Annotated in this window: 113 protein-coding genes and 1 pseudogene (2 of these 114 cut by a window edge); 48 read left to right on the top strand and 66 right to left on the bottom strand. The window is 44.3% G+C overall.

Translation table 11 applies throughout. From position 1 onward, the window contains the following. From OCU46_RS03830 to asnB, 3 genes are all read left to right on the top strand, one after another. Positions 1–1,065, top strand: the 3' portion of a protein-coding gene (locus tag OCU46_RS03830; protein WP_167495356.1) for a cation:proton antiporter family protein. The gene continues 525 nt to the left of window position 1, outside the view; the window shows 1,065 of its 1,590 coding nt (coding positions 526–1,590); its start codon lies off the left edge, out of view; its stop codon occupies positions 1,063–1,065. 121 nt (positions 1,066–1,186) lie between these two features. Beyond that, positions 1,187–2,344, top strand: a complete 1,158-nt coding sequence (locus tag OCU46_RS03825; RefSeq protein WP_141270937.1) for a GGDEF domain-containing protein — start codon at positions 1,187–1,189, stop codon at positions 2,342–2,344. A 188-nt stretch (positions 2,345–2,532) separates the two neighbouring features. Then, positions 2,533–4,197: an asparagine synthase B gene (asnB, locus tag OCU46_RS03820; RefSeq protein WP_141270936.1), complete on the top strand. Its 1,665-nt coding sequence runs from the start codon at positions 2,533–2,535 to the stop codon at positions 4,195–4,197. Positions 4,198–4,262: 65 nt separating this feature from the next. On the opposite strand, the gene rfaH is transcribed toward asnB, so the two are convergent. The 4 genes from rfaH to htpG form a co-directional block, all read right to left on the bottom strand. After that, positions 4,263–4,760, bottom strand: a complete 498-nt coding sequence (gene rfaH, locus OCU46_RS03815; RefSeq protein ID WP_141270935.1) for a transcription/translation regulatory transformer protein RfaH — start codon at positions 4,758–4,760, stop codon at positions 4,263–4,265. 102 nt (positions 4,761–4,862) lie between these two features. Next, on the bottom strand, positions 4,863–5,837 hold the full coding sequence (hemH, locus tag OCU46_RS03810) for a ferrochelatase (protein ID WP_141270934.1): 975 nt from the start codon (positions 5,835–5,837) through the stop codon (positions 4,863–4,865). Between the two features lie 84 nt (positions 5,838–5,921). After that, positions 5,922–6,566 (bottom strand): adenylate kinase, encoded by a 645-nt coding sequence (gene adk, locus OCU46_RS03805; RefSeq protein WP_141270933.1) that lies wholly within the window; start codon positions 6,564–6,566, stop codon positions 5,922–5,924. Positions 6,567–6,744: 178 nt separating this feature from the next. Continuing rightward, positions 6,745–8,646, bottom strand: coding sequence for a molecular chaperone HtpG (gene htpG, locus OCU46_RS03800; RefSeq protein WP_141270932.1), 1,902 nt, complete (start codon positions 8,644–8,646; stop codon positions 6,745–6,747). A 256-nt stretch (positions 8,647–8,902) separates the two neighbouring features. Between htpG and OCU46_RS03795 the strand changes: the two genes are divergently transcribed. Together OCU46_RS03795 and OCU46_RS03790 are read left to right on the top strand one after the other, a co-directional pair. After that, positions 8,903–9,748: a winged helix-turn-helix domain-containing protein gene (locus tag OCU46_RS03795; protein ID WP_141270931.1), complete on the top strand. Its 846-nt coding sequence runs from the start codon at positions 8,903–8,905 to the stop codon at positions 9,746–9,748. Beyond that, complete coding sequence (locus tag OCU46_RS03790) at positions 9,748–10,272, top strand: regulatory protein ToxS (RefSeq protein ID WP_141270930.1); 525 nt, start codon at positions 9,748–9,750, stop codon at positions 10,270–10,272. The genes OCU46_RS03795 and OCU46_RS03790 overlap by 1 nt, the downstream gene beginning before the upstream one ends. A gap of 54 nt (positions 10,273–10,326) precedes the next feature. Here OCU46_RS03790 and yfcE read toward each other — a convergent pair whose 3' ends face one another. From yfcE to OCU46_RS03765, 5 genes are all read right to left on the bottom strand, one after another. Continuing rightward, complete coding sequence (gene yfcE / locus OCU46_RS03785; RefSeq protein ID WP_141270929.1) at positions 10,327–10,872, bottom strand: phosphodiesterase; 546 nt, start codon at positions 10,870–10,872, stop codon at positions 10,327–10,329. 118 nt (positions 10,873–10,990) lie between these two features. Beyond that, positions 10,991–11,401: a CBS domain-containing protein gene (locus OCU46_RS03780; protein WP_141270928.1), complete on the bottom strand. Its 411-nt coding sequence runs from the start codon at positions 11,399–11,401 to the stop codon at positions 10,991–10,993. 1 nt (position 11,402) lies between these two features. Beyond that, positions 11,403–11,753: a P-II family nitrogen regulator gene (locus OCU46_RS03775; protein ID WP_141270927.1), complete on the bottom strand. Its 351-nt coding sequence runs from the start codon at positions 11,751–11,753 to the stop codon at positions 11,403–11,405. Beyond that, entirely contained in the window at positions 11,743–12,537 is a 795-nt protein-coding gene (locus OCU46_RS03770; protein ID WP_141270926.1) for a DUF1538 domain-containing protein, read from the bottom strand. The genes OCU46_RS03775 and OCU46_RS03770 overlap by 11 nt, the downstream gene beginning before the upstream one ends. Then, positions 12,534–13,259: a DUF1538 domain-containing protein gene (locus OCU46_RS03765; protein WP_141270925.1), complete on the bottom strand. Its 726-nt coding sequence runs from the start codon at positions 13,257–13,259 to the stop codon at positions 12,534–12,536. Before OCU46_RS03765 ends, OCU46_RS03770 begins: the two co-directional genes overlap by 4 nt. Before the next feature lie 201 nt (positions 13,260–13,460). Between OCU46_RS03765 and OCU46_RS03760 the strand changes: the two genes are divergently transcribed. The 4 genes from OCU46_RS03760 (at position 13,461) to OCU46_RS03745 (ending at position 18,037) form a co-directional block, all read left to right on the top strand. Then, positions 13,461–14,369: a TIGR01777 family oxidoreductase gene (locus tag OCU46_RS03760; RefSeq protein ID WP_141270924.1), complete on the top strand. Its 909-nt coding sequence runs from the start codon at positions 13,461–13,463 to the stop codon at positions 14,367–14,369. A 348-nt stretch (positions 14,370–14,717) separates the two neighbouring features. After that, complete coding sequence (locus OCU46_RS03755; RefSeq protein WP_141270923.1) at positions 14,718–15,572, top strand: co-chaperone YbbN; 855 nt, start codon at positions 14,718–14,720, stop codon at positions 15,570–15,572. 175 nt (positions 15,573–15,747) lie between these two features. Then, complete coding sequence (locus OCU46_RS03750) at positions 15,748–16,767, top strand: linear amide C-N hydrolase (RefSeq protein WP_141270922.1); 1,020 nt, start codon at positions 15,748–15,750, stop codon at positions 16,765–16,767. Positions 16,768–17,155: 388 nt separating this feature from the next. Beyond that, complete coding sequence (locus OCU46_RS03745; protein WP_141270921.1) at positions 17,156–18,037, top strand: LysR family transcriptional regulator; 882 nt, start codon at positions 17,156–17,158, stop codon at positions 18,035–18,037. Positions 18,038–18,079: 42 nt separating this feature from the next. On the opposite strand, the gene OCU46_RS03740 is transcribed toward OCU46_RS03745, so the two are convergent. The 3 genes from OCU46_RS03740 to OCU46_RS03730 all read right to left on the bottom strand — a co-directional run bounded on the left by OCU46_RS03740 (position 18,080) and on the right by OCU46_RS03730 (position 20,387). Continuing rightward, positions 18,080–18,643, bottom strand: coding sequence for an outer membrane beta-barrel protein (locus OCU46_RS03740; RefSeq protein WP_141270920.1), 564 nt, complete (start codon positions 18,641–18,643; stop codon positions 18,080–18,082). Between the two features lie 260 nt (positions 18,644–18,903). Then, complete coding sequence (locus OCU46_RS03735) at positions 18,904–19,473, bottom strand: porin family protein (protein WP_141270919.1); 570 nt, start codon at positions 19,471–19,473, stop codon at positions 18,904–18,906. A gap of 308 nt (positions 19,474–19,781) precedes the next feature. Beyond that, the gene (locus tag OCU46_RS03730) at positions 19,782–20,387 is read right to left on the bottom strand and encodes a porin family protein (protein ID WP_141270918.1); all 606 of its coding nucleotides are present in this window, start codon (positions 20,385–20,387) and stop codon (positions 19,782–19,784) included. A 268-nt stretch (positions 20,388–20,655) separates the two neighbouring features. On the opposite strand from OCU46_RS03730, the gene OCU46_RS03725 reads away from it, so the two are divergent. The 3 genes from OCU46_RS03725 (at position 20,656) to OCU46_RS03715 (ending at position 22,716) form a co-directional block, all read left to right on the top strand. Further along, entirely contained in the window at positions 20,656–21,081 is a 426-nt protein-coding gene (locus tag OCU46_RS03725; protein WP_141270917.1) for a chlorhexidine efflux transporter, read from the top strand. Between the two features lie 40 nt (positions 21,082–21,121). Further along, the gene (locus tag OCU46_RS03720; protein WP_141270916.1) at positions 21,122–21,589 is read left to right on the top strand and encodes a PACE efflux transporter; all 468 of its coding nucleotides are present in this window, start codon (positions 21,122–21,124) and stop codon (positions 21,587–21,589) included. A gap of 314 nt (positions 21,590–21,903) precedes the next feature. Next, the gene (locus OCU46_RS03715; protein WP_141270915.1) at positions 21,904–22,716 is read left to right on the top strand and encodes a hypothetical protein; all 813 of its coding nucleotides are present in this window, start codon (positions 21,904–21,906) and stop codon (positions 22,714–22,716) included. A gap of 1,358 nt (positions 22,717–24,074) precedes the next feature. Here OCU46_RS03715 and OCU46_RS03710 read toward each other — a convergent pair. The 5 genes from OCU46_RS03710 to OCU46_RS03690 all read right to left on the bottom strand — a co-directional run bounded on the left by OCU46_RS03710 (position 24,075) and on the right by OCU46_RS03690 (position 28,600). Further along, positions 24,075–24,662, bottom strand: coding sequence for a porin family protein (locus OCU46_RS03710; protein ID WP_141270914.1), 588 nt, complete (start codon positions 24,660–24,662; stop codon positions 24,075–24,077). 282 nt (positions 24,663–24,944) lie between these two features. After that, positions 24,945–25,523: an outer membrane beta-barrel protein gene (locus tag OCU46_RS03705; RefSeq protein WP_141270913.1), complete on the bottom strand. Its 579-nt coding sequence runs from the start codon at positions 25,521–25,523 to the stop codon at positions 24,945–24,947. 97 nt (positions 25,524–25,620) lie between these two features. After that, positions 25,621–26,208: a porin family protein gene (locus OCU46_RS03700; protein ID WP_141270912.1), complete on the bottom strand. Its 588-nt coding sequence runs from the start codon at positions 26,206–26,208 to the stop codon at positions 25,621–25,623. 475 nt (positions 26,209–26,683) lie between these two features. Continuing rightward, positions 26,684–27,271 carry a porin family protein gene (locus tag OCU46_RS03695; RefSeq protein ID WP_337972452.1) on the bottom strand — a complete coding sequence of 196 codons (588 nt, stop codon included), beginning with the start codon at positions 27,269–27,271 and terminating at the stop codon, positions 26,684–26,686. Between the two features lie 453 nt (positions 27,272–27,724). Next, positions 27,725–28,600, bottom strand: a complete 876-nt coding sequence (locus OCU46_RS03690; RefSeq protein WP_141269344.1) for a LysR family transcriptional regulator — start codon at positions 28,598–28,600, stop codon at positions 27,725–27,727. Between the two features lie 100 nt (positions 28,601–28,700). Here OCU46_RS03690 and OCU46_RS03685 point away from each other — a divergent pair, with 100 nt between their 5' ends. Both OCU46_RS03685 and OCU46_RS03680 read left to right on the top strand, forming a co-directional pair. Beyond that, positions 28,701–29,372, top strand: coding sequence for a hypothetical protein (locus OCU46_RS03685; protein WP_141269346.1), 672 nt, complete (start codon positions 28,701–28,703; stop codon positions 29,370–29,372). Between the two features lie 149 nt (positions 29,373–29,521). Next, positions 29,522–29,878, top strand: a complete 357-nt coding sequence (locus OCU46_RS03680) for a hypothetical protein (RefSeq protein WP_141269348.1) — start codon at positions 29,522–29,524, stop codon at positions 29,876–29,878. Positions 29,879–30,041: 163 nt separating this feature from the next. On the opposite strand, the pseudogene OCU46_RS03675 reads toward OCU46_RS03680, so the two are convergent. From OCU46_RS03675 to OCU46_RS03660, 4 genes and pseudogenes are all read right to left on the bottom strand, one after another. Next, a pseudogene (locus tag OCU46_RS03675) lies at positions 30,042–30,422 on the bottom strand (transposase); the annotation flags it as partial. Positions 30,423–30,641: 219 nt separating this feature from the next. Beyond that, positions 30,642–33,713, bottom strand: a complete 3,072-nt coding sequence (locus tag OCU46_RS03670; protein ID WP_141269350.1) for an efflux RND transporter permease subunit — start codon at positions 33,711–33,713, stop codon at positions 30,642–30,644. 169 nt (positions 33,714–33,882) lie between these two features. Continuing rightward, on the bottom strand, positions 33,883–35,148 hold the full coding sequence (locus OCU46_RS03665) for a phosphatase PAP2 family protein (RefSeq protein ID WP_141269352.1): 1,266 nt from the start codon (positions 35,146–35,148) through the stop codon (positions 33,883–33,885). Between the two features lie 139 nt (positions 35,149–35,287). After that, positions 35,288–36,376 carry an MFS transporter gene (locus tag OCU46_RS03660; protein ID WP_244311342.1) on the bottom strand — a complete coding sequence of 363 codons (1,089 nt, stop codon included), beginning with the start codon at positions 36,374–36,376 and terminating at the stop codon, positions 35,288–35,290. Between the two features lie 183 nt (positions 36,377–36,559). Between OCU46_RS03660 and OCU46_RS03655 the strand changes: the two genes are divergently transcribed. Then, positions 36,560–37,318, top strand: a complete 759-nt coding sequence (locus OCU46_RS03655) for a hypothetical protein (protein ID WP_141269354.1) — start codon at positions 36,560–36,562, stop codon at positions 37,316–37,318. A gap of 44 nt (positions 37,319–37,362) precedes the next feature. Here the strand turns inward: OCU46_RS03655 and OCU46_RS03650 are convergent, their stop codons facing one another. Then, positions 37,363–37,800 (bottom strand): hypothetical protein, encoded by a 438-nt coding sequence (locus OCU46_RS03650; protein WP_141269356.1) that lies wholly within the window; start codon positions 37,798–37,800, stop codon positions 37,363–37,365. A gap of 234 nt (positions 37,801–38,034) precedes the next feature. Here OCU46_RS03650 and OCU46_RS03645 point away from each other — a divergent pair, with 234 nt between their 5' ends. Together OCU46_RS03645 and OCU46_RS03640 are read left to right on the top strand one after the other, a co-directional pair. After that, positions 38,035–38,958 (top strand): SPFH domain-containing protein, encoded by a 924-nt coding sequence (locus tag OCU46_RS03645; RefSeq protein WP_141269358.1) that lies wholly within the window; start codon positions 38,035–38,037, stop codon positions 38,956–38,958. Then, positions 38,955–39,407 (top strand): NfeD family protein, encoded by a 453-nt coding sequence (locus tag OCU46_RS03640; protein WP_141269360.1) that lies wholly within the window; start codon positions 38,955–38,957, stop codon positions 39,405–39,407. The genes OCU46_RS03645 and OCU46_RS03640 overlap by 4 nt, the downstream gene beginning before the upstream one ends. 108 nt (positions 39,408–39,515) lie before the next feature. Here OCU46_RS03640 and ligA read toward each other — a convergent pair whose 3' ends face one another. Together ligA and zipA are read right to left on the bottom strand one after the other, a co-directional pair. After that, positions 39,516–41,543: an NAD-dependent DNA ligase LigA gene (ligA, locus tag OCU46_RS03635; RefSeq protein ID WP_141269362.1), complete on the bottom strand. Its 2,028-nt coding sequence runs from the start codon at positions 41,541–41,543 to the stop codon at positions 39,516–39,518. A gap of 84 nt (positions 41,544–41,627) precedes the next feature. Then, complete coding sequence (gene zipA, locus OCU46_RS03630) at positions 41,628–42,617, bottom strand: cell division protein ZipA (protein ID WP_141269364.1); 990 nt, start codon at positions 42,615–42,617, stop codon at positions 41,628–41,630. A gap of 180 nt (positions 42,618–42,797) precedes the next feature. Here zipA and cysZ point away from each other — a divergent pair, with 180 nt between their 5' ends. From cysZ to crr, 5 genes are all read left to right on the top strand, one after another. After that, a complete protein-coding gene (gene cysZ / locus OCU46_RS03625) occupies positions 42,798–43,553 on the top strand; it encodes a sulfate transporter CysZ (RefSeq protein WP_141269366.1) in 756 nt (251 codons plus the stop codon). 133 nt (positions 43,554–43,686) lie between these two features. Continuing rightward, positions 43,687–44,655, top strand: coding sequence for a cysteine synthase A (gene cysK, locus OCU46_RS03620; RefSeq protein ID WP_141269368.1), 969 nt, complete (start codon positions 43,687–43,689; stop codon positions 44,653–44,655). Between the two features lie 251 nt (positions 44,656–44,906). After that, complete coding sequence (locus OCU46_RS03615) at positions 44,907–45,164, top strand: HPr family phosphocarrier protein (protein ID WP_017029255.1); 258 nt, start codon at positions 44,907–44,909, stop codon at positions 45,162–45,164. A gap of 125 nt (positions 45,165–45,289) precedes the next feature. Next, positions 45,290–47,014, top strand: a complete 1,725-nt coding sequence (gene ptsI / locus OCU46_RS03610; protein WP_141269370.1) for a phosphoenolpyruvate-protein phosphotransferase PtsI — start codon at positions 45,290–45,292, stop codon at positions 47,012–47,014. A 40-nt stretch (positions 47,015–47,054) separates the two neighbouring features. Beyond that, positions 47,055–47,564, top strand: coding sequence for a PTS glucose transporter subunit IIA (gene crr / locus OCU46_RS03605; protein WP_017029253.1), 510 nt, complete (start codon positions 47,055–47,057; stop codon positions 47,562–47,564). Between the two features lie 96 nt (positions 47,565–47,660). Here the strand turns inward: crr and OCU46_RS03600 are convergent, their stop codons facing one another. Both OCU46_RS03600 and OCU46_RS03595 read right to left on the bottom strand, forming a co-directional pair. Next, entirely contained in the window at positions 47,661–48,566 is a 906-nt protein-coding gene (locus tag OCU46_RS03600; RefSeq protein ID WP_141269372.1) for a Dyp-type peroxidase, read from the bottom strand. A 15-nt stretch (positions 48,567–48,581) separates the two neighbouring features. Next, positions 48,582–49,040: a DUF2919 domain-containing protein gene (locus OCU46_RS03595; protein WP_141269374.1), complete on the bottom strand. Its 459-nt coding sequence runs from the start codon at positions 49,038–49,040 to the stop codon at positions 48,582–48,584. Positions 49,041–49,117: 77 nt separating this feature from the next. On the opposite strand from OCU46_RS03595, the gene OCU46_RS03590 reads away from it, so the two are divergent. Further along, positions 49,118–49,459, top strand: a complete 342-nt coding sequence (locus OCU46_RS03590) for a DUF2956 domain-containing protein (RefSeq protein ID WP_141269376.1) — start codon at positions 49,118–49,120, stop codon at positions 49,457–49,459. 4 nt (positions 49,460–49,463) lie between these two features. On the opposite strand, the gene OCU46_RS03585 is transcribed toward OCU46_RS03590, so the two are convergent. Then, entirely contained in the window at positions 49,464–49,742 is a 279-nt protein-coding gene (locus tag OCU46_RS03585) for a winged helix-turn-helix domain-containing protein (RefSeq protein ID WP_141269378.1), read from the bottom strand. A 212-nt stretch (positions 49,743–49,954) separates the two neighbouring features. On the opposite strand from OCU46_RS03585, the gene OCU46_RS03580 reads away from it, so the two are divergent. From OCU46_RS03580 to OCU46_RS03565, 4 genes are read left to right on the top strand one after another with little or no spacing between them, the layout of a single operon-like run. Then, positions 49,955–50,305 carry an ArsC family reductase gene (locus OCU46_RS03580; protein ID WP_141269380.1) on the top strand — a complete coding sequence of 117 codons (351 nt, stop codon included), beginning with the start codon at positions 49,955–49,957 and terminating at the stop codon, positions 50,303–50,305. A gap of 9 nt (positions 50,306–50,314) precedes the next feature. Further along, on the top strand, positions 50,315–51,451 hold the full coding sequence (gene dapE / locus OCU46_RS03575) for a succinyl-diaminopimelate desuccinylase (RefSeq protein WP_141269382.1): 1,137 nt from the start codon (positions 50,315–50,317) through the stop codon (positions 51,449–51,451). Between the two features lies 1 nt (position 51,452). Then, a complete protein-coding gene (locus tag OCU46_RS03570) occupies positions 51,453–52,148 on the top strand; it encodes a M15 family metallopeptidase (protein ID WP_141269383.1) in 696 nt (231 codons plus the stop codon). A gap of 12 nt (positions 52,149–52,160) precedes the next feature. Next, positions 52,161–52,406 (top strand): DUF2897 family protein, encoded by a 246-nt coding sequence (locus tag OCU46_RS03565; protein ID WP_141269385.1) that lies wholly within the window; start codon positions 52,161–52,163, stop codon positions 52,404–52,406. 70 nt (positions 52,407–52,476) lie between these two features. Here OCU46_RS03565 and bamC read toward each other — a convergent pair whose 3' ends face one another. After that, entirely contained in the window at positions 52,477–53,523 is a 1,047-nt protein-coding gene (bamC, locus tag OCU46_RS03560; RefSeq protein ID WP_141269387.1) for an outer membrane protein assembly factor BamC, read from the bottom strand. A gap of 54 nt (positions 53,524–53,577) precedes the next feature. After that, the gene (gene dapA / locus OCU46_RS03555) at positions 53,578–54,456 is read right to left on the bottom strand and encodes a 4-hydroxy-tetrahydrodipicolinate synthase (protein WP_141269389.1); all 879 of its coding nucleotides are present in this window, start codon (positions 54,454–54,456) and stop codon (positions 53,578–53,580) included. Positions 54,457–54,690: 234 nt separating this feature from the next. On the opposite strand from dapA, the gene OCU46_RS03550 reads away from it, so the two are divergent. Beyond that, positions 54,691–55,230 carry a glycine cleavage system transcriptional repressor gene (locus OCU46_RS03550; RefSeq protein ID WP_141269391.1) on the top strand — a complete coding sequence of 180 codons (540 nt, stop codon included), beginning with the start codon at positions 54,691–54,693 and terminating at the stop codon, positions 55,228–55,230. A gap of 16 nt (positions 55,231–55,246) precedes the next feature. Further along, on the top strand, positions 55,247–55,714 hold the full coding sequence (gene bcp, locus OCU46_RS03545; protein ID WP_141269393.1) for a thioredoxin-dependent thiol peroxidase: 468 nt from the start codon (positions 55,247–55,249) through the stop codon (positions 55,712–55,714). Between the two features lie 62 nt (positions 55,715–55,776). On the opposite strand, the gene OCU46_RS03540 is transcribed toward bcp, so the two are convergent. Continuing rightward, a complete protein-coding gene (locus OCU46_RS03540; RefSeq protein WP_141269395.1) occupies positions 55,777–56,841 on the bottom strand; it encodes an AI-2E family transporter in 1,065 nt (354 codons plus the stop codon). Positions 56,842–56,846: 5 nt separating this feature from the next. Continuing rightward, a complete protein-coding gene (locus OCU46_RS03535) occupies positions 56,847–57,062 on the bottom strand; it encodes a sulfurtransferase TusA family protein (RefSeq protein ID WP_280176833.1) in 216 nt (71 codons plus the stop codon). Between the two features lie 219 nt (positions 57,063–57,281). On the opposite strand from OCU46_RS03535, the gene bepA reads away from it, so the two are divergent. Genes bepA through OCU46_RS03520 form a run of 3 tightly spaced genes read left to right on the top strand, consistent with a single transcriptional unit; the run spans position 57,282 to position 59,540 of the window. Beyond that, positions 57,282–58,739 carry a beta-barrel assembly-enhancing protease gene (gene bepA, locus OCU46_RS03530; RefSeq protein ID WP_167495340.1) on the top strand — a complete coding sequence of 486 codons (1,458 nt, stop codon included), beginning with the start codon at positions 57,282–57,284 and terminating at the stop codon, positions 58,737–58,739. Between the two features lie 13 nt (positions 58,740–58,752). Beyond that, positions 58,753–59,103, top strand: a complete 351-nt coding sequence (gene arsC / locus OCU46_RS03525; RefSeq protein WP_141269401.1) for an arsenate reductase (glutaredoxin) — start codon at positions 58,753–58,755, stop codon at positions 59,101–59,103. After that, positions 59,103–59,540: a DUF2069 domain-containing protein gene (locus OCU46_RS03520; RefSeq protein WP_141269403.1), complete on the top strand. Its 438-nt coding sequence runs from the start codon at positions 59,103–59,105 to the stop codon at positions 59,538–59,540. Before arsC ends, OCU46_RS03520 begins: the two co-directional genes overlap by 1 nt. Positions 59,541–59,620: 80 nt before the next feature. On the opposite strand, the gene OCU46_RS03515 is transcribed toward OCU46_RS03520, so the two are convergent. From OCU46_RS03515 to upp, 3 genes are all read right to left on the bottom strand, one after another. Next, positions 59,621–61,240 carry a glycoside hydrolase family 43 protein gene (locus OCU46_RS03515; RefSeq protein WP_141269405.1) on the bottom strand — a complete coding sequence of 540 codons (1,620 nt, stop codon included), beginning with the start codon at positions 61,238–61,240 and terminating at the stop codon, positions 59,621–59,623. Between the two features lie 255 nt (positions 61,241–61,495). Next, on the bottom strand, positions 61,496–62,689 hold the full coding sequence (locus OCU46_RS03510; protein WP_141269406.1) for a DUF2066 domain-containing protein: 1,194 nt from the start codon (positions 62,687–62,689) through the stop codon (positions 61,496–61,498). A gap of 105 nt (positions 62,690–62,794) precedes the next feature. Continuing rightward, a complete protein-coding gene (gene upp / locus OCU46_RS03505) occupies positions 62,795–63,421 on the bottom strand; it encodes a uracil phosphoribosyltransferase (protein ID WP_141269408.1) in 627 nt (208 codons plus the stop codon). 292 nt (positions 63,422–63,713) lie between these two features. Here upp and purM point away from each other — a divergent pair, with 292 nt between their 5' ends. Together purM and purN are read left to right on the top strand one after the other, a co-directional pair. Beyond that, positions 63,714–64,754: a phosphoribosylformylglycinamidine cyclo-ligase gene (gene purM, locus OCU46_RS03500; protein WP_141269410.1), complete on the top strand. Its 1,041-nt coding sequence runs from the start codon at positions 63,714–63,716 to the stop codon at positions 64,752–64,754. A gap of 2 nt (positions 64,755–64,756) precedes the next feature. Then, positions 64,757–65,341 (top strand): phosphoribosylglycinamide formyltransferase, encoded by a 585-nt coding sequence (gene purN / locus OCU46_RS03495; protein ID WP_141269412.1) that lies wholly within the window; start codon positions 64,757–64,759, stop codon positions 65,339–65,341. Positions 65,342–65,425: 84 nt separating this feature from the next. On the opposite strand, the gene OCU46_RS03490 is transcribed toward purN, so the two are convergent. Both OCU46_RS03490 and lpcA read right to left on the bottom strand, forming a co-directional pair. Next, positions 65,426–66,274 (bottom strand): class II glutamine amidotransferase, encoded by an 849-nt coding sequence (locus OCU46_RS03490; RefSeq protein ID WP_141269414.1) that lies wholly within the window; start codon positions 66,272–66,274, stop codon positions 65,426–65,428. 31 nt (positions 66,275–66,305) lie between these two features. Continuing rightward, positions 66,306–66,887 carry a D-sedoheptulose 7-phosphate isomerase gene (gene lpcA, locus OCU46_RS03485; protein ID WP_141269416.1) on the bottom strand — a complete coding sequence of 194 codons (582 nt, stop codon included), beginning with the start codon at positions 66,885–66,887 and terminating at the stop codon, positions 66,306–66,308. A gap of 278 nt (positions 66,888–67,165) precedes the next feature. Here lpcA and fadE point away from each other — a divergent pair, with 278 nt between their 5' ends. After that, the gene (fadE, locus tag OCU46_RS03480) at positions 67,166–69,619 is read left to right on the top strand and encodes an acyl-CoA dehydrogenase FadE (RefSeq protein WP_141269418.1); all 2,454 of its coding nucleotides are present in this window, start codon (positions 67,166–67,168) and stop codon (positions 69,617–69,619) included. A gap of 63 nt (positions 69,620–69,682) precedes the next feature. On the opposite strand, the gene dnaQ is transcribed toward fadE, so the two are convergent. Then, positions 69,683–70,405 (bottom strand): DNA polymerase III subunit epsilon, encoded by a 723-nt coding sequence (gene dnaQ / locus OCU46_RS03475; protein ID WP_141269420.1) that lies wholly within the window; start codon positions 70,403–70,405, stop codon positions 69,683–69,685. A 57-nt stretch (positions 70,406–70,462) separates the two neighbouring features. On the opposite strand from dnaQ, the gene rnhA reads away from it, so the two are divergent. Next, positions 70,463–70,927 (top strand): ribonuclease HI, encoded by a 465-nt coding sequence (gene rnhA, locus OCU46_RS03470; protein WP_141269422.1) that lies wholly within the window; start codon positions 70,463–70,465, stop codon positions 70,925–70,927. A gap of 4 nt (positions 70,928–70,931) precedes the next feature. Here rnhA and OCU46_RS03465 read toward each other — a convergent pair whose 3' ends face one another. Continuing rightward, complete coding sequence (locus OCU46_RS03465) at positions 70,932–71,663, bottom strand: class I SAM-dependent methyltransferase (protein WP_141269424.1); 732 nt, start codon at positions 71,661–71,663, stop codon at positions 70,932–70,934. Positions 71,664–71,701: 38 nt separating this feature from the next. On the opposite strand from OCU46_RS03465, the gene gloB reads away from it, so the two are divergent. After that, a complete protein-coding gene (gene gloB / locus OCU46_RS03460; protein ID WP_141269426.1) occupies positions 71,702–72,460 on the top strand; it encodes a hydroxyacylglutathione hydrolase in 759 nt (252 codons plus the stop codon). Positions 72,461–72,576: 116 nt separating this feature from the next. Continuing rightward, entirely contained in the window at positions 72,577–74,151 is a 1,575-nt protein-coding gene (locus OCU46_RS03455) for a LysM peptidoglycan-binding domain-containing protein (RefSeq protein WP_141269428.1), read from the top strand. On the opposite strand, the gene OCU46_RS03450 is transcribed toward OCU46_RS03455, so the two are convergent. The 21 genes from OCU46_RS03450 to rpsB form a co-directional block, all read right to left on the bottom strand. Further along, positions 74,141–75,022, bottom strand: a complete 882-nt coding sequence (locus OCU46_RS03450; RefSeq protein WP_141269430.1) for an endonuclease/exonuclease/phosphatase family protein — start codon at positions 75,020–75,022, stop codon at positions 74,141–74,143. The genes OCU46_RS03455 and OCU46_RS03450 overlap by 11 nt on opposite strands. Positions 75,023–75,147: 125 nt before the next feature. Then, on the bottom strand, positions 75,148–75,486 hold the full coding sequence (glnB, locus tag OCU46_RS03445; RefSeq protein ID WP_119011091.1) for a nitrogen regulatory protein P-II: 339 nt from the start codon (positions 75,484–75,486) through the stop codon (positions 75,148–75,150). A 117-nt stretch (positions 75,487–75,603) separates the two neighbouring features. Next, positions 75,604–75,915, bottom strand: a complete 312-nt coding sequence (locus tag OCU46_RS03440; RefSeq protein WP_141269432.1) for a c-type cytochrome — start codon at positions 75,913–75,915, stop codon at positions 75,604–75,606. Positions 75,916–75,927: 12 nt separating this feature from the next. Beyond that, complete coding sequence (tilS, locus tag OCU46_RS03435) at positions 75,928–77,253, bottom strand: tRNA lysidine(34) synthetase TilS (RefSeq protein ID WP_141269434.1); 1,326 nt, start codon at positions 77,251–77,253, stop codon at positions 75,928–75,930. A 162-nt stretch (positions 77,254–77,415) separates the two neighbouring features. Continuing rightward, on the bottom strand, positions 77,416–78,375 hold the full coding sequence (gene accA / locus OCU46_RS03430) for an acetyl-CoA carboxylase carboxyl transferase subunit alpha (protein WP_141269436.1): 960 nt from the start codon (positions 78,373–78,375) through the stop codon (positions 77,416–77,418). 46 nt (positions 78,376–78,421) lie between these two features. Next, the gene (gene dnaE / locus OCU46_RS03425) at positions 78,422–81,901 is read right to left on the bottom strand and encodes a DNA polymerase III subunit alpha (protein ID WP_141269438.1); all 3,480 of its coding nucleotides are present in this window, start codon (positions 81,899–81,901) and stop codon (positions 78,422–78,424) included. Positions 81,902–81,986: 85 nt separating this feature from the next. Next, positions 81,987–82,604: a ribonuclease HII gene (gene rnhB, locus OCU46_RS03420; RefSeq protein ID WP_141269440.1), complete on the bottom strand. Its 618-nt coding sequence runs from the start codon at positions 82,602–82,604 to the stop codon at positions 81,987–81,989. A 1-nt stretch (position 82,605) separates the two neighbouring features. Continuing rightward, positions 82,606–83,748, bottom strand: a complete 1,143-nt coding sequence (gene lpxB, locus OCU46_RS03415; RefSeq protein ID WP_141269442.1) for a lipid-A-disaccharide synthase — start codon at positions 83,746–83,748, stop codon at positions 82,606–82,608. 90 nt (positions 83,749–83,838) lie between these two features. After that, positions 83,839–84,630: an acyl-ACP--UDP-N-acetylglucosamine O-acyltransferase gene (gene lpxA, locus OCU46_RS03410; protein WP_141269444.1), complete on the bottom strand. Its 792-nt coding sequence runs from the start codon at positions 84,628–84,630 to the stop codon at positions 83,839–83,841. A gap of 1 nt (position 84,631) precedes the next feature. Continuing rightward, on the bottom strand, positions 84,632–85,063 hold the full coding sequence (fabZ, locus tag OCU46_RS03405) for a 3-hydroxyacyl-ACP dehydratase FabZ (protein ID WP_186811078.1): 432 nt from the start codon (positions 85,061–85,063) through the stop codon (positions 84,632–84,634). 107 nt (positions 85,064–85,170) lie between these two features. Then, a complete protein-coding gene (gene lpxD, locus OCU46_RS03400; RefSeq protein WP_141269446.1) occupies positions 85,171–86,190 on the bottom strand; it encodes a UDP-3-O-(3-hydroxymyristoyl)glucosamine N-acyltransferase in 1,020 nt (339 codons plus the stop codon). Positions 86,191–86,196: 6 nt separating this feature from the next. Further along, positions 86,197–86,706, bottom strand: a complete 510-nt coding sequence (locus tag OCU46_RS03395; RefSeq protein ID WP_141269447.1) for an OmpH family outer membrane protein — start codon at positions 86,704–86,706, stop codon at positions 86,197–86,199. Positions 86,707–86,723: 17 nt separating this feature from the next. Beyond that, a complete protein-coding gene (gene bamA / locus OCU46_RS03390) occupies positions 86,724–89,162 on the bottom strand; it encodes an outer membrane protein assembly factor BamA (protein WP_141269449.1) in 2,439 nt (812 codons plus the stop codon). Between the two features lie 46 nt (positions 89,163–89,208). Beyond that, positions 89,209–90,564 carry a sigma E protease regulator RseP gene (gene rseP / locus OCU46_RS03385; protein WP_141269451.1) on the bottom strand — a complete coding sequence of 452 codons (1,356 nt, stop codon included), beginning with the start codon at positions 90,562–90,564 and terminating at the stop codon, positions 89,209–89,211. An 11-nt stretch (positions 90,565–90,575) separates the two neighbouring features. Next, positions 90,576–91,772, bottom strand: coding sequence for a 1-deoxy-D-xylulose-5-phosphate reductoisomerase (gene ispC / locus OCU46_RS03380; RefSeq protein WP_141269453.1), 1,197 nt, complete (start codon positions 91,770–91,772; stop codon positions 90,576–90,578). A gap of 24 nt (positions 91,773–91,796) precedes the next feature. Then, the gene (locus OCU46_RS03375; protein WP_141269455.1) at positions 91,797–92,642 is read right to left on the bottom strand and encodes a phosphatidate cytidylyltransferase; all 846 of its coding nucleotides are present in this window, start codon (positions 92,640–92,642) and stop codon (positions 91,797–91,799) included. Positions 92,643–92,652: 10 nt separating this feature from the next. Then, entirely contained in the window at positions 92,653–93,408 is a 756-nt protein-coding gene (locus OCU46_RS03370) for an isoprenyl transferase (protein WP_141269457.1), read from the bottom strand. A gap of 99 nt (positions 93,409–93,507) precedes the next feature. Continuing rightward, complete coding sequence (gene frr, locus OCU46_RS03365) at positions 93,508–94,065, bottom strand: ribosome recycling factor (RefSeq protein WP_017032657.1); 558 nt, start codon at positions 94,063–94,065, stop codon at positions 93,508–93,510. 57 nt (positions 94,066–94,122) lie between these two features. Then, positions 94,123–94,854, bottom strand: coding sequence for a UMP kinase (gene pyrH / locus OCU46_RS03360; protein WP_141269459.1), 732 nt, complete (start codon positions 94,852–94,854; stop codon positions 94,123–94,125). Between the two features lie 149 nt (positions 94,855–95,003). Beyond that, positions 95,004–95,846: a translation elongation factor Ts gene (tsf, locus tag OCU46_RS03355; RefSeq protein ID WP_141269461.1), complete on the bottom strand. Its 843-nt coding sequence runs from the start codon at positions 95,844–95,846 to the stop codon at positions 95,004–95,006. Positions 95,847–95,977: 131 nt separating this feature from the next. After that, positions 95,978–96,709, bottom strand: a complete 732-nt coding sequence (gene rpsB, locus OCU46_RS03350; RefSeq protein WP_141269463.1) for a 30S ribosomal protein S2 — start codon at positions 96,707–96,709, stop codon at positions 95,978–95,980. A 347-nt stretch (positions 96,710–97,056) separates the two neighbouring features. Between rpsB and map the strand changes: the two genes are divergently transcribed. Further along, on the top strand, positions 97,057–97,935 hold the full coding sequence (map, locus tag OCU46_RS03345) for a type I methionyl aminopeptidase (protein WP_141269465.1): 879 nt from the start codon (positions 97,057–97,059) through the stop codon (positions 97,933–97,935). A gap of 88 nt (positions 97,936–98,023) precedes the next feature. Here map and OCU46_RS03340 read toward each other — a convergent pair whose 3' ends face one another. Next, on the bottom strand, positions 98,024–101,155 hold the full coding sequence (locus OCU46_RS03340; RefSeq protein WP_141269467.1) for an HD domain-containing phosphohydrolase: 3,132 nt from the start codon (positions 101,153–101,155) through the stop codon (positions 98,024–98,026). A gap of 216 nt (positions 101,156–101,371) precedes the next feature. Between OCU46_RS03340 and glnD the strand changes: the two genes are divergently transcribed. Both glnD and OCU46_RS03330 read left to right on the top strand, forming a co-directional pair. Beyond that, positions 101,372–103,978 carry a bifunctional uridylyltransferase/uridylyl-removing protein GlnD gene (gene glnD / locus OCU46_RS03335; protein ID WP_371858831.1) on the top strand — a complete coding sequence of 869 codons (2,607 nt, stop codon included), beginning with the start codon at positions 101,372–101,374 and terminating at the stop codon, positions 103,976–103,978. Positions 103,979–104,108: 130 nt separating this feature from the next. Then, entirely contained in the window at positions 104,109–104,492 is a 384-nt protein-coding gene (locus OCU46_RS03330; RefSeq protein ID WP_026012768.1) for a DUF3461 family protein, read from the top strand. A gap of 54 nt (positions 104,493–104,546) precedes the next feature. On the opposite strand, the gene truC is transcribed toward OCU46_RS03330, so the two are convergent. Together truC and OCU46_RS03320 are read right to left on the bottom strand one after the other, a co-directional pair. After that, a complete protein-coding gene (truC, locus tag OCU46_RS03325; RefSeq protein WP_208733518.1) occupies positions 104,547–105,287 on the bottom strand; it encodes a tRNA pseudouridine(65) synthase TruC in 741 nt (246 codons plus the stop codon). Then, positions 105,278–105,595 carry a YqcC family protein gene (locus tag OCU46_RS03320; RefSeq protein ID WP_141269473.1) on the bottom strand — a complete coding sequence of 106 codons (318 nt, stop codon included), beginning with the start codon at positions 105,593–105,595 and terminating at the stop codon, positions 105,278–105,280. Before OCU46_RS03320 ends, truC begins: the two co-directional genes overlap by 10 nt. Before the next feature lie 81 nt (positions 105,596–105,676). On the opposite strand from OCU46_RS03320, the gene OCU46_RS03315 reads away from it, so the two are divergent. The 4 genes from OCU46_RS03315 to OCU46_RS03300 all read left to right on the top strand — a co-directional run bounded on the left by OCU46_RS03315 (position 105,677) and on the right by OCU46_RS03300 (position 107,945). After that, a complete protein-coding gene (locus tag OCU46_RS03315; protein WP_141269475.1) occupies positions 105,677–106,720 on the top strand; it encodes a DUF3549 family protein in 1,044 nt (347 codons plus the stop codon). Further along, the gene (locus OCU46_RS03310) at positions 106,721–107,017 is read left to right on the top strand and encodes a DUF3301 domain-containing protein (protein WP_141269477.1); all 297 of its coding nucleotides are present in this window, start codon (positions 106,721–106,723) and stop codon (positions 107,015–107,017) included. Positions 107,018–107,217: 200 nt separating this feature from the next. Beyond that, entirely contained in the window at positions 107,218–107,496 is a 279-nt protein-coding gene (locus OCU46_RS03305) for a hypothetical protein (RefSeq protein WP_141269826.1), read from the top strand. Beyond that, positions 107,496–107,945, top strand: a complete 450-nt coding sequence (locus tag OCU46_RS03300) for a YaiI/YqxD family protein (protein WP_141269479.1) — start codon at positions 107,496–107,498, stop codon at positions 107,943–107,945. Before OCU46_RS03305 ends, OCU46_RS03300 begins: the two co-directional genes overlap by 1 nt. 58 nt (positions 107,946–108,003) lie before the next feature. Here OCU46_RS03300 and OCU46_RS03295 read toward each other — a convergent pair whose 3' ends face one another. Next, positions 108,004–109,620 (bottom strand): NAD(P)/FAD-dependent oxidoreductase, encoded by a 1,617-nt coding sequence (locus OCU46_RS03295; RefSeq protein ID WP_141269828.1) that lies wholly within the window; start codon positions 109,618–109,620, stop codon positions 108,004–108,006. A gap of 298 nt (positions 109,621–109,918) precedes the next feature. Here OCU46_RS03295 and fdxA point away from each other — a divergent pair, with 298 nt between their 5' ends. Next, positions 109,919–110,242, top strand: coding sequence for a ferredoxin FdxA (gene fdxA / locus OCU46_RS03290; protein ID WP_141269481.1), 324 nt, complete (start codon positions 109,919–109,921; stop codon positions 110,240–110,242). A 27-nt stretch (positions 110,243–110,269) separates the two neighbouring features. Here the strand turns inward: fdxA and OCU46_RS03285 are convergent, their stop codons facing one another. The 3 genes from OCU46_RS03285 to syd are packed head-to-tail and all read right to left on the bottom strand — an operon-like array spanning position 110,270 to position 112,373. Then, a complete protein-coding gene (locus tag OCU46_RS03285) occupies positions 110,270–111,004 on the bottom strand; it encodes an RNA methyltransferase (protein ID WP_141269483.1) in 735 nt (244 codons plus the stop codon). Positions 111,005–111,049: 45 nt separating this feature from the next. Then, entirely contained in the window at positions 111,050–111,826 is a 777-nt protein-coding gene (locus tag OCU46_RS03280; protein ID WP_141269484.1) for a Zn-ribbon-containing protein, read from the bottom strand. Between the two features lies 1 nt (position 111,827). Then, positions 111,828–112,373 carry a SecY-interacting protein gene (gene syd, locus OCU46_RS03275; protein ID WP_141269829.1) on the bottom strand — a complete coding sequence of 182 codons (546 nt, stop codon included), beginning with the start codon at positions 112,371–112,373 and terminating at the stop codon, positions 111,828–111,830. An 86-nt stretch (positions 112,374–112,459) separates the two neighbouring features. On the opposite strand from syd, the gene queF reads away from it, so the two are divergent. Both queF and OCU46_RS03265 read left to right on the top strand, forming a co-directional pair. Beyond that, the gene (gene queF / locus OCU46_RS03270) at positions 112,460–113,314 is read left to right on the top strand and encodes an NADPH-dependent 7-cyano-7-deazaguanine reductase QueF (RefSeq protein ID WP_141269486.1); all 855 of its coding nucleotides are present in this window, start codon (positions 112,460–112,462) and stop codon (positions 113,312–113,314) included. Beyond that, positions 113,315–115,343, top strand: partial view of a tetratricopeptide repeat protein gene (locus tag OCU46_RS03265; protein WP_141269488.1) — the 5' portion only. It continues 284 nt past the right edge of the window; 2,029 of the gene's 2,313 nt are visible here — the first part of the coding sequence; its start codon is at positions 113,315–113,317; its stop codon lies beyond the right edge, outside the window. It abuts the gene before it with no gap.

Here is a 115,343-nt window from a genome sequence, read left to right as displayed (position 1 = left end):
TTTGCTCTGCCACTAGTTCGCCCACTCTTTTACAAGGTATTGGATAAGGTCGGCCACGGAGAGCTACTGGTACTTTGTGGAATCTTCTTCGCCTTAGTCGTCGGCGCCGGGTTGTTTGAATTGGTGGGTGTGAAAGGCGACCTTGGGGCACTGATTCTTGGAATGCTCCTTGCTGGGCACAAGAAGGCTTCTGAGCTTTCTAAGTCTTTATTTAACTTGAAAGAGATGTTCTTGGTTTGTTTCTTTCTCAACATTGGCTTGTCTGAACAGCCCACCGTTGCAGGATTGATTTTGGCTCTGGTATTCATGTTACTGCTGCCAGTGAAAGGAATACTGTACTACCTCATACTAGACCGATTTAAGTTTCGCGTCCGAACGTCGCTACTAGCCTCTCTAACACTTTTCAATTTCAGCGAGTTTGGATTGATCGTCGGCGGCTTAGCCTACAAACAAGGTTGGATATCCGGTGACATTATGGTCTCTATTGCCCTTGCCGTATCTATTTCCTTTATTATTGCTGCACCTCTTAATCGCTTTAGCAACAGCATATACCGCCGCAGCGCTAGTTGGCTCAAAGAACACAGCGATGCCAAGATCAATATTCGAGATCAGTTTATTAGTGTCGGACAAGCACAGGTAATGGTATTAGGTATGGGCCGAATTGGTACAGGGGCTTACGATGAACTGACTGAGCGCCATGGTGATATCTGTTTAGGTGTAGAGATTCGTAACGATACCGCCGATCATCATCAGCGCCACGCTAGAAACACTATCTGTGGCGATGTTACCGACTCTGACTTTTGGGAACGTATTCAAAAACTGGATCAAATCGAACTAGTCTTGCTCGCGATTCCTAATAACCAAGGTAACCGCTACGCCTTAGAGCAATTACGACTTCGAGGCTATCAAGGCAAAATAGCTGCAATTGCCGAATATCAAGATCAGGTGGAACAGTTTATCGAGCTCGGCGCTGATGCCGCGTTCAATATCTATCGAGAAGCGGGTAGCGGCTTTGCAAGGCATGTTTGCGATACCTTAACCCCGAGTTTTACCCCCAACAAATAGCTAGAAATCGAGCCCTATCATAGGGCTCGATTTACATTACTTCATTGATAATAGTGAATATTCCCGACAAGCCTCAGACTTGTTCTATTATTGATACAAAGCCTTTAATCCGCGAGTATGTGTGACCTCAACGTTCAATACCGAAGTGCCTAGCGATTTTAATACCTATGTCGCAGAGCAAAACAAAAAGCAGCTGATGTTTTGGTTGCCTTTACTTGCATTGTTCTTACTATCACTCGGTGTTTTAATGCCACTTTGGCAGGAAAGAAGCTTTTTATTGACCAATGATGATGCGCGCTCTTTTTTCCATTTTTATATGGTGTATGTACTTCCCATCGTCTTCCTGTTAGCTAGATTTATCATCACCAAACTTCCAGCCAACAACACCAACAATCTGTTTTGCTTGTTTATGGTTTCAAACCTGCTCGTCCTACTACACGCAGGTATGATTACCTTATCCATCACCCTATCTCCCCTTTCGGTCATCTTAGTCACCGCTATGGCTAAAATGATGATCCTGCGCGTTCGAGAAATCATTTATATCTGGGGATCAGGCTTGGTAATAGGCTTTATCATGGTGGATTATTTGCAAGATGCGTCGATTATCTCTCTTCATCTGTACGTTTCAGTTTCAATCATGCTGATGTGGGTGCTTTATCTGGGGAACGATCACTACACAGCCAAGCTGCAAACTTTCATTTATGACAAAGAACAGTGGAAAGCAAAAAAACAGATCACCTTGCAAGTCATGGAGCTAGAGGCGCAAAAGAAGCAACTTCAGCAATTGATTGGCAAAGACTCACTTACTGGGATTTTCAATCGAGGTTACTTCGATCAGCACTTAAGAACTGAGATAAAAAGAACCACTCGCTCTTCAGCCCCTCTGGGGCTATTGGTTGTTGATATCGACTATTTCAAAATGGTCAACGACCAACTAGGCCATCATACTGGTGACCTATATTTGACCAAAGTGGCTAAAGCTTTGGAAAAAGTGGCTAAACGACCAACCGATATCGTCGCCCGCTATGGCGGTGAAGAGTTTGTGCTTTTACTTCCGGACACTGACAGAAAGGGACTTGAGGTTGTATCTAAACAGATTCTGGATATGGTCCATGAACTCGATATACCTCACCCTATTCAATCTCGTCTAACCGTGAGTATCGGTGGGTGCGAGTTTGATTCTCACACCATGGACCGAGTTTCCTTTTTTGAGCGAGCAGACCAAGCCCTTTATCGTGTCAAATCGGGTGGACGCAATGATGTGTTCATTGCGAGTTGATTCGTTACCCTACTCAATAGTGACCAATTTCTGACTCACGCTAGATAACATTCACTTAAATGAGCATTTCTTTAGATAAAATCAACATTAGTCACTCTTTGATTATCTAAATGTTGATTAGTGGGTTGCTTTTTTTAGCAACAGTGGCAAATTGAACACATACGGAAATGAATTTGTAAGGAAGAGATATGTGTTCGGTATTTGGTATCCTCGACATAAAAAGTGATGCAGAGAAACTTCGCCCAGTGGCGTTAGAGATGTCGAAGAAACTTCGTCACCGTGGACCTGATTGGTCTGGTATTTACTCATCAGAAAAAGCAATTTTAGCGCACGAGCGTTTAGCTATTGTTGGTCTAAATAGTGGTGCTCAGCCTCTATATAGCCCTGACAAAAAGTTGGTACTGGCGGTAAATGGTGAAATCTACAACCATAAAGAAATCCGAGCGCGTTACGAAGGAAAGTACGAATTTCAAACAGATTCAGACTGTGAAGTAATTTTAGCTCTTTACCAAGACATGGGTGCCGATCTCCTTGAAGAACTCAACGGTATCTTTGCTTTTGTTCTTTATGATGAAGAAAAAGAAACCTATCTCATTGGTCGTGACCATATTGGTATCATTCCACTGTACCAAGGCCATGATGAGCACGGTAACTTCTACGTTGCTTCAGAAATGAAGGCGCTAGTGCCAGTGTGCAAAACGGTCAGCGAATTCCCTCCGGGTTGCTACCTAGAATCAGGCGCGCTTGCTCCAACACGCTACTATATCCGTGACTGGAACGAGTATGCTGCAGTACAAGGTAACTCCACCAGCAAAGAAGACCTAACTGAAGCTCTAGAAGCTGCAGTTAAACGTCAGTTGATGACAGACGTGCCATACGGCGTGCTGCTTTCTGGCGGTTTAGATTCATCGATTACTTCAGCTGTTGCTAAACGCTTTGCCGCAATGCGTGTTGAAGACGACGGCCAGTCAGAAGCATGGTGGCCACAGCTACACTCATTTGCTGTAGGCCTTGAGGGTGCACCGGATCTAAAAGCGGCTCGTGAAGTAGCCGATCAAATCGGTACCGTTCACCATGAGATGACTTACACCATCCAAGAAGGCTTAGATGCGATTCGTGATGTTATCTACCACATCGAAACTTACGATGTAACCACTATCCGTGCATCAACTCCGATGTTCTTAATGGGTCGTAAAATCAAAGCGATGGGCATTAAGATGGTGCTTTCTGGTGAAGGCGCTGATGAAATCTTTGGTGGTTACCTGTACTTCCACAAAGCGCCAAACGCACAAGAGTTCCACGAAGAAACGGTACGTAAGCTACTGGCTCTTAACATGTTTGACTGTGCACGTGCTAACAAATCATTAGCCGCTTGGGGCGTAGAAGGTCGCGTACCTTTCCTAGACAAAGAGTTTATTGATGTGGCAATGCGTCTAAACCCAGCAGACAAAATGTGTGGCAACGGTAAGATGGAAAAACACATCCTGCGTGAGTGTTTTGAACACTACCTTCCTGAAGCTATTGCTTGGCGCCAGAAAGAGCAGTTCTCTGATGGTGTTGGCTACAGCTGGATTGATACCTTACGTGAAGTTGCAGAAGCTAAGATCACAGACCAACAAATGGAAACCGCTAAGTTCCGCTTCCCATACAATACGCCTACAACTAAAGAAGGTTATGTATATCGCGAGATCTTTGAAGAACTATTCCCACTGCCTTCCGCAGCAGAATGTGTTCCAGGTGGCCCTTCTGTAGCCTGTTCTTCAGCAAAAGCGATTGAGTGGGATGAGTCGTTTAAAAACAACGCTGATCCTTCAGGCCGAGCAGTTAAAGCCGTTCACAACGAGGCGTACTAACCTCTCTGCAAGCTATAAAAAAGGGCGCTATTTAGCGCCCTTTTCCTATTTAAACCTAATGCTAACTAGCTTTTAGCTTCAATATGCTGATTATCGATTTGAACCTCTACTTTTTTATTGATCATTGTAATCAACAAAATAGAGCGTTTATCGCCATCCGCCTCATGATAAATCGCATCAACACCAGCAAACTGTCCTGACTTAATAACAACCTGATCGCCCTTTTGATGAGAATCAGACTGAACCACTTCTTGGATTCCTTCAAGCTGCTTGAGCGAATAAACTAAATCACCCTGCACTTCTGTAGGATAAGCTCCGTTACGGATAAAGTCAGACACACCGCGCGTCGAGCGTACCGTGGTAAACGAAGGCCCAACCTCGAAATCAAATCGCACAAACATATAGCTTGGAAACAGGGGCTCAGACTTCTTCTGACGCTTACCTCGTACCAATTTCTCAACCGTGAGCTTTGGGTAATAAACCTCAACACCTTGATTTTCAAGGTGCATTTGTGCCCGCTCTTGATCACCACGCTTACAATACAATAAATACCAACGTTTCATGGCTAATACCTTTTTATTCTTTTATTAGGCTCTGCGCCAATTCTTAACGCTGGTATTCTAGCAGTTCACTTTCTAACATGAAATCCGACCGAGCGTGAGTGCTCACTCACCATTCAATAAACGGGCATTAACTAGACTCGCCATTAACTCTATATGCTTGTCGCTATCATTGAGACAAGGTATGTAATTAAAGCTTTCACCACCGGCTTCTTTATAAATATCACAGCACTCTTCCGAGAGTTCTTCCAGTGTTTCAAGGCAATCAACAGAAAAAGCAGGCGCCATAATATCTAGTTTCTTAATTCCTTGATTAGGCAACTTCTCTAGAGTTTTATCGGTGTACGGCTGTAGCCATTCTTCGCGACCAAAGCGCGACTGGTAAGTCATGCCTATTCGATCTGAGCCTAGCCCGAGTTCTTTCGCTAATAACTCAGTGGTCTTCTCGCAATGTTGCGGGTAGACATCACCATTATCAGCGTAACGTTTTGGAATGCCGTGATAAGAGCAAAGCAGATACTCACTCTCTCCACGATCACGCCAAGTGTCTCTAACCGAATCAGCCAAAGCCTGAATATAGAGTGGATGATCGTGATAGTCACCGATCACCTCAAAGGAAGGCACTACCGTCATTTGTTTGAAGGCTTTACCCAGACCATCAACAACAGCTGCTGTTGTGGTTGCAGAGTATTGTGGATAAAGCGGCAGCACTATGACTTTTTCAACACCTTGCTCCAGTAACGACTGCACGCCAGATAATAAGCTTGGATTACCATAGGTCATCCCTAGCTCAACAGGAACATTGAGGCTTTGTTTTAGTTTACTTGCTTGCCTGCGCGAGAATACCATCAGGGGAGAGCCTTCACTCATCCATACGCCTTGATAGAGTTTTGCTACCTTAGGAGCGCGAATAGGCAGTATTGCGCCGTGTAGCAACGGGCACCACAACCAGCGCGTCATATCCACTACACGCTTATCGTGCAAAAACTGACTTAAGAATCGTTTAACGGCTTTAGGGGTTGCTTCATCCGGGGTTCCTAGATTAACTAATAACACCCCTGTTTTAGATTGGTTTTCCATAACGTCCTGACATATAAGCAATAAAAAAGGACGACCAATAGGTCGTCCTTCTAGTATCTAAATTCGCTTAGCAATAAGCAATGATTAAGATAACGCTTTTTCGATGTCAGAGCTTACTTCTGCAACTTGCTTAGTACCATCAAACTTAAGGTACTTAGTGTTACCAGCTTCTGCTTCTTTGCCGTAGTACTGAACTAGCGGAGCAGTCTGAGTGTGGTATACACCTAGGCGAGCACGTACAGTCTCTTCTTTGTCGTCATCACGAACAACAAGCGCTTCACCTGTTACGTCGTCTTTACCTTCCTCTTTAGGCGGGTTAAATACAACGTGGTATGTACGACCTGATGGAAGGTGAGCACGACGACCAGCCATACGCTCAACAATCACGTCGTCAGCTACGTCAAATTCGATAACGTAATCAACATCGATACCCATTTCTTTAAGGCCATCAGCCTGAGGAATAGTGCGTGGGAAACCGTCTAGTAGGAAACCTTTTTCACAATCGTCTTGTGCAATACGCTCTTTGATAAGACCTAGAATGATATCATCAGAAACCAATTGGCCTGCATCAATTACATCTTTAGCTTTTTTGCCTAACTCAGTGCCCGCCTTGATAGCAGCACGTAGCATGTCACCAGTAGAAATTTGTGGGATACCGTATTTTTCCATGATGAACTGAGCCTGAGTGCCTTTACCTGCACCAGGAGCACCTAAAAGAATGATGCGCATTGTTTTTCCTCTTTAATGTTCTTCTTTTATACCGAAGCTCACAAACTAACAACAAACAGTAAGCCACTGATTTTGTTGTAAGTTTCGGTATAACTATACTTTTAGTAATGATTAAGCCCAGAATACTATCATAATTCTGGGCTCAATGTTCAGCTTTGCGACTAATCCGTGAGATTGACTATTTAATCAACAATTGGTTTACCGCGCTTAGGAACTGACTTGGATCTTCTAGAGAACCACGCTCTGCAAGCATCGCTTGGCCAAGCAGAAGTTCAACATAACGACCAAAAGCAATCTCATCAGCGGTATCAGCCATCTGTTTAACCAAGTCGTGTTCTGGGTTTAGCTCTAAGATGTACTTCACCTCAGGAGCAGCCTGACCTGCAGCTTCAAGAAGCTTCGCCATTTGCGTACCCATTTCCATATCATCGGTAACGACTACCGCTGGGGTGCTCGCTAGCTTGAAGGTAGTTCGAACCTCTTTCACGCGATCACCAAGATACTCGGTCGTGCGCTCAACCACAGACTTGAACTCTTCTTCCGTCTCTTTCTGCTTCTCTTTCTCTTGCTCGTCCTCAAACTTGCTAAGATCTAGGCCAGCTTTAGTGATTGATTGGAATTGTTTGCCATCGAACTCTGTTAGGTAGTTCATTAGCCACTCATCAATGCGATCAAACATTAATACAACCTCAATGCCTTTCGCTTTAAATTGCTCAAGGTGTGGGCTGTTTTTAGCTGCGGCATAGCTATCAGCGGTAAGGAAGTAGATCTTGTCTTGACCTTCTTTCATACGCTCAACATAGCTTGCTAAGCTAACCGACTGCTCGTTGCTGTCCACTTCTGTAGAAGCAAAACGCAATAGACCTGCGATCTTCTCTTTGTTAGACATATCTTCTGCAGGGCCTTCTTTTAGCACTAGGCCAAATTCCTTCCAGAAAGATAGGTACTTCTCGTCGTCTTTTTTCGCCAATTTCTCTAGCATAGTAAGCACGCGCTTAGTACAAGCATTACGCAGTGACTGAGTCACTTTGTTGTCTTGTAGGATTTCACGTGACACGTTAAGTGGTAGATCGTTTGAGTCAATCAAGCCTTTAACAAAGCGCAGGTACGAAGGCATGAACTGCTCTGCGTCATCCATGATGAATACACGCTGAACATACAGCTTAAGGCCGCTCTTATGGTCACGGTTCATCATGTCCCAAGGTGCTTTTGAAGGAACGTATAACAGGCTAGTGTAATCGTTCTTACCTTCTACCTTGTTATGACTCCAAAGCAATGGATCCGCAAAGTCGTGAGAAACGTGCTTGTAGAACTCTTGGTATTCTTCATCATTGATGTCAGATTTTGCACGAGTCCACAGGGCTTGAGCCTTGTTGATTTGCTCCCACTTGGTTTCGTCTGTTTCTTTGCCTTCTTCATCCGTTACCTTGGTAAGAATAGAAACAGGAATGCCAATATGGTCAGAGTACTTGCTGATCACATCACGCAGACGCCATTCAGATAAGAACTCTTTACCTTCGTCACGCATGTGAAGAATGATGTCAGTACCGCGGCTTTCTTTGGTAATGTCTTCAATGGTGTAGTCGCCTTCACCCGCTGAGTGCCACTGTACGCCGTGGTCAGCCGATAGGCCTGCAGCACGTGTGCGCACAGTCACTGCGTCTGCAACGATAAAGGCAGAATAAAAACCTACACCAAATTGACCAATAAGCTGTGAGTCTTTTGATTGGTCTTCAGAAAGCTTAGAGAAGAACTCAGCTGTGCCTGACTTAGCGATTGTGCCTAGGTGCTCAATCACATCATCACGGCTCATACCGATACCGTTGTCCGATACGGTAAGAGTGTTGCTCTTCTCGTCGAAAGAAAGCTTCACACCTAGCTCAGCATCGCCTTGGTATAGATCAGGCTGAGAGAGTGCTTGGAAGCGCAGCTTATCTGACGCATCTGACGCGTTAGAAATAAGCTCACGTAAGAAAATTTCTTTGTTTGAATACAGTGAGTGAATCATAAGGTGCAGCAGTTGCTTTACCTCTGATTGAAAACCTCGAGTTTCTTTGTTAGCTGACACAGTCTCGCTCATTTTGACTCCATACTTTTATGTTTACTCATAACTGCACCAAGGCTCATATTTGTTGGTGCTTGTACTCATGAAGCATGAAATAAGGGTGAGAAGTGCAAATTCAAGGTCAATTACTATAAAAAAACTGTTTTTTAGATAAAATTTTATTATGCTATGGCGGTTATTCGCTCTAAAAGGCGATATATCTCACACTGCATATGGAATGAGTGTGATGGGTTATGGAAGCGTGTGTCAGCGGAAATCAAAGAAGATCTAAATGAGTAAAATCGGTATTAAATACGTACTAGCCCAAAAGTATATTTTTGATCCAAATAGCAACTCACTTGTCGATCAATCAGATGACGATAGTTTAGTGCGACTTGGTAGTAATGAAAGTCGAATCCTCACCCTACTTTGCGAACATCCAAATGAAGTGGTTACTCGTGACCAACTGCATGAATTTGTTTGGAGAGATCAAGGTTTTCAAGTTGATGATTCTAGTCTAACTCAGGCAATTTCTACTCTTAGAAAAATGCTAAAAGACTCCACCAAATCCCCACAGTTTGTAAAGACTGTGCCGAAGCGTGGCTATCAATTGATCTCGTCTGTTGAGCGCGAAACCCCTACTCCTCAAACAGAGGAAAAAGTTGCAACTCCAGCAGCAGAGCCCGCTCTTGCTTCGATCACAACGTCGCAGCTAAAAGAATCTAAATTGGAGCAAAACGCTAAGAAACAAGCGTTCTGGACAAATTGGGACACAAACACCCGAATTCTACTGCTAGTAGCGATTTTATTGCCTATTATTGCGCTGATGATACCTAATTCTTCACCATCTACCTTCCGTGCTGTCACGGTAGTCAACGATGTACCGGTTAAAACAACCGAGGGACATCCTGACTTGACTAACTGGATGGAGAGCATCGAAAGCTGTGTAGACCATTACATGACAGCTTACACAGATGAGTCTGACCCTGTTGAAGTCATTGCAACGGCAAGCCAATCTGAACAACTGTATTTAAGCTACATTCATGGTCCACAGTTTACCTCTGAAAATAGCACTGTCCGCCTTGTTGGCAAACAACAAGATCTTGCCAAGATCTGCGCAACCGGAGGCCGTAAGTAATGAACCAACGTGTAGCATCAATTCTATTAGTGATCTCTGTCGTATTCAGTGGTTGGTTGTACTGGGGTAGTGATGTCAAGATCGAACAAGTGTTGACCTCTCGTGAGTGGCAAACAAACCTTGATACGTTTGTTTATTCTGATCTAGCTGACGATAGCATTGGTCCTCTTAATAAGGTTCACATTATGTCTAATGTGAAATACCTACCTAATGGTGACTATATCCGCGCATCACGTATTCAGTTGTTCAACGACGTCGATGTGGTGTCATTCACCATGAACATTACGGAATCCGGCGTATGGCAATTGAGTGACAACTATCTGCTTATCGATCCAAAAGAGTTTAAAGATTCTTCTGCTATCGATAGCAAGGACTTCACTGAATCTCAGCTTAGAGTGATCAAGCAACTGTTCATCACCGATGCTCAGCAAAGCCGACGTGTGGATATCATCGATGACAATTCAATCTTGTTGACCAGCCTAGGGCACGGCTCTCGAGTATTGGTATCGACTCCATCACTGTAAGTTAAAATAGAAAAAGGAGGCTAAGCCTCCTTTTTTATTTCTATTCGCTATCGTTTAAATCTGCGTTTCTGCCAACACATTTCCATCAAAACTGACAACACTCAGTTTATTATCTTCAAGTAGCCCGTAGCTTGCTACATTACCGCCTTTAGGCAGGGTTACAGAGCCTGGGTTAAACAAGACGTAGTCTCCCATCGATGCAGCGACAGGTAGATGCGTATGCCCATGGGCTAATACATCACCCGCTTTAAGTGGTGGCAATCTATCTTGATTGTACAAGTGACCATGAGTTAAGAATAATCGCTTGCCGCTTTCTAGTAACACAATGGCAAAATCACTCAGTACAGGGAAATCCAGTAGCATCTGGTCCACTTCACTATCGCAGTTACCTCTTACCGAAATAATGTCGTCTTTGTATTCATTTAGAAGTTCCGCTACCTGCGCTGGAGCATAGGCTTCTGGCACTGGATTTCTTGGCCCATGGTTTAGGATATCGCCAAGCAAGATAAAGTGCTTCGCACCAGAGGCTTGATAAGCTTCGACAGCTTTTTTAGTTGAGGCTAGGCAGCCATGCAAATCAGAAGCAAAAAACAGTTTCATATTGAATTACTCTATCGTCTTACGTTTGCCGAGAGTGTAACAATGCCCTCTGTTTTTCTCCAGAGGGTAGCGTCTGAAGTTGGTAAACAGCTGTTACTCCACTCTTATTGCCGACTGGTTATAATTCAGAATCTAACACCATCCCTTTCACAACAATATTGTTATAGCTCACCATACCAAGCACATTACCATCTAAAACAACCGGGGCCCGACTAATACCAAATCGTTCAAACAATCGTGCGCAGTATTTCACGTTCATATCTGGCGATACGCACAACGCAGGTTTACTCATTATCTCATACACATTGGTTCGAGCGGGTGAACGGTTCTGAGCCAACACTTTCTTGGCAATGTCATTCATCAACACCAAACCATATTCATCATCGTCATGGCGTTTATTCACGATCAGTGCTTTAACCTCGTTTTCACGAGCGATACCGATTGCCTCCTGAACCGTCATTAAGCCATCAACAATGGCATAAGTTGCTGACATGACATCTTTTACTCTGCGACTGGTATGACTCTTCATATCATAGTTCCCTCTCTACTATCTTGGTTAGAGTCTCAACCTGATGGGCGACTCCAACGGCATCCTCTACATCAATCTGTACTGCGATACCCTGTCCTGATTCTTGGTCGAATTCGCCAATATCGCTGATTTTCTCTAAGATACGGCGCGACAAGTGCTCTTCGACCACAAATAACAATACATCCTTTTGAACCTCTAGCGTCAGACCTAAAAAGGTACGCTTTTGATTCAATCCTTCACCTCGAGCGTTACTGATCACGGTTGCACCGGTTGCGCCAGCAGACCTTGCGGCATCAAGCACAGCATCCGTTCGAACATCCTCTACAAAAGCTAGTATCAATTTAAATCGCATTGGAATCCTCCTTAATAGGATGGCGCTGGTTCAACCAGCGTGTAATCTGCGCATAACCCATTACGGTAATAATTGGGAATAGACTGGCAAAGGCGATGAGACCAAAACCATCAATTAGTGGACTTCGGCCTGGCACGGTCGAGGCAAGCCCTAAACCTAGCGCCGTTACTATGGGCACTGTAACGGTGGATGTCGTCACTCCTCCACTGTCATAGGCAAGGGGAATGATCATTGCTGGAGAGAAGTAGGTTTGCACGATAACAATCAGATAACCCACTATGATGTAATAGTGAATAGGATCGCCAGCAACGATGCGATAACACCCTAATGTAATGCCAATCGCGACACCTAACGCTACCGCCAAGCGCAGTCCATTCACCTTAATACTACCGCCTGATACCTGATTTGCTTTAATGGCCACCGCTATCAACGATGGCTCGGCTATGGTGGTACTAAAACCGATACAAAAAGCAAACAGATACACCCAGTAATAATCAAACCAATGCAGTAACCCAGACTCAGACAAGCGCATCTCTTTTAGGAACTCTGGCATGGTCAACTGCATGGCCATGGTTTCCCCTAATGGAAATAGCGCAGCTTCTAATCCAATCAAAAACAGCGCCAATCCAACAATCACTAATACGAAGCCAAGCAATACTGAAGGTAAATTTCGAATGGGTCTGCGCAGAACCGCCACCTGAAAGCCAAACAAGATCACGCCAATAGGAAAGACATCCATGACCGTGGAGGCAAACACTTCAACGGTATGAGATAGAGTAATCATGACAGCCACATTCCATACAAGAGTACGAAGATCATCGGCATCAACGAAGCAAATGCAATCAGCCCAAAGCCATCAACCATTGGATTTCGGCCCTTAATAGAAGAAGCCAATCCAACGCCTAATGCGGTAACTAATGGAACTGTTATTGTCGAGGTAGTCACACCACCAGAATCATAAGCAATTCCAATGATGCTTTGCGGGGCAAAAAAGGTCAGGGAAACCACTACCAAGTAACCACTAATGATTAAGATATGGATTGGCCAGCCCTTGAGAATTCGATACACCCCTAACACCAAGGCACAACCAACCGACAGCGCAACGGTCAACCTAAGATGAAAGGTGTAATCTTCCATACTTTCATGGTCAAGCGCGATCACCCCCTCTTTCGCTGCGACCTCTGCGGCCTCCATTGCCACAGCAGTGAGCGCAGGTTCAGCGATGGTTGTGCCAAAACCAAGACAAAAAGAAAAGAATATCAGCCACGCCACACTACCCTTGCGTGCAAACGCCTGAGCCATCGACTCCCCGATGGGAAACAGCCCCATATTGAGCCCTAGTACAAATAAAGTGAGCCCGAGTACCACCAGCAACATACCAAATAAAATAGTGAAGAAATGCGGGAGGGGTTGCTGCAGAATAATTAGCTGAAAAAATGCCACCACCAAAACGATGGGCGTCAGATCTTTTGCACTGTCGATGAAAGATCGTAGGAAGGCATTCATCTGCTTCTGTTATTCCTTACGTATTAAAGAAGTTAAACCGTGTGTTAGTCTTATAGATTAACTATGGTCAATTATCCGTGGCCTAGGTGTGACGTGAGGCTCGAAATGTAACGTCTATAATTATAGGCTCTTTCAGCTTTACGCTGGATAGGCACATAAAGTTGATAATATTGTCTCGCAATGACTCTACTTGGAGCAGGTATGCACATATTGATTACTGGTGGTACGGGGTTTATTGGTCGCGCATTGGTCAAGCAACTCATCCCTCATCAAATGACTATCTTGACTCGTGACAGTGGCAACGCTGCAGAGCAATTGAAGCATGTAAACCCCAATTGCTTACACTTTGTGCAGTCTCTTGAGCACCTGCAAGACCTTTCTGACTTCGATGCTGTGATAAATCTGGCTGGAGAGCCCATTGTAAATAAGCGTTGGTCTGACGCACAAAAGAAGCGCATCTGTGACAGTCGTTGGAATATCACCCGACAAATCGTCGAACTCATCAAAAAGTCATCAAATCCGCCTAAGGTGTTTATCAGTGGCTCTGCTGTCGGTATTTACGGGGATCAAAATCAAATTCGCGTTGACGAAGAAACGCCTTACAAGCCCAATGGTTTTCCACACTACGTATGTCAGGAGTGGGAAGATATTGCCAATCAAGCCCACAGTGAGCAGACCAGGGTCGTGCTACTTCGAACAGGAATCGTTTTGGGTAAAAACGGGGGCGCACTAGAAAAGATGCTGCTGCCTTATAAGCTTGGATTAGGTGGCCCATTGGGCGCAGGTCAGCAATATATGCCGTGGATTCATATTCAAGATATGGTGAGAGCAATTCAGTTTCTACTCGACACTCACATCTGCTCTGGTGTTTTCAATATGGTGGCACCACACCCTGTCACCAACAAAGAATTTAGTCAAACGTTAGCCAAGACGCTTTCAAGACCCCACTTCTTATTTACACCTAAATTTGCCATGCAATTGGCGTTAGGTGAATCCAGTTGTTTATTGTTTGACAGTGTCAAAGCCAAGCCAAAGCGACTTACTGAAATGGGCTTCACTTTCAATTACTCAAGGGTTCAACCGGCCCTGTCGCAAATTCTGTCACACTAACTTTTTACAAATATTTTTACGAAATCGCCATTTCGCCATAAATTTGTAATATAAGGTGTGCAAAATACAACCTGTTACGATTAATCGTGTTTACGTTTCAGAGGACAGCATGTCTTTAAACAAACTCAACTGGTTAAGCGTAGGGGTTGTGGTTCTTGTTTTAGTGCTATTTTAACCCTTACACTAACCAAGCCTACAGAAACTCAGGTTCACTCCGTTAATGAATGAGATTAGCGAGAATGGCCTGAGTTTTTTGGTTTTCATAAACGAACACCTTGAGATTGCCTAAAGTAACCCAATCTATAAGATATTGTTATGCATACTCATCATTAGTCTAGGGACACATACATGCAATCAGAATTCATCGTCGAAATGAACCAACAAAACTTCCAACAAATCTTGGAAGGCTCAATGAACACACCCGTTGTGGTTTACTTTTGGGCACCGATGAGTCAGGAAAGCGCTGATCTTGTTCCTCAAATCCAGCAACTCGCTCAACAATACGCAGGGGCATTCACCCTAGCTTTGCTCAATTGCGAGCAAGAGCAACAAATTGCTGGGCAATTTGGCATTCAGGCACTACCGACTATTGCTCTGTTTAGTCAGGGCCAAGCCATTGATGGGTTAGGTGGGCCGCAGCCAATTCAAGCCATTGAGGCTATGCTACAAAAGCACCTTCCAAGCCAAGATGAACTCAACCTACAAAAAGCTTTGAGCTTGATGTCAGAGCAGAAATACTCTGAAGCATTAGTGTTGTTCACCTCTTTGCCAGAAGAGTTGCAAAACAAAGGCGAAGTAAAGTTAGCCAAAGCCGATTGCCTGCTTGCTACTGGACAATTTAGTGAAGCTGAAGCCGTGCTAGCCCACATTCCTTTGGAATATCAAGATAACTATTACAAGGGACTAATGGCGAAATTAGAACTGCATGCACAAGCAGCCAATAGCCCAGAAATCCAAGCGCTAGAAGCGCAATTAGCAAGTGATGCGCAAAATGCAAAAATCGCCAATGAATTAGCGCTGCAATACCATGAAGTAAACCGTAGCGATGAAGCCCTTGAACTGCTTTGGTCCTTTATCTCCAAAGACCTCGGCGCACTAGACGGTGAAATGCGTAAGACCTTTATGGATGTACTATCTGCACTAGGTCAAGAGAATACGACCGCCAAACAATACCGACGTCAGCTTTATTCAATTCTTTACTAGACTAGAAATGCCTTAAGGTATTTCTACTTAACTACATAAAGACCACCATATAACCCGGTGGTCTTTATGTTTAACACTCCCAACCTGTAAGTTAAACTTACAGCTGTTAATTACTCTCATTCCCTGTGTCAGCGTAATATTCACTCACTTTCTGACGCAACAAAGAGTAATTAAAATGAAAAAATCTATCCTAGCACTACTATTAGCGACTACCGCAACCACTGCAATTGTTGGTACAGCTGCAGCTTGCACAACCGCAGTCTACAACAATGGCAATGCTTCCCTCACTTCTCGATCTATGGATTGGTTTGGTCATGACGAGGCCGCTGTTATCGGTACAGGTAAAGGCGCTAAAGTGGTATACGCTGCAACGCAAAACCCTGAAGCGGGTACTTCAAAATACGCAACATTGAAAATAGACTCATTTCTTGAATCAACAACAGCACTGGGTAATGGAGTGGTCGCAGAAGCGATGAACGAAGCAGGTTTAGAAGCTCGCATTCTATATTTAGGTCGTGATTACACTGCATTTCCTGAGGGGACCGCAGACACCCCCGATGTCTCAGCTCTTGAGGTTCCTAACTGGGCTTCGGACAACTTTGCTACTGTGGCTGAAGTATTAGATGCCATTGAAGGTTCAAAGGTAGATATCGTTGATGCTGAAATTTGTAACCTTCCAAACAGCAATGGGCACTGTTCTCAAGCACCAGTACACTACCAATTTGCAGACAAAACCGGTGATGTTGCTATCGTCGAATTCGTCAAAGGTGAATTGAAGGTATACCGTGGCAACGAAGCGAATGCGCTGACTAATAACCCTGAATTTTCGGTGCACCTAGAATTTACGGCAAATGGCAAAAAATCAGACGGTTCTATCCACCCGATTGATCGTCGCCTACGTGCAAAAGAGATTCTATCTGATATGTACGCTCGCAACGTAACTGACAACACAGCGGCAAAAAATGCGATGAAAGCTGTAGCACACAGCACATTCGCGGGATATGAACAGCTAGATCATTCTCTAGAAAACCCGAACGTATTTCCTACTTTGTGGACAGTACATACGGATCGAAATGCTGGTGAGTGGACGTTAGACCGCTACGACACTTGGGAAGCTGAAACCTATGACTTCTCTATGTTCGATTTGAACAAGCCCGAAACTACGATGTTAGGTATTCATCCAAAGAATAAATAATGAAACATTGCCTACTCACGAAATGCTTATCGTGAAATCAGTAACAAACAAATCCTAAAGGTGGCCTTATTGCCACCTTTTTTCTTGTTCTATCGCCCGTCATTAGACAAATAGAAATGATCTTCTCAACAAAGAGCAGGCACTCTCCCCTTTTGTCGAATCTATATAGTTAATCTAACCACCCACTTTGTCAAAAATAGCATTACGCCCTCCCTCTAGATTCAACTTCAACTTTGAATTATTTATAGAACCGAAGGTTGCTATCAATCTAGTTGAGCTTAAATAAACATGTAAGCAAGAGACCTGCCGCAGCAAGTTGCGATTGTATTCATATGGCTGCGAACTAAAATAACCTTATACACAAAGGATTGGTTAAATAAGGGATTCAATGCTGATTACACCTGAACGGCTGACATATCTAGTCGCGATAGTAGAACATGGCTCTTTTTCTGCCGCAGCTCGCAGCTTAAATGTCACAGCCTCAGCCGTAACGCAAGTAATACAAAACATGGAGATTGACTTAGGTATCTCTGTGTTTCAACGTACCGCAGGGAAAGCACCCAAGTTAACCGATGTTGGAAAAGCGCTTTATATACAAGCCCTAGAAGTGGCTCCACGACTTCAAGCAATGGAAAAACGAGCGAAAGCATATCAAGCTGGCATAGAAGAAAAGTTAAATATTGCCACCTATGGCTTTACCTTATCCCCCACTCACGCAAAAGCTATCGGAGAATTATCAACACAATACCCCGAGCTAAAAATTAATATGATGGATGTGGAAGATATACATGGCTTGGCGCCTAATGATCCTAATGGTGCAGACATCATCATCGCACCAGCAAAACTTCACCATCGTGTTGGTTACGAATCACAATTTATCGAGCAAATTAATTGGCGATTCGTTGTTATTCCATCACATCCTCTGGCACAAAAACGAGCTGAGCTTTCAAGACATGATCTTCTTACACACGTGCAACTCATCCCTCAGGTTGGAGGGTTTGCTGATGCTGATCTCGTGGAATCATTACGCTTTAGCACCAATCTGATTCACTGTTCACGATTCTATCAGTTACGATCGTTGCTGCTGCAAGGGGCTGGATTTTGTCTTTTACCAGAGCAGCTCTCTAAACCACTTTTAGAGAGCAATGCTATAGTTGAACTAAGAATGGATTTTGATGACAACCAAACAAGATGGCCAATAGAAATAGCCTGGTCTCCATCACTGGGGCCTGCTGGGAGTTGGTTTGTAGAACAGTTTATTGAGTTATAGATTTTATACTCAACCTTCACTTTTTAATAAGATAAAGTCTCCTTAGAAGCGATACCCAACCGTAATACGGCCTTCAGTCAACAGGTCTAGTTTGCTAGATAAACTTTTCCCTTTTTCGGTAAAGTCTGTAGATTGAATACGCCCATCGAAATAGATACCGCTATCCAATATCGTTCTAACCCCTATCGCACCGCGAGCAGTTTCGGCGTAGCTGTTCTCGCCTAGCATCTTACTTGTCTCTTTATCAAATGTGACAACACCTGCGGCAACGTAGGGCTTAATTAAGGTATCGTCGTCAAACAAAAAGGTGTAGCCAACCTCAGCTTCAAGAGCTAACTCATAGATAGTACCCTTATCCTGAGTTGGATTAGATTTTAAATTGGCACCTGCTCCTTTAACATTGAAGGCAAATATATCATTGAAATCGTACCCAACTTCTAGAACAACGGAGGGATCTGTACTGATACTGGTTTCCGGAGTTCCCGTATCCTGTAGCAAATAGTTTCCCGTACCCAAACCACCACCAACACGCAAACCAAGATAATCAGCGGAAACCACAGTAGAAGATGCAAGGATTAAAGCTGAAGCTAGAATACATTTTTTCATGATACATACCTCGTGAATCTATATGAACTCCGTTTTCTCACGAACAATCCTGTTTGATTTAGGTCGGTAATTTACCCTTGTACTCACAATCCTTTAAATTAACATCTATCCTCCACACCGATAGGTCACTATGTCGAGTGCACTCCCACCACTAAGCAATTCATAGCTTGTTAGGCATACTGATTCCCAGACATAAAAAAAGCCTCCACAAAGGAGGCCTGTCTCATGAGCGCTCAGTTTTACCGATTAGCCCACTATTTTTAAAATTTATAACCTACTGTAAGCATAGCTTGTGTAAGAAGATCATCTTTACCTTCAAATTTAGCGCCCTTGACCGATATGTCTGTTGCTTGAATGCGCCCGTCAAAGTACAAACCACTATCCAGCGTCATGCGTGCACCTAGCGCTCCGCGTGTTCGCACTGCATTCCTGCCACTCTCAAGCAAATCCGAGCTTGTTGTAGAATCAAAAGCCACTGCACCTAAAGCCGCATAAGGCTTAATTGATACACCGTTATCCATGGTAAAAGTATAGCCAGCCTCACCTTCGACGGTAAGATCCCAGGTTGGACGGTAATTTTTGGGGTTATCACCATAATCTGTATAGCTAGTCATATTGCCCTTCACATTTAAGGCAAAGATTTCATTGAAATCATAACCGGCTTCTAAAATGAATACTGGATCAGAAGACACGTTGCCTTCGCTCAGTTGGTATTTACCCACATCGGTACCAAAACCACCACCGATACGAAAACCAGATTGGTCATCGGCCGAAGCAAAAGAGGATGCGGACACAATTGCTAGAGTGGACGCTAAGAATAATTTTTTCATTGAATTGCCTAGTAAATAGTTTAAAAGCCTCCATCTGAATAAGCGCCAGTCCCGTTGGCTAGCGCTGTAATTTACGTAAGCAATGCAAAAAAATGAAAATAGATCCCATGCAAAATCTAGATAGGTGGGTATATAAGGAGTGCCTTACTCATAATTATTTAGCTCTTAACGGATTTGTCCGCACTAGTACTTCTTCGTCGAGTCGAACATATATATTTACTGCAAAAACAAGAAAGCCCCCTTTCGGGGCACTGATTAATCAAGAGAATCGCCTAACAATGAATGTTTGTAACGGCTCAATGATTGAGTTAAAACTTGTAGCCCACAGTTAAAAGACCTTGAGTTAACAGGTCATCTTTTGCGTTAAAATCACCGCTTTTCGGTGAAAAGTCCGTTGCTTGAACTCGACCATCAACATAAACACCATTGCCTAACGTCATACGAACACCCAGTGCACCGCGCGCCTTAATTGCGTTCTTGTCTTTACCATCTTCAAATTGAAAAAATTCGGTCGTATCTTTATCGTAACCCACCGCACCTACTGCTAGGTATGGCTTGATTGAAGTAGAACGATCAAGCTTAAATGTGTAACCCGCTTCAGCCTCTACAGCTAGGTCATAAGTAGTGCCTAGATTGTATGATTTACCTCTGTCTCTTCTCGAGTTCCCATAAATTTTATTGCCAGTAGCAGACCCTTTAACATTGATAGCAAAGATATCGTTAAAGTCATAACCAGCCTCAAGGACGACGGTTGGATCGGCTTCAACAGAAGGACCGCGTCTAGATTCTCTAAGCTGATGATTGCCAAAGTCCATACCAAAACCACCACCAACACGGAAGCCTGAACTGTCGCTGCCAGCGAAAGAAGGTGCAGATAGTAGAACAAGCGTTGACGCTAAAAGTATTTTTTTCATGTTTGATTGCCTCATAAAACTACAAATACCTCCATGTAGTTCCCCGCCAATCCGTTTGGCTTGAGGCGAAATTTACGCAAACACGTCAAATAGATGAAAATAAATACCATCGATAATTTCGATATATAAGATTTTCAAGACAACTCTGAATAGTAGGAAACCGTACTTCCTTTATAAGAGCGCCCGACCTATCCGAAAAATCGATACTTAATCATTGTACCTATTTCATCTAGCACTAGATAATAACGCCATCAATGAGGAGAAAGTCATGAACCAACAAACCTACACTCAACCAATACGTCCACTAAAAAGCAGACTGCTGCGAGCTCTTACTTTAGAAGGTGGGATCTTGCTATTAGTGGCACCAGTGTTCATTGACGATTTCGCAGACATCAACCTAGTCAGTGGCAAAATACTGCTACTCATAACAGCCGCCATCGTTTGGAATGCAGCCTACAGCTTTGGTTTCGATACCTATCTATGGAAATGGCGACGTAGTTTAGAAAAAACAGTTAAGTGTCGTTTTGTATATGCACTATTGTTCCAAGTAGGACTACTTGTTATTTCAGCGCCTATATTCTTTTCTATGCTCGACTCTTCATTCTGGCAGGTCATGTCCGCTGACTTATGGTTTAGCGCTCTTGTATTTTCTTACACCTATTTTACTAATGCTCTTTACGATAAATTTTGCTAGGTCAATTTAAAATTATTAACGATTAGATGAGAGATATATTATGAGTACTAACAATATTAAAACCAATCGCTCTTTCTTGGACAGAATTCGTCACACTATCTTTTTTGAAGTTGGGTTAATTGCTACTTTAATACCAATTGGCATGATATTTATCCAAGGTGCCAGCCATCATGTAGGTATTCTTGCTATGGCGATGTCATTACTTGCAATGGCATGGAACATGTTATTTAACTTCTTATTTGATCGACACCTTAATAATAAACAAGGACACTGTAAAAAAACTTCAAAGCAAAGGATTATGCATGCAATTTTATTTGAACTTGGATTAATTTCGGTCACAGTTCCAGTACTTGCGTTGAGCTTAAATTTGACCTTCATTGAAGCTTTTATCGCTGATATCGGCTTCGTCATTTATGCTTTGTTTTACTCGGCTGTATTTAACCTTGTTTATGACCGCCTATTTCCAATCAACACCACTCCATTTCAACCGATATGTACCGTAAATTAACTCTCACCTAGAACGAGGCGCTTAACTTAGCGCTTCGTTTCACCCTTCAACAACCCTCTATAATTCGGCCCTCTAACCAGTCTAAACGAGTTAGACTAAACAAAATGTCAACTAACTGTACTAGAACTGAATACTCTCTACTGATACTAAAGCCACTCGATCTTCTCTTCTTTTTCTCTCCTTTTTATTTATCGACATTATCGATACTTACTAATTTCAACTATCGGCATCCTCGCTGTAATATTTACTTACAAACTCGCATATAGCCAAAGGCTAAAGCGCACACTCAGTAAATTGAACGGTAGTAAGCAAAGATGAAAAAGCTCCAACTATGGTTAATCACAGCAAGTATACTCACAAGCAGCGTCCATGCTGGCGACCTTTCAGTTACCCTCGGTGGCGTGTACAACTCTGCTAACAGTACTGCATCGCTCGGTGTTCCAATCCTTGGTGCCAAAATGAAACTCGATGCCGAAAGTCACCTAGATTTAGCGGAAAAAAACCTCTCGCCTTATGTGAAGATTGAATATAACTTTGATAGTGGTAATAGTGTCTATGCAGACTGGCGCTCATTACATCGTCACGCCCGCTCCACCATATCCAGTGATCCAATTAACATTCTCGGTAGTGAGTTTAAGGCGAACGCTACGTTAGACATAAATCTAGATATAGATATCGCTCGTATTGGTTATGCTCATCGCATCATATCTACAGATAACTTTAATCTAGACGCAATGTTGGGCCTACACCTAATGCAAATATCGGGGCAAGGTGGCATCAGCGCCAATATTAATGAAGGTGGCCAAGATTGGCTGAGTTTTAACACTAAAGGGAAGAAAAACACCCTTGCTCCAATGCCAAATGTGGGTATACGGGGAAGCTATCAACTTACTCAAAATCTAGGACTTACATCTCACCTGGAAGCATTTATGCTATCAACTCGATTATTTGATGGCCACTTAATGGACTTTAATTTTGGTGCGTATTACCAAATAACAGATTCATTGATTTTTAATGCCTCATATAATCATTATGAGATAGGTGCAGAATATGGTGATTCACTGCTAAATGCTAATGTAGGTGTAGACTTTAGTGGCCCAATGCTATCACTGCAATATACTTTCTAACATTATAATTAACAGTTTAATAGATTACATTTACTACTCTTTTATATAGCACTTCTGGTTGTTAATATTTATATCAACCGGTTATTTATTGCCATGATCATCTGATAAGATCGTGAGAGAAAACTACTGGAACGATTATTATATATAATCTATCGATCTGGCAGTTTAGCCAACTCATCAATAATAAAGTCCATCGCAGCATTAGTTGGTTTACAGAGAGCCAACTAATTTCTGTCGACCACCGGTTAGATCGGGTCAATTCTGTAGGATTAACATAAAAATGCTCAAGTTCACCGTTTTCTATTGCATCTTGACAAAGAAATTTTGGAAGCATTGCCCACGAAGTAATCTGTTGTAGCAGTTCCATCATGACTATTGCTATAGATCATTCTCGAACTTAAATTATGTGTATCTTCACGCCCAATCTGCTTCATAAACAAAACCGAATTTTGCAGTTTACCGCGCAGTTCTACTAAGGGGGTCACCTTAGTTTCGAAGTGCAGTTTAGGAGAAGAAACATCAAAGGAGTATCCATCTGCTATGGTAAATGAGGATGGTAACCCTGTCTCGTCCTAGAATAAGTTGGCACCAATATGGCTATCCCAACCAGTAATTAAATAGCCGTTCACTGCCCGTTCAATTTCATTTCGACGCTTATCACTATCCAGAGACAAGCCCCCATGTAGGCATTCTGTAAGCTTCTAGCTAATGCCTATTGGCATCCGTCTTACCCCCTTTTTTGGATAGCTTTATAGCATCGCTCTTCAATCTGCCTTGTACTACCAATATTAAATATCCTTAGACATAGACACACCTCTATATCGATGTACAGATATCCCTTTGGTAACATACCTAGAGGTTGCCCCTATCTTCACGTCCCTTATACCCCTAATAGATTTATAATCTATTACTTCTAGCAACCATCAGCCGGCAGAGAAGATAACGTAGAGTCTGTCATTCATCAGCTAGAGTCCTCTTAATTCAGTATCTGTTCTCAATCATTTTCGCCAAGCAGCGTTTACAAAGAGGTTTGACCCTCTCCCAAATTACCGTTGCTATTTGTACTGTGTTTAACCTGTATATAGAACGCTCAAAGTCAGTTTAAACATAGTAAGACTTTTCTCAGGTATTTTGTTTGGCCTTGTTGGCAAGTCATACGATGGTCTGACGTTTTAGAACGAGAGTAATCAAGATGGGTCTGTCTAGAAAAGGGGTAGCTGAGCTAGTTATCGTGCCTTATCAATATATAAATTCATTTCGGTAAGAAACGCCGCCCACAAAAAAGCCCCCTTTCGGGGGCCCTGGTTAGGCGAGGTAATCGCCTAAATTAAGATATTCATATCAACGCAAGAGTTGAATTAGAACTTATAACCAACGGTAACCATACCTTGAGTAAGTAAGTCGTCTTTACCGTTGAATTTGTCGCCTTTAGCCGTTACGTCTGTTGCTTGGATACGACCGTCAAAGTAAACACCGTTATCCAATGTCATACGCACACCAGCCGCACCACGAGCACGTACAGAGCCTTTATCTTCACCTAGCATTAGAGCACTGGTGTCCTTATCAAAACCTACTGCACCCAATGCGATATAAGGTTTGATTGAAGCATCACCAGGAGTGACAAACGTATAACCTGCCTCTGCTTCTACCGCTAGGTCATAAGCTGTACCTAGTCCAGCACCTTTGTCTTTTTTGTTTTCGTAAGACTTAAGGCCTGTTGCTGACCCCTTAACATTAATCGCAAAGATACTGTTAAAGTCATAACCAGCTTCTAGGACTACTGATGGGTCTGCTTCTTGTTTCTCGCCACCAACATTGTCACGCAATTGATACTTACCAATATCAGTACCAAAACCACCACCGACGCGGAAGCCTGAGTGATCGTCTGCTGCAAAAGAAGACGCGGACATTAGAGCAAGAGTTGAAGCTAGAATTAATTTTTTCATGTTTGATTACCTCGTAAAATTTAGTTACCTCCATTTGATTCGTTGCCAGTCCTGTTTGGCTTGAGGTGTAATTTACGCGAGTATGGATGATAGATGAAAATAGTTAATATTAACATATTCGATAGGTGGTGCTGTTTTTGTGAAGCTAATCAACATTGAATACTCATGTCTTCAATGGTTGATGGGGATTTCATTTTATTTGGGCAATAAAAAACCCCAATAATTGATATCCAACTATTGGGGTGATTTTAAATACCATTTCATCACTCTAAATTACTAGTCTTAGAATTTATAGCCTATGGTGACTAAACCTTGAGTTAACAAATCTTCTTTGCCTGAAAGCTTACCATCATAGGCTACGTTGGTGGCCTGAATTCGACCATCCAGATAGAGCTTATTATCTATCGAAACCCTCAGTCCAATTGTGCCGCGGCCACGCACGTCACTCCCGCCATCATTACCAGTAAAAAGAAGGTTCGCCTGCTTATTATAATAAACACCTCCTAGGGCAACATACGGCTTAATGGTAAACCCACGTTCGGTTACCTTGGTATAGCCTACCTCGCCAGCCACAGCTACCTCGTAGGCGGTATCTATATACTGAGACTTCTGTTTACCACGATCCCACTTGAAGCCCGTTGCAGCGCCGTTGACATTAATGGCAAAGATGTCATTAAAATCATAGCCAACATCAACAATGACCGAAGGATCGGAATCAAAACCTGTAACTTTGTCCTCTAGTTTGAACATTCCCATGTCTGACGCTAAGCCAGCACCAACGCGCAAGCCTGAGTGATCCATCCCCGCTATAGAAGAACTGGAAATCAATAAAAGCATTGATGCAAATAGTCTATTTTTCATGTCTTTATTCTCAATACAAAAAAGCCCCCTTTCGGGGGCCCTGGTTAGGCGAGGTAATCGCCTAAATTAAAGTGCTCATATCAACGAAAAAGTTGAATTAGAACTTATAACCAACGGTAACCATACCTTGAGTAAGTAGGTCGTCTTTACCGTTGAACTTGTCGCCTTTAGCCGTTACGTCTGTTGCTTGGATACGACCGTCAAAGTAAACACCGTTATCCAATGTCATACGCACACCAGCCGCGCCACGAGCACGTACAGAGCCTTTATCTTCACCTAGCATTAGAGCACTGGTGTCCTTATCAAAACCTACTGCACCCAATGCGATATAAGGTTTGATTGAAGCATCGCCAGGAGTGACAAACGTATAACCTGCCTCTGCTTCTACCGCTAGGTCATAAGCAGTACCTAGTCCAGCACCTTTGTCTTTTTTGTTTTCATAAGACTTAAGGCCTGTTGCTGACCCCTTAACATTAATCGCAAAGATGCTGTTGAAGTCATAACCAGCCTCTAGGACTACTGAAGGGTCTGCTTCTTGTTTCTCGCCACCAACATTGTCACTCAATTGATACTTACCAATATCAGTACCAAAACCACCACCGACGCGGAAGCCTGAGTGATCGTCTGCTGCAAAAGAAGACGCGGACATTAGTGCAAGAGTTGAAGCTAGAATTAATTTTTTCATGTTTGATTACCTCGTAAAATTTAGTTACCTCCATTTGATTCGTTGCCAGTCCTGTTTGGCTTGAGGTGTAATTTACGCGAGTATGGCTGGTAGGTGAAAATAGCTAACATTAACATATTCGATAGGTGGGGCTATTTTTGTGAAGCTAATCAACATTGAATGCTAATATCTTTAATGGTTGGTGGGGATTTCATTTTATTCGGGCAATAAAAAACCCCAATAATTGATATCCAACTATTGGGGTGGTTTTAAATAACATTTCATCACTCTAAATTACTAGTCTTAGAATTTATAGCCTATGGTGACAAAACCTTGAGATTCCGGCTATAGAAGAACTGGAAATCAACAAGAGTATTGATGCAGTAGTCTATTTTTCATGTCTTTATTCTCAATACAAAAAAGCCCCCTTTCGGGGGCCCTGGTTAGGCGAGGTAATCGCCTAAATTAAAGTGCTCATATCAACGCAAAAGTTGAATTAGAACTTATAACCAACGGTAACCATACCTTGAGTAAGTAGGTCGTCTTTACCGTTGAACTTGTCGCCTTTAGCCGTTACGTCTGTAGCTTGGATACGACCGTCAAAGTAAACACCGTTATCCAATGTCATACGCACACCAGCCGCACCGCGAGCACGTACAGAGCCTTTATCTTCACCTAGCATTAGTGCACTAGTGTCCTTATCAAAACCTACTGCGCCCAATGCGATATAAGGTTTGATTGAAGCATCGCCAGGAGTGACAAACGTATAACCTGCCTCTGCTTCTACCGCTAGGTCATAAGCAGTACCTAGTCCAGCACCTTTGTCTTTTTTGTTTTCGTAAGACTTAAGGCCTGTTGCTGACCCCTTAACATTAATCGCAAAGATGCTGTTAAAGTCATAACCAGCTTCTAGGACTACTGAAGGGTCTGCTTCTTGTTTCTCGCCACCAACACTGTCACGCAATTGATACTTACCAATATCAGTACCAAAACCACCACCGACGCGGAAGCCTGAGTGATCGTCTGCTGCAAAAGAAGACGCGGACATTAGTGCAAGAGTTGAAGCTAGAATTAATTTTTTCATGTTTGATTACCTCGTAAAATTTAGTTACCTCCATTTGATTCGTTGCCAGTCCTGTTTGGCTTGAGGTGTAATTTACGCAAATATAATCAATAGGTGAAAATAGATAGTATTAACAAAGCCGATAGATGGACATTATGCAGGCTATTTAAAGAACAACTAAAATCCCTTTAAATAGCAAGATAACCCATTGATTTTTATTAAATATAAGAGGTGGGTGAGTTTACTTTTGACTACTCATTTAAGGAATGCCAAATCAGAAGATCTCCGACAAAAGACCTAGGAGGCGTTATATGAGGCGGCAGTATTACGCGCTGTGCCTGTGACCTATATAGTTGCAGGCAATCCCTAGCGCTTTTATTGGAAATTTTAAAGTCCCCGATAAAAATTTCGGGGACAAGAGGTGGTTGTTGTCACAGTATCAGACGACGTGGGGAGTTATGTTTGTGTGTAAGGTTAACTGGCAAACAATAGCTCTCGAAGATAATGTGCCACCGGGCCAAGGCTGTCATTGGCTTTCCAAACCAGGTCCACACCATAGGACTGGTTTGACTTCACATACTCCGGGGTAAATTCAACCAGAGTGCCCAGAGCTACTCGCTCTTGTAACATGATAGTTGGTAATACTGCCCATCCAATTCCCTGTTCCACCATTCGAATCATGTCATCCTGATCGTGCGCCAACCATACGGATTGTGACAGTGTGCCTACCGACCCTAGAACTTTATGTTCATAAAGACTGGTACAAATAATCTGCCTTTCTGTAGTCAACAAATCATTGTTAACTATCTCCAAATCAGCAAACTCGCTGTCCGGACTGCATACACATGTCCATTCGAGTTGATGGATACAAGCAAACTCATAATAGTCAGGAATCGCATCTTCGGTAAGGTGAAGTACGAAGTCGACCTTATCATCGTTTAATTGCGTGAATAATCCATCGCTCTTCTCCTTTTTAATTTGGATCTGAGTAAAGGGGAATTTCTGGGAGATTTTTTCTAAAGGTGTCTCAATCAGAGAAAATGGAACTAAGGGATCCAATCCAATGACCAAAGAGTTTTCAACTTGATCCCTTACTCCCGAAGTATAGTTCTCGATTCGGTCAGCTTGTCGCATTAACACCTTGGCCTGTTGGTATAGATGTTCTCCCTCTTGAGTTAAAACGGGATACTTACCCGTACGATCAAATAAAGAAACACCAAGATCTAACTCTAGGTTGCTAACACTGACACTGATTGTGCTTTGACTTTTTCCTATATGCCTTCCTGCAGCTGAGAAAGACCCTTTGTCAGCTGCTGTAACAAATGCAAGCAGGTAATCGAGGTTTATCATCTTTTCACCTATTATAAAAAACGATACTTATCAATTTAATCTATTTTATGTGAAATGCAAAACTATCTCCGAAAACAAATCCTAATTCGGAGAAATTAAAATGAAAAAGTTATTAATTGGTCTAGCTATTGCGAGCGCGTGCGGCGGCGCTATGGCTAATGAAAAAGAGGGGGAAGCAGTTAATTATGGCGATCCTACAGCAAGCTTTAGCTCACTTGGTGTGAGTGCCAGCGAAAACAGCACCCAGCTCAATGGTATGATTGGTCTAGGCAGCAATATATTCCAATTAGACCTCGGAGTTGATAACAAATCCGGCGATATGAATTATCGTGGTCGATACTTCCATGTTACTGATGGATTAGGCTACTCAGTCGATGTTCTGGGCGATAAAGACAACACGACAGCGCTTGCTGGTGCTATCTATAAATTCCAAGCCACAGACAACATTATGCTATTTCCAATGGCTTCTATAGGTTACACCACTTCCGACGCAGCAGATGGAAAAGCCAAATCTGAATCTGCACTTGGTCAGCTTGGCCTATACGGTATGTATGGATTTGACGCAGGACACTGGATTTATGCAAACCCTAAGGCTACCTACCACGAGCAGAGTAAAGAGTGGATACCTCAAATAGAAGTCGGTGGCGGTTATATGATTCTTGATAATGCCTCAATTGGTGCAAAGGTAGAATATACTGGGGAATCTTCGAAAAAGAACTTGGTGAATAAGGAAGACACCGTTGCCTGGCTACAAGCAAGTTATTACTTTTAAACTATTGATTTAAAGCCAATTCCATTGAGGGGATTGGCTTTTTAGATAAGATCAATAATCACTCTTCTATCCATTGAATTCTTCTATACATCCTCATTTTTCAGTTTGTCTTTCGTCATCCATAATACCTACTTTTAGGTAGTTAACTTATGAGAAAGATATTTAAAACTAGATTTTCTAACAAACTTAAAGCTGACAAATTTCTTTTGGATTCAGGGTATCGCTTCGATGGAAGACATGGTTTTATAAAAACCTTTCATCGCTATATTGGTATTCAATCTTTGCCTGCCTTGAGTACAAGTGTGTCGAAAACAAATAAAGTAGTTCTGGAAAAATTTGAAGCGCGTCTTTTCGCTGATGGGACGTTATCTATATTTGTACCCTCTCGTTCCCCACTGTTAGGCATCTCTCGTATTCCTAGCCCGGTAAACAAAAAAGCACCTGACTTCACGAAGTGGAAGGTGTGGTTGCCTATTAACAAGCTTTTATATCAATACAGTTCCTAACTGCTTCTAACCATGGTGGCTTTCCTTCTTACTTCAGAAAAAGGCGAAGCCACCTAATAGGTAATTTCAGCATCGTCGCAAGGTTTTGTTGCGTAATTCTGACAGGAAACCTACCCGCCTAAAATTGAGTGTTATTCATACTACATACCATAATTTCTCAGTCTAAGCCCCCTCCTAGCAACTGCTTCACTCTATACATGCCTGTTTCAGAGAGTGAACACTTTTGATAACCATGCAGCTTTTTTTCACTTCTTGTTGGAGCCGCAGAGTTTCTGGCTGTCACGCGCCAGGTTGGGAGGATATCCTTGTTTCCAAAAGGCACCTCAGCATCCGCAACGTTAGATAAGCTCTGTTGTGACTATTTTTTGGGTGCTGGTATCTACTGCTAAATGTAACTGACGCCAAACTCTGCGTTTTCCATCAATGGCGGATGTTGTATTACAACACTAGTTTTGGTTTTAAATGAAACTTCGGCGCCTTTAGCTCGGAGACCTATACAGGTTTAGTGTGGGTAAACAGGCGGGATAAATACTGAAATCAGGAAATTTCCTTGTACTATCAATGATATATAAATAAAGAAGATATATTTGAAGGAATAAGCGTCCTCTTCCTGTATGACGCTACTTTGATATTCGTTTGACCCTATACGCGCAATGCAACAGAGGCAATAATCAAGAACCATGAGACTGCACTGGTATAAAGCAGTGATGTCACGTATCGAGATAGGCCTTTCATTTTTTACCCTTTTATTAGGTTAGATTAATTACTGTGCAATTTGCACATTGAGTTTTGGGGAGCGGAAGCGCTCCCGAATAGATTGAAAAATAACGAATAGGACACAAGCCGCGATGCATCCTAGGAAAGTAGCTGTCACAATCCCGCCAAAAGAAGCCCAACCTAGAGCCTGCTGAGCACCGCTACCGATTGCATCGGATAACATTAAGGGCACAAGTCCAACCGCAAACGAAAATGCGGTCATAAATACCGCTCGCGCTCTTAATCTTAGCGCTTCTATGGCCGCCTTTTTAACTGGTAGGCCTTGGATCTCACGCAGCTCTTTTGCGTACTCCACTATCAAGATGGCATTTCGCACAGCCATCCCCACTAGCAATACAGCAGCTAACTGGGTAAAGATGGTCACCTCACTTCCCAGAAGCTCGACACCAGCAATGATGCCAATAACTGCAGTGGGAACCATGGTCATAATTGCTGCAGGAATAAGCCAGCTTTCATACTGCCCCACTAACACTAAATACGTGATCAGCAATGCTAGAGCGAGAATGATTGTGGCCTGGCTACCCGCTTCAATCTCTTCTTTTGCAGTACCTGTAAACTCAATGGAGTAGCCTTCTGGCAGTTCTAATTGTTGTAACGCCTCTATCGCCGCACCAGTAGAGGCTGTTGGCAATACATCGATAGAAACAGACTGCATACCATTAAAACGATTCAAAAAGTTAGGAACCGTAATTGGCTCGACACTGAACAGTTTGGCTGCCGGTTGGCTCATACCATTGGCATAGTTGATATACACATTCTGCAAAGCCTTTTTATCCAGTCGATATTCAGGGGCATTTTGCATCATGACTTTGTAGTTACGACCGTCTAGATTGAATGTATTCACGTATTGCCCACCAAAATGGGCCTGCATACCATCAACAAGCTCAGCGTAGCTAATGCCATATTCCAGCATCTTATGACGATTAATATTGAGCTTAATCGAGGGCTTATTAACCGCAAACTGAGTCATGGCCAACGAAATCGACTCTTTGCCATTTAGCTGCTCAATAATGGCCTGTGTGTCTTTACCCAACTCAATAGGAGATCGAGCATAGTGATCAATTAAGACAAAGTTAACGCCATCAACCATACCAAGCTCAGGTATAACAGGAGGCTTGAACGCAAACCCCTCAATGCCCATGGCCTGTAATATGGCATTGGCTTCTGCCGTAATTTGCTCATCAGACAAATCGCGCTGTTCGATATTATCCAAATTCAATAGGATCAGAAAGCTACTCATATCAGCATTGCCATTAAGTAGGTTAAACCCTGATGCGGCAATAGAATTGCGCACTCCCGGTATTTTCTGTAGCGCTTCAACGACCTCAATCGTATGGTTATCGGTGACACTCAATGCTGTACCTGGCTCAAAGCCTCCAACAACGAATACCGCGCTAGTGTCCTCCGCTGGCAACATTCCTTGTGGCAGGTCTTTTCCGTGGTCAATGGCAAACCAGACGCCAATCCCTAGCAAAACAATCGAAAGCAATGGAAAGCGAACAAAACCCGAAGTCACACCAGTAAATGCACTGATTTTAAATCCAATCACGCGCTCTACTTGGCGAGCAATAAAACCTTTCTTAGGTGGCTTCATAAATAAGGCACATAATGCGGGAGTCAAACTCAGAGCAACAACGGTAGAAACTAGCACCGACACACTCAAAACGATGCCAAATTCACTGTAGATAATACCCGTCATGCCACTCATAAATATGGTAGGGGCAAACACAGATAACAAAACCAAAGCGGAGGCAATAATAGGAGCAACCACCTTATCAAGAGCAACACCAACCGCTTCCGGCACTGTCAATTCAGGATTGTGATTGAGCTCATGCTCCGTTGCCTCAATCACTATGATGGCAGCATCTACCACTATGCCTATGGCCATTACCAAACCTAGCATTGAGATAATGTTGATATCGATACCAAGAGCATACATAAAAGCAAAAGTACCAATCAATGAAACGGGAATGGCTGTCACTGTAATAAAAGTGAGTCGCAAAGATTGCATAAAGATCAAAGTAACCATACCAACAATAACTACCGCCAGTAATAGTGTTTCCAGCACATTGTCGATAGCCCCGTGTACGAAGTTAGTAGCATCGTACACATACTCAATTTGATATTCAGATTTGATACTTGTGACAAGCTCTGCAACAGCATTTCCGACCTCTACAGCGTTCGCATCTGGGGTTTTATAGATAAAGACCACAGAGCCGGCACTAGCTCCTGCATAGGCATTGGCGGTATAGACCTCCGCTCCTAGTTCTACCTTAGCAACGTCTTTAAGAAACACTTTTCGATGCAGTGCATCACCGCGAATTACGATATTTTCAAATTGCTGCTTATTGGTTAAGCCGCCATCTACAGTCAGTGGATATTCAAGTAAGTCTCCTACTAGTGAGCCTGCTGGGCTAATCTTATTTTGGGTGGCTATCGCATTCTGAATAGCGGTCACATCCACCGATAATTGGCGCATCTTATTTGGGTCGAGCCAAATACGCATTGCGTATTTCTTTTCACCCAAGACATCAACCTTGGAGATACCAGGGATACGTTGCAAAGCTTCTTTAAATTGACCACCCGCGAAGGCACTGATTTGAGTATCTGTCGCTTCTCCACTTGGATCTTGAATGGATAGGCCAATCAACATACCGTTGGACAGTTTCTCCACCTTGACGCCATTTCGCATTACATCGCCCGGCAACTCAGGCAGAGCCAAGTTGACCCTGTTTTGTACTAAGGTCACCGCATTATCAGCATTGGTCGAGTTATCGAAGATCACCTCAAGGGAATAGGTACCATCAGAGCCTGATGTTGACTTCATATATTGCATACCCGCGACACCATTGACTTGCTTTTCAATCTCGGGAGCAACGGTTTTAGTGATGACTTCCGCGGTGGCTCCATCCATCCAGGTATCAACCGCAATAGTCAATGGCGCGACATCGGGATAGCGTCCCATTGGAGATAAGTAGGCTGAGATAAGCCCTGCTACTGAAATAAATATGGATAGAACAATGGCCAGCTTTGGTCTTTTTATAAAGAACTTAAACACAATGGCTTCCTCGCGACAGATGATTTTGCCGCTAAGATATACCGCTACTACTAATGCACCTATTTAGATGCCATTAAGTTTTTTAATAGGTCACTCTGCATAATGAATAAAGAAAAACCGCTCTTACTAATAAGAGCGGTTGATTGGTAGAGCCAGAGCTGTATTGCCTCTAGAAGCGGTTAGCAATACTAAATACAACCGATTTTGTTTTGTAATCGATTTGCTGGCTCGCCCACTTCGCATCTTGGTGTTGATACTTCACACTAATATCCCACTCTTTATTCAAGTCGTAGCTCAACCCAGCTTCAGCCAAAAACACGTGATCACGTTTTAGATGCTGGTATTCAACATGAGCAAAAGTATGGAGGTCATCGATAATTTCGTAGTCTATGTTCGAGTTAATACTAGGTAACAAACGTAGCGTTGATGATTGAATATGCTGACCACCCTTCTCTTTATCCATTTCAACCTCAAGTAAGTAACCTGATGCACCAACACCAAGGCTTGCCGTTAGATCATCTGTTAGCTCGAACATTTGGTTGTAAGAACCACCGACTGACCACTGACGAAACGCCACATAGATATCATCGCCACTTTTGTATTGCTCTCCTAGATAGCTCGCATCGCTGCCCATTTCACCATAGCGGCGAGTTTCGTTTGGTGACAAGTGGAACTGTAGGAATGAATCTTTATCTAACTGATAGCTGTAGTTCGCTGACGCAAAGGGTTGATTTTCATCCACTAACTTGTCACCTGGTAGCCCCGCTTTTTTAAAGCTATCTGTCATATTGAAGCCAATATCTAATTCAAAACGATGTTTTTGAGGCTTAGATGTACGCTGTTCATAGGCCTTTCTAGACTGCTTGGTAAAAAAATCATTGGTAAAGCTTGCGCCCAATTTCACTCCATCTTTTGTCGGAGTCGCTGAGAAAGCCATATTTTTTGATTGATATGGAGAGATTAGGTATTGGTTAACCAAGAATGAAATACCCGCAGCGGCAAGCACATCATCGGCAAAGTGGCGTTTACCATGCATTCGGCTAAGCCCAACAAATGAAGCTGCAGCATAAGCTGGCACACCCCAAGCAGCGCCATATCGACTTTGCAAAAATGCGGCTCCAGAGAAAGCGGCTGCTGTGTGTCCTGATGGGAAAGATTGAGCACTGCTACTATTTGGTCGCATACGTCCTACCAAGTTTTTTGTGCCGTGAACAATAACTTGTGTTGCACCTACAGAAAGCGCTAATTGTTTTGCGCCTTCTGGATCATCATGTAGCCAAGTGGCGAACAAACCTGTCGCTGGAATTAATATTTGTAAATAGTCACCAGCCTCAACATATTCGTCATTTACTGAGGTATTGATTGCATTTTGCCCAGCAAGCGCAGGTGCAATAGCAGATAGGCTTAGGAGTGTAGTAAGTAGTTTCGCTTTCATTTTATTGACCTCAAAAATTGTAACTGGTTATTTCTGAGGCAATATTAAAGCGATTTATTCGATAGGAGAAAATGGAACCTACCAGTATTTTAGATAGGTTGAGTTATACTCACGTGGAAAGAGAGGGGTTATCTAAGAATCAAAGAGATTCTTGGATCTTGATCGTAGAGGATACTAATAGATAGGTAATGAGCAGGAGCCCTATAACCTCCGGCAGCACCCAACCTGGAACTAACATCAGCGGTCCTAAAGCAGCTCCGAGTGTTTGAGCAGCTAATGTAAAGCGAATAACAACATTACCATAGCGTCCACTTGCCATTGTCCCCATCACAAGAGGCACGATAAGGTTCCACAGTAATTGGAAAATACAGGTTGCGATGATAAAGCTATACATATCATCACCAGTCAACATCGTCGATACCACAAGGCACTGAAGAAAAATCGCTATACTCAATATCAAGGTTTTTCTTTGATGAGCCACTGGAAACGTAGCTAGAATGGCGCCAGCCACACTGAACAATGTTCCAAAAGCAAACAACAGTCCTTGATCCCCCAACTCAATATGGTGAGCGATTGCATAGGCTCCGAGAGTAGACCAAATTGCTGAATGGGTAAGTATCACCATCACCATAGCGCTTAAGCTGATCAATACCACGGTTAAATCAATTTCTTCTGATAACTTACTTACTTTGGAGTTTGGAACTGATAAAGGCTTGAGCAATAGCGTAAATGCGACAAGTCCCCCAAGAGCAATAAAGAAAATGCTCGTATCGTAGTAATTCACCAAGCTAGGAAGAAGCAGAAATAATACCGCCGTCGTTAGCATCTGAATTGCAATTGCTTTACCAAATGCGGCGTCAGGGTTTTCCTCTGCACCTAAAACTTCATAGCAGCGAACAATAACCAGTCCCGCGCATACACCGGCCAAGCCTCTCATGATAAAAAACAACGAAACATCACTGATAAAGGCACTACTCAAATGGCAGAGACACAAGAGAGCAAGGGCAACGTTGTCATTAAATCGGAAGTCATGCCTCAAAAAGTAATAATTAAGGGCGCACGCCAGAGCAAAACCCATCAATTCTGTGGTGGCCAAGTAGTTTAGCACCGTGGGTGATAGGGTTAAGTGTTGCTCAATAATCGTTAAATAGGATGGAAGAATAGAAAAGATACTTACCGAGATTGCAAGTTTAAGACAGGCAGACAACCAAAACGGGATATTAACCAAGATACAATCAACCTTTGAGATACATTTCATTAACAATATATCATCAACCCTTCTTCCGGAAGCAATTTATCCGACTATGCACAAAGCCGATAGTTGTTAACTACAGCCTGTTTATTTCCTATAGCAAGATATCACCCAGAAGGTTTACTTCTGCATGATTTCGTTAACTATTAGGAAGACAAGATGAAAATAACAAAGGCAGAAAAAGGGGTGTGCTTTGCTACTAGCCTTCTTTTTGCTGTTCCTAGCGTAAATGCTGCATGGCTGGGCATTATTGGGATAGAGGGGGCGAGAACCGTTCAATCTGAATCCAAAAAAGATACCACTCAAGTCGAGACCATTTTACAAGGTGTAGGTTTAGAACTAGGCGGTCTATCCATCGACAATACCCTTGCAGCTAAATGGAATAGAGATGGACGCATGACCGTAGCAAGAAATTGGGCTTATGGATATTGGAACCAAAATCACGGTGTTTCATTAGATTTAATAAAGGGCGATTTTCTCGGAGCAGGACCTTCGATTGGTTCGGTGGGTTATGCATTTAAAGATTGTTGGGACAGTTTTTGCTTACGTATAAATCCTGCTTTGGCTTACCTATCTAATAAATCGTCCACTACAAAATCTCGCGAGAATGATCATGGTGCGCAGCTGAATATTAAGATAGACCACAAAATCAATGACCGATTTTCTTTAGGTTTCCACCCCCAATATGCCATATGGGATTCAGACACCAATGGTTCAACACTTAAGCTCGACTTTAACGCAACGTTCAATCTAAGCAAGTCAGGTGATCATAAACTCATGCTCGTTCATGAACGGTTTGCAGTCAACAATAGGAATACTGATATGAAAAATCGATTTGTTGGTGAGGGAGACCCTATCGCGGGGTATGTTCCTGGTACAGAGTCAACGTTGAAATTGCGCTACGTTTACAAATTCTAATTTAGGGGCTATGGAAGGCCTCCCTTCCCTCCAAGCAAAAACATTTACCCCCAAGCGTCTTCAGAGATTTCATCGGCTATTTCATTAGCGACATCGTTTTCAATCTCTTTCTCGATTTCATCTTCAATGACACTATCAATCAATTCTCGTTCTAGTAGTGAATCATCTACAGCACGATCAACTTCATTATCCCAATAGACTTCCTCTAGGTCTTGCATATCACGTCGACAGCGCTCTCGCTTTTCAACGCCATCGACCAGCCCATCGATAGTGCCAGCAACAGCGCCAATCGCAGCACCTCGCTTTGCCCCTTCTTCTCCATCAGCAATGGCACCTAAACCTGCTCCAGCAATACCTCCAACAACCGCGCCCTCGACACTGTCACCTAATACTTGATCGCAATAATCATCATAATTATTCGCTTTAGCTTGGCATCCCCATAGACTTAGGCAACAGACAACAACAGGTAAAATGGATTTCATCACTCTCTCCAATAACAAATTTCAATCATGTAATTTGTCATTTAAAAGCGATTAATAGTAACTAGGTTCTATTAAATAATTCGATAGGTAATGTTCTACTAACTCATGCAACACCTTTAATAATATCGTGATGTGTAGCTACAAATATCCTTTCTTTTCAACACTCTCGCACAGGTAATCGTCAAAAATAAGGTATAGTTATTCTTTGACTACTTCATCGCTAGGAAAGTACGCATGGACTCGACCCTCATTACTATTGCGATTTTTATCGCGTTGGCCGTTATCTTAATTGTCGCAGGGATCAAAACGGTTCCGCAAGGAAGTCACTGGACAGTTGAGCGTTTTGGCCGCTATACCAAAACTCTGCAACCAGGACTAAACCTGATTATCCCGTTTATCGACAGCATCGGTAACAAAATCAATATGATGGAGCGAGTACTGGATATCCCAGCTCAGGAAGTCATTTCAAAAGACAATGCCAATGTCACTATCGATGCAGTGTGTTTCGTACAAGTTTTTGACGCACCGAAAGCTGCTTATGAGGTAACAGAGTTAGAGCATGCCATCCGCAACCTTACTCTGACCAATATCCGTACTGTACTGGGCTCAATGGAACTCGATGAGATGCTAAGCCAAAGGGATATGATCAACACTCGTCTACTAACGATTGTCGATGAAGCGACGAACCCTTGGGGCGTTAAAGTTACCCGTATTGAAATCAAAGACGTGCAGCCACCCGCAGACCTCACAGCGGCGATGAACGCTCAGATGAAAGCGGAGCGAAACAAACGTGCTGAAGTACTTGAGGCAGAGGGTATTCGACAAGCAGAAATCCTGAAAGCTGAGGGTCACAAGCAGTCTGAAATATTAAAAGCCGAAGGTGAGAAACAGGCCGCGATCTTACAAGCAGAAGCTCGTGAGCGTTCAGCAGAAGCAGAAGCAAAAGCGACTCAGATGGTGTCTGATGCTATTGCGGCAGGTGATATGCAGGCCGTGAATTACTTTATCGCGCAAGGCTACACCGATGCACTGAAATCCATTGGCCAAGCCGAGAATGGTAAAATCATTATGCTACCGCTTGAAGCTACAGGTTTGATGGGATCGATTGCCGGGGTTGCCGAAATGTTTAAATCAGCTGATGACAAGGGTAAAGCGTGATAGAACTTCTAGAGCAAGTTAATCATTGGCACTGGCTTGCATTTGGCCTCGCGCTGCTGTGCCTAGAAGTCTTAGGCACCGCTGGCTACTTTCTATGGCTTGGTATTTCAGCCCTTATTGTGGGGGCTATTTTAAGTGCACTTCCTCTTGGGTGGCAGATGCAGTGGATGAGCTTTGCAAGCTTTGGTCTGATCACCACTTGGCTTTGGTGGCGCTACCAAAAAGGAAAAGATAAAAAAGACGACAAAACCACGACACTCAACAAGCGTTCACAACACTTGATTGGGCAGTTCACCACCCTAGAGCAAGACTTCCCCGTGGGCAAAGGACGCTTGAAGCTAGGAGATACCTCTTGGACAGCCGTTTCAGAGCAGAAGATAGAAGCAGGAACAGCCGTAGAGGTCTACAAGGTAGAAGGCATTATTTTGCATATTCGCCAAAAGCACTAAGGTAATCTAATTACCTGTTAAGTAGTAATGGTTCAAAAAAGGCTTCTAAGATTGGAAAATCTAGAAGCCTTTTTAATATTCAAAACACTAGCGCCTAACTAGTAACTACTAACTGATGCCATGCTCTTGCATTAAGGCGATTAAGCCTTGCTCATCTTGAATTTCGATACCAAGGTCTTGCGCTTTTGCTAGCTTAGAGCCTGCGGCTTCTCCAGCAAACAAGATATCGGTTTTCTTCGATACGCTCCCAGTTACTTTAGCGCCAAGGTTTTGCAGTGCCGCTTTCGCATCTGAACGAGTTAGTTGAGACAAAGAGCCCGTTAGTACTACGGTTTTACCTGCCAAAGGCAACTCTTGAGCGTTTGCTACCTCTTTCACTGCCTCCCAAGTAATGCCACTTTCAATAAGCTCAGCGATAACAGCTTGGTTAGATTCCTGAGCAAAGAACATCTTAATGTGCTCAGCAACAATAACCCCAACATCTGGCACTTCTAGAAGCGCGTCTACACTAGCTTGCTCAATTCGCTCTAACGTCTTGAAATGCTGTGCTAAGTTCGCTGCCGTCGCTTCACCGACCTCTCGAATACCGAGTGAATATAAGAATCGTGGTAAGGTGGTTTGTTTAGATTTTTCTAAAGCATCAATGACATTTTGTGCTGATTTAGGCCCCATACGCTCTAGCACCGTAATTCGACCCGCACTCAGTTTAAAAAGATCGGCAGGAGTCTGGACCATTTCTTTCTCTACTAGCTGCTCGACCACCTTGTCGCCTAAGCCATCTACATCCATCGCCTTACGCGATACAAAATGCTTTAATGCTTGTTTGCGTTGTGCCGAACATACCAACCCGCCAGTACAACGTGTAACAGCTTCTCCTTCTGTGCGCTCTGCATCAGAGCCACACACCGGACATACCACTGGGTAGACGATTGCCTTGGCGTCTTCAGGGCGTCTATCTAGCACCACGCCTGTAATTTGGGGGATCACATCACCTGCTCGACGAATAATAACCGTGTCTCCGACCATCACACCTAAACGTTGAATTTCATCTGCGTTGTGTAAGGTTGCGTTACTCACAGTAACGCCGCCGACAAACACCGGCTCAAGCTTAGCCACTGGTGTAATAGCTCCAGTACGACCTACCTGAAACTCTACATCATTCAATGTGGTCAGCTCTTCCTGTGCAGGAAACTTGTAGGCAATCGCCCAACGTGGTGCACGGGCAACAAAGCCAAGTTGTTCTTGCTTGGCTATCTCGTCAAGCTTGATCACCACACCATCTATCTCATAATCAAGGTCATCACGCGTTTCAAGAATGTATTGGTAGTAAGCAATCACATCATTCAGGTTCTCTACCTTACGCACCACAGGGCACATTGGTAGCCCCCACTCTTTGAGCTGCAAGAAACGTTGATAGTGGCTATTTGCTAGCTCACCACCCTCTATAACACCTACGCTATAGGCGTAAAAACCTAAAGGACGCTTCGCCGTAATACGCGAGTCCAACTGACGTAAACTGCCGGCAGCAGCGTTTCTTGGATTCGCAAATGGCTTTTCGCCTTTCGCTATCGCCTGCTCGTTAAAACGCTCAAAACCCGCTTTAGGCATAAATACTTCACCACGCACTTCTAAGCGCGTTGGATATCCCTCACCCTGCAGTTTTAGAGGGATGGCACTAATGGTGCGAACATTCTGAGTGATGTTTTCACCGGTCGTCCCATCACCGCGGGTTGCAGCTTGAACCAAAACGCCATTTTCATACATCAAGCTAACCGCTAAGCCATCGAGCTTAGGTTCACAACTGAACGCACCAAGCTCACTGCTATTTAGCCTATCTTGCATGCGTTTATGAAACGCCTTCAATTCCGAATCATCAAAGGCATTGTCTAACGATAACATTGGCACTTGATGAGTAACTTGCGTAAAGCCTGACAGTGGCGCGCCACCTACCCTTTGAGAGGGAGAGTCAACCGTGACAAGTTCTGGGTTACCTTCTTCTAATTCAATCAGTTGACGCATTAACCTGTCATATTCTGCATCAGGAATCTCAGGGCTATCCTCAACATAGTAACGCACCGCATGATAATGCAGTGCTTCAGATAGCTTAGCGTGTTGTTGTTGAATAGAATCTGGCATAGGGATTTCTCAAAAATAGGGAAAAGAAAAGGCTCCATGGAGAGCCCTTTAAGTAATTTTATTTATAAACCAAAGAGTTAGGGCCTAGACTATATTGCTCGTCTCTTTTTGTTTTTGTCTTTGTACAAAGTCCTGAATTTGACGCTTAAAGGCGTCAATGCGATCACGGGTCATCAGTGAACGTTTGTCATCTAATACATGACCACCGAGATCATCAGCAATCATTTGTGCGGTATGCAGCATAATCTTAAAGTTCTGCTCTGGATCGCCGTAGCTTGGCAATGTCATAAAGAACGAAATGCCTTCTGTAGTGAAGGTTCCTGGGTCATCATGAGATAACGTTCCCGGTTTAAGCATATTCGCTACACTAAACAACACCTTACCCGTACCCGACATATCCGCATGGCGGTGGTAAATGTCCATCGGTCCGAAGTGCAAGCCGTTTTGTTCCATGCTGACAAATAAGTCACTGCCCACAAATATTTGATTTGGCAAAGCCTTAACATGCAAAACCAACACTTCAAGTTCAGGCTCTTCAGGCTCAGCAACAGGGGTAGCTGGCGTGACTTCCGGCTCAGCGACCGTCACTTCAGGTTCAAGAACGACGCTTTCTTCTATTTGCGGTTCTTTAGCAACAAAGGCTGAAGACGGCTCTTCTTCATGCTTTGAGTATGCATCGGAACTGATAGTGATAGTCGGCAATTCATCAGTATTAACAGCAACTGTTGGTTTAATGCTCTCAACATCATCATCGTGGCGATTATCATCATGATGACTGTCCAACAGTGGATCACCGATATCATCATCAAAACTAGAAAAGCTTGGCTCTTTCTTGCTGCTTTTTTTCGTCACTTTGACCACATCGAAGTCATCTTCAAGCCCTGGTGTCTCTTTTGCCGGACTCTTAGGGGTCACAACGTCAGACTCTGTTGAAGGCTCGTTGGCTAGTTTACTTAATGGCTTGTCCGAGAATTTACCACTTTGTTCGCGTTTATTCGTCCATAAACCATGAATAAGTAGACCCGCTATAGCTAGCACACCTACGACTATCAGTACGATTCGCAATTCCTGCATTTTTTGCTCTCTGCTTTACCCTGGTGAGACACCGAGATTGAGTTACTTAAACTACTTTAACAAAACTCTCTTAGAGAGTTGAATCTTTTAATAAAATCTATTCACTTTATGCTGTGATTTTGAGCACGCTTTTCTTATATTAGGCCTAATTCGCTCCAAACTCCGTCATAGGAAGACAAAATGCACCATAATTTGAACCCAATGTCAGGCTTCGGTTACTTTTTCTCCGGATTTAAATTGGCATTACAACCTGGCTTGCGCCGCTATGTATTTATGCCACTACTGATCAACATTCTTTTGGTCGGTGGCGCACTCTTCTATCTATTTAGTAACCTCAATCAATGGATTGAACAATGGCTCGGCGCTTTACCTGAATTTTTAGACTGGCTTCGTTACATACTATGGCCATTACTTGCTATTACTATCCTAGCAACCTTTTCCTACTTCTTTAGTACTCTAGCAAACTTTATTGCCGCTCCATTTAACGGGTTATTAGCTGAGAAGGTAGAACAAAAGCTCAGTCCTGAGGGGATGATTGACCAAAGTGTGGCAGACCTTATTAAGGATGTACCACGAATATTAGGACGCGAATGGCGCAAGCTTGTTTATCTTATGCCTAAAGCACTCGGCTTGTTCTTGTTGCTACTCATTCCTGCCTTTGGTCAAACCGTTGCTCCCTTTGTGTGGTTTATCTTCACTTCATGGATGTTGGCTATTCAGTATTGCGACTACCCATTTGATAACCATAAAGTCGACTTTAACTCTATGCGATTTGCTCTAAAACAAAAGCAAGGAAAAGCCTATGGTTACGGCTCAATGGTGGCGCTGTTTACCTCTATCCCACTTTTAAATCTCATTATCATGCCGGTAGCCGTGTGTGGTGCTACATTGATGTGGGTAACAGAGTTCAAACAACATCAAAAAGTTAGCTATTAGTTATAACCTTTTATTCCTTTATAACAAGATAGTTGCACCTTATTCTAAGATTGTAGAAGCAATTTGCTCGAGTCATCAAAAATGTATGGCTCGACCTCAATGACATAGCGCGTCAACGCACAAGGAACCAAGCATGAGCAAAATTTACGATGACAATTCACTAACTATAGGTAATACGCCTCTCGTTCGTTTAAACCGCGTCAGCAACGGCAACGTTCTCGCTAAAATTGAAGCACGCAACCCTAGCTTTAGTGTTAAATGTCGTATTGGCGCCAATATGATTTGGGAAGCAGAGAAAGCAGGTACTCTAACTAAAGGTATTGAGCTTGTAGAACCTACCAGCGGTAATACCGGTGTTGCGCTGGCATTTGTTGCAGCAGCACGTGGCTACAAACTGACGCTAACTATGCCTGAATCAATGAGCCTTGAACGCCGTAAGCTTCTTAAAGCACTAGGTGCGAACCTTGTTCTTACAGAAGCGGCTAAAGGTATGAAGGGCGCTATCGCTAAAGCAGAAGAGATTGTGGCGGAAAGCCCAGAAACCACTCTACTTCTTCAACAGTTCAATAACCCTGCTAACCCAGCGATTCACGAACAAACCACAGGTCCAGAGCTTTGGGAAGCAACGGACGGTGAGATTGATGTGTTGGTTTCTGGTGTCGGTACAGGCGGTACCATTACCGGTACTAGCCGTTACATTAAGCAAACTAAAGGCAAGGCAATTACGTCTGTCGCTGTTGAACCAGCTGAGTCTCCAGTCATCAGCCAAGTGCTTGCTGGTGAAGAAGTGCAACCTGCCCCACACAAAATTCAAGGTATTGGTGCTGGTTTCATCCCTGGAAACTTAGATCTTGAGTTGGTAGACAAGGTTGTTACTGTCACTTCAGATGAAGCTATCGATATGGCTCGACGTTTGATGGAAGAAGAAGGTATTTTGGCCGGGATTTCTTCAGGTGCAGCGGTTGTTGCAGCTAACAGAATTGCGGAACTACCTGAATTTGCAGGAAAAACCATTGTAACTGTACTGCCAAGCTCTGGTGAGCGTTACCTGAGTACTGCATTGTTTGCTGGTATATTCACAGAGAAAGAGAATCAGCAATAAGCACAAAAAAAGTGTGCCCAAATCAAGTTTTCAATCAAAAAAGCCCCTTTTAGGGGCTTTTTTATTGATTCGCGGTCAACATTTGGTAATATTTCTAGGCTTTATTTTTCGCTTCAAAATAAAAGAAGCACGAATTTAGGTTACACATAAAAGTCATAAGAACTTACGTAGCCAAGGTCATGAGCCAGTTTTAACAATAAATAAGCGGCTCAGACTCCAAAACATAATCTAATATCAACGGGGTAAATCACATGTATGAGAAGCAAGTAGAAATCACTGCAGAAAACGGTCTTCACACTCGTCCAGCGGCGCAGTTTGTTAAAGAAGCAAAATCATTTGATGCAGATATCACTGTGACTTCTAACGGCAAAAGCGCTAGCGCAAAGAGCCTATTCAAGCTTCAAACTTTAGGTCTAGTTAAAGGCACTATGGTTACTATCTCAGCTGAGGGTCCACAAGCTACTGAAGCTGTTGACCACCTAGTAGCTCTAATGGATGAGCTACACTAAGAGACTACTGTTTCGAAATTTAAAGCCACTTCGTTGTTACCAACCAAGTGGCTTTATTGAAATAGCGTCTATGTAAGCTAAAAATTAGTAATCCGCCCACTTATAGACCAGTATAAGGTAAAGCTATGATCTCAGGTATTCTAGCGTCTCCAGGTATTGCTTTTGGTAAAGCGCTACTTCTTCAAGAAGATGAAATCGTTCTAAACACACAAAAAATTTCTGCTGACCAAGTCGATGCAGAAGTTCAGCGTTTTTATGACGCTCGCAACAAATCAGCAGCCCAACTAGAAATCATCAAGCAAAAAGCCCTAGAGACTTTTGGCGAAGAAAAAGAAGCGATCTTTGAAGGTCACATCATGCTTCTTGAAGATGAAGAACTAGAAGAAGAAATTCTGGCTCTTATTAAAGGCGACAAGCTGACTGCAGATCATGCAATCCATTCAATCATCGAAGAACAAGCCGTTGCGCTTGAGTCTCTTGATGACGAATACCTAAAAGAGCGTGCTACGGACATCCGTGACATCGGTACTCGTTTTGTTAAAAACGCACTAGGTATCAACATCGTTTCACTTAGCGACATCGATGAAGAAGTTCTTCTTGTTGCTTACGATCTAACGCCATCAGAAACGGCACAAATCAACCTAGATTACGTTCTAGGCTTTGCTTGTGACATCGGCGGCCGTACGTCTCATACCTCTATCATGGCACGCTCTCTTGAGCTTCCAGCGATTGTGGGTACTAACGACATCACTAAACAAGTGAAAAACGGCGACATGCTAATTCTGGATGCGATGAACAATAAGATCATCATCAATCCAACAGAAGCTCAGCTAAACGAAGCGAAACAAATTCGCGACGACTTCCTTGCTGAAAAAGCAGAGCTAGCTAAGCTAAAAGACCTGCCTGCAATCACTCTTGATGGTCATCGAGTAGAAGTATGCGGCAACATCGGTACAGTGAAAGACTGCGATGGCATCAACCGCAACGGCGGTGAAGGCGTTGGTCTGTACCGTACAGAATTCCTATTCATGGACCGTACTGCTCTTCCGACTGAAGAAGAACAATACCAAGCCTATAAAGAAGTTGCTGAAGCAATGAATGGTCACTCTGTGATCATCCGTACTATGGATATCGGTGGCGACAAAGACCTACCGTACATGGACCTTCCAGAAGAAATGAACCCGTTCCTTGGTTGGCGCGCAGTTCGTATCAGCTTGGATCGTCGTGAAATCCTTCGTGACCAGCTTCGCGGCATCCTACGTGCGTCAGCACACGGTAAGCTTCGCATCATGTTCCCAATGATTATCTCTGTTGAAGAAATCCGTGAACTGAAAGCAGCTATCGAAGAATACAAAGCAGAACTTCGCTCTGAAGGCCTAGCGTTTGACGAGAGCATCGAGATTGGTGTTATGGTTGAAACTCCGGCTGCAGCGGCAATTGCTCACCACCTAGCGAAAGAAGTTTCTTTCTTTAGTATTGGTACAAACGATTTAACTCAGTATACTCTAGCAGTAGACCGTGGTAATGAGCTTATTTCTCACCTATACAACCCACTATCACCGGCTGTTCTAACTGTGATCAAGCAGGTGATTGACGCTTCTCACAAGGAAGGTAAGTGGACTGGAATGTGTGGTGAATTAGCGGGCGACGAGCGTGCAACACTTCTTCTACTGGGTATGGGTCTAGATGAGTTCTCTATGAGCGGCATCTCTATCCCTGCAGTTAAGAAAGTGATTCGCAACGCAAACTTCGCGGAAGTAAAAGAAATGGCAGAAGAAGCTCTTCAAATGCCAACTGCCGCAGAAATCGAAGCGCACGTTGAGAAATTTATCGCGGACAAAACAAACTAATAATATAATTTAATAGAAATTAATTGCTTAGGAGCATGTAATGGGTCTGTTTGACAAACTTAAGAAGCTGGTATCGGACGAAGGCAACGCTGCAGGTTCAATCGAAATCATTTCACCTCTTTCTGGTGAGATCGTTAACATTGAAGATGTGCCAGATGTAGTTTTCGCTGAAAAAATCGTTGGTGATGGCATCGCTATCAAACCAACTGGCAACAAAATCGTTGCACCAGTGAATGGTACTATCGGTAAGATTTTTGAGACAAACCATGCGTTCTCTATCGAATCAACTGACGGTATCGAGCTATTCGTTCACTTCGGTATCGACACTGTTGAACTGAAAGGTGAAGGCTTCACTCGCATCGGTTCAGAAGGCCAAGAAGTTAAAGCTGGTGATACTATCATCGAGTTTGACCTTGCATTCCTAGAAGAGAAAGCAAAATCTACTTTGACTCCAGTTGTTATCTCTAACATGGATGAAATCAAAGAGTTGAACAAGCTTTCTGGCGCTGTAACTGTAGGTGAAACTCCAGTTCTACGCGTAACTAAGTAATCTCTACTTAGACTCAAGTGAATAAAAACGCAGCCAATAGCTGCGTTTTTTTATGCTTATCAATATCAGCCTAACTCACGGTTAGGCATGAATCGATTAACAAAGGACTAGCTGCTTTAGCATGGTCTGGCTAGGCGCAAAGAAATACGCGCCGGTTACGGCTTTAGTGTAATCCAACAGCGCGTCGGTCTTGCCATCTACTTGCCCATACATGCTCTCAAGCATATCGGTAAAGTTACTTAACGTATTGCAGTAAGCAATAAAGAGTAACCCGTGATCACCAGACACAGAGCCATACGGCAAGCTGTGACGGACAATTTTCAAGCCCTTGCCTTCTTTTTTGATGTCTACACGTCCCACGTGAGATTGAGCCGGTACGTCTTCAAGCTCTATCGAATCTTCTTTAGTTCGACCAATCTTTTGTTCTTGCTGGCTCACTGACAGTGCATTCCAAGCAGGTAAGTTGTGCTCAAAGCGCTGCAGCATTACATAGCTACCACCTTCGAAAGGACCTTCACCTAACAGAGCTACCTCTGATCTTGCGTCCCCTTTAGGGTTTTCTGTGCCATCAACAAAGTCCGTCATATCACGCGAATCTAGGTAGCGATAACCATAGGTTTCATCAACAATAGTGACGTCACTCGCGATCTCTTGCATTAACTTACGCAGTAAGAAAAAGTGCAGGTCGTGACGGTGAGAATGGCAATGCACAAGTACATCCACGTCAGTTGTCGGAGCTTCAATATCACCACACACTAGACGAGGAAACGGAACCAGTTCACTAGGCACATCATGAGAAATGCTCTCACTCCAAAACTGGTGAGAAAACGCGATGCTGCTAGTTAAATGTGCGCCAGGTTGATTGAAATTGATATCCCCTACCCAGTCACCCATTTGTTGAAGCGCGTTCAATACTTTGCTTTTATCTCCGGTAACCTTGATAAGCACATATAACGCAAATGGGCCCGGTTCTGGCACTATGGCCGATTGAGGTTGAATCATTGTAACTTCCTTAGACTAATTATCCGAAATGCTGTCAAAACAATCTTTTACTCGTCGGCTGTTGAATAGATAAATAATAATCCAACTCAATCCAACGACTGATAGGGCTGCGCCCCAAGTAAACTGACCATGTTGTAAAGAAATATAGTGCAACTCGAGTGCCAACTGGGCGATAGCAAGTACGATTGTCGTCATTCGTCCGAGACCAATCAATTTGTTTAGCCATCTTCTATCAGGGTTTCTCAACCCAATCACCCACATCAACAGCAGGCTTGGCACTCCCATACACATCATAATATATAGACTGAATGAGTTAGGATAGATCATCGAAAGAATATCGCTTCCTTTATCGCGAGTGACTCCAGCCATCACAAACACTATCCAACCTCTGGCTAAGAACAGCCAAGCAAACCAAAGCCAAATTGGCGCTTTTAGATAGCCATTCTTGTCATATTCTTCAATTAAATAACGCACATTATCCACTTTCTATTGAAGAACTTATTTAAAATTAAAGGCATAATTGACTCAAGTACTTCACTTGCAAAAAACTTATGAAAAAGAACAATACGACAATCTCTTCAGAAACCCAACAACAAGCGATGCAGGTCGCTAAATCTACCCAAAAACCAGGGCAAACCAAAGAGCAAACCAAGCTAATTGCGTTGGGAATAGAAAAGGGTATCGCAGAATATAAAAAGCGTCAGAAGCAAAAAGCGCGTGAAGCCGACAAGCTCAAAAAACGCAGCCAAAAGCAGAAACAAAGCGTTGCTGAATCTGTGCCCAATGATGTAGCAGAGACAGAAACCCCATCCAACTCAAGTAAATTACCTTGGGTACTTTTAGTTGTCAGTTGGATAGGTTTTGTTGCTTATGTTGCGCTTACGACTGCGTAGCGTATCAAGACAGGTGAGAGCGGATTTCGGTGGTATTGCCAGCCACCCATTGCTGATCTAGCGGACCCCAATCAGACACTTGATAATAGCCATCATTGTGGCGACAACCATCCTGAACAAATTTCAATGAGATGCCGATCCCCGGCAGAGCCTTCAGGACGTCTTGAATTGTGCGACGAGGCCAACCTGTGCATTCTATGAGTTTGGGAACATTTGGACGCTCCATGCTTGCAACCAAATGAGCTAAATATAAACGACGAGCAAAAACAGGATTCAATTCCATTGATACCTCCTACAACTGTTTTCACCAATTATTGCCAATATCGGAGATAACGACTTGAGTCTGATCAAACAACTTTGACTCTTTATGCGCTTTTGTGAATTTTTTTACACAATTCATCGCTTATGTGCGCTACTTCAAACCGAGTTAGGGATACAAGATGTTGGATTAGTTTGGTAGGATTCAAGTATCGATAAACGCACTAAGGACAGATCATGAGCGTAATCATGTATGGTATCCCAAACTGTGACACCATAAAAAAAGCCAAGAAATGGCTTCAAGAACATCAAATAGAATTCACCTTTCACGACTACCGTAAGCAAGGCATCACTACCGAAATGGTGAGTGAGTTTTGTGACTTTTTTGGTTGGGAACAAGTTCTCAATAAACGCGGCACAACTTACAGACAACTGTCTGACGAACAAAAACAAACCCTAGACCGCGACAATGCCATTGCCCTTTTGCTTGAGCATCCAGCCATGATCAAACGCCCTATCATACGCATCGGCGATCTTCTGCATATTGGCTTTAAAGCCGACCAATACGACAACATTTTTCATATTTAAGGAATTAGGATGAACTCAAGTCCTGTTTTAGACTTGGCTATCGACTTGATGAGCCGTAAATCCGTCACACCAGAAGATGCTGGCTGCCAACCTCTAATGATTGAGCGCCTTAAAGCGCTCGGCTTTGAAATTGAGGTAATGCATTTCGAAGATACTCTCAATCTTTGGGCTCGTAAGGGCTCAGAAGCCCCTTTATTTGCCTTCGCAGGACATACAGATGTAGTACCAGCAGGCAACCTCAATGACTGGCACACGCCTCCCTTTGAGCCAACAATAAAAGATGGCTACCTGTACGGTCGCGGTGCAGCAGATATGAAGGGTTCACTGGCCTCCATGGTTGTTGCGGTAGAGCGCTTTATCGCGGAAAATCCTAATCATAAAGGCTCTATCGCCTTCTTGATCACTTCAGACGAAGAAGGGCCTTTCATTAACGGGACAACTCGAGTCGTTGACACCCTTGTCGCTCGTGATGAAATCATTGATATGTGCATTGTTGGTGAACCATCGAGTACAACTAAGGTGGGTGATGTTGTTAAAAACGGTCGCCGCGGTTCATTTACTGGTGAACTCACCGTTAAAGGCATCCAAGGTCACGTAGCCTACCCTCATATTGCGAAGAACCCAATTCACCATGCGCTTCCTGCATTGACCGAGTTAAGCCAAATAGAATGGGACAACGGCAACGAGTTCTTCCCGCCTACGAGTTTCCAATTTCCAAACCTTAATGGTGGCACCGGCGCAAGCAACGTCATTCCAGGCGAATTACACGCGATGTTCAACCTAAGATACAGCACTGAGATCCATCATGAGCAGATCAAAGAGCGTGTCTATGAGGTGCTAAACAAATATGATTTTGACTATGATCTGAAGTGGACGCTAAATGGCGAACCATTCCTAACCGATACCGGTGATCTGTTGACCGCTGTGGTTGATGCTGTCGCTCAAGTTAATGGTGTAGAACCTCAACTACTGACTACTGGTGGCACTTCAGACGGTCGATTCATTGCCAAGATGGGAACCCAGGTGATTGAACTAGGTCCAGTGAACGCAACCATTCACAAGGTGAACGAGTGCGTTAAAGCGGAAGACTTAGATCTACTGGCCGACATGTATCAAAACGTTCTAGTTAATCTACTAGGTCAATAATATGCAAATGACTAGCGACTGGAATCAACAGCAGCTTACCGGACTGAGCCAATCACACCTTACGACTCTTGGTATCAACGAGCGTAATGTATTGGTACATAGGGATGTGGCATCGCCGCTTCTTTCGCTAGTCGCTCTCGCCAAACAAGCGGGGTTCGAGGTTGCAGTAGCCAGCGGTTATCGCGACTTTGAAAGGCAGCGCCTAATATGGAACAACAAGTATCTAGGGCTGAGACCGATTCTGGATAGTGAGGGGAAGGTGCTTGATGCCAAGACGCTCTCTATTGAGGAACGCATTCATGCTATCTTGCGCTGGTCTGCACTTCCCGGAGCAAGCCGCCACCATTGGGGCAGTGATTTTGATTTATACGCGCACAATCTTCTGCCTTCAGAAACCAAGCTGCAACTAGAGCCATGGGAATACTTAGAGGGGCATCAAGCGCCGTTTTATCAGTGGTTGCTTAGTAACGCACAACAGCTGGGCTTCTTTTTCCCCTATTCAAAAGATAAAGGCGGCGTAGCAGTCGAGCCCTGGCACCTTAGCCACCAGCTCACGTCTAATATTGCCTTAAAGCAATTGACTCAAAGCATGCTTGCTAAAACTCTAACGCAAAGCCCAATAGAGGGAAGCGACGAGGTATTAAAGCACCTCGATAGCATCTACACTCAATACATTACCAACATTTCAACTACGTAGGACATCTCACGCATGTTTTTAGATTTACTGTTCAATCCTTGGGTAATCATTGCCATCGTGGTTAGCGTTGTTGTCGGTAATATTGCAGCACTTAAATACACTGCAAATATGAAGGTAGGTACTATGTCTAGAGATCAGAAAGACGATATTGAACGACTCAAAGAGTTAGATGAAGAGCGTCAAAAAAAGCTCAACAAGCACTTAAAAGAGAAAAGCCCTGGTCAATCGAATGACGATGGTGAGAGTGGTGGAGAATAGCGCTTCTTCATGAACAAAAAAAAGGAGCTATCACACTGTGATGCTCCTTTTTAATTTTCAGTATCTAAACTTAGTTCGACTCTGATTCTTTTGGTTCAGTACTTTGCTGCATCATAGTCGCTAATACTGGAATCATCTCTTCTAGCATAGGCTCTGTAACAGGCTTACCAGAAGCGTCGGTAATGTTAATCGAGGTTCGGTTACCTAAATCACCCAATAAGAATGTGTAAGTCTCTGAGTTGTAACTCAGTGGCTTAGTCCCCACACTTTCCCAGAATTCGTCAGTTGGTGGCGCGAACGAGGCCTTAATTTCACCTTGTGATTGATTTCGATCTTCAATACTAAAGCCCATAATTGGCAACAGTTCTGGAATGCGCTGCCAGAAGGCATCATAAGGTGCACGAGCAATAATAATAGGTAGACCACTGCGATCTTTACCCATGCTTAGAGGAATGACTTTAACGAGCTCTAAAGCTTGTTTTGCCGCTTCTTCACGTACCACTTGATCGTAACGAGACATTACCAAGTTAGTCATTAAGGTATTGTATCGTTCTTTATTGGTATAGCTTACCTCTTGCTCTTGACGGCCTTCTTTCCAGGCGATCAAGCTAATACGGAAGCCATAGCGAGCGTTTTGCTCAAATCGTTCGATAAGGTAGCGGCTGCTGAGGGTTTCTTCCTCGTCTTCCTCTTCCCAAACGATCCAGTCGGTTTCGATACTATCGTCAGTCGATTCTTTAAGCTTGATATCGCGCGTAGACATCATGTCTTGCGCCGTCTGCCAAACTTTGTCGCGTTCATCTTCTGTTAGCAGCCATAGAGTAATAACCCCATCACGCTGTTCTGTTCGTGCACCTGGGATAAGCTCAAGAACTTGCTGAGGCGGTCTAATATCGACTTCCCTGCCAGTACCACCAACGTACTCACCTTGAGGGATCTGATAATTCGGATACTCTTCAAGCTGCTGATCTGGGGCTGAGACAAGTACATCAAGAGGCTTTACGTCTAGATATTTAAAGTCGTCCTTTGCTTGACGACGTTCTGCTGCACTACCTGCACAACCACTTAAAATAGCGACAGCCAGTGAACTAAGCACTAGCTGATTAACAAACTTCATTAAAACTCCTGACTCTTCACGCCTTTTTGAAGGCGTGAATCGTAGATAATAGATTTAGCTGATATTGGCTTGTGCCAATGCTGCCTTAACCACTTCTTGGCCGGCTTCTGACAACGGCGTCATCGGTAAACGTAGTCCGCCATTCTCAATCAAATGTAACTCATGGGCAGCCCACTTCACTGGGATTGGGCTCGACTCAACAAACAGTCCAGTGTGCAGACCCATCAAACGTTGGTTGATGATTTCCGCTTCTGCATAGTTATTTTGCTCAGCTAGTTTAAACATATCTGCCATATCGCGTGCAGCAATGTTATTGGTCACAGAGATAACACCGTGTCCACCTAGTTTAACGAAATCTAAGCCCGTGGCGTCATCTCCACTTAGTAAGATAAAGTCTTCGCCACAAAGTTCCCTGTGTTTTTCAACACGAGAGAGATCGCCTGTGGCATCTTTAACGGCAACAATGTTGTCAATCTTAGCCAAGCGTGCAACGGTTTCCGGTTTCATATCAACACCGGTACGACCAGGAACATTGTACAAAATGATAGGCACAGCACTTACTTTAGCGATGGCTTTGAAATGCTGATATAAGCCTTCTTGAGTAGGCTTATTGTAATATGGCGTGACACTTAAACAACCTGCGATACCAGAATTGTTAAGTAAACGACTAAAAGTGATCGCTTCGTGAGTAGCGTTTGCTCCAGTACCGGCAATTACAGGAATGCGCCCATCAGCAAATTCAACTACCTTACTAACGACCTTCACATGTTCTTCAACGGTAAGCGTTGCCGACTCACCTGTAGTACCCACTGCAACGATCGCAGAGGTGCCAGCATCAATATGATACTCAACCAAGTTCTTGAGGCTTTGGTAATCCACTTCACCATCGATATTGAAAGGCGTTAATAAAGCAACGATACTTCCTGAAAACATGATTCACTCCCTAAATTTCATTGATATCGCATGGTACTTGATAGAGATTAGATAACACAAGTGGATAAAGGCTTAGCCGTGAATTATTTACCATTTATTTGCATACAGTTTGACCCTATCGACCTTCAAAAAACGGCAGATGTTAATCATGTTAGATTTTCTAACATTTACCAACACAACAACAATTGTTTCCGTGTATGCTAATAAGATTATTGTCAGTGCAAGGATCACACTATGGCGCAGCACCTAGTCATTACTGCCGTCGGTACAGACCGTCCAGGTATTGGCAACAAAATCATTCAGTTAGTCTCAGATCTTGGCTGTAACATCATTGACAGCAGAATAGCCTTGTTCGGTAACGATTTTACCTTAATCATGTTGATATCAGGCACAGCATCGCAGGTCACCCGTGTGGAGCATTCTCTGCCACAGCTTGGTCAAGAACATGATCTTATCACTATTGTTAAACGTACATCACCTCACACAGAAATAGCGCAAGGCTTTACTCTAGAGGCGAATATTCAAGCAACAGACAAGATTGGTCTTACTGAGCAAATCACCCACTTTTTTGCAGATAGAGATATAGGTATTAGCTCTTTGAGTGCGCGTACGTTAAGTAAAGAAAAAACAGCGCAAGATGAAGACCAATTCCAGATAACTCTTTCCGCATCTTTATCAGATGAGTACAACTTGATGCAACTGCAAGAAGACTTCGCTTCTCTTTGTGATTCTCTCAGCGTCAAGGGCACTCTTAACTTCATTAACAACGGATAATGTTTAAGGAAATTCAATGCAAACATTAACGGCTGGCACTCCAGCACCAGATGTCTCACTTTTAGATCAAGACGGGAACACAGTTTCTTTAAAAGATCTTAAAGGACAAAAGGTTTTATTCTACTTCTACCCTAAAGCAATGACCCCTGGCTGCACAGTTCAAGCACAAGGGTTGCGTGACGTTAAAGCGGAACTGGATGCTCACAACGTGTTAGTTCTCGGTGTCAGCATCGATCCTGTTAAGCGCCTAGGAAAATTCATCGAACGTGACAGCCTCAACTTTACTTTACTGTCAGACGAGGACCACTCAGCAGCAGAGGCCTTTGGTGTGTGGGGCGAAAAGAAATTTATGGGTAAGGTCTACGATGGTCTGCACCGTATTAGCTTCCTAATCAACGAGGAAGGCGTCATCGAGCACGTGTTTAATAAGTTTAAAACCAAAACCCACCATGAGGTGGTGCTGGATTACTTAAACCAAGCCTAAGAACAAAAAGCCAGTCTCAATAGACTGGCTTTCTTTTATCTCAACTTATTGATTTGTTTGTTTTATTCAACAGCATCTAAGTTAGGGTGATTAAAGGCATTCACTACTGCTTTTACTAGTGTCGCCAAAGGTATTGCAAAGAAGATCCCCCAGAATCCCCATAGCCCCCCAAACACCAATACCGAGATAATAATCGCTACCGGGTGTAGGTTTACCGCCTCTGAAAACAGCACCGGAACAAGTACGTTACCATCGAGAGCCTGAATAATGCCGTAAGCGATCAACAAGTAGTAAAATTGTGGCGTTAACCCCCACTGGAACAAGCCAACGATTGCAATTGGCACCGTCACTGCTGCTGCACCAATATACGGAATCAATACTGATAGACCTACCGCGACTGCAAGCAACGCTGAGTAGCGCAAATCAAGGAGCACAAAGGTCACGTAACTGACACCGCCAACAATCAAAATCTCTAATACCTTACCTCGAATGTAATTTGAGATTTGGTCGTTCATTTCATGCCATACCTGATAGGCAAGATTACGGTTTTGCGGAAGGATCCCACCCAGCATGCTTAGCATTTCTTCTTTGTCTTTCAATAAGAAGAAAATTAACAGCGGTACCAAAATTAGATAAACGCCGATTGTTGCCAGGCTAACTAGAGATGCTAATGACCCCTTAACTATGCTCTCACCAAGACCAACGAACTTATTCTTCATATCAGCAAACACAAACTCTACATTGGTCACTGTAGCAAGCTCTGGATAGCGCTCAGGTATACTATTAATGTAGTTCTGTAGTTCGAGGTACATATTGGGTACATCATTCATTAGATTGCCAATCTGTTGCCAAATGGTTGGGACAACGCCAATAAAGGCAATCAAGACCAGGCCAACAAACATGAGCAAGACTAATATCACCGCGAAGGTGCGAGGGATCCCCATCCTAATCAACTGGACAACGGGCCATTCTAGAAGATATGCCAAAACAATAGCCACCAGCAAAGGTGCTATAAGATGGCCGAAGAAATAGATGGTAATGAAACCAAATAAGATGATCGCAACAAGGCTAACAGCATGAGGGTCTGAGAATCGGCGTTTATACCATTGCTTCATCATATCAAGCATGGGGTCTACTCTTTAGTTATGGTTAAGTAATAATAGTGAGGGGTTTTCCTCACATCCACGAGCATGTCGTGACGTAAAAAATAGGCCTGCATATCATTTACAGAACTCAGTTCCGCCACCAAAAAGGTAAGGCTCTGAGATGTTTTGAGGTCCCTGCTGGCACGTTTTGCCAGTAACAAGCTCATTGGGCATCGCTCATCAGTAAGATCAATGACTTTCATCGACATAATAAAGCGACTTCTGTTTATTCTAAATACGTCTATTGTAAATCTTTTTTAGTTCAAAACCACTATTATCCCGTGCTAACCTAGTGTACAAATTGTTAATAGCTCTCGTTAATACGCTTTCCAAGAAACCAAATGGAAATTGCAGAGTCTACAGTTGTATACCTCTTCAAGAACGGAACAGGACCTGACGTCAGAAAAACAATGAATGCCTCTATTTTAAAACGTGCACCCTCAGTGTTAGCAATACTTTTGGGCGCTACGTTGAGCCTTAGCTCGTCCAGTTTAGCCAATACCTCAGATTTACCTGATATAGGGACAACTGCGGGCGGTACCTTGACCATAGATCAAGAGCGAAACTATGGCGATGCCTATATGCGTATTCTTAGGGCAAGCCAACCTGTCATCAATGATCCCGTTTTATCTGAGTATGTATCAAGCTTAGGATATCGCCTTGTCGCTAATGCAGAAGACGTAAAGACCCCATTTGAGTTTTTCTTGATACGAGACCGAAACATTAACGCGTTTGCCTTTTTTGGTGGACACGTTGCCATCCATACAGGACTGTTCTTACACGCTAACTCAGAGGGCGAGCTCGCGTCGGTAGTGGCGCACGAAATCGCCCACGTTACCCAACGTCACTTAGCTCGTCGTATGGAAGACCAAGCTAGAAAGAATCCAGTAACGTTAGCCGCTCTTGCCGGCTCTATTTTGCTGGCAATTGCAGCACCTGAAGCGGGTATCGCCGCGCTGACGGCAACCCAAGCTGGCGCGATGCAAAGCGCAATCAACTACACACGAAGCAACGAAAAAGAAGCAGACCGTGTTGGCATGAATACCCTAATCAAAGCGGGTTATGACCCCCATGCTATGCCTAGCTTTTTTGGCCGTCTAGCCGATCAATATCGTTACGCTAGTACGCCGCCACCGATGCTACTGACTCACCCATTGCCAGAAGATCGTATTACCGACTCTCGAGCTAGAGCGGATGCCTACCCTATCAGCCCAGCCGCTCCCGCTATAGAATTTCATATGGCTAAGGCACGCGTAGTGGCTCGATATGTGGGTATTAGCAGTGATGGCGCAATGGACTGGTTAGTAAGAAAAGAAAAAACAGCGTCTAAAACTATCAAGCCCGCTTACGAGTATGGTAAGGCTTTGGTTTATCTCGATACCAAGCAACTAGACAAGGCTGAAGAGTTATTACTCGCGCTACAAGCACAGTTTCCACACAGCAACTTTGTGCTAGATGCGTTATCAGATCTCAATATTGAGAAGAAAACCCCTGAAAAAGCAGAAGCAATTCTCGAAGACGCACTCAAGACCAAGCCTCGTAATCCCGTGCTGCAGATCAACTTAGCCAATGTCATGATTGAAGCTGATAAGAATGAGCAAGCGATTCGAATGCTACAAAGATACACGCACGATAATCCGCAAGATACTAACGGCTGGCACCTACTCAGTAAGGCGCATGCAAACTTAAGCGATTCAGCAAATGAGTTAGCTGCAAGGGGTGAGCTTTACGCCCTAAATGCCAACTGGAATCGAGCAATCCAAAGCTTTACCCAAGCAGCTCAGTTATCTGAACTAGGAAGCCTTCAACAAGCGCGCTTTGATGCACGTATTGACCAACTTTTACAACAACGCGACCAATTTATGGCGCTACAAAATTAGAAAAGGAAACTTCATGTCTGTTGTCATTTATCACAACCCTCGCTGCTCTAAGAGCAGAGAAACACTTGCACTATTAGAAGAAAATGGCGTTACTCCAGAGGTTGTGCTTTATCTAGATGCTGATTTAAACCTTGAAACGCTACAAGGCCTATATGCTCAGCTTGGCCTGCCTAACGTACGTGCAATGATGCGCACCAAGGAAGCGATTTATAAAGAGCTGAATCTTGGTGATGAAGCACTAACAGAGCAAGAGCTATTTAACGCTATGCTTGAAAACCGCAAGCTTATCGAGCGCCCAATCGTGATTGCGAATGGCAAGGCTCGACACGGTCGTCCGCCTCAGCAGGTTCTAGAGATCCTATAATGCCAACCACATCCCCAGCTGAAATGGCGCCAAACACAAGATTATGGTTACGAGTAGCTCAAACAGGGCACTTTGCGCTTTTAGCTTGGGTTATACTTTGGCATAGCCTAATATCTCCGCCACTGGAATTTAGCCCGTGGTTTTTGACCATTGCTTGGGCGTTGCCTTTGCTCTTTCCCATTAAAGGGATATTACAGCAAAAGCCCTATACTTTTGCTTGGGCAAACTTCGTGCTTCTGCTCTATTTCCTACACTCGCTCACCTTGGTCTATGTTGATGAAGGCGAAAGAATGCTAGCTATTGTCGAAGTGCTATTAACCAGTATCGCGTTTATCGGTAATACACTGTATAGCCGATTGCGAGGAAGAGAATTGGGATTAAAACTCAAGAAGCTTTCTGAATATAAACAAGAAGAACAAGAGCGTTTTGGTCGCTAGCTTCCAGTTAAAATCGCAGAACAAGGCCCTATCAATTGCTAGGGCCTTTTATCAGAAGGTCTAGTAGGCAACTAGGCTAACTACCCAGCAGTTGGCTCGTAGCTAAACTCTTCAAAGTCAGCATGACAACCAAATCCACTGATATCAGCGCAGTGAAGCCCTACAAAGGCGCCCGTAAAGAAGCCTCTTCCATCAATGTAGTCATCTGACAAACGCCAAGCATCAAGCACTAAAGATAGCGTTTGCCACACCTTACCATCAAATGAGTAACTGTATTGATAAGTCAGACCCTCGACATTCACGCTAAACCAAATGCTGCGTACATCATCTGGGATCTCTATGGATTCATCATCATAGAAATGAAAACTTGCCGCTTGTTTGTCTACTTGCATCACTCGTATGCAGCGGCGCATACGCTCCTCATCAAACTCAACCGCTAAGTAAGTCCAATTACTGGTGTTGTAGTAACAGCATAAGCCCGCTGACTGCTGGAAGTTTGTCGGATCAAACTCAAGCTTGGTTGAAGCAATAAAATCATGGTGACGCCAACGAGTCGCTACCGTTGACTGTTCAAATGTCGACAGCAAACTATCATTGCCACGTAAGCGCAAATACCCCTGCCTTTCATACAAACTCCCCATAGATTCGGTAAAGGGAACCCTTAGCGTTTGCCAATGGCCCTGCAAAGACTCTGCAGAGAAATCGTCATACACAGACTCACTCTCGGCAGGAGATACCGCGGTAAGATTCAATGCGGGTATTTCTAGTTTCGCATGCTTTCCACCTACTACGGCTGGCCAGCCATCTTTCCATTCAATACGGTCAATGCCCGTTTCTCTTCCTAGAGAGCATGCACCTCGTCCCCACCTTGCCAGCCTTGGTCTACCCGCAAATTTTAACGGGCGGCTCACTAGGTAAGTAATGAACCATTCTCCATCTGGGGTTTCGACCAAGGAACCATGACCTGCTTTTTGCAGTGGGTTATCTGGAGTATGCCATGTGGATAGTAATGCTCCGTGCGGAGAAACCTCGTACGGTCCCATTAGGTGTTTAGAGCGAGCCACAGTCACATGGTGTTCAAAGCTTGTGCCGCCCTCTGCGGTAAGAAGGTAGTAGTAACCATCTTTCTTATACAGGTGAGGTGCTTCTGTGTACTTTAGGTTCGTACCACCGAATATGGATTGCCTATCACTAACTAATTTTCGTGATGCCACATCGTACTCTTGCACCACTATCTCATTGATGGGGTCGCTATGATTTCTTGGCCCCCAAGTACGATAAACGTAATACTTTTTACCATCATCAGCATGGAATAATGAAGGGTCAAAGCCACCATTTCCCATAGGAATTGGATCACTCCATGGGCCCTCTATCTGTTCGGCTATGACTAAGTAATTGCGACCATTTTTCCAAGGTGCATCTATCACTTTCACATCGGTGTAAAGTAGCCAAAACTTACCGTCAGCATAGCTCAGCGCCGGAGCCCAGATACCACCGGAATCAGGGTTGCCTTTCATGTCTAGTTTTTCAACGGTATCCAAAGGCATGGAAGCCAACTTCCAGTTTTTTAAATCCTTAGAGTGAAATATCCGAACACCCGGAAACCACTCAAAAGTTGAAGTTGCAATGTAGTAGTCCTCTCCCGCACGACAAACACATGGATCAGGATGAAAACCTTTAATAATTGGATTACTAATCATTTCGAATTCTCTTCTCTCAGAATCATTAAGTTACCGGTAACAATTGGTACTTATAATATTCTGTGTAAGAAAATTTTGATGGGATTGCGGTTAGATAAGAAAAAAAACAGAAGTGGGAAGTAAAAAAACGAAACAATCAGAGATTGACGATGAAGGTTCAAAAATCAATTCCCTGAATGAGAACTGCCTTGAGCAAGAAAAAAGCCAGTAGCAAGGCTACTGGCTTATCAAAAAACGCATTATTATCGGTTTATTCTAAGACTGCCATTCATACATCAGTATTTCAGGTTGAGGCTCCACGGACTCTTCGTCCATAGGCTTCGCTTCTTCAGAGGCTTGTGTCCCTGTGCTCTCAACAGATGTCGATTCAGCACCTGACTGTGGTGCATCTAAAGTCGATTCAATCTGTGATTCAGTAGCAGGCTCTACAGCAACTTCAACCTTACTTACCTTGTTGCTACGTAGAAGCTGTCGCTCAAAGTCCGCTTTATCAGTAATAAGGTTCACACGAAAATCAACCGAGCCACCCATTACATGCATAAGTTCGACTGACGCTACGCTTGGTAGGTTTTCTAGCATACGCTCAATATTAAAGAATGACTGGGCTTCAGCTACTCCGTTAAAGTTCACAACCACAGAAGATGCAATCTCTCCACTGGCCTTTGCCGAACTCTTTTGAGCGTAGTAGCGACCAAGATCGGCAACAAATGTCTCTGTCACTTGCTTGTTTGTGCCCGAGGCTTCGCCTGTTACTGGAGATAAAGATGCATCAGCAATGAACTGAGGCTTGTCATCATATAACGTCCAGCGCAGATTCTGTTGGCTACCGTTTCGTGTAATACCCGCAACAACCACAGCATCTACTTCATAACGACGGCTGCTGTCGGAAATCTGCTTGGTAAAGTTACCCCACACCTCAGTAGGCTGAATGCTAGTTACATCATCAATATCACCCACAGGAACCGTAATCGGTAGGCCCTTTTGAGCAGCAACGTATCTTAGGTTTTCAATAGAGGTTCTTTGAGATTGCTCCCAGCTAATGGTGCGATCATACCCATTATCTTCAACAACCCATACTAGCAAACGAGCTCGCTCATCAGGCCAATAAGGCAAGTCAGCTTGAGCAAGCAAAGCTTGAATTTGTTTAGGGTTGAAAGACATTTTTAGGGTTGGCTGTCCATCTTTTTCAGACGGAGTAATCGTTGAAAGAAAGCGGCTACTTTGAGTAATGGCTTTCTTTACTACCTCATTATCCAAAGAGGCAGCGTCACCGGTTGCTCGAACGATAACATCTCTCATGCCTTCGCGACGAGCCAACTCTTCACCGCTATATCTTGCATCTTCCTTCTGTTCAATCACCACAGCTTCGGTATCAAACACATTGACCTTAGTGACTGCAAACGCAGAAAAAGACGTTAACGCCGCTAGCATACAAGCCAAAAATCGCATAAATAACTCAATAATATGAAGTAGTTAGAAAATAATAAGCAAAGATTTCAAAACCAACAAGTAGAGCCACTAGAAAGCACCCTACTCGCGTTGGCTTATTGGGTATTATTTAGTACCGAAGATCTTGTCGCCTGCGTCGCCTAGACCAGGAACAATGTAACCCTTGTCATTCAGGCACTCATCGATCGCAGCTGTGTAGAGCTCGATATCTGGGTGAGCTTTTTCAAGCGCTTCAATACCTTCAGGGGCTGCTACAAGCACAAGTGCTTTAACTGTCTTACAACCTTGTTCTTTTAGAAGGTCGATGGTTGCAATCATAGAACCACCCGTTGCCAGCATAGGGTCAACAACAAGCGCAATTCGCTCATCAATGCATGACGCTAGCTTATTGAAGTATGGAACAGGCTCAAGGGTTTCTTCATCGCGGTAAACACCAACGACACTAATCTTTGCGCTAGGTACGTGCTCTAACACGCCATCCATCATGCCAAGACCAGCACGCAAAATTGGTACTACAGTAACTTTTTTACCTTTAATTTGGTCAATTTCAACTGGGCCATCCCATCCATTGATCGTCACGCGCTCAGTTTCAAAGTCTGCTGTAGCTTCGTATGTTAGTAGGCTACCTACTTCTGTAGCTAACTCTCTAAAACGCTTTGTGCTAATGTCCCCTTCGCGCATCAAACCCAGCTTATGTTTCACAAGAGGGTGTTTTACCTCAACGACTTTCATGCCTTTCTCCAGTCTAAAATCAACAAACCTATGAATTATATACCCAAACGACACCAAGTTACGAGTCACTCTGCCCTCAAGGCACAATTAAAGAGCGCGATTTACGACTATCAAAATTTTGAGCCAGTAGATCTATGTAAATGCTCCCTCTAATTGCAAAAATAATCACCATCTAGGGGCTCAAATCAACAACAATCAGAAATAACCGCGCAAACGTTTGCTATTGTCGATTATCCCTTGTTAGAATAGCGCCGATTTTTCTTCCCTAACTTTTCTAAACGAGGAATTTCCCGTGAGTAGTAACAAGGCTTCTCTTAGCTACAAAGATGCTGGTGTAGATATTGACGCTGGCAACGCACTGGTTGACAAAATTAAGGGTGCAGTAAAGCGCACACGTCGTCCAGAGGTCATGGGTGGCATTGGTGGCTTTGGCGCATTATGCGAACTGCCAACCAAATACAAGCAACCAGTACTGGTTTCGGGTACAGACGGTGTTGGCACTAAATTACGCCTTGCACTAGATATGAAAAAGCACGACACCATCGGCATCGATTTAGTTGCTATGTGTGTGAACGATCTTATCGTTCAGGGTGCTGAGCCTCTATTTTTCCTAGATTACTACGCGACAGGGAAGCTCGACGTAGACACTGCTGCTGATGTAGTTGCTGGTATTGCTGAAGGCTGTGTTCAGTCTGGCTGTGCACTTATCGGTGGTGAAACTGCAGAAATGCCAGGTATGTACGAAGGTGACGACTACGATGTTGCTGGATTCTGTGTTGGTGTTGTAGAAAAAGAAGACATCATCGATGGCACTAAAGTTGCTGCGGGTGATGCTTTGATTGCTGTAGGTTCAAGTGGTCCACACTCAAACGGTTACTCTCTAGTTCGTAAGATTCTTGAGGTTTCTAATGCAGATCTAAACCAAGATCTTGAAGGCAAGCCACTAGGCGAACACCTACTAGAACCAACAAAGATCTACATCAAATCAGCACTTAAAATGATCGAGAAGCATGACATCCACGCTATCTCTCATATTACAGGTGGTGGTTTCTGGGAAAACATCCCACGCGTTCTTCCAGAAGGTACTAAAGCGGTTATTGATGGTAACAGCTGGAACTGGCCTACTATCTTCAACTGGCTTCAAGAGAACGGTAACGTTACTACGCACGAGATGTACCGCACATTCAACTGTGGCGTTGGTCTAATCGTTGCTCTACCTCAAGATCAAGCGCAGCAAGCTGTAGCTCTTCTTAATGAAGAAGGCGAAAACGCTTGGGTTATTGGTCAAATCGCTGAAGCAAATGGCGAAGAAGAGCAAGTAGAGATCCGTTAATCATGACTAGAATCGTCGTCCTTGTCTCTGGAAACGGAAGTAACCTTCAGGCCATTATTGATGCCTGTGCTAATGGTGACATTCAAGGTCAAGTCTGTGCTGTCTTTAGTAATAAAGAAGAGGCCTACGGCCTTGAACGCGCAAGAACAGCGGCGATTCCAGCCCATGCTTTATCTCACAAGAACTTTGCTGACCGCCTAAGTTTTGATTTGGCTCTGATGAAGCAAATCGACGAGTACCAACCAGATTTGGTGGTACTCGCTGGCTACATGAGAATTCTCAGTGACGAGTTTGTTGAGCACTACCTAGGTAAGATGATCAACATTCACCCTTCACTGCTTCCTAAGTATCCAGGGCTTAACACCCACCAGCGAGCTATAGATGCCGGAGATTCAGAGCACGGTAGCACCGTTCACTTTGTCACTCCTGAACTCGATAGTGGCCCGATTGTTGGACAAGTTAAAGTTGCTATCACAGCTAGTGATGATGCCGAAAGCCTAATGGCTAAGGTGCAAAAAGCAGAACATCAGCTATATCCTGACATAGTTCGGAAGATAGTTTCTGGTGAGATAAGCTGGAATAATTAACAACTAGAAAGCAGCCTTGCAGCTGCTTTTTTTATGTCCAAACAAAATGGGCTGACGATAAAGGCACGGTTACCGTGCCTTTATTTATTGCTCTAGTGCTTGTGTGGGCGCCTGACTTGCAGGCTTTGCTGCCGCATAAGCGACATCAACTAGTAAATCTGAGTTACCAGCAATCACCTCGCCGTTTTGAAACAGCGTAAACTCGCCGGGCTTCAATCTGTGCCAAGTTTCGTTGTCGGTGAGAGGCTGAGTTGCAATCACTGACACGACATCGTTTGGTGTCGTTTCTTCCTGGAAGTTGATGGTTACATCTTCGTCGATAAGAGTTGCCTTACCAAAAGGAGCGCGCCGAGTGATGTAGTAAAGATGGTTGGTGCAATACGCCATCACATACTCACCATCACTAAGCAGCATATTAAACACGCCAAATTCTCTTAAGCTATCGCATAGTGTAACCATATAAGCAAACACGGGCTGCATATCTTGAGGAGGCTCAGGGAAGCGCTCTTCTAATTTATGCATTATCCAGCAAAAAGAAAGTTCACTGTCTGTCTTTCCTACAGGGCGGTGACGACCAGTGTGCATCTCATGGTAATCAGACAATTGACCATTATGCGCAAACGTCCAATACCTACCCCACAGTTCGCGAGTAAATGGGTGGGTATTTTCTAGATTCACAGCGCCACGGTTTGCCTGTCTAATATGACTGACTACAGCACAACTCTTAATCGGATAGCTTTGTACCAGCTCTGCTATCTTTGAATCGCAGCTAGGGTTAGGATCTTTAAAGGTACGAAAACCCTTTCCTTCATAGAAAGTAATCCCCCAGCCATCGGTGTGAGGCCCAGTGTTCCCCCCACGCTGAATCAAGCCAGTAAAACTAAAACAGATATCTGTTGGCACATTAGCGCTCATGCCAAGCAGTTCACACATAGGAATCTCCTGCTAATAGATCTCAGTGTCCTTACTGAGTTTCCATCTCTTTTTCAATTAATTGAATGATGATATGGATGATCTTGATATGTATCTCTTGTATACGATCCGCATAGCCAAAATGCGGCACTCGCACTTCAACATCGGCTGTACCCGCCATTTGCCCACCGTCTTTACCGGTCAAAGCAATGGTTTTCATTCCCTTTGCTTTCGCAGCTTCAATAGCCCTTAATATGTTGGCTGAGTTACCTGACGTAGATAGCCCGAACAACACATCACCCTTCTGGCCTACAGCTTCTACATAACGAGAAAAAACGGCCTCATAACCGAAGTCGTTGCTCACACATGACAGGTGGCTAGGATCAGAAATTGCGATACCAGGGTATCCAGGTCTGTCCTCTCGGTATCGTCCTGTTAACTCTTCTGCAAAGTGCATCGCATCACAGTGAGAGCCACCGTTACCACAAGACAAAACCTTACCGCCAAGCTTAAATGAATCCGCAATGGTTTTTGCAGCTTTCTCTATCTGAGCAATATTCTCATCATCCGATAGAAATGCCTCTAATACTGTAGCTGCTTCATTTAATTCACCCTTAATAAGGTCATGATACATGGCAGATCTCTCCTGATTAATAACGCCATTGTTATAGCAACGAATGTAACAAGAAAAGTTTAGCAGTGTCGAGACTCTTACTCGCAGATTTCCAACTCAATAGGCTCAATGACTACTATTTCGCCGACAAATCACTTTTGATACCGCTCGCGACTCAACTCACAAAACCCCACCAATAATGCTTTACAAATAATTAACATTTGCGATACTAATTTGAACTGGTTAGACCTCTTACCTATTATTAAGAGGTATCACTGCTCAATGGAGATGCTTATTACATGGAAATACTTGTTGCTCTACTTACCCTTACCGTGGTGTCAGGCACCTGTCTGTATCACCGCACATCACTATTTTCGGGGTTTCTAGCCAATACGTCAGCCTTGGTTATATGTTCTCTCCTATCTGGTTTCTCCTTCATTGCTTGGGCGATTTTACTGTCTGTCACAGCCTTTATGATATTTGATGAGTGGCGTCAGAATGCCGTCACCAAAAAGGTTTTAGCCTCATTCAAGAGCATGTTGCCACCCATGTCTCAAACCGAAAAAGAGGCACTTGATGCTGGTACAACGTGGTGGGAAGCGGAGCTATTTCAAGGCAAGCCAAACTGGCAGTTTCTAAAAGACATTCCAAAATCTGAGCTTTCTGCAGAAGAAAAAGCCTTCCTCGATGGGCCAGTTAACGAACTCTGCTCAATGATCAATGACTATCAGATAACTCATGAAATGGCAGATATGCCACCCGAAGTATGGCAATACCTGAAAGACCATAAGTTCTTTGCCATGATCATCAAGAAGAAATATGGCGGTCTTGAATTTTCAGCCTACGCTCAGGCGCTGGTGTTACAAAGACTGGCGGGAACATCCATAGTGGTCGCCTCTACCGTTGGTGTCCCTAACTCTCTTGGTCCTGGTGAGCTACTGCAAATGTACGGTACCAAGGAGCAACAAGACCATTACCTACCAAGACTTGCAATGGGCAAAGAGATCCCTTGTTTTGCCCTTACCAGTCCCGAAGCAGGTTCAGATGCTGGCGCCATTCCGGATTTTGGCGTTGTATGTGAAGGTGAATGGCAGGGTAAGAAAGTACTGGGTATGCGCCTCACTTGGAACAAACGCTACATCACGCTAGCCCCTGTGGCCACCGTACTGGGTTTAGCCTTTAAACTGAGAGACCCTGATGGCCTACTGGGTGACAAGGAAGACCTAGGTATCACCTGCGCCCTGATCCCAACTAATCTTGAGGGCGTTAAAATTGGTCGCAGGCACTTCCCATTAAACATTCCTTTCCAAAACGGTCCTACTCAGGCTGAGGACTTGTTTGTCCCTCTAGACTTCATCATTGGTGGACAAGAGATGGCAGGCCAAGGCTGGAAGATGCTAGTGGAATGTTTATCGGTAGGACGCGCGATTACTTTACCTTCAACCAATACTGGTGGCATCAAGACCAATGCTCTCGCTATTGGGGCGTATGCTCGTATTCGCCGCCAATTTAAACAGCCTATTGGCCGAATGGAAGGGATTGAAGAGCCACTCGCTAGAATTGCTGGCAGTGCGTACTTGCTCGAAGGGGCTAACCTACTGACTATGGGAGCGATTGATAATGGTGCCAAGCCCTCTGTTATCTCTGCCATCGTTAAATATCACTGTACACACCTAGGTCAAAGAGCGTCGATTGATGCCATGGACATCGCCGGTGGTAAGGGTGTAATGCTCGGCCCTTCCAACTTCTTAGGTCGCGCCTATCAAGGTGCACCTATATCAATAACCGTGGAAGGCGCAAACATACTGACTCGCTCATTGATGATCTATGGGCAAGGTGCTATTCGCTGTCACCCTTATATCCTTAAAGAAATGGAAATGGCCTATTCTGATGCTCCCAATGCATTGGCTCAGTTTGATAAAGCGTTATTCAGCCATGTCGGATTTGCTATGAGCAACTTATCTCGTAGTTTAGTGTTTGGGGTTACTGATGGTTATGGCTCTGACGCACCGACTAACGATGAAACCAAACGCTACTATCAACAGCTTAACCGTTACAGTGCTAACCTCGCGTTTCTTTCTGATATCTCTATGGCGTTCCTTGGAGGCTCCTTAAAGCGTAAAGAGCGTCTATCTGCACGCTTAGCCGATATGCTTGGACAGCTTTATCTATGCTCTGCCATGCTCAAGCGCTTTGAGTTAGATGGAAGCCCTAAGGAAGACTTAGCACTGGTACATTGGACCGCTCAAGATAGCTTATTTAAGATTGAGTCCGCAATGCATGACTTCTTAGTCAACTTCCCAGTGAAATGGATAGGCCTTAAGCTTCGCGTGCTATTAATGCCGATTGGGCGTGTGCGTAAAGCGCCTTCAGACGTATTGGATAGCGAGGTAGCTAAAATTCTGCAAACACCGAGCGCTACTCGCTCTCGACTTGGACGTAACCAATACCTAGAGCCATCAAAGTACTGTGTTCAAGGTCAATTAGAGCTAGCTCTAACCGTAGTCTTGCAGGCTGAACCTATCTTCGACAAGGTGTGTAAAGCCCTTGAGCAGCGTAAGTCTTTCACGCGACTAGATCTTATTGCTAAGCAAGGACTCGAAGCCAATATGATCAGTCAAGAAGAGGCTGAGATATTAATAGAAGCAGAGCAACATCGACTTCGCAGTATCAATGTCGATGACTTTGACCCACAAGAACTGCCAGCTAACTCAATAAAGCAACAGCAGGTCCTAAGCGAAACTGAAGCCTAGTGCTAAAAAAACAAAAGCCCTGCGACCGATGTAATCGCAGGGCTTCTTTGATCTAAGTGTTTATTACCAGCTTGGCTCGCCAGAAAGAAGCGTCAGCCTTTCAGCGTGGGCTGCAAGCTCATCATCACTAGCTTTAATCACCCTCAAAGGGGCTCTTCCCGACGCGACGCGTTGAATGCTATCTCCACCAGCGTCTCCACCGCTATCACCACCAAACTGAATCGCCGTCTGTCCACCCGTCATAAACAAGAACACATCCGCCAATATCTCGGCATCGAGCAAAGCGCCGTGCAATACACGCGCTGAAATATCGATGGTGAAGTGCTTAGCTAACGAATCGAGGTTTTTACGCGCTGGCATGTTCGGCATGCGCTTTGCCATCGCCAAGGAGTCAGTAATTTTGCAGTAGTCTTCCGTCTTACCGATAGATGGGTCTAGCTTACTAAATTCATAGTCCATAAAGCCGACATCGAAGGGTGCGTTATGAGCTACCAGCTCAGCCCCATCGATAAACGCCAAGAACTCTTTATGAATATCTTTGTATTCTGGTTTATCACGCAAAAATTCATCAGTAATACCGTGAACCGCAATCGCATCTGGCTGAATCTCACGGTCTGGCTTGATGTATACGTGGAAGTGGCGCCCCGTTAACTTACGGTTCACGATCTCTACAGCACCGATCTCAATGATTCGGTGACCAAGGTAGGTAGGACCGCCTTCACGGTTCATACCTGTGGTTTCTGTATCGAGCACCACTATGCGGCGCGAATTGTTACTAGTATTCATAATTAAAACTGTGTCAGACTAATAGGAAGGCCTCTATACAGACAATCATATCAAATCATGAATAAACAGGTTGAGATTTTCACAGATGGATCTTGCTTAGGCAATCCAGGTCCAGGTGGCTATGGCATCGTCATGCGCTACAAAGAGCACGAAAAACAGATAGCCAAAGGCTTCACACTGACGACCAACAACCGTATGGAAATGATGGCAGCCGTTGAAGGGCTTAAACTTCTCAAGGAGCCATGTCAGGTAGTACTTACCACTGATAGCCAATATGTACGTCAGGGAATTACTCAGTGGATTCACAACTGGAAGAAACGTGGCTGGAAAACAGCGGACAAAAAGCCTGTTAAAAATGCAGATTTATGGCAAGCACTGGACAAAGAAAACCAGCGCCACCAAGTCGAATGGAAATGGGTAAAAGGTCATGCTGGGCACAGAGAAAACGAAATTTGTGACGAGATTGCCCGCCTAGCCGCAGAAACCCCTACCGATGAAGATACAGGGTATCAGCCTTCTTAAGTCATTAGGCTTCAGGCTTAACCCGGCAATTTAGCCTCACTGGAGAAAGGCGTCGTTTCAGTTTCCAGTGGGGTTTGATTGGTTTAAGTGGGTACGTTCTCTTGCGAGCCACGATAAAGTATTGACTGCAAAACGGCGTGCTCCAACCCCCTATCCCATTCTCTATCCAAGTCCATATCGCACGTTGCTTTTTCGATGGTATCAATCCATAGCTATCCATGTGCACCACTTGATAATTCAGTACACTGAGCCAATCCTGAACTCGATACGGCGTAAACATTCGCCCGCTCCAAGGCAGGTTCTTCTTGCGCCATGGCATCAAGCTATTCAGCCCAGATAAACTAATGGGATTAAAGCCTGTCAGTATTAGATAACCATCATCAATCATCACACGGTCTACCTCTCGCAATAAGCGGTGCGGATCCAAGCAATAATCTAGTTGATGCGCCATCAGAACAACGTCTATGCTCTTCTCTAGGAAGGGTAAATCATAAGCGTCGGCTACGATGCTATGAATTGGGTTTACTATATCTAGGTTGATTTGATGCTGAATGTTACAGTTGCAACTGGTAATCTCACAACTTAGTCCACCAAGCTTAAGCATATGATAGCCAAATAATTTTGGGCACCACTCATCCAAACGCATTTGAATCGCATCGCGTACCCAAACATGTTTAGGCAAGTCGTCCCAAGAATGGGGCTGAGTTATTTTCCGTGATATCCGAGCTGGTCGCATTCAGCAGTCATCCGTACAGAAACAATAGGAATATCTTAATGTTAGTCGTAAAAAGCATACCCGCATTTAATGATAATTACATCTGGCTTATTCACAATACGCAAGGACAGTGTGCGGTTGTTGATCCCGGTGATGCTACTCCAGTGTTGTCTTACCTGAAAGAACACCAACTAGAACTCACTACGATCTTAGTCACCCATCATCATGCTGACCATATTGGCGGAGTATCGGAACTCAAGCGTGCCTTCCCTGACACCATGATCGTAGGCCCTAAAAATGACGCTGTAGCAGGCCTAACACACTCGGTTGATGCAGGGCAGCAACTAGACCTATTTGGCGAGCGTTTCTTAGTCCTAGGCTTGCCTGGACATACTCTAGGGCACGTAGGTTACGTAGGTGATGGCAAACTCTTCTGTGGTGATGTGCTTTTCTCTGCCGGTTGTGGCCGCGTGTTTGAGGGAACACCTGCCCAAATGTGGCAATCTCTACAAAAATTGGCGGCTCTACCCGTAGAAACTGAAGTTTACAGTGCTCATGAATACACCTCGAGTAACCTCTCATTTGCAATGGCGATTGAACCCGGTAATCCACAGTTACAAATTTACAGAGAAAAAGTAAATCAGCTTAGAGCTCACCAAAAACCAACATTACCGACTACTATTGAACAGGAAAAATGGATTAACCCTTTTTTGAGGGTAGAAATCCCAGAGGTTGTCAATTCTGTGTCACATCGTACAAGTGATCTTAGCCCTGAAGGCGTGTTTACCGCACTTCGTAAATGGAAAGATAGCTTCTAATTCAGTACACTCAACCCCAATTTTGGAATCATACCAACCTAGTTCGTTGTACTTGAAGTTAAAGAATCAACAGCTCTACATTTAGGTTGGTATTACATAGCACGAAGGCTTTTTGAATGAAATTGAAATACAGTTGGATATTGGCTCTGCTACTTGCAGGCTGTCAGGCACCACAACAGCCCACAGAGAAGGATGTCTCAGAGCTCCCTCCAACAACAGAAGAAAGCCAACCTGAAGATACACTACCAAGTGATGCAGTTAAACAACCAACTGATGAGGTCGAGAAAGCATCTGAGCTAACCGCTCAACAGCAGCAAGACCTTTGGAAGCGTATTGGGATGCAACTTGAGTTGCCAGTGGCGGACAATAAAAAAGTCGCCTATTACCGCGATTGGTACATCAAACACCCTAGCCACCTAAGAACCGTATCTAAAAGAGCTGAACCCTTCCTACATCTGATCGTAGAAAAAATTGAAGAAAAAGATCTTCCTATGGAGCTGGCTTTGTTGCCTGTCGTAGAAAGTTCTTACGATGCATTTGCTTACTCACACGGCAGTGCTTCAGGGTTATGGCAGTTCATTCCTGGTACCGGTAAATGGTATGGCCTTGAACAAAACTACTGGTATGACGGTCGTAGAGACGTAGTGGCTTCTACTGATGCTGCATTGAAGTATCTCAGTGACCTCAACGAACGTTTTGACGGCAACTGGAATCATGCTATTGCTGCTTATAACAGTGGCGGAGGACGCGTTAGCAGCGCGATACGTAAAAATCGTCGCTTGAATAAACCAACTGATTTTTTCTCTCTTGAGTTACCACAAGAGACCAGTGCATATGTACCTAAACTCATGGCAATTGCCGATATCGTAGCAAATCAGGAAAAGTATGGCGTTGATATCCCTGCGATCGCCAATAAGCCCGTACTGGTTGAAGTTGACCCGAAAGAGCAGCTTGATCTAGGTATTGCCGCGCAATATGCCGGAATACCAGTGAAGGAGCTTCAGAGCTACAACCCAGCTTACAATCAATGGGCTACTGCTCCTGAAGGGCCACAAAAATTATTGATCCCTGAAGCGCAACAAGAACAATTCTTAGCCAAGGTTGAAGAGAATCGTGGTAAAGGTGTCAAACTGGTTCGCTACAAAATTCAGTCCGGTGATAGTTTAGGTGTTATTGCTCAAAAACATAACACCACCATAAAGGTCATTCAAAATGCCAACGGCATGTCAGACTCGAATATTAGAGCTGGGCGTTACTTATTGATTCCAACCTCTACCCAGTCAGACAGTACCTATGCCTTGAGTGCGGACAACCGTTTAAAGCAAACTCAATCTCGTAATCGAGGTGACTACAAGGTCTCTCATACAGTGAAGTCAGGTGAGAGTTTCTGGAGCATAGCTAAGAACCACAATGTCTCTGTGCAATCATTGGCAAAATGGAATGGTATGGCACCTAAAGACACGCTGCGTGTTGGTCAGAACCTGGTGGTATGGAAGCAAGGTGAACAAGGTGCTGTAATGCGCACCGTTTACTACAGCGTCCGCAGTGGTGACAGCATTAGTACGATTGCCAACCGATTTAAAGTGCGCTCTAGCGACGTGATCAAATGGAACAACCTGAATACATCAAGCTATCTACAGCCAGGACAAAAGCTCAAGCTATATGTCGATGTCACTAAGGTTAGCGTTTAATCTCTGCAATAGAAAAACTTGCTAGCATAGGGTTATGATCGGAGGCGTCACTAGTGGGCGCCTCAGCTTTTTTTAGATTTAAGCCGCGATAATAGATATGGTCTAGAACATGACCGCCCATGAACTCTGTTCGTTGATCGGGTTCAAATACTACTTCTTCAAGATTCGCCGACGACATAATCTGTGTCAGCTGTTCAAGCCTTGCATCACTCCACGTATTGAAGTCTCCGCCAAGAATGACAGGTCCATTATGTTGCTCAAGCTTACTTGCTAACAGTTTTAGCTGCTTTGAGTACGCCTCAGTGCCAAAAGTAAAGTTGATGCCATGCAGGTTACCTACCGCTAGCACTTCTCCATTAGACAGAGGATAAGTAGCAAATAACGCTGACTTAGGGATCTGTATCCATGGCTCAGCATCTAACTGTGCACAGGCACGAATAGGATAGACTTGGGTAATATTAAAAACGCCCGCACTCACATCAAATGACTCAAAGGCTTTCACTTGTTGTCCTACCCAGTTCAGTTGATATAGCCAAGCCTTAAATTCATCCGTAAAGCTGACTTCTTGCAGAAGCCCCAGTTGCTTTCCATTAAGTAGCTTGGTCAGTTCAGATTGCCAATCATCTTTGTTTTGCTTGTAGATATTCCAAACCAACACATCAATGCGCCCTTCATCATCAATGGCTTTACCACTTTGCTCAAAGGCCGTACATTGAAAGGCACTTTCTGCCTCTGTATCGGTTATTCCATCCGCCATAACCAAATGTTCGGAATCAGGTACGCTAATAGGAAATTCAATCGCAAGAACGGCTGTAGTTAAAAGCACGGCAATAACGGGAGCAAGCAGCCACCTTTTAGAGGGTGATGTCATAGTTGGAGATACCTAGCTAATAGCCCATGAGAAGTTGAGTTGTATAACCTTATACTATTCCCTACCCCATAGAAAAGAAAAGCCCCCGCACAATGGCGAGGGCTTACAGTATTTATTCGACGAGATTAAATCGCGTCTTCGTCTTCTTCCCCAGTGCGGATACGAACAACACGCTCCACGTCAGTCACGAAGATTTTACCATCACCAATCTTACCTGTTTGCGCGGTTTCAACGATTGTATCAATGCATTGCGCTGCAACGTCTTCTGATACAACAATTTCAAGCTTAACCTTAGGAAGGAAATCAACCATGTACTCAGCACCACGGTAAAGCTCAGTGTGGCCCTTTTGACGACCGAAGCCTTTGACTTCAGAAACCGTCATCCCTGTAATTCCAACCTCAGCTAGCGCCTCACGCACATCATCAAGTTTAAAAGGTTTAATGATCGCTTCAATCTTTTTCATTCCTACTCCCTAATTTGGTCAAGCCTATGACAAGTCCAAGTATTATCAACGATTTCTACCAAATTACCATATAGGAATTGTGCATTCTTGAGCTTAAGAGAGTAAAAAGTGTTGCTATTATTTCATCGAAGAATAATAAGCGCCTAGATTCTCCATATCTTGATCGCTTAACATCGATGCTTGAGCCTGCATAACAGCCGCCAAACCACCATTGCGTTGCTTCGCTTTGTACGCTTTCAAAGAACTCACAATATATTTAGCATTTTGGCCATTTAAATTAGGGTAGCCATCAATAACTGCCTTGCCGTCAGCACCATGACAGGCAGCACAGATTTTTGCTTTTGCTTTACCTGCTTCAACATCAGCAGCCTGTGCTGTTATCCCTACCAACGAGGTTAATAGAGCTGCAACAATGAGAGACTTCTTCATAATTACTCCTTGTTAATTATGTTTTTTCCAATAAAAACGGTGACTTGAGCCCGAGTATCCTCTGCATACAAATGAATCGCCAACCGCAACTACTTCTTCGTTATACATCAAAATAGGTGTCTGCGATCGTTTCCATGGTGGAATTTGATACTCCTGAAACAGTTTTTTTAGTTTTCGGCTTCCTGAGCGCTCATCTGGGTGGGCAGTCAATCCTCCTGGATTAAACTGAACCCACACTTTTTCGTCCGGTTTTGGGGCTCGCACAGGTAGGCCAATATCACTTTGACTGCTGATCTCTACAAACCCTAAATCATTAGGTAATTCCGTGGCTGTATCAATAGCGATAGCGGATTGCCAATACGGCGTCTCCTTGCTTTGTTCAACAAGGAACAGATTTTTTTGAAAGCGCCTAACGCTCACTTTACCAATAATTAATTTAGGGTTGGCATCTTGCGAGGCCTTGATTACCTCATGATAAATTAATCCCAGAGCTTTCTTTCCTGGCATGGGAAAGCTATTTTCGGCAAACCAACGTCGTAGTAAGCGATTGCGTATAGCTTCTGATAGCTCGCCTAATGCGTCTGCGTGTAGGCTATTATCTGCATTAAGAACGCTTTGATACTGCTGATCTAAAAGCTCATCCAATAACTGCTCTTGTTCAAAGCAGAGCTGTGCACTTCGCAATGCACTGGCTTGTATTTCGGGCCAACGCTTAGATAAAGCAGGGATCACCTGGTGACGAAGAAAGTTTCGATCAAACTGCGTATCTTGGTTACTTTCATCTTCTACCCACTCGAGCGCCTGTTGCTTGGCAAACGCTTCTAGCGCCTCTCTCTTCAAAGATAGAAATGGGCGCACCAACATAGCCTCGCCAAAGGTGGATTTTATTCCCATGGCAGCTAATCCTCGAGGACCACTACCACGCTTTAGAGCCAGTAGCATCGTCTCCAATTGATCGTCAGCATGCTGGGCTGTAAGAAGTAAGTCATTCTTATTAAGGTGTTTAGACAACAGGGCATAGCGTGCTTCTCTCGCCTGCGCTTCAAGACTCTGCTTACTGTGAATGTCTAGACTGGCAAACTCTGCATAAAAAGAGACTCTGGCCTCTTCACACCACAATCTGCATTGCTCCATCCAGTGATCAGCATTACGACTCAGCCCATGATGAACATGTACCGCACGAACCTCGAGTGTTGGATTCTGCAATTGATAATGAGATAAACATTCCAGCATGACTCTAGAATCTAGACCGCCACTTAACGCCAGCACCAGCCGATTAGTATCCCCGACAAGGCTAGCATTTATCACATCTGAAAAGGTTTCAATAACAGATTTCACGGTGTTCCTTAATAATACCAATCGTACGAAATAACTGCTCATTCTAGCTAGTTAAAATACTATTTCTGATCACTTACTTAGTGTGATTGGTATAAGCACAATCAAAAAAGGTGAGCCAAGCTCACCTTTAACAATAAATCATTCGTAATCTAGTTACCTAGATTAGCAGTAGCCGTAACTCATTAGACGGTCATAACGACGCTCTAGAAGCTCTTCGTTATTTTTGCCTTCAAGCTCTTTCAGCTGAGCAATCAAAGTACTCTTAACATTTTCAGCGGTATGTACAGGATCGCGATGTGCGCCGCCTAGAGGCTCAGAAATGATTTCATCAATCAAACCAAGCTCTTTCAAACGAGGAGCCACTAGACCCATAGCTTCGGCTGCTTGAGGGGCTTTATCAGAATCACGCCACAAAATTGAAGCACAACCTTCTGGAGAAATCACTGAGTACGTTGAGTACTCAAGCATGTTCACATAGTCACCTACACCAATAGCAAGTGCACCACCAGAGCCACCTTCGCCAACCACGTTACAGATAACTGGAACGGTTAGCCCCGCCATAACTTTAAGGTTAGTTGCGATAGCTTCAGATTGACCACGCTCTTCAGCACCAACACCTGGGTAAGCACCGGCAGTGTCAATAAAGGTAATGATTGGCATATTGAAGCGCTCAGCCATTTCCATCAGACGCAACGCCTTACGGTAGCCTTCAGGCTTAGGCATACCAAAGTTACGAATAACTTTTTCTTTAGTTTCACGACCTTTTTGATGACCGATGATCATCACAGGGCGACCATCTAGACGAGCCATACCGCCAACGATAGCTTTATCATCAGCAAACGCACGATCACCACACAGTTCATCGAACTCAGTGAACACGTTTTCAATGTAGTCATATGTGTAAGGGCGTTGTGGATGACGAGCTAGCTGAGCTACCTGCCATGCACCTAAATCACCAAAGATCTTTTTCTTCAGCTCTAGGCTCTTCTTTTCAAGGGAAGCAATCTCCTTGTCCAGATCAACTCCCTCTTCTCCACCGTGTCGACTTACATCGCGCAGGGCTTCAATCTTTGCTTCTAGCTCTGCAATTGGCTTTTCAAACTCTAGAAAGTTCAAAGTCATCTAGCATTCCTTCATTCTTTTGAGCTGAAGACAGCGTGTTCTGTCATCAGTTAAATTCGAGTTCCACTTGGTCATTACCAAGCAACTGCTTTAAATCGTCAATCAACGTATCGGTTGGCGTGACTCGCCATTCCACTCCCAAAGAGAGCTTAGCTCTTGCGTCGCTACGTTGATAATAAATATTGACTGGAATAGTACCAGCGCGATGCGGTTCCAACACTCGACTAAAGCGTTCGAAGAACTGGGCATCGATTTGAGACTCTGATATCGAAATACTGAGTCCTGAGGCGTATTTTTCGCGAGCATGGCCAAGATCCATAACCTCACGCGCCGTCATTTTAAGGCCACCATTGAAATCATCAAAGCTGACCTGTCCAGAAACCACTACAATTCTATCTTTTTCTACCAATTCTGCATACTTTTCTAACACATCTGAGAAAAGCATCACCTCCATTCGGCCTGAACGGTCATCCAGCGAGAGTATACCAATCCGCGTTCCTCGCTTAGTCGTCATCACTTTAGCAGCAATAACCAGCCCTGCTAGGGTAACAGATTGGTCGCGTCTTGTTGGTGTGGCATTGTTCAATCGGCAACTGGTGTATTTAGCCAGTTCACGAAGATAGAGATTTATTGGATGTCCCGTTAGGTATAAACCAAGGGTTTCTCGCTCCCCTTCTAGCCATACCTTCTCTGGCCATTCAGGAACTTGGGCATACGCCTGCTCAACATCGGAGTGGGTATCGGTTAATACGCCAAACATATCGCTTTGACCAAAGGCCTCAGCCTGATGATATTGACCGGCTGCTTTTACTGCGGCATCTACCGAAGCCATCATAGCGGCTCGGTGAGGCCCTAGACGATCAAGCGCTCCGGCCTGTATAAGCTTTTCAATAACGCGCTTATTACACTTTTTAAGGTCAATGCGAGCACAGAAATCGAACAGATCTTTAAAGTGGCCATCTTTATTTCGCGCTTCGATGATGCTTTCAATAGGACCTTCACCCACGCCTTTAATGGCGCCAATACCGTACACAATTGCGCCAGTGTCATCGACATTGAAGCGATAAAGGCCTGAATTAACATCCGGTGGAAGCAGTTTAAGCCCCATGCGAATGCACTCATCGACCAGTCCAACCACTTTTTCGGTGTTGTCCATATCTGCGGTCATTACCGCAGCCATGAATTCTGCCGGATAGTGCGTTTTCAGCCACAGTGTCTGATAAGACACCAAAGCGTAAGCGGCTGAGTGCGATTTGTTAAAGCCATAACCCGCAAACTTCTCTACTAAGTCGAAGATTTTCATCGACAACTCGCCATCGACACCGTTGTTCTCTGCACCCTCTTTGAAGATAGATCGCTGCTTTTCCATCTCCTCAGGCTTTTTCTTACCCATCGCACGACGAAGCATATCTGCTCCACCTAGCGTGTAGCCTGCCAAGATCTGTGCGATCTGCATGACCTGCTCTTGATAGAGAATGATGCCGTAGGTTGGATCTAGCGTCTCTTTGAGTGATTCATGTTGCCAGGTTTCATCAGGGTAAGAGATAGCCTCACGGCCGTGCTTACGGTCGATAAAGTTATCTACCATGCCCGATTGCAAAGGCCCCGGACGGAACAGTGCTACCAATGCGATAATATCTTCAAAACAGTCCGGCTGAAGACGCTTGATAAGGTCTTTCATGCCTCGAGACTCTAACTGGAATACCGCCGTAGTCTCTGAGTTTTGCAACAGTCTAAAGGAAGCCTGATCATCCAGCGGAATAGACTCAATTCGAATCGGCTCTTGCCCACTTTTCTCTAAACGCGGGTTCACCAGGCCTAGGGCCCAGTCGATTATCGTCAGCGTACGCAAGCCCAAGAAGTCGAACTTCACGAGGCCGGCAGTTTCTACGTCATTCTTATCGAACTGAGTAACAGGGAACTGACCCTCAGCATCGGCGTAGATAGGAGCAAAGTCGGTGATCGTAGTTGGTGAGATAACCACACCACCGGCGTGCTTACCTGCGTTACGAGTACAGCCTTCAAGGATACGACACATATCGATGAGGTCTTTAACCTCTTCATCTGCTTCATACAGCTCACCCATTTGTGGCTCAGCATCAAATGCTTTAGCGAGTGTCATACCAGGATCTGGCGGTACTAGCTTAGAGATTCGGTCGACAAAACCGTACGGGTGCCCTAGCACACGACCTACATCGCGGATAACCGCTTTTGCAGCCATGGTGCCAAAGGTGATGATCTGCGAAACCGCATCACGCCCATACAGTTCAGCAACGTGATCAATAACCTGATCACGCTTATCCATACAGAAATCGATATCGAAATCGGGCATGGAGACACGCTCAGGGTTCAAGAATCGCTCAAACAGTAAGTCGTATTCTAAAGGGTCAAGGTCGGTAATTTTGAGAGCGTAAGCCACCAAAGAACCCGCACCTGAACCACGGCCAGGGCCTACCGGAATATCGTTATCCTTAGACCACTGGATAAACTCCATTACGATCAAGAAATAACCTGGGAAGCCCATCTGGTTAACTACGTCTAGCTCTATCTGCAAGCGTTCATCATATTCCGGACGCTTCTGCTGTCGAACGGCAGGATCAGGAAATAGAAATTCTAGGCGCTCTTCAAGACCCTCTTGGGACTTGTGAACCAAGAAGTCTTCAATGGTCATGTCACCGGTAGGAAAGTTCGGTAGGAAATACTCTCCAAGACGAACGGTAACGTTACAGCGCTTGGCGATTTCGACACTGTTTTGCAACGCTTCAGGAATATCAGAGAAGAGTTCACACATCTCCTCTTCAGTGCGAAGGTATTGCTGAGCACTGTAATTTTTAGGACGACGAGGGTCTTCTAGCGTGTAACCATCATGGATAGCAACACGTATTTCGTGGGCGTCAAACTGGTCTTGATTAACAAACACCACTTCATTGGTTGCCACTACAGGCAACTGATATTTCTCTGCACACTCAAGAGCAAAATGGAGGTAGCTCTCCTCATCAACGCGACCTGTTCGCGTCAACTCAAGATAAAATCGGTCTGAAAAATGCTGCTGATAAAACGCGACACTTTGCGCCGCAAGATCATGGTTTCCTTTAAGGAGTGCCTTGCCTACTTCACCACTCTTGCCGCCAGAAAGGACGATTAACCCTTCATTGAGCTCAGCAAGCCAAGCCTTATCAATAACAGGCTGATGCTGAACGTGTCCTCTGAGGTAAGCCTTTGAGATCAATAAAGTTAGATTTTTATAGCCTTGATTGTTGGCAGCAAGAACGGTTAGACGAGTGAGTTCTTCACCAAACTCGTCCGACTGCATGGTAAAGTCAGCACCAATAATGGGCTTAACGCCAGAGCCATGAGCGGTATTATAGAATTTCACTAGGCCACACAGGTTGGTGAAATCGGTAAGCGCCATTGCAGGCATGCCTATTTCGGCTACCTTTTTGACCAAAGGTGGCACTTTAGACAAACCATCTACCATGGAAAAGTCACTGTGGACGCGTAAATGTATAAACCTAGGCTCTGTCATAATTACTCTGTTGTTCCGTTAGTCCATTAATCTCTATTTTGGAGAAGGAATTCAAATTTTAGGATTAAGATGTTTCGAGTTGAGGTTAATCTAAGCCCAAAGCTCGTTTAACGGGTTTAAAACTCTTGCGGTGCTCTGCGATCACGCCATGTTGCTCAATGGCCTCAAAATGCGCCTTAGTCGGATAGCCTTTGTGTTTTGCAAAACCAAATTCAGGGTGTTTTTTATCAAGCTCGATCATTTCTTCATCGCGTACCACTTTAGCAATGATAGAAGCCGCACTTATCTCAGCAACCCTTAAGTCACCTTTGACCACCGCCAATCCTGGCATAGCAAGATCGGGAACTCGATTGCCATCAATCAAAGCGAAATCAGGCTGTACTGAAAGACCTTCAATAGCTCGGGTCATAGCTAACATCGTCGCGTGAAGAATATTAAGCTTATCTATTTCCTCTGGAGAACAGCGACCGACAGACCAAGCTAACGCCTTTTCTTTTATCTCTGGAAAGAGCGCTTGGCGCTTTTTCTCAGACAATGCCTTTGAATCTGTTAAACCTTGAATAGGGTTATTGGGATCGAGGATCACCGCAGCAGTCACTACATCGCCTACTAATGGACCTCGTCCAACTTCATCCACGCCAGCAAATAATTCATACCCTTGTGGATATTCAAACGCTGGCAATTCCACTTTTGCTTTAGCCATATTACTTGCCTATCAAATTCAATACAGCGTTCGCTGCCTGTTTATCAGCGTCACGCTTGATCCAAGAGTGCATCTCTGTGAATTTTTCTGTCATATAAGAGGTATCGCCATCAATAATATTTTGCATGGCCTCGAAGATGTTTTGTGCATTACACTCTTCCATGATCAACTCCTTCAGGAGTTCTTCATCAGCAAGAAGATTGGGCAAGCTATAGTATTTATTGAGCATCATACGCTTGGCAATAAACCCGCTCAGTTTATTCACTTTATAAGCGGTAACCATTGGACGATTGACCAACATGCCTTCCAATACAGCAGTACCACAAGCGAGCAAAACATAGTCGGCAGCGGCCATAATGTTGCGAGCTGAATTCTCTTCTATTATTTGAAAATCAAGCTCAGGCGCGACTTGTTGCCACACTTCTTCAAATTGCGCTCGTCTTGCTGGGTTCACAGCAGACACAATAAAGCCTATATCTGGGTACTTTTCTTGAAGTAGTTTACAGCCACCAATGAAGTCTTCTGCCATTAGCTTAATCTCGCCACGACGACTGCCTGGTAAAAGCGCTATCCAGCGTTTATCTTGCTGCAAGCCAAAGCGCTCGCGAGCCTCTGATTTACTCGAGTGTAAAGGAATTGCATCGGCGAGTGTATGCCCAACAAACTCACAGGCTACATTGTATTTATCGTAGAAAGCCTTTTCAAAAGGTAAGAATGCTAAGACAAGGTCTGTAGCTGCATCAATCTTAAAAATACGCTTTGGTCGCCATGCCCATACCGATGGACTGACGTAATGCACGGTTTTAAGCCCTGCATTTTTCAGTTCTAGCTCAAGGCGCAGATTAAAATCCGGGGCATCGATACCAATGAATACATCCGGTTGCCACTCTTTAAAAAACTTAGCGACTTCTTTCTTAATGTGCAGGATGCGACGTAACCGGCCTAACACCTCGACTATGCCCATGACTGAAAGCTCTTCCATATCAAACAGAGAGCGACAACCTAAAGCTTGCATCTTCGGCCCAGCAATACCGACAAATTCTGCATCAGGGTAGCGTTGCTGGATCCCTTTAATAAGCCCCTCGCCAAGAGTGTCTCCGGACAATTCTCCGACAACAACACCGATACGTAATGGTCGACTCATACTAGGCTCTCCTGAGGGTTTTCCTGAAATATATAAACAAAAAGACCGCCCATTACAGCGATCTTTTAGAGGGTCAACTAAACACTGAAATCAGCGAATGATGCCACGATTAACATCATTATTTAGGTAATCCAAGAACTGCTTAACCGCTGGGTACTCTTCAGCTGATTGAGCAATCTCTACCTTAGCTTCATCTAAGGTTAGGCCTGAGCGGTACAACGTTTTGAACGCGCGACGTACAGCTAGAATGTCTTGCTTCTCAAAGCCGCGACGCTTCATACCCTCAGAGTTGATACCGATAGGGCTACAGTGATTGCCTTGTGCCATTACAAATGGCGGTATATCTTGTGCAACTGTTGAGCCACCGCCAACAAAGGCATGAGCCCCAAGAGTACAGAACTGATGCACAGGAACCAAAGCAGTCAAGATAACAAAATCTTGTACCTTTACATGACCTGCAAGTGTCGCATTGTTGCCCAAGATAACATTGTCACCAATCACACAGTCATGTGCAATGTGCGCATTTACACAAAATAGGTTGTCGCTACCTACTTGAGTAATGCCTTTATCTTGAACCGTACCGCGATGCATTTGCACGCTTTCACGAATCACATTGCGATCGCCAACGATAAGTTGCGTCGCTTCGCCTTGGTATTTCTTATCTTGGTTTTCTTCACCCAAAATAGCAAAAGAGAACACACGGTTTCCATTACCAATCTTGGTCAAACCCTTAATTACGACATGAGACATAATCTCATTGTCTTCACCAATCTCTACATCGCCACTGATGTATGTAAACGGGCCTACCGTTGTGTTGGCACCAATCTTTACATTACCTTCAATAACTGCAGTAGGGTGAATTTTTGCAGTAGGATCAATCATATTAGAATTCTCGACGAGCACATTTCAGTTCTGCAGAACAAACAACTTCACCATCGACTTTAGCAACACCATTGAACATCGCGATACCACGACGGTTTTTCAACAGCTCTACTTCGATGATCATTTGGTCACCAGGGCTAACAGGTTTACGGAACTTCGCTTGGTCAACACTAGCAAAGTAGTACAATTCATTTTCTTTTGGTTCACCAAAGGTTTTGAACGCAAGTAGGCCAGTTGCTTGAGCCATCGCTTCTAGGATAAGAACCCCTGGGAAAACAGGTAATTGAGGAAAGTGGCCTTGGAACTGAGGTTCGTTAAAGCTCACGTTTTTCAAACCAATCAGGTATTTACCTTCTTCAAAATCGGTTACTCGGTCAAGAAGTAGAAACGGGTAACGGTGTGGAAGAAGAGATTGGATCTCCATTATATCCATGGTCTTTTTTTCAGAAGTCAAAGTTCAGTTCCTTTAATGTAACGCTTTAATTTATTTGAGAATTATAGACTAAAAAGACCTGCTTATTGCAGGCCTTGATGCTAACTTTATTCGCCAAGCCTTTTTTCAATCTCGCCGAGGCGATTCAGCATGTCTTCTAGCCTATTTAGGCGAGCGACAGATTTGCGCCACTCCCTATTAGGTTGTGCCGGCATACCAGAGGAGTATACCCCTTTCTCAGTAATACTCTTAAGGATCATAGCTCGACCTGAGATCATTGTCCCGTCTGCTATTTCCAAGTGCCCTGAGATGGCCGCGCCGCCACCAATAATACAATATTTGCCGATATGGGTACTACCACCAACGACAGTACCGCCAGCAATACAAGAGCCGTAATCGATACGCACGTTGTGACCAATCTGAAGTTGGTTATCCAGAATCACGTTACTTTCGATAATGGTGTCATCTAGGGCACCTCTATCTACAGTAGTGCTCGCACCAATCTCGACACGGTCGCCGATTTTTACCGAGCCAACTTGTGGGATCTTAATCCACTCACCACGTTCGTTTGCATAACCAAAACCATCAGCACCGATAACAGAACTTGAGTGGAATACACAACGCTCACCCACTTCTACATGATGGTAGATAGTCGCGTTAGCCCACAACCAAGTGCCGGCACCAATCTTAGCGTTTTTACCTACATAGGCACCTGCGCCAATGCAAACATTATCACCAAGTACTGCGCCAGATTCTACAGTGGCATTTGGGCCCACGGAAACGTTGCTTCCTAAGGTCACGTCGTCAGCAATAAATGCCGACGCTGAGATTCCAACTGCAGGTACTTCAGGGTTATTCAATGCTTGAGCAACCTTGGCATACGCCACATAAGGGTCAGCAACAACAAGAACATTGCCAATGCAGTGCTCTCGCTCGCTCTCTTTAACCATGACCACTGACGCTTTACACTCTGGCAATTGCTTCTTGTAGCGAGGATTAGACAAGAAGGTAATCTGCCCTTCTACAGCTTTATCCATCGCTGCCACAGAAGAAACCGTAGCATCTGGGTCACCATACAGTGTGCCACCCGTGATTTGTTCAAGTTGTTTTAGCGTCAGTTTTGTCATAGTTGATTACTTAAGCTCGTCGATTACTTTTTGAGATAGATCCAGTTCAGGTTTTGCGTATTGTAGAGCTTGTGCGTCTACAACCATGTCAACACCTTCACGCTTTGCAACTACCGCGATTGCATCTTGGATAACTTTGAATAGTTTCTGCTTCTCCTGAGCTTCACGACGCTGACCGTCACGCTCTAGAGATTGACCCTTAAGCTTGTACTCTGCCTCAAGGCCTGCAATCTCGATTTGTAGCTTACGAACACCATCGTCACCAAGCAGTTCGCCGTCACGACGCGCTTGGTCCATTTTGCTCTTAATCTTATTTTCAATTTCTTTTAGCTCTGCAGATTTATCCTTGAACTCATCTTGAAGAGTTTTAAGAACAGCCTCACGCTGAGGCAGTTCTTGGAAGATCTGAGCGGTATTCACGTATGCAACCTTCTGCGCAGCTTCTGCAGCATTCGCTACCAAAGATGCTGATAGAACTACAAGGCTTAGGCCAGCTGCTTTAATTAGTTTTTTCAAAGTTTTTTCCTCAAAGATTAGAAGGTTCTACCAATTGTAAAGGTGAAGACCTCTTTATCGTCACCCTCATAAATTTCTACTGGGGTTGCCAACGAGAAGACCAAAGGCCCCATCGGTGACATCCATTGTAATGCTGCACCAACCGATGCACGGAATGCGAACGGGTCTGAATAGTCGTAGTAGTATTTAGAACCAGGCAGATTCTCATCAATCGCTACATCAGTAAATTCTGTATCCCATACACTTGCAATATCAAAGAAGACACTGGTACGGATCTGGTTACGGAAGCTATCCCCCGCAAACGGAGTCGGTACAATTAACTCGATACTACCCAGCATGGTCGCGTTACCACCGGCTGACTCGTCGGTTGCAGAGTAACATGGGTTGTTACCGCCGCCATTACCAGAACAACCTGTTGGGTCGTTATACACGGCTTTTGGACCTGCTGAGTTAGAGCCAAAGCCACGTAGCGTAGTAAAGCCACCGGCATAGAAGTTCTCGTAGAATGGGAACAGGTTATCGTTACCATCTGTCTTACCATAGCCATTACCATAACCTAAGCGGCCACGTAGCAATAGTGCAAAGCTCTGCTTCTGGTTCAGAGGGAAGTACTGTCTCGCATCATACTGAACCTTAAAGTACTGGGCGTCAGAACCTGGAACCGTCATTTTACCCGTCAGGCGTTGGTGGTTACCTGAGGTTGGGAAAATACCGCGGTTTAGATTATTACGCGTCCATGTCAGAGAAACATCAAAATCGTCTGTATCGAGCGTATTATTGATCGGATCGTAGTTATCACCTTGAGATTGAAGGAATTGTTCAATCTGAACGTATGGGTCAAGGTTTGACAAACTGTTGTGCGTATAGCCAAGACCTACTTCGAAGAAGTTCAATTCATCGAATGGGAAACCCCAAGTTAAAGAACCGCCATAACTTTCATTGGTATAGTCGACGATACCCGCTTCCGAGGCTTCAAATTTGTTGTAGAAGATCTTACCACCCAAACTCACACCATCGAGGTTCCAGTATGGGTCACGGTATTCTAAGCTGACGTTTTGTTGGTAATCGTTCATCATTGCGTTAATACCAACGCGATTACCCGTACCTAAGAAGTTGTCTTGTTGAAGGCCAACCTGGAAGCTGATACCAGATTCAGTACCATAGCCTACACCAAAGTTAACACTACCTGAGTTTGCTTCTTTCACAGAGTACACAACGTCCACTTGGTCAGCAGTACCTGGTACTCGAACAGTCTGAACATCAACGGTTTCAAAGAAGCCCAAACGGTTCAAACGAGTCTTACCTGTCTCTAGGTTTCTCGAGTTCAGCCAGCTACCTTCCATTTGACGCATTTCACGTCGCAGTACTTCATCTTTGGTGGTGTTATTACCCACAAAGCGAATGTCACGAACATAGATACGATTACCCGCTTCTACGTTGACTACTAGAGATACTGTGTTGTTCTCATCATCAAATTCAGGGATGGTGCGTACGTTAGGGTAAGCATAACCCGATTCGCCAAGCACTCGCTTTATGGACTCTTCCATTCCAGTAACAGCGCCGCCACTATAAACGTCACCTTTCTCGAACGGATTCATTCCCTCAAATTCTTCGCGCTTACCGATCAACTCGCCGCGCACCTCAACATCTTCAACCTTGTACTGCTCACCCTCATCTAAGAATAGAGTGATGTAGACCCCTTTCTTATCCGGTGAGATAGCCACTTGGCTAGAGTCGACCTTAAACTTAAGGTAGCCCTGATCAAGGTAGTAAGATTTTAGTGCTTCCAGATCACCGGCTAGTACTTGCTTCTGGTATTTATCATCGGCCATGAAGTTCCACCATGGCACGTTAACATTTAGGTTAAAGCGCGATAGCAGTTCACTATCTGTGTAGACGGTATTACCGATGAAGTTAATCTGTTGGATCTTGGCTGAAACGCCCTCAGAGAAGACAAACTTTAAGTCAGCACGGTTACGAGGAAGAGGCGTTACAACGGCTTGTACAGACGCGTTGTATTTACCCACACTGTAGTAGAAGTCCTCAAGTCCCTTCTCTATGGTACTCAATGCTGTGCGGTCTAATGCCTCACCCACTTGAACACCAGATGAATTTAGGTTTTGTTGTAGCTGCTCTTCTTCAATGGCTTTGTTGCCAGAGAAGGATACGCTCGCAATAGTTGGACGCTCTGTAACACGAACGACCAACACGTTGCCATCGCGCAACACCTTCACATCTTCATAGTTGCCAGAGCGGTATAAAGATTTAATGATGTCTGATACATCCTTTGAGCTGACATCATCGCCAACACGAACGGGCATCTCCAATAATGCAGCACCTAATGCAACGCGCTGCAAACCTTCGATTCTTATATCTTCAACTACAAAATTTTCTGCACCGTGAACAGCACTACTTCCAAGTAGTAACGCGGTAAGCAGGATACGTTTTAGCGACATATCGACTTCTAACTTCCTATAAAAATACGCTGTTAGTCCTGTTGGACTACAGTCGCATAAAATCGTTTAAAATTGCGATAGACATCAGTGCAAACACAATTGCGCCACCGACGCGGTACCCCATTTCTTGAATTTTCTCTGGTACCGGGCGACGAATCACCGCTTCGACCGCAAAAAACAACAGGTGCCCGCCATCCAATATAGGCAGTGGCATCAAGTTGATAATTCCTAGGTTAATGCTTATTAAGGCTAAAAAGCCAAGAAAATAAGCTAAACCATAATCTGCTGTCGCTCCAGCTCCTTTGGCTATAGATATCGGGCCACTCAGATTGTTCAATCCTACGTCACCCACGACTAATTTTTTCAACATGCTCAGCGTAAGAGAGATCACCTGCTTCGTTTTCTCAATCGCTTTACCGACCGACTCTACTGGGCCAAACCTCAGATCAAATCGGTACTCTTCAGGCCATTCACCCACTTCAGGAGATACACCAGCAAAGCCCATGTCCCCGTCTCTGGTTTCTCGTACACCAGGAGTAAGAGTAATAGGCACAGTCATACCATTGCGATTAACTTCGAGTTGCAATGGTAGGCCGGGATTATCGCGGATCATAGAGGCAAAATCTTGCCACTCGCTCACAGAGTTACCATTCACTGATAAAACCGTGTCTCCAACCTCAAGGCCTGCTTTCTCAGCGGCTCCGCCTTCTTGAACGTGAGCAAACGTCAAGTAAATCTCTGGTGAATACGGCCTAAAGCCTAGCGTTCCCATAGCTGACTCTTTCTCTGGATCGAAGTTCCAGCCGTTAAGGTCAACTACTAGGGTCTGTTCTTGACCAAATTCCTCTGGGGAAGTCACCGTTACCGTCATTTGATCATCGCCAATACGCGAAATCAAGCGCATGTTAACTGATTCCCAATCCGCGGTTTTGACGCCATCGATGGACTTTAGTTCCATACCTTGCTGAATCCCAGCCTGTGCAACGATAGAATTGGGAGTTACCTCACCAATTACTGGCTTCACTGCTGGAATACCAATCAGGAATACGAACCAATAGGCTAAGAGGGCAAAAAGGAAATTGGCAACAGGTCCCGCAGCAACAATTGCGCTTCGCTGCCACAGTTTCTTTTTATCGAAGGCTTGGTTTCGTTCATGGTCGGCAACTTCTTCTACGCGCCCATCAAGCATTTTGACGTAGCCACCAAGTGGAATCACCGAAATAGAGTACTCGGTTCCAGTCTTACCTATCTTTTTCCAGATAGATTTACCAAAACCGATAGAAAATTTATGTACCTTAACCCCACACTTACGGGCAACCCAGAAATGGCCATATTCATGAACTGCGACCAAAATGCCCAGCGCAACAATAAATGAAGCAAAATTCCATAATATGGAGGTCATGACGTCTATCCTTAACCTAGTTGCTCGCGAGCGAGAATGCGCGCCATTCTATCTAGCTCTATCAAGCTTTCCAAGCTATCCAATTGGTTGGCTTGCTCAGTTGCACAAACCTTGTTCATTACAGCACCATTTACTCGCGCAATATCCGTAAATGCTATCCGGCGTTGCAAAAACGCGTCCACTGCAATCTCATTGGCTGCATTTAGCGCCGTTGTCGCGTGTTGCCCACTATAACAAGCTTCAATCGCCAGTTCCAAGCACGGATATCGAGCAAAGTCTGGTTTGATAAAGGTTAACTCTCCCATTTCAGTGAAGTCCAATGGCTTAACGCCCGCTTCTACGCGCTGTGGATAAGAAAGCGTCAAGGCTATTGGCGTGCACATATCAGGCTCACCCATCTGTGCAAGCGTAGAACCGTCGCTGTACTGCACCATTGAGTGAATCACAGATTGAGGATGAATAACCACTTGAAGGTGTTCTTTATTCGCATTAAACAACCAGCGAGCCTCAATATATTCTAGGCCTTTATTCATCATGCTGGCAGAGTCTACAGAGATCTTTGGTCCCATCGACCAGTTTGGATGAGCAATAGCTTGCTCAGGGGTCACCGATGTTAAGCTTTCTATATTGCTGTAGCGAAATGGCCCACCTGAGCCTGTAAGCAGGATCTTGTGAACACCAGCTTCATCAAGATTGCAGTGGCCCAAGTTAGTTTGAATACTCTGAGGTAGACATTGAAAGATAGCATTGTGTTCACTATCGACAGGCATCAGCTCTGCACCATGTTGCTTCACTGCATCAACAAACAGTTGACCGGACATCACTAGCGCTTCTTTATTGGCTAACAGAACTCGTTTGCCCGCTTTGACCGCTGCCATTGTCGATAACAAGCCAGCTGCGCCAACAATTGCCGCCATGACCATATCAACGTCAGCTAGCGAGGCAATATGGCAAAGCCCTTCTTCTCCCGCTAGAACCTCAGTTTTACAGCCAATAGCCGCTAGTTCTTTTTGTAAGATTAAAGCCGCCGTTTTATCCGCCATTGCGGCATATTTAGGCTGCCACTGTTGGCAAAGAGTAAACATTTGAGCATGGTTACTACCCGCACCAAGAGCAAATACGCGATATCGCTGAGGATTCTGCGCGATAACCTTAAGGGTGCTACTACCGATTGAACCGGTAGCACCTAAAATAGTGATGTTTTTCATGCTAATTGACCAGTCAAGTGCCGTTTACTGCAACATGAAATAAAGAACGGTAAATACCGGAAACGCTGCGGTTAGGCTGTCGATGCGATCCAATACCCCACCGTGACCCGGAATGATGTTACTGCTGTCTTTGATGCCAGCAACACGCTTAAACATGCTCTCCACAAGATCGCCCAATACCGAAATAACCACAGTAACAAGGGTGAGTAACATCATTAACCAAGGAGTAGAGAACTCAAGGCCGAACCAAATGGTCAGTCCCCAACCAATTAACATAGCAACTATAATGCCGCCAATCAGCCCCTCAATGGTCTTGTTTGGGCTCACGTTTGGTGCCATTTTATGCTTACCAAATTTGCGACCCGCAAAGTAAGCACCGCTGTCTGCAGCCCATACCAGAGCACACACATACATAACCAGCTTAGCACCGTAATAAAAGTCGGTATCAATATCGATAGCGCGCAGTGCTGCGATACTCCAAAAGAAAGGCACTAAGGTGAGTACGCCAAAGACGAAACGCAGCAAATGGGAGTCTTTCCAAGACGCGGTATATTTAGGATGGGTAATCGCTAGAACGCTCGCAATCAGCCACCAAATTGCACCACCAACGACGACAACAAGTAATGCTCCGGTCAATTCGGATAGTTTGAGTACGCTCTCTGGAATAAACAGAAATGGGATAAGAAAGGAGGCGAAAAGCAGTACCATTTTTTGAGCTCGAGTGCCCATTTCCACAAACTGGGTCCACTCCCACAGTCCAAGTAGAGTAATAAAACCAAGCATGAGCATAAAGCCCGATAGCGGCAACATGAACACCCCGAGGATGACTAGAGGGGCTAGAATCAGTGCCGTAATAATGCGTTGCTTCAAGGCGACTTCCTTATTTATTGTCCATTAATGCTTTGATCTGGTCTCCAGTACAGCCAAATCGACGCTCGCGATTGACATACCAAGAGATAGCTTCGGCTAAGCCGTCTTCGTCAAAGTCTGGCCAGTGCTTCTCACAGAAGTAAAACTCTGCATAAGCCACTTGCCATAGTAAAAAGTTACTTAGGCGTGATTCACCACTGGTACGAATCAAAAGATCCACCTCAGGTAAATCCGCTAGGCACACTTCTTGTGAGATTAGCTGCTCAGTAATATCCGCCGGCTGAATCTCACCACGCATTGCCTTCTCAGCAATACGTTTCGTGGCCTGAGTGATATCCCATTTACCGCCATAGTTGGCAGCAACATTGATCACTAAACCTGTATTATCTTGTGTCAGCTCTTCAGCTTCCGCTATTTTTTTCTGTAAACGAGAGTTGAAGCCACTTTTGTCACCAATAATCCTCAGTTTAAGATCGTTTTTATGCAAACGCTTCACTTCAGTGGTTAACAAAGTAATAAACAGCTCCATGAGAAGACTGACTTCTTCCTCAGGGCGGCGCCAATTCTCACTGCTAAATGCAAATAAGGTTACTGACTTCACACCAAGTTTTGCTGCGGCAGTGATGGTCTTTCGAACTGCACTTACTCCTTTCTTGTGGCCATAAACTCTTGGCTTGCCACGTGATTTTGCCCAGCGTCCGTTACCATCCATGATGATAGCAATGTGCTGAGGAAGAGCGCTTGATGTTACAGGTATGTCAGACATAAAAGGATTAGGTACATTTAACAGGAGGGAGATAATAGCAGAAAAAAACGCTGCACTGTAGGGTGCAGCGTTTGAGCAGTCAATCGATGACCAGTTTAATTAAACTTCCATCAATTCTTTTTCTTTTGATGCTAGAACATCATCAACGTTCTTAACTGCAACATCAGTTAGCTTTTGAATCTCGTCTTGTGCTTTACGATCTTCATCTTCAGAGATTTCTTTGTCTTTAAGAAGAGATTTGAAATCGCTGTTTGCATCACGACGGATGTTACGGATAGCTACGCGAGCGCCTTCAGCTTCACCACGAACGATCTTAACTAGGTCTTTACGACGCTCTTCTGTAAGCGGTGGAAGTGGTACACGGATAACCGTACCTGCAGACATAGGGTTTAGGCCTAGGTCAGATTGCATGATTGCTTTCTCAACCTTAGGTGCAAGCTCTCTATCAAATACAGTGATTGCTAGAGTACGTGCATCTTCAGCAACAACGTTTGCTACTTGGTTAAGAGGCGTTGGAGCACCGTAATACTCAACTGAAAGACCAGATAGAAGGCTTGGGTGAGCACGACCTGTACGCACCTTTGAAAGAGTGTTCTTTAGCGCTTCAACGCTTTTTTCCATGCGCTGTTGCGCGTCTTGCTTGATTTCGTTAATCACGATTTCACCTTTGAAATTATCGGGGTCTAATGACCTACCTAAGTTGTGCTTGGGTGATTACTCAGCGTTGCTGATAAGAGTACCTTCAGCCTCACCCATCACCACGCGACGCAGTGCGCCTGGCTTGTTCATATTAAATACACGAATTGGCATGTTATGGTCGCGTGCCAATGTGAATGCAGCTAGATCCATAACCTTAAGCTCTTTCTCTAGTACTTCATTGTACGATAACTTGCTGTAAAGTTCAGCGTCTGGGTTCGTTGCTGGGTCAGCATTGTATACGCCGTCAACTTTTGTTGCCTTAAGTACTAGATCAGCTTCGATCTCGATACCACGAAGACACGCAGCAGAGTCAGTTGTGAAGAATGGGTTACCAGTTCCTGCAGAGAAGATCACTACGCGACCTTGGCGAAGCTCACGAATAGCGTCTGCCCAGTTGTAATCGTCACACACGCCCTTAAGTTGGATTGCTGACATTACGCGTGCATTAACGTATGCACGATGTAGTGCATCACGCATAGCTAGACCATTCATCACTGTCGCTAGCATACCCATGTGGTCGCCCACTACGCGGTTCATGCCCGCTTCTGCAAGGCCAGCACCACGGAACAAGTTACCACCGCCGATAACTACACCTACTTCTACACCTAGCTCAACTAACTCTTTCACTTCCTGAGCCATGCGCTCTAGGATAGTTGGGTCGATACCAAAGCCTTCTTCGCCTTGAAGAGCCTCACCACTCAGTTTTAACAGGATACGCTGATATGCTGGTTTAGGATTTGTAGTCATGAAGTATACCTTCTAAAAGAGTTATCGATTAACAGTTGAGGATGGGGACTTGAGTAAATCCCTATTCGCTACGGTTAAACTTAAACGTTTATTCGTAAAAAGACCGTAGCAATTGCCACGGTCTTTTTGGTATTCGCTAAGGCTAATGATTAACCTTTTTGAACTGCAGCTACTTCATCTGCAAAGCTCATTTCTGCCGCTTTTTCGATGCCTTCGCCAACTTCTAGACGAACAAAGTTAGTTACTGCTGCGCCACGCTCTTTAAGAACTTCACCAACAGATTTCTTTGGTTCCATTACGAACGCTTGACCAGTTAGAGAGATTTCGCCAGTGAATTTCTTCATGCGGCCGATAACCATCTTCTCTGCGATCTCAGCAGGTTTGCCTTCGTTCATAGCGATTTCAACTTGAACCGCTTTTTCTTTCTCAACTACTTCAGCAGGTACGTCTGAAGGGTTAAGGAAGTCTGGACGAGAAGCAGCAACGTGCATAGCAACGTGCTTAAGTGTTTCTGCGTCGCCTTCACCAGCAACAACAACACCGATTTTCTCACCGTGACGGTAAGAAGCGATTTCAGCACCTTCAACGTACTGTACGCGACGGATGTTGATGTTTTCACCGATTTTAGCAACTAGTGCAATACGAACTTCTTCGAATTGTGCTTGTAGCTCTTCAACAGAAGCTTTTGATGCTAGAGCAGCGTCTGCTACTTCGTTAGCGAATGCAGTGAAGTTTGCATCTTTAGCAACGAAGTCAGTTTGACAGTTAACTTCAAGAAGAACAGCAACGCCGTTTGCATCTTTAACAATGATTGCGCCTTCAGCAGCTACGTTGCCTGCTTTCTTAGCAGCTTTAGCAGCGCCAGATTTACGCATGTTTTCAATTGCTAGTTCGATGTCACCGTCAGTAGCAGTAAGAGCTTTCTTACAGTCCATCATACCTGCGCCAGTACGGTCGCGCAGTTCTTTTACTAGAGCAGCAGTTACAGCCATTCTCTAATCCTCAAGTTGATTCAAAAGGTAAAATTCAGGGGCCTAAATTGGGGCCCCTGATGCATACTAGCACTTAGTTTATCTGCTGTTCGGTTTCCCGGCAAACAACTAAGTGTGACTTGGAGCCGCTATTACTCAGCTTCTTCTACGAAACCGTCTTTGTCAGCAGCAGTAGCAACGTCTTTGTTACGACCTTCAGTCACAGATAGTGCTGCAGCGTTTAGGTAAAGTTGTACCGCGCGGATTGCATCGTCGTTACCAGGGATGATGTAATCAACACCGTCTGGGTTAGAGTTAGTATCTACAACAGCGTATACAGGGATACCTAGGTTGTTCGCTTCTTTAACTGCGATGTGCTCGTGATCAGCGTCGATTACGAATAGAGCGTCTGGAAGGCCGCCCATATCTTTGATACCACCAAGAGATTTCTCTAGCTTCTCCATTTCGCGAGTACGCATTAGAGCTTCTTTCTTAGTTAGTTTCTCAAAAGTGCCATCTTGAGCTTGAACTTCAAGTTCTTTAAGACGCTTGATAGACTGACGAACAGTTTTGTAGTTTGTTAGCATGCCGCCTAACCAGCGGTTGTTAACGTAGTATTGGTTGCTTGCGATAGCAGCTTCTTTAACAGCTTCAGATGCAGCGCGTTTAGTACCAACGAAAAGAACTTTACCTTTTTTCTCGCCAACTTTAGCAAGCTCAGTTAGAGCTTCGTTGAACATAGGAACAGTTTTTTCTAGGTTGATGATATGAACTTTGTTACGAGCACCAAAGATGAATGGCTTCATTTTTGGGTTCCAGTAACGAGTCTGGTGACCGAAGTGAACACCAGCTTTAAGCATATCGCGCATTGATACAGTTGCCATTTTAAAATCCTCTAATTGGGGTTAGGCCTCCACATTCCCCATGGTTTCGACTCCCTCTATTTGCAGCAGCAAACTGGAGCACCCCGAAACATGTGACGAAATGTGTGTGATTTAAGTAAATTAAGTTTGTGACATAGAAAACCACATCGCCCTATTCAAAATAGGAAGACAATGGAATCTATCTCGGCGCGCTTTATACCATATTTTCGGCCTCGATTACCAGAAATATCACGTTTATTTCACTTAAGAGACGAAAGACGTCCCTACTTGAGTTTTATTTTCATTTGCGAGTGTGCCCAGTGTTGTTAGAATATAGGCAATTGAAGCAAGAGTTAACTGAGTACAGCATGTCGATAAAAATCAAAACTGAAGCAGAAATCGAAAAAATGCGCGTTGCCGGCAAATTAGCAGCCGACGTTTTAGAGATGATAGCCCCACACGTAAAAGAAGGGGTGTCTACTGAAGAACTGAACAAAATCTGTCACGAATTTACCCTGGAAAACGGTGCGTATTCTGCTCCGCTTGATTATCACGGGTTCCCTAAGTCTATCTGTACTTCAATCAACCATATCGTCTGCCATGGTATCCCAGCAGAAGAAGACGCTGTTGGTAGCAATGGTCAAAAGAAACCTGCAGTACTGAAAAGCGGTGACATCGTAAATATCGATATCACAGTTATTATTCCTGACGATGAGAACGCCGACCTTAGCACTCGTCCGCAAGGTTACCACGGTGACACCTCTAAGATGTTTTTGATTGGCGATGTAAACCCAAGCGACAAACGTCTTTGTATGGTAGCTCAAGAAGCGCTTTATCTTGGTATGAAGCAGGTTAAGCCTGGCGCGACTGTAGGCGAAATCGGTACAGCGATCGAAAAATACATTAAAGAAAACAACAAAAAGAACCCTCGTAACAAGTTCTCTATTGTTAAGGATTTCTGCGGTCACGGTATTGGCAATGAGTTCCACGAAGAACCACAAGTGGTGCACTACAAAAACTTCGACCGTCGTGTATTAAAAGAAGGCATGTGCTTTACCATTGAACCAATGATTAATGCAGGCAAATTTGGCTGTTCTATCGATGCGAACGATGATTGGACTGTTTACACGGGTGATGGGAAAAACTCAGCTCAGTGGGAGCATACAATTGTCGTTACTAAAGACGGTTGTGAGGTTCTGACTCTGCGTAATGAAGAATCGATACCGCGCCTTATGGTGAACAAATAATTCACAAGAGCCAGCCTAGTGCTGGCTTTTTTGTACTTGGAATAAGCTGAATGCTTCAGCCTATGTTATCCCAACCTATTTGACAGCTTTATACCCAATATTCCTCTACATCAATCTCATCGATTTGTTCTGGCGACAAGTACTTCTCGGCGTAGTCCAAATAGGTTTTACTGCTTAGGAAGAGTCGATATACCTCTTTGTCCAAGTGCTCATCAAGCACCATAAATTTCATGATCTTTAGCGACTCGCTCAATGTTTTTGAAGTTTTGTATGGTCTATCCGCGGCAGTCAATGCTTCAAACACGTCTGCTAAGGCCATGATTCGCTCTGGAACACTAAGCTCTTCTCCCTTCAACTGTCTTGGATAACCGGTTCCCTTCATAGTCTCATGGTGGGTAGAGGCATAACGAGGCACCTTAGAAAGATCTTCTGGAAACGGCATCCGCTCGAGCATCTTGATGGTGCTTATGATGTGCTCGTTGATCTTAAACCTATCTTCCTCGGTCAATGTCCCTTTGCGGATAGTCAGGTTGTAAACCTCACCTTGATTTGCCAGATACTCCGGCACTTTCATTTTGATCTCAAAACTAGGATCATACTCAATCGGTGACGGATGCTTGAATAGGTGTTCTTGTTTGTCAGCGAGTAACGATTCTTTTGCCGGTGTCACAGAGCGAATTCCTCGCGCTTCAAGTCGGCGCTGTTCTTCCGGAGACAAGCCAATCTGGTCATCTAAATAGCGATTCCAACTGCGTGTTGCGATCTGTTTAATTCTCTCTACCGACTCGTCATCCATAAATTCGCCACCGACATTCGCTTTTGCTACGTCTGCAAACTCTTGCTTCAGTTGCTCAATATCCGCTTGCAGCGCTTCATCTAGATCAGGAGCAACATCTGGTGATTGCTGTTGGTAAAAAGCGATGATTTGATCACGAATCATCACCTCGAATCGAGTGCGGATTTCGTGAATTCGGTTGTAATTCGCTTCTAACTTTGAGCCCTTATCGACGATGTGTTCAGGAGTGGTGATTTTACCGCAATCATGTAACCAAGCGGCTATTCTGAACTCGCGTCGCTCGGCATCACTGGCAAATTGGAAATCAGAAAATATACCATCACCGGCTTTTTCAGCATGTTCCACCAGCATAATGGCAAGCTCTGGAACGCGATTACAATGCCCTGCCGTGTATGGTGATTTGTCATCAATGGCTTGCGCGATCAATTTAATAAAAGCGTCCACAAAGGCTTGTTGTTGCCTCTCATACTCTGATAGTTCAGTAGCCGTTGTAGTAATGGACTCAGAAAGCTGATGAATCTCTGTTATGTTTGATGAGACAGGTTTCACGCTGGCATATTGACGGTCTCTAACCTTTTTTGTCTCTTCAATTAACGCCAAGATCGGCACCACTATCGGGCGCGAAAAAACTCTAGCTAGAGGAATCAATAGCGCCAATAACGCAGCAGAACCAAGAGTGGCAGTAGCAACATTACTTAGTGCAGCATCAAGTAATGACTCTACCGGAATGGTAATACTCATGTATTCTTCGCCATGTTCGAACAAATCTATCTGTCGAATATAAGCAAAATGGCTTTCTCCATCGGCTTCAAATTGGTGTAAGCCATCTCGCAAGGCTTCATTTTGAGTCGCCTCAATCAAGAATTCATACGGTACTACCCCACTCGGACTCCCCTTGGAAAACCACTTCTTTTCAAGGAAGCGAATTTCATCATCAGAAAGACTTTCAACCGCTGAGTTGAGGATATCAATTACCTCCGGCGATAGATTTTTCATCGCCATATGAAAGGTATTTGTAGAGTTAAGTTCTTGTTTTGAATTGACAACTCGGGTTGTCAGCCCCTTAAAGAAATGCTGTTTAACCGTACTGTCTAGGATTACCTGTAAGTCAATAACCGCATCAACCTCACCACTGTATAATGAGAGCAATCCCGTATACAGGCTATCTAGTTCAACGATTTGTATCGCTGGATGATTGGTTTCTATATTCTTAATAACTGACCAACCCTTCAAAATACCGAGTTTTTTGCCCGATAATTGCTTTAGCTGGTTAGGTGAATCATCAAGCGCAGTGATAGCAAAATCAAACGTGGCAAGTGGTAAGCTAAGCTCCCCCAGATCTCTATTGACGGCGTTATCAGCTACAGGAGAGAGAATATCAATATCGCCTTGCTTAAACTCTTCAACCAATTCAGACCAGCTAATGCCATTGATAAACTTAAAATTCACGCCTGTCTTCAAGGAAATTATCCGCATGACATCTACGAAATATCCAGCAGGAGCACCTCGCACCGAAAAATCGAGAGGTGGCCAGTCGGTTTGACTGGATACTTCAATGTTTCCCGCTAACTCAACGAAGCTTTTCTGCTCAGCAGTCAGTGCGAGGGGGGTAACTTTAGGAAGGGGAAGTAGTTTTCGATCATTTGATGAGGCTTTTAGTGCGCCGGTAGCATCGTAAACATAAAAGTCACTAGGCAACTGGGTAATTGACTCTCCCAATCGCGATTTTATTCTATCTGAGAGCGTCTCGGCCATGACATCTATACCTAACACACTACCGTACGCTGAATTAGGGATTTTAGAGGAATAAGTTTGCCCACTCACTTGAATATTGTGGAACAAGTAAGGCTCTGTCTTGTAGATATTATTATTCTGCGCCCCTAAGAACCAAGGTCGTAGTACGGCATTAAATTTACTGGCTTCTGTGACCTTACCTCGACGTTGAAAGTCCTCGTTAAAATACGTCGTCGTTTTTATTCTGTCTTGCCCGAGTTGTTGGATTTCAACCATGACCCAACGATCTGAGGCGGTCGCGTTTAGGTCTCGGCGTAGCTCCGAAGCCGAATCCAAATTGATAAGCTGAAAAAAATGCCCATTGTCCCTTGCAAGATATGCGCTGTAAAACAACTGATCTTCCTGCATTAATCGACTAAACGCATCTCTAGCAATGGTGTTTTCATCGAATCTCTCAAAATCCTGTTCCAGACCTGAGAGTAACAGTGTCAACGTAGTGAACACTTTGTCTAAGCTCTTCACTTCTCGGCTGACTACTTCAGCAACATTCTTATATTTCTGTTGAGCGCTATCGAGCGCTTGCTGTTTACTAAAGTAATACTGCAGACCTATAGCAACGGTGGCGGTGAGGCACGTAGTGAGAATAAATAAGCTAATCACCGTAAACTTTATCGAAAAACGCCTTTTCATCTTGCCCTCATATCCGCAGTCCTAGCTCTTTTAGATTAGAACAACATAGATAAAGTGACTGAATATATTAGCTTTTTCTTAATTCAATCAATGTATTACTGTTTCAATAAGCGAGGTTTGCCTTGCTATCACTCACAAAATAAGGAAATATCAAAGGTAGTGAACTCAATGCATACAAGGATTTAGTGCGTGCCAAACCTAGATGCCCTCTCCCCTATCAAGCTCCCTAATGATCAGCTTGATATTCAAACCCTGCGAACTCTGTTACAAGACTTTAGTGAACAGCAGAAACGCTGCTTCTTTGAACGTCAACCCGTCACCAACCTAGTCAAAGAGCGTAGCGACTTTATGGACGCTTTATTAGAGCGACTGTGGAAGCATTTCGGATTTCATCAGGTCGAAGGGGTATGTCTCGTCGCTGTTGGCGGCTATGGGCGCAGTGAACTTCATCCACTCTCTGATATCGATATTCTAATTTTATCCAAGCGAACCCTGAAAGAAGAATGGGTTCCAAAGATCAGTGAATTTGTAACCTTACTGTGGGATCTAAGGCTAGAAGTAGGACACAGTGTACGAAGTGTTAAAGAATGTCTGCAAGTTGCAAGAGAAGACCTGACTGTCGCAACCAATCTTCAAGAATCTCGCCTCATTTGTGGTAGTCAAGATTGCTTTCAAAGCTTAAGAAATGACATCGACTCTGATGAATTCTGGCCGAGTGAAATCTTCTATAAAGCCAAACTAGAAGAACAAAGAGAGCGACATGCTCGCTATCACGACACCGGCTATAACTTGGAACCGGACATTAAGTCCAGCCCTGGTGGTTTACGTGACATTCACACCCTGAGTTGGGTGGCAAGACGCCACTTTGGCGCAACCTCGTTATTGGAAATGAGTCATCATGGGTTTCTAACCGATGCAGAGTACCGTGAGCTGCAGGAGTGTCAGAACTTCCTTTGGCAAATCCGATTCGCACTGCATATTGAACTGAAGCGCTATGACAATCGCCTCTCTTTTGCTTATCAGGCGAAAGTTGCGGAAAACCTCGGCTTTACCGGAGAAAAAAACCAGCCTGTTGAACGCATGATGAAGGAGTTCTATCGAACCCTTCGCCGCATTATTGAACTTAATAAAATGCTACTCAAGCTGTTTGACCAAGCAATATTAAACCAAGGTAAGTTAATCCCCGCCGAGATCATTAATGATGACTTTCAGCGCCGAGGACACCTTATTGAAGCAAGAAAGCCCGCTCTATTTCAGGCTCGTCCCGATACCATCTTAGATATGTTTATTCATATCGCGAATGACTCAACAATAACCGGTGTCGCGCCCCCTACCTTGCGTCAACTTCGTACCGCAAGACGACGTTTGAATCGCTTTTTGCATACCATTCCTGAAGCCCGTGAAAAATTCATAACCCTAGTAAGGCACCCCAATGCACTTACCAAGGCATTCAGGCTCATGCATCAATTAGGGGTACTTTCTGCCTACTTGCCGCAATGGAGCCAAATTGTCGGGCAGATGCAATTCGACTTGTTCCACGTCTATACGGTAGACGAGCACAGTATGCGATTGTTGAAACACATTCATAAATTCAGCTTTGCAAAAAATAGAGAGAAACACCCTATTTGCTGTGAAGTACTGCCTCGAATTCAGAAGCCAGAACTGCTCACGATTGCCGCGATTTTCCACGACATAGGTAAAGGCCGCGGAGGCGATCACTCAGTAATTGGAGAAAAAGAAGCGTACGATTTCTGTATCGAACATGATCTCTCTAAACCAGAGGCCAAGCTGGTTGCATGGCTAGTACGAAACCACTTGTTGATGTCGGTAACCGCGCAGAAGCGCGATATTCAAGATCCTGAGGTCATTGCTGAATTTGCCAAAAAGGTGAAAACTGAAGAGTATCTCGAGTTTCTTGTTTGTCTGACGGTTGCTGATATTTGCGCGACCAACCCTGAGCTTTGGAACAGTTGGAAACGCTCACTGCTAACTGAGTTATTCTACTCCACGCAAAGAGCTCTGCGTCGTGGTCTAGAACACCCTGTCGATGTCAGAGATAGGATTAGACACAATCAGCAGCAAGCGTCTGCGGTGCTTCGTAGTCAAGGCTTTACGCCACGTGAAATTGAGGTGCTGTGGCAACGCTTCAAGGCTGACTATTTCCTTCGTCATACACCGCAGCAACTTGCATGGCACGCTCAGGCAATCCTTCAGCAAGAAGACCCAGATACACCATTGGTGCTGATTAACCCTCAGCCGACTCGCGGCGGCTCTGAGCTATTTGTCTATACTAAGGACCAGCCTGTACTGTTTGCTAGTGTGGTGGCAGAGTTGGACCGACGAAACTTCAACGTACATGACGCTCAAGTGATGGTTAGCCGTGATGGGTACATTCTCGACACCTTCATTGTGTTAGACCAAAACAACCAGCCTATTGAAGAGCGCAGACATGAAGCAGTTATCAAGCATCTGCAACATGTCATCAAAGACGGACGTTTGACCAAAATTAAGGTGCGACGTACGCCAAGAAACCTGGTTCACTTTAAGGTGAAAACTCGAACAGAGTTTATTGAAACCAAGAATGCGAAACAGACATTAATGGAGCTAGTCGCACTAGACACTCCAGGTTTGCTAGCAGCTGTCGGAGCCACCTTTGCCGAGTTAGATTTGCACCTTCACTCAGCCAAAATCACCACTATTGGCGAGCGAGCGGAGGATTTGTTTATCATCACCTCTCCAGAGGGCAAAAAGTTGGATGCTGAACTTCAAGAAACCCTGCGTCAAAAGCTAATTGAGAACTTATCTGAGCTAGCACCAAACTAAAGTGTGAATGAAAGCAGGGTTGAAGGGGATCTCGCTACCTAAGCACCTGATTCCCTGCTAGATTTACAATTAAGTATGAAAAACCATACTCGTAGAGCTATGTTCACCAAATTTGATTGCAGAGGTGCCTATGTATCCACACCTAACCGGGTTGGGAATTCACGAAACAAAGCAAATTGATCGCTATTCACTGCGCCAAGAAGCTCATAAAGATGTTCTTAAGATCTACTTTAAGAAGCAAAAAGGTGAGTTATTCGCAAAGAGTGTAAAGTTTAAGTACCCAAGGCAGGTAAAAAGTGTACTTATCGATGATGGTAGCGGGCAGTACAGAAACAAAACAGAGATTAACCGCAATCTGACCTTGGTTATCGACGAGCTCAACACTCTAACTAAACCGGTCAAGTCTCAAGATGTCGACGTGAAGCAAAAGATACTGTCAGATTTGCGCCATCTAGAAAAAGTGGTTTCGGGCAAAATTGCAGAAATTGAAGCCGATCTAGAAAAGCTAAAATAGTCGCCCTGCGATACAAAGCTCATACCCATGTATGAGCTTTTTCTTTTAAAAGGCTTACTCGCCCTCAAAGGCACCTTGCCATTCAAAACGCTCAATGAGCTGTCGCCAAGTTTCATCAAACCTCGCTTCAAGCACTAATTGCACACCAGTAAATGGGTGTTCAAACTCAAGTCTTGATGCATGTAACAGTAAGCGATCACTGGCTAAGTTTTCTTTAAACAAGCGGTTGTGCTTGCCATCTCCATGAGTGGTATCTCCAACAATAGGGTGACGCAAGTGCTTCATATGGCGACGCAACTGATGCTTACGACCGGTCAGAGGCTGAAGCTCCATCAAGCAATACCGAGAGGTAGGAAAACGCCCTGTAGAGAATGGCACTTCAATCTTAGCCAAGGGACGGTAATCCGTTATCGCTTGCTGAGCTTCTTTTTCTTTATCGGCAAATTTGTCGGCTATCTTATCCAGTTCCACTTTCAAGGCGTAATCCAGACGATCGCCCTCTTCAATCCAACCACGCACAATTGCATGATAGGTTTTCTGCATTTGATGCTCAGCAAACATAGGCATCATCTGTGAAGCAACTTCACTAGATAGAGCAAATACAAGAACCCCAGAGGTTGGACGATCAAGACGGTGCAAAGGAAACACATGCTGACCTATCTGGTCACGTAATGTCTGCATAACAAACTGTGTTTCATGTTTATCGAGCCAAGAACGATGCACTAGCATCCCTGCAGGCTTATTGACTGCAACGATAAATTCGTCCTGATAGATGATCTCCAACATTATGCACATACCTCATCAATTTCTTTCAGCACTCTAATTACCTTTATCCACTCTGGCTTACCCTGACACGTCTGCTCAAAGTAAGGAGAAATAGCGAACCCGGCAGGCAATGCTTGATTCAAGCTTACAAACTGTTGCATTTTTGGAATGAAGACCCACTGCAACCATTGCTCAGGATGAAGACTATCTACGGCAAAGGGTTGTGAGCTCATGAGTGCCTCTTTTGAAGGCTTATCCGCTTCCCACAAACCAGATTGCTTGAGAGCATATTCCGTATCGATAAGCAGTTTCTGCATCTGTTGATGAACTGTATTCAAGCTATTTCTCTTCTTACTCTTGAAATTCGGCGCAAGATTACCATGTTATAGGGAGAGTATGGGTTATTTAGATACAGGCAAATGGAAAATATTTCGACACTGACACAGATTTTACGAGACAGCGATTGTCAATTTAAGGTACATGACTTAGGTCGCCGTATCGAACTGATCCCTAACGATGAATTTGAAAGTATTGAACTAGGCCGACAAGCCTACCCTTACCCTATTCAGCGCCAAGCACAATTTGCTATTACCTATTGGAACGAACAAAAGCAGCCTTGGATTTGGTTTCTTAAGTTCGACCTAGACGAGCGCGGTTTATTAAACTCAGCCGATATAGGCAATTTCATCAAGTTTGTACTTGAAGCAATGGGTTCCAGGCTTCAAAAAGAACTGAATGAAGAAGTGCAAGAGCAACTGGCTAGCAACCCATACACCTTCAAACCCAAAGAAGACAAACTGGCAGTATTTAACAGCCAAGTGAGTGCAGAGCTAAACCTGTCGCCAAGCCAGTATTATGCCCATGCGTTGACCTATTTTAAGGGCGATTTAGGCTGGAATAATTGGCAAACTGTTGGCTTGCAAGGGATCACTGATATTTGTGCACGCCTCAAAGAATCAAACAATGAGTTAATGGTGAAAAAAAGCCTCACTCAATTGCCTACCCAACCTCTGTACGCGCTATTAGGAGCACTAGAGCACTGCGAGATCAGTGACTCTCTCGCCACCCGATTATATGACCTAGCCTTGGATCAGCTAAATCATCCAGAGGGTGACCTGTTCCTACTGTCTGCGCTCGCTCGCGCACTATCAGGTAACAAAGGGAATAAACTTAATTCTCTTGTCACTGCTATTTTGTCAGAGAGTAAATACTGCCATCAGGAAGTCTTGGTCGCCATCGCCGGTCGTTGTTGGGAACCATTGCAACAAAGTACGCTTGCTGAACAGTTCTTGGTAAGACTGGCACAAACCAATAACCAAGCGCTATTCAATCAACTGTTTGCAGACCTAGTGATGCAACCGAAGCTTCGCATGGTGATACTACCAATGCTACATCAAGCTCCCTCGCAAGAGTTGGCCAAAGCATTAATTGCCCTACAAAACAGTACTAAGGGGCAGAGCTAGATGGACAACCTGCTCGCCATACTCGGGTTAGCTATTTTTCTTACTCTATTTTGGCAACACAGACGTCAAGCAGAGCTTGCCAAGGTTGCCATCATTCGACACTGTAAAAAACTGGATCTGCAAATTGTCAGCATTTCTTCTGGGGCGCATAGAATACGTCGCCCCGATGGTAAGTGGGGCTGGCACACAGTGTTTGCTTTTGAGTTTTCAGCCTTGGGTGATGATTGCTATCAAGGCACATTAACCATGGTAGGACTGCGAGTCTCACATTTTCATACCGACCCTCATCGCATCTAACTCAATAAGCAATTTAGGTAGAAAACACCATACCTACTGTCCTGTCGGGAAGCTTGTGTAAAACCAAGCTTCTCTATTAGTCGTCCTAGCAAGTAAGTCTTGTCGGGCACACTCATAATCTGCATGATGATAAGTTGCAGTGTACTCATGATAGTGATTTCGATAGGATGACGATAAATCGTTAAATGAAAATTGATACTATGCTGACTAAAGAAGTTACCGACGAATTAAATCAAATCTTCCAAGCCCTTGAATCTGAAGGTAAAGAACCTACCATGGCACTTGTAAAAGCGCGCCTTGGCAGCAAGGTTCCTATGCCAGCGCTTATAGCTGCTATCAAGAACTGGAAAAGCACCAAGCGTGTTCCTAAAATCGAAGTCGCCGTTGCTAGCGAAAATTCTGATTCAAAGATTAAAGCACTAGAGAATAAGATCATCGAGCTCACTCGCCGTATCGAAGCACTAGAAGGTAAGCAATAATGAAGATTTGGGTAGATGCGGATGCGTGTCCAAAGGTCATTAGAGAAACCTTGGTGCGTGCCTCAGAGAGAACTGGAATCGAATGTATCTTTGTTGCTAATCATCCTGTTCCCCTGCCAAAGCGCAATACCATTCGCTTCATGCAAGTCAGCCAAGGCTTTGATATTGCAGATGATGAGATAGCGCTGCGTGTGGAAGCGAACGATTTGGTAATTACCTCTGATATCCCTCTTGCTGATGAAGTGATCACTAAGGGTGGACAGGCGTTAAGCAGTCGCGGGGAATTGTTCACTAAAGAAAACATTAAGGCTCGCCTTAACGTTCGTGACTTCATGGACACCATGCGCTCATCGGGCGTACAAACTGGCGGTCCAAGTGCATTGTCACAGACTGATAGAAGGGACTTTGCCAATGCGCTAGATAGGATTTTAGCGCGCGCAAAGAAGTAGAACGGTAAAGTGATACTACGGTCCTGTTGCTCTATAGCAACAGAACCGCACAATTAGGTTACTTGCTTTCAGACTCAGCCACAATCGACAGAGCTAATGCCTCAGCCACCTTGATACCATCGATGCCTGCAGACAGGATACCACCCGCATAGCCAGCACCCTCACCCGCAGGGTAGAAACCCTTTAGATTGATACTTTGATAGTCTTTACCACGTTTGATACAAAGTGGTGAAGAGGTGCGAGTTTCCACACCAGTAAGCAGACCATCTTCCGATGCAAAGCCCTTAATCTTCTTATCAAAAGCTGGGATTGCTTCACGAATAGCTTCAATAGCATAAGCAGGCAGCGCCTTAGAGACATCTGTTAGCTTAATGCCTGGAGTAAATGAAGGTTCAACCTCACCCAATGCACTTGGATCGCGACCTTTCAAGAAGTCTCCAATCTTTTGCGCCGGAGCATCGTAAGTCTCACCACCGAGTTTAAATGCACCAGACTCTAGCTCACGTTGTAAGCGAATGCCTGCCAGTGCATCACCAGGGTAATCTTGTTCAGGCGAAATACCCACCACGATAGCACTATTGGCATTACGCTCTGCGCGAGAATACTGACTCATACCGTTAGTCACTACACGCCCCTCTTCAGAGGTTGCGGCTACTACTGTGCCACCAGGGCACATACAGAAGCTGTATACTGTGCGTCCATTCTTACAGTGGTGAACGAGTTTGTAATCTGCTGCACCCAGAATTGGGTTGCCTGCGTTTTTACCAAAACGAGCTTCATCAATCATTGATTGCTTATGCTCGATACGGAAGCCAACAGAGAAGGGTTTTGCCTCCATGTAGACACCACGTTCGTGTAGCATTTCAAAGGTATCGCGTGCACTATGTCCCACAGCTAAAACGACGTGGCGAGACTTAATCACCTCACCATTCGATAGCGTTAAGCCTGTCAACTGACCGTCTTCCATATGCAGATCATCTACACGAGTGCTGAATCGAATCTCACCACCTAGCTCGATGATCGTTGCACGCATTTTCTCGATCATGGTTACTAGCTTGAAGGTACCAATGTGTGGCTTACTCACATATTTAATTTCAGCCGGTGCACCCGCATCAACAAACTCGTTGATCACCTTGCGGCTATAAAACTTAGGGTCTTTGATTTGGCTGTAAAGTTTACCGTCAGAAAAGGTACCTGCTCCGCCTTCACCAAACTGCACGTTTGATTCTGGGTTTAGGTTACGCTTACGCCAAAAGCCAAAGGTGTCCTTGGTACGCTCACGAACTTCTTTTCCTCGCTCAACCACGATAGGTTTAAAGCCCATTTGTGCCAGCACGAGCGCTGCAAACAAGCCACAAGGGCCAAATCCCACCACAACTGGACGTTCGGTGTAATTCTCAGGAGCTTTTGCAACGAACTTATACTCCATGTCTGGAGTTTGACGAACGTGCGGGTCGTCAGCAAACGCTTCAAGCAATTGCGCTTCGTTTGCAACTTCGACATCTAAGGTATAAATCAGCAGGATCTTTGATTTTTTACGAGCATCGTAGCCACGTTTAAACATATTAAAAGAAAGCACTTCCTCAGAAGTGATGCCTAGTTTTTTCACTATGGCTGCTTGAATAGCTTCTTCCTTATGATCTAAAGGAAGCTTAATTTCGGTCAAACGTATCATGTCGATGTCTCGTAGTAGGTGTCTTAGCCAAAGAGTAATGCGAATAAAGCCAACCATAAATCGGCGAATATTCACTCACACTAGCTCACAATGGCGGGGATTTTACGTTAACTTGAGAAGCCTGTCATATTAATTAGCCTTATCGCTAGGCAATTTACTTTCTAGTGTGAGTGCTAAACTAGACGTTATATCAATCACAAATACAAACCCTTCAACATTTTGCAGGACAAATATTGTGTTTTTGCTTGGTATCCGTATCATCGCCCATCCGAAAATAGACTAATGAGAGTTCATCACCATGGCATTTGTCGTAACCGATAACTGTATAAAATGTAAATACACCGATTGTGTGGCGGTATGCCCTGCGGACGCATTTTATGAAGGGCCTAACTTTATGGTGATAAGCCCAATTGACTGCATTGATTGTGGCCTTTGTGTGCCAGAGTGTGATGCTGCAGCCATCTTTCAGGAAGAGGAGCTGGCTCCCGACCAAGAAGTCTTTATTCAACTGAATGAAGAACTCGCTGAAGAATGGCCAAATATCACAGAAGTTAAGCCCGCCCTGCCGGATGCAGAGAAATGGAATGGCGTGCCTAACAAACTGGATATGCTAAAGAGATAATCTCACTTTACTATTTAGCTATGTAGACTAGCTATGCTGACGGCGAAGGTTATCTAAGATGATACCTGTCGCCATCGCAACATTTAGCGACTCCGCACCACCAAAAGCAGGAATGGTTACCTTGTCGGTCACAAACTTTGCTGCTTGTTCGCGAACACCGTGAGACTCACTGCCCATTAGCAAGATACCTTCCGCAGAAAAAGCTTTCTTGTGAACGCTCTCCCCTTCTAGAAATGCACCAAATACTGGCAAATCGGCTTGTTCTAGGTAACTAGGTAGATCTAACTGGCTAACGAAAACTCGCCCAAAGCTTCCCATGGTCGCACTGATCGTCTTAGGGTTATAAGGATCGGCGCAATCCATACTCGCAATAATATGCTTGATGCCGTACCAATCTGCTACGCGAATAATCGTACCTAGATTACCAGGGTCTGATACGCCATCTAGAGCAATCATCAGCCCCTCTGCCTTTGGCACATCCACTGCAGGGATCTCAACGATCGCAATGGCAGCGTTGTTGCTGACCAAGGTGCTGGCTTTAGTCAGTTCGTCAAGCGTCGCTTCAACGCACTCAAAGCCTTGTAGTGACTGGCTATTTTCTGACAAGAAATCAGCGGTTGCAAAAACACTCTTAACGGTGAGTTGGCTGTTACTTAATTCAAGGACATTTTTCTCCCCCTGAACCAGAAACAAGCCATGTGCCTTGCGCTGCTTCTTTTGGCCTAGGGCACGAATAAGTTTTAATTGGTTTTTAGAAATCATTCTTTTTCCAAAGGATTAAATTTAGGTTCACAACTTAAAAGCGCTTTACTTCAAGTGATCCCAAGAGATATTTGACAACAATCGACATGAGTCGCATTTGAAATGGAACATGTCATGCAGAGGTTCATCTAATAACCACTCACCACCACACTTAGGGCATGTGCGTTGCTGTTCTTGCTTTAGGCTCTCGCCTCCTACTTGATACAAATAATAGTAGGTCGGTATCTTGGTAATGTACTCAATACGCCCACGCAAATCCCAACCACGACGGTAAATGTCACTGTCGACCGAGTTTAATTCACGTAACGCAGCATGTTCCGCCTTACACCCACCCGCCATCTGCAGTTCATCACACGCCTGCCACTCTGTTTGCCACTTAATAATGGATTTATGGTCACCGTTAAGTGTGGGTGGATTACGATACAAAGGAATGGGCATGAATGAATCACCACTTCTCAGAGGCGAGCATGTATGGACATAGGTCGTATAAAGAATCTGCCAACTAGGAGCCTCTTCTGTACAGGTTTCTTCTGAATTAAGATCCTGTCCCAACACTCTCAGTTTAGGTGTAAGTAACCCCGCCTCAGATAGCTTTGTCATCGAAAAGCGCACAAAGTCGGAATGATTTTTGGGATGTAAGCTGTCTTTTTCTGGGCATACACAACGCAAATTAAACGTTGCACCATCAATGGCGAGAGGGAATTCTCTACCTAAGACCTGACCATTAAAACGTAGCGCCTCCATCAAGCCATTAATGGACTTCTCAACGGCGGTGAATGTAGTGTTGTCAAAGCATTCGAACTGTAATTCACAGACAAACATGCTAGACCTCTACATCCAATTGCTCTAAGAACTCTAATAGGCTTTCTGCAAGCACTTCGCGCTTGTTGGTACCTAGAGATTCCAGCACAACATTGCCACTAATGTTGCATACAGAGATAACATCAAGATCTGAATCAATGGCAGCAATAAACACCGTTGGCTTAAGCTTTAAGCGGCGCTGCGTTACCAAGTGGCCAAGTATGTTTTCTTGCAGGCGCACAAAGTCTTCATCACTCCATACTTGCAACAGAGTAAGAGGCTTACCTTTCCAACTCATCGTCAAGTCAGCACTATAGTGACTGCCATAGAACTCTTTAATATCAGAATGCAGCAACAGCTCAATACCTTGCTCGACATTGGTAAAGTCGGCATGTTCTTCACGTTGAAGCGGCTTCCAATATACCTCTCCTGATTTGCTGTCTTGAATACATGGCGAGGCAACGCCCACCAGCTCTGAACTGGTTGGCAGTGTGCCGTACTCTTGCTCAAAGGTTTCGAGGTACTGCTGATGAATTGAGTTAAGCGCGTTGGCGATTGAATTGGACATAAATAACCCTACAGGCGTTCCGTTGATGACATCGAAGTATCTATTCAGTAAAATTCCTAACATTCTACTCTATAACGCAGTGTAAAATGAGCAAATATTCAGACGCAAAAGAGCTTGCCGGACTAACCCTTGGGCAAAAAACGCAATACGCTTCTCTCTATGACCCAAAGTTATTGCAGGCAGTACCAAGAAGCCTCAACCGAGATGACCTGGAGCTTGGCGATGCATTGCCGTTTAAAGGGCAAGATATTTGGACGTTGTACGAGTTGTCTTGGCTTAATGCCAATGGGTTGCCACAAGTGGCCGTTGGTGAGGTTTCAATACCCGCTAGTTCCCCAAACTTAATTGAATCCAAGTCCTTTAAGTTATACCTAAACAGCTATAATCAAACGAAATTTAGCAATTGGGATGAGGTTCAAGAACAATTGGCTATAGATTTATCCGCTTGCGCGGGAGGCAAGGTTTCGGTGACTTTGAGTCGAGTTCAAGACTTTAATCAACAGCCTATTGTCGACATGCAAGGCACTTGCATTGACGAGCAAGACATCTCAATTACAGAGTATGAATTCAGCACTGATTACCTCAAGGGAAGTGTCTCTGAAAAGTCTGTAGATGAGGTATTGCATAGCCATCTTCTGAAATCTAACTGCTTAATTACCAATCAACCAGACTGGGGAAGTGTTGAGATTCGATACAGCGGTAAGAAAATTAACCAAGAGGCTTTACTGCGCTACCTAGTTTCATTTAGAGAGCACAACGAGTTTCACGAACAGTGTGTGGAGAGAATATTCACAGATATCATGCTGTTCTGTAAGCCACAATCTTTGTCGGTTTATGCTCGATACACGCGCCGTGGTGGTCTCGATATCAATCCATATCGCACTAGTTTAAACAGTGAATCGAGTGCTCCAGACAGTACTTTGCGTTTAGCGAGACAATAAATGATGGGTTCTTTGTTTAGGTTATCCACCTTACCCCTACTTACTTTGTTGGCGATTGTTTTTTCACTGCCGACGATGGCGAGTGAGGCATCCAGTAGCCTGACAAAGGACCTAATTGACGCCAGACGATTAGTTCACGTTACGCCTTTACAATCCAAGAACAAGGCCAAGGTTTATCTTAATAATCAAGGCAATCTGAGAAACGAGGAAGATTTCTCAACCAATGCCGTCAAACGTAAGATGACGCCGATTGCAAAGGCAACCAACCAAATTCACGCATATCAGACCATCGGCATCGCTGATTATATTCTTGGCAATTACCGTTCATCACTGTCTAGCCTAGAGCAAAGTATCTCAATCTCTGTCGCCAATCACTTGATCGTGCGAGAGATTGAGTCTCGCGTGTTAAAAACCAGCTTGTTATGGAGAATGACCGAGGACCTTCGTAAAGTAGAAGCTCCTCTTGCAGAAATTGAAGAAATGATGCGGTCTTCGCATATTGAAGGCTTAACCAAGGATAGACTTGAGTACGAACTGAGCTTAGTGCATGCCAAGGTCTATTCAGATATTGGAGAAAACGAAAAAGCAGAGAAAAGCTTCCTTCGCGCAAAAAACTACGCCAAGGAACTTCCTAGCTATCAGCAAGGCCTCGAAGCAAGCCTTCAACTGGGTCAGCACTACCTAGAAGTCCATCGATTAAATTCAGCATTGAAAGAATTAATTGAAAGCTACTGGGTGGCGATTGGTAAGGACAACGCTCAGTATATCGCACGAGCCAATCACCTTCTGGCCGATCTCTATTTTGAGCGCCAAATTTACGCAAAAGCCCAAGAGCACTTATCTCAAGCCGCAAGCTATTACGGAAACTATGACCAATCGCCTCTGTTTGCGACCGTTTTGCGTAAACTCGCAGATGTCTATTTTATTCAAGGTCGTTACAACTTAGCGCTGGTTCACTACTTTAATGTACTAGACCAAGAACTGGCAGAGAAGGATCTGGAAAGCATTATCGATTTGAGACTTAAGCTGACAGAAACCTATCTAAACCTGTTTAATTTCACTTTGGCGGAGCGTTACCTAAACCGAGCCACCGAGTTACTCGACTATACCGATATCAAAGCACAAAGAGTGAAGTCGACCCTGCTAACCGCAAAGCTAGACTTCCTGCAAAACGATCCCAAGCAAGCTGAAAAGCTAGGTAAAGAAGCGCTAGAACAAGCACAAAAGATGGGTGATCAGGCTATTCAGTTAGAAGCCTTGTCTCTACTACATCGTGTGACTAAGTCCGTCGACAAAGACAAAGATTCGCTGACTTACCTTGAAGAATACAACAGACTGACTGCAATCAACCTAGAACAGAAAGATGAGCTGATCAGCCGAACATTCCTCAACCAAGTTTCTTCTATTGAGCAGTCCTTACATTACAAGGACCAAGTTGATGAGCTGAGCGATCTGAGTGTCGATTACGATAAGTCGAAAACATTAACCTTAGTACTAGGTGTGAGTAGTACGATATTGTTCTTCTTGGTCGTACTAAATTCACGCCGTCTAGGGCGCAAACACAAGATCATTGCTGAGCTTAATCAGGAGCTTTACACACACCCTCGCTCAGGTCTCAGAAACATGAGGATGTTAAGTAGAAAACTGCCTACCTCTCTCAATAAGTCTGTGACCAACTACGAGCAATGGCGATTTGGGCAACTCATTGATGAGCCTCTAAACGATCGTTTGAAGTTCGCCTTGATTAACGTACCTATGATCTTCGATATCTATGCGAAACATGGCTATAAAGCAGGACGTTCAACAGAGAAAGCCTTTGGTAATCACATCAGAAATCACCTTAAAGAAGGAACCCGTCTGTATCACTTATCAGACAGTTCGTTCTTGTATATCGAACCTAATCCAGAAAAATTGCATCAGCCAGAGCTTCTGTTTAGTCAGTTCCAAGAGGTCATTGATAGCTTTGAAACCCAATATGAGGTCAATCGCACGTTTGGTGTCAGCATTGCCGATTATCCATTCTTACCTC

This window comes from Vibrio comitans, from assembly GCA_024346835.1.
In the GTDB taxonomy this organism is placed as follows: domain Bacteria; phylum Pseudomonadota; class Gammaproteobacteria; order Enterobacterales; family Vibrionaceae; genus Vibrio; species Vibrio comitans.
This window is presented reverse-complemented; position numbering and strand designations above follow the sequence as displayed.

Excerpts from the sequence above, each read along its gene's own strand:
- OCU46_RS03695 (WP_337972452.1), bottom strand. The coding sequence starts at position 27,271 with ATGAAAAAATTAATTCTAGCTTCAACTCTTGCACTAATGTCCGCGTCT.
- upp (WP_141269408.1), bottom strand. The coding sequence starts at position 63,421 with ATGAAAGTCGTTGAGGTAAAACACCCTCTTGTGAAACATAAGCTGGGT.
- OCU46_RS03465 (WP_141269424.1), bottom strand. The coding sequence starts at position 71,663 with ATGCGACCAGCTCGGATATCACGGAAAATAACTCAGCCCCATTCTTGG.
- fdxA (WP_141269481.1), top strand. The coding sequence starts at position 109,919 with ATGGCATTTGTCGTAACCGATAACTGTATAAAATGTAAATACACCGAT.
- OCU46_RS03615 (WP_017029255.1), top strand. The coding sequence starts at position 44,907 with ATGTATGAGAAGCAAGTAGAAATCACTGCAGAAAACGGTCTTCACACT.
- truC (WP_208733518.1), bottom strand. The coding sequence starts at position 105,287 with ATGTGCATAATGTTGGAGATCATCTATCAGGACGAATTTATCGTTGCA.
- ispC (WP_141269453.1), bottom strand. The coding sequence starts at position 91,772 with ATGAAAAACATCACTATTTTAGGTGCTACCGGTTCAATCGGTAGTAGC.
- OCU46_RS03770 (WP_141270926.1), bottom strand. The coding sequence starts at position 12,537 with ATGATTACTCTATCTCATACCGTTGAAGTGTTTGCCTCCACGGTCATG.
- OCU46_RS03765 (WP_141270925.1), bottom strand. The coding sequence starts at position 13,259 with ATGAATGCCTTCCTACGATCTTTCATCGACAGTGCAAAAGATCTGACG.
- fadE (WP_141269418.1), top strand. The coding sequence starts at position 67,166 with ATGGAAATACTTGTTGCTCTACTTACCCTTACCGTGGTGTCAGGCACC.
- OCU46_RS03300 (WP_141269479.1), top strand. The coding sequence starts at position 107,496 with ATGAAGATTTGGGTAGATGCGGATGCGTGTCCAAAGGTCATTAGAGAA.
- syd (WP_141269829.1), bottom strand. The coding sequence starts at position 112,373 with ATGTCCAATTCAATCGCCAACGCGCTTAACTCAATTCATCAGCAGTAC.
- crr (WP_017029253.1), top strand. The coding sequence starts at position 47,055 with ATGGGTCTGTTTGACAAACTTAAGAAGCTGGTATCGGACGAAGGCAAC.
- bamA (WP_141269449.1), bottom strand. The coding sequence starts at position 89,162 with ATGTCGCTAAAACGTATCCTGCTTACCGCGTTACTACTTGGAAGTAGT.
- arsC (WP_141269401.1), top strand. The coding sequence starts at position 58,753 with ATGTCTGTTGTCATTTATCACAACCCTCGCTGCTCTAAGAGCAGAGAA.
- OCU46_RS03340 (WP_141269467.1), bottom strand. The coding sequence starts at position 101,155 with ATGAAAAGGCGTTTTTCGATAAAGTTTACGGTGATTAGCTTATTTATT.
- OCU46_RS03745 (WP_141270921.1), top strand. The coding sequence starts at position 17,156 with ATGCTGATTACACCTGAACGGCTGACATATCTAGTCGCGATAGTAGAA.
- rseP (WP_141269451.1), bottom strand. The coding sequence starts at position 90,564 with ATGACCTCCATATTATGGAATTTTGCTTCATTTATTGTTGCGCTGGGC.
- zipA (WP_141269364.1), bottom strand. The coding sequence starts at position 42,617 with ATGCAGGAATTGCGAATCGTACTGATAGTCGTAGGTGTGCTAGCTATA.
- cysK (WP_141269368.1), top strand. The coding sequence starts at position 43,687 with ATGAGCAAAATTTACGATGACAATTCACTAACTATAGGTAATACGCCT.
- OCU46_RS03710 (WP_141270914.1), bottom strand. The coding sequence starts at position 24,662 with ATGAAAAAATTAATTCTAGCTTCAACTCTTGCTCTAATGTCCGCGTCT.
- queF (WP_141269486.1), top strand. The coding sequence starts at position 112,460 with ATGAGCAAATATTCAGACGCAAAAGAGCTTGCCGGACTAACCCTTGGG.
- OCU46_RS03705 (WP_141270913.1), bottom strand. The coding sequence starts at position 25,523 with ATGAAAAATAGACTATTTGCATCAATGCTTTTATTGATTTCCAGTTCT.
- OCU46_RS03650 (WP_141269356.1), bottom strand. The coding sequence starts at position 37,800 with ATGAAATCCATTTTACCTGTTGTTGTCTGTTGCCTAAGTCTATGGGGA.
- dnaQ (WP_141269420.1), bottom strand. The coding sequence starts at position 70,405 with ATGAATACTAGTAACAATTCGCGCCGCATAGTGGTGCTCGATACAGAA.
- OCU46_RS03490 (WP_141269414.1), bottom strand. The coding sequence starts at position 66,274 with ATGTGTGAACTGCTTGGCATGAGCGCTAATGTGCCAACAGATATCTGT.
- OCU46_RS03655 (WP_141269354.1), top strand. The coding sequence starts at position 36,560 with ATGAAAATAACAAAGGCAGAAAAAGGGGTGTGCTTTGCTACTAGCCTT.
- OCU46_RS03590 (WP_141269376.1), top strand. The coding sequence starts at position 49,118 with ATGAAAAAGAACAATACGACAATCTCTTCAGAAACCCAACAACAAGCG.
- OCU46_RS03535 (WP_280176833.1), bottom strand. The coding sequence starts at position 57,062 with ATGAAAGTCATTGATCTTACTGATGAGCGATGCCCAATGAGCTTGTTA.
- dapA (WP_141269389.1), bottom strand. The coding sequence starts at position 54,456 with ATGTTTTCAGGAAGTATCGTTGCTTTATTAACGCCTTTCAATATCGAT.
- OCU46_RS03330 (WP_026012768.1), top strand. The coding sequence starts at position 104,109 with ATGTATCCACACCTAACCGGGTTGGGAATTCACGAAACAAAGCAAATT.
- rfaH (WP_141270935.1), bottom strand. The coding sequence starts at position 4,760 with ATGAAACGTTGGTATTTATTGTATTGTAAGCGTGGTGATCAAGAGCGG.
- OCU46_RS03305 (WP_141269826.1), top strand. The coding sequence starts at position 107,218 with ATGCTGACTAAAGAAGTTACCGACGAATTAAATCAAATCTTCCAAGCC.
- OCU46_RS03315 (WP_141269475.1), top strand. The coding sequence starts at position 105,677 with ATGGAAAATATTTCGACACTGACACAGATTTTACGAGACAGCGATTGT.
- OCU46_RS03600 (WP_141269372.1), bottom strand. The coding sequence starts at position 48,566 with ATGATTCAACCTCAATCGGCCATAGTGCCAGAACCGGGCCCATTTGCG.
- htpG (WP_141270932.1), bottom strand. The coding sequence starts at position 8,646 with ATGAGCGAGACTGTGTCAGCTAACAAAGAAACTCGAGGTTTTCAATCA.
- fabZ (WP_186811078.1), bottom strand. The coding sequence starts at position 85,063 with ATGGATATAATGGAGATCCAATCTCTTCTTCCACACCGTTACCCGTTT.
- OCU46_RS03440 (WP_141269432.1), bottom strand. The coding sequence starts at position 75,915 with ATGAAGAAGTCTCTCATTGTTGCAGCTCTATTAACCTCGTTGGTAGGG.
- OCU46_RS03690 (WP_141269344.1), bottom strand. The coding sequence starts at position 28,600 with ATGATAAACCTCGATTACCTGCTTGCATTTGTTACAGCAGCTGACAAA.
- OCU46_RS03730 (WP_141270918.1), bottom strand. The coding sequence starts at position 20,387 with ATGAAAAAAATACTTTTAGCGTCAACGCTTGTTCTACTATCTGCACCT.
- map (WP_141269465.1), top strand. The coding sequence starts at position 97,057 with ATGTCGATAAAAATCAAAACTGAAGCAGAAATCGAAAAAATGCGCGTT.
- OCU46_RS03775 (WP_141270927.1), bottom strand. The coding sequence starts at position 11,753 with ATGCGATTTAAATTGATACTAGCTTTTGTAGAGGATGTTCGAACGGAT.
- tsf (WP_141269461.1), bottom strand. The coding sequence starts at position 95,846 with ATGGCTGTAACTGCTGCTCTAGTAAAAGAACTGCGCGACCGTACTGGC.
- asnB (WP_141270936.1), top strand. The coding sequence starts at position 2,533 with ATGTGTTCGGTATTTGGTATCCTCGACATAAAAAGTGATGCAGAGAAA.
- OCU46_RS03370 (WP_141269457.1), bottom strand. The coding sequence starts at position 93,408 with ATGTCTGACATACCTGTAACATCAAGCGCTCTTCCTCAGCACATTGCT.
- OCU46_RS03565 (WP_141269385.1), top strand. The coding sequence starts at position 52,161 with ATGTTTTTAGATTTACTGTTCAATCCTTGGGTAATCATTGCCATCGTG.
- OCU46_RS03295 (WP_141269828.1), bottom strand. The coding sequence starts at position 109,620 with ATGATACGTTTGACCGAAATTAAGCTTCCTTTAGATCATAAGGAAGAA.
- purN (WP_141269412.1), top strand. The coding sequence starts at position 64,757 with ATGACTAGAATCGTCGTCCTTGTCTCTGGAAACGGAAGTAACCTTCAG.
- glnB (WP_119011091.1), bottom strand. The coding sequence starts at position 75,486 with ATGAAAAAGATTGAAGCGATCATTAAACCTTTTAAACTTGATGATGTG.
- cysZ (WP_141269366.1), top strand. The coding sequence starts at position 42,798 with ATGCACCATAATTTGAACCCAATGTCAGGCTTCGGTTACTTTTTCTCC.
- OCU46_RS03780 (WP_141270928.1), bottom strand. The coding sequence starts at position 11,401 with ATGAAGAGTCATACCAGTCGCAGAGTAAAAGATGTCATGTCAGCAACT.
- accA (WP_141269436.1), bottom strand. The coding sequence starts at position 78,375 with ATGACTTTGAACTTTCTAGAGTTTGAAAAGCCAATTGCAGAGCTAGAA.
- lpcA (WP_141269416.1), bottom strand. The coding sequence starts at position 66,887 with ATGTATCATGACCTTATTAAGGGTGAATTAAATGAAGCAGCTACAGTA.
- hemH (WP_141270934.1), bottom strand. The coding sequence starts at position 5,837 with ATGGAAAACCAATCTAAAACAGGGGTGTTATTAGTTAATCTAGGAACC.
- rnhA (WP_141269422.1), top strand. The coding sequence starts at position 70,463 with ATGAATAAACAGGTTGAGATTTTCACAGATGGATCTTGCTTAGGCAAT.
- OCU46_RS03700 (WP_141270912.1), bottom strand. The coding sequence starts at position 26,208 with ATGAAAAAATTAATTCTAGCTTCAACTCTTGCACTAATGTCCGCGTCT.
- pyrH (WP_141269459.1), bottom strand. The coding sequence starts at position 94,854 with ATGACTACAAATCCTAAACCAGCATATCAGCGTATCCTGTTAAAACTG.
- OCU46_RS03510 (WP_141269406.1), bottom strand. The coding sequence starts at position 62,689 with ATGCGATTTTTGGCTTGTATGCTAGCGGCGTTAACGTCTTTTTCTGCG.
- ligA (WP_141269362.1), bottom strand. The coding sequence starts at position 41,543 with ATGCCAGATTCTATTCAACAACAACACGCTAAGCTATCTGAAGCACTG.
- OCU46_RS03285 (WP_141269483.1), bottom strand. The coding sequence starts at position 111,004 with ATGATTTCTAAAAACCAATTAAAACTTATTCGTGCCCTAGGCCAAAAG.
- gloB (WP_141269426.1), top strand. The coding sequence starts at position 71,702 with ATGTTAGTCGTAAAAAGCATACCCGCATTTAATGATAATTACATCTGG.
- yfcE (WP_141270929.1), bottom strand. The coding sequence starts at position 10,872 with ATGAAACTGTTTTTTGCTTCTGATTTGCATGGCTGCCTAGCCTCAACT.
- rnhB (WP_141269440.1), bottom strand. The coding sequence starts at position 82,604 with ATGGCTAAAGCAAAAGTGGAATTGCCAGCGTTTGAATATCCACAAGGG.
- OCU46_RS03665 (WP_141269352.1), bottom strand. The coding sequence starts at position 35,148 with ATGAAAGCGAAACTACTTACTACACTCCTAAGCCTATCTGCTATTGCA.
- OCU46_RS03310 (WP_141269477.1), top strand. The coding sequence starts at position 106,721 with ATGGACAACCTGCTCGCCATACTCGGGTTAGCTATTTTTCTTACTCTA.
- OCU46_RS03540 (WP_141269395.1), bottom strand. The coding sequence starts at position 56,841 with ATGCTTGATATGATGAAGCAATGGTATAAACGCCGATTCTCAGACCCT.
- rpsB (WP_141269463.1), bottom strand. The coding sequence starts at position 96,709 with ATGGCAACTGTATCAATGCGCGATATGCTTAAAGCTGGTGTTCACTTC.
- OCU46_RS03685 (WP_141269346.1), top strand. The coding sequence starts at position 28,701 with ATGAAAAAGTTATTAATTGGTCTAGCTATTGCGAGCGCGTGCGGCGGC.
- ptsI (WP_141269370.1), top strand. The coding sequence starts at position 45,290 with ATGATCTCAGGTATTCTAGCGTCTCCAGGTATTGCTTTTGGTAAAGCG.
- OCU46_RS03680 (WP_141269348.1), top strand. The coding sequence starts at position 29,522 with ATGAGAAAGATATTTAAAACTAGATTTTCTAACAAACTTAAAGCTGAC.
- OCU46_RS03570 (WP_141269383.1), top strand. The coding sequence starts at position 51,453 with ATGCAAATGACTAGCGACTGGAATCAACAGCAGCTTACCGGACTGAGC.
- OCU46_RS03455 (WP_141269428.1), top strand. The coding sequence starts at position 72,577 with ATGAAATTGAAATACAGTTGGATATTGGCTCTGCTACTTGCAGGCTGT.
- OCU46_RS03790 (WP_141270930.1), top strand. The coding sequence starts at position 9,748 with ATGAACCAACGTGTAGCATCAATTCTATTAGTGATCTCTGTCGTATTC.
- bamC (WP_141269387.1), bottom strand. The coding sequence starts at position 53,523 with ATGAAGTTTGTTAATCAGCTAGTGCTTAGTTCACTGGCTGTCGCTATT.
- bcp (WP_141269393.1), top strand. The coding sequence starts at position 55,247 with ATGCAAACATTAACGGCTGGCACTCCAGCACCAGATGTCTCACTTTTA.
- lpxB (WP_141269442.1), bottom strand. The coding sequence starts at position 83,748 with ATGAGTCGACCATTACGTATCGGTGTTGTTGTCGGAGAATTGTCCGGA.
- lpxA (WP_141269444.1), bottom strand. The coding sequence starts at position 84,630 with ATGATTGATCCTACTGCAAAAATTCACCCTACTGCAGTTATTGAAGGT.
- OCU46_RS03720 (WP_141270916.1), top strand. The coding sequence starts at position 21,122 with ATGAGTACTAACAATATTAAAACCAATCGCTCTTTCTTGGACAGAATT.
- OCU46_RS03280 (WP_141269484.1), bottom strand. The coding sequence starts at position 111,826 with ATGTTTGTCTGTGAATTACAGTTCGAATGCTTTGACAACACTACATTC.
- OCU46_RS03740 (WP_141270920.1), bottom strand. The coding sequence starts at position 18,643 with ATGAAAAAATGTATTCTAGCTTCAGCTTTAATCCTTGCATCTTCTACT.
- OCU46_RS03450 (WP_141269430.1), bottom strand. The coding sequence starts at position 75,022 with ATGACATCACCCTCTAAAAGGTGGCTGCTTGCTCCCGTTATTGCCGTG.
- OCU46_RS03795 (WP_141270931.1), top strand. The coding sequence starts at position 8,903 with ATGAGTAAAATCGGTATTAAATACGTACTAGCCCAAAAGTATATTTTT.
- OCU46_RS03515 (WP_141269405.1), bottom strand. The coding sequence starts at position 61,240 with ATGATTAGTAATCCAATTATTAAAGGTTTTCATCCTGATCCATGTGTT.
- OCU46_RS03585 (WP_141269378.1), bottom strand. The coding sequence starts at position 49,742 with ATGGAATTGAATCCTGTTTTTGCTCGTCGTTTATATTTAGCTCATTTG.
- OCU46_RS03715 (WP_141270915.1), top strand. The coding sequence starts at position 21,904 with ATGAAAAAGCTCCAACTATGGTTAATCACAGCAAGTATACTCACAAGC.
- dnaE (WP_141269438.1), bottom strand. The coding sequence starts at position 81,901 with ATGACAGAGCCTAGGTTTATACATTTACGCGTCCACAGTGACTTTTCC.
- OCU46_RS03580 (WP_141269380.1), top strand. The coding sequence starts at position 49,955 with ATGAGCGTAATCATGTATGGTATCCCAAACTGTGACACCATAAAAAAA.
- OCU46_RS03735 (WP_141270919.1), bottom strand. The coding sequence starts at position 19,473 with ATGAAAAAATTATTCTTAGCGTCCACTCTAGCAATTGTGTCCGCATCC.
- OCU46_RS03760 (WP_141270924.1), top strand. The coding sequence starts at position 13,461 with ATGCACATATTGATTACTGGTGGTACGGGGTTTATTGGTCGCGCATTG.
- lpxD (WP_141269446.1), bottom strand. The coding sequence starts at position 86,190 with ATGACAAAACTGACGCTAAAACAACTTGAACAAATCACGGGTGGCACA.
- OCU46_RS03755 (WP_141270923.1), top strand. The coding sequence starts at position 14,718 with ATGCAATCAGAATTCATCGTCGAAATGAACCAACAAAACTTCCAACAA.
- OCU46_RS03725 (WP_141270917.1), top strand. The coding sequence starts at position 20,656 with ATGAACCAACAAACCTACACTCAACCAATACGTCCACTAAAAAGCAGA.
- dapE (WP_141269382.1), top strand. The coding sequence starts at position 50,315 with ATGAACTCAAGTCCTGTTTTAGACTTGGCTATCGACTTGATGAGCCGT.
- OCU46_RS03550 (WP_141269391.1), top strand. The coding sequence starts at position 54,691 with ATGGCGCAGCACCTAGTCATTACTGCCGTCGGTACAGACCGTCCAGGT.
- adk (WP_141270933.1), bottom strand. The coding sequence starts at position 6,566 with ATGCGCATCATTCTTTTAGGTGCTCCTGGTGCAGGTAAAGGCACTCAG.
- OCU46_RS03520 (WP_141269403.1), top strand. The coding sequence starts at position 59,103 with ATGCCAACCACATCCCCAGCTGAAATGGCGCCAAACACAAGATTATGG.
- OCU46_RS03645 (WP_141269358.1), top strand. The coding sequence starts at position 38,035 with ATGGACTCGACCCTCATTACTATTGCGATTTTTATCGCGTTGGCCGTT.
- OCU46_RS03750 (WP_141270922.1), top strand. The coding sequence starts at position 15,748 with ATGAAAAAATCTATCCTAGCACTACTATTAGCGACTACCGCAACCACT.